At 71.6% G+C, this 114012-nt stretch carries 102 protein-coding genes, 4 tRNA genes and 1 pseudogene (2 of these 107 cut by a window edge); 82 read left to right on the forward strand and 25 right to left on the reverse strand.

Annotation, left to right across the window (positions count from 1 at the left end; translation table 11 throughout):
• On the reverse strand, positions 1-3155 hold the 5' portion of the coding sequence (locus ACZ60J_RS35850; protein ID WP_469688368.1) for a S8 family serine peptidase. It extends 163 nt beyond the left edge of the window; only the first 3155 of its 3318 coding nucleotides appear in the window; its start codon is at positions 3153-3155; the stop codon falls past the left edge of the window.
• Between the two features lie 273 nt (positions 3156-3428).
• Positions 3429-4001 (reverse strand): CGNR zinc finger domain-containing protein, encoded by a 573-nt coding sequence (locus ACZ60J_RS35855; protein WP_469688369.1) that lies wholly within the window; start codon positions 3999-4001, stop codon positions 3429-3431.
• Positions 4002-4117: 116 nt separating this feature from the next.
• On the opposite strand from ACZ60J_RS35855, the gene ACZ60J_RS35860 reads away from it, so the two are divergent.
• On the forward strand, positions 4118-4576 hold the full coding sequence (locus ACZ60J_RS35860; RefSeq protein ID WP_469688370.1) for a VOC family protein: 459 nt from the start codon (positions 4118-4120) through the stop codon (positions 4574-4576).
• The gene (locus ACZ60J_RS35865) at positions 4576-5478 is read left to right on the forward strand and encodes a pyridoxamine 5'-phosphate oxidase family protein (RefSeq protein WP_469688371.1); all 903 of its coding nucleotides are present in this window, start codon (positions 4576-4578) and stop codon (positions 5476-5478) included. Before ACZ60J_RS35860 ends, ACZ60J_RS35865 begins: the two co-directional genes overlap by 1 nt.
• A 5-nt stretch (positions 5479-5483) precedes the next feature.
• On the opposite strand, the gene ACZ60J_RS35870 is transcribed toward ACZ60J_RS35865, so the two are convergent.
• On the reverse strand, positions 5484-6443 hold the full coding sequence (locus tag ACZ60J_RS35870) for a hypothetical protein (protein WP_469688372.1): 960 nt from the start codon (positions 6441-6443) through the stop codon (positions 5484-5486).
• Positions 6444-6670: 227 nt separating this feature from the next.
• Entirely contained in the window at positions 6671-9226 is a 2556-nt protein-coding gene (gene pepN, locus ACZ60J_RS35875; protein WP_469688373.1) for an aminopeptidase N, read from the reverse strand.
• 110 nt (positions 9227-9336) lie between these two features.
• On the opposite strand from pepN, the gene ACZ60J_RS35880 reads away from it, so the two are divergent.
• Together ACZ60J_RS35880 and ACZ60J_RS35885 are read left to right on the forward strand one after the other, a co-directional pair.
• Positions 9337-9984: a mycothiol-dependent nitroreductase Rv2466c family protein gene (locus tag ACZ60J_RS35880; RefSeq protein ID WP_469688374.1), complete on the forward strand. Its 648-nt coding sequence runs from the start codon at positions 9337-9339 to the stop codon at positions 9982-9984.
• Between the two features lie 46 nt (positions 9985-10030).
• Positions 10031-10747: a hypothetical protein gene (locus ACZ60J_RS35885; RefSeq protein ID WP_469688375.1), complete on the forward strand. Its 717-nt coding sequence runs from the start codon at positions 10031-10033 to the stop codon at positions 10745-10747.
• A 37-nt stretch (positions 10748-10784) separates the two neighbouring features.
• Here ACZ60J_RS35885 and ACZ60J_RS35890 read toward each other — a convergent pair whose 3' ends face one another.
• Together ACZ60J_RS35890 and ACZ60J_RS35895 are read right to left on the reverse strand one after the other, a co-directional pair.
• Positions 10785-11441: a superoxide dismutase gene (locus ACZ60J_RS35890; protein WP_281210776.1), complete on the reverse strand. Its 657-nt coding sequence runs from the start codon at positions 11439-11441 to the stop codon at positions 10785-10787.
• A gap of 184 nt (positions 11442-11625) precedes the next feature.
• On the reverse strand, positions 11626-13041 hold the full coding sequence (locus ACZ60J_RS35895) for an amino acid permease (RefSeq protein ID WP_469688376.1): 1416 nt from the start codon (positions 13039-13041) through the stop codon (positions 11626-11628).
• 165 nt (positions 13042-13206) lie between these two features.
• On the opposite strand from ACZ60J_RS35895, the gene ACZ60J_RS35900 reads away from it, so the two are divergent.
• On the forward strand, positions 13207-13989 hold the full coding sequence (locus ACZ60J_RS35900) for an SDR family NAD(P)-dependent oxidoreductase (RefSeq protein ID WP_469688377.1): 783 nt from the start codon (positions 13207-13209) through the stop codon (positions 13987-13989).
• A 66-nt stretch (positions 13990-14055) separates the two neighbouring features.
• Here ACZ60J_RS35900 and ACZ60J_RS35905 read toward each other — a convergent pair whose 3' ends face one another.
• The gene (locus ACZ60J_RS35905) at positions 14056-15453 is read right to left on the reverse strand and encodes an amino acid permease (RefSeq protein ID WP_469688378.1); all 1398 of its coding nucleotides are present in this window, start codon (positions 15451-15453) and stop codon (positions 14056-14058) included.
• 285 nt (positions 15454-15738) lie between these two features.
• Between ACZ60J_RS35905 and ACZ60J_RS35910 the strand changes: the two genes are divergently transcribed.
• Positions 15739-16320 carry a biotin transporter BioY gene (locus ACZ60J_RS35910; protein ID WP_469688379.1) on the forward strand — a complete coding sequence of 194 codons (582 nt, stop codon included), beginning with the start codon at positions 15739-15741 and terminating at the stop codon, positions 16318-16320.
• Positions 16321-16410: 90 nt separating this feature from the next.
• Here the strand turns inward: ACZ60J_RS35910 and ACZ60J_RS35915 are convergent, their stop codons facing one another.
• Positions 16411-17850: an amino acid permease gene (locus ACZ60J_RS35915; RefSeq protein WP_469688380.1), complete on the reverse strand. Its 1440-nt coding sequence runs from the start codon at positions 17848-17850 to the stop codon at positions 16411-16413.
• A gap of 220 nt (positions 17851-18070) precedes the next feature.
• Between ACZ60J_RS35915 and ACZ60J_RS35920 the strand changes: the two genes are divergently transcribed.
• Positions 18071-18556 (forward strand): ribose-5-phosphate isomerase, encoded by a 486-nt coding sequence (locus ACZ60J_RS35920; protein WP_254383081.1) that lies wholly within the window; start codon positions 18071-18073, stop codon positions 18554-18556.
• Between the two features lie 66 nt (positions 18557-18622).
• Positions 18623-19429, forward strand: a complete 807-nt coding sequence (locus tag ACZ60J_RS35925; RefSeq protein WP_469688381.1) for an Fpg/Nei family DNA glycosylase — start codon at positions 18623-18625, stop codon at positions 19427-19429.
• Between the two features lie 73 nt (positions 19430-19502).
• On the opposite strand, the gene ACZ60J_RS35930 is transcribed toward ACZ60J_RS35925, so the two are convergent.
• A complete protein-coding gene (locus ACZ60J_RS35930; RefSeq protein WP_469688382.1) occupies positions 19503-20738 on the reverse strand; it encodes a GNAT family N-acetyltransferase in 1236 nt (411 codons plus the stop codon).
• A gap of 117 nt (positions 20739-20855) precedes the next feature.
• Between ACZ60J_RS35930 and ACZ60J_RS35935 the strand changes: the two genes are divergently transcribed.
• The 6 genes from ACZ60J_RS35935 (at position 20856) to ACZ60J_RS35960 (ending at position 28825) form a co-directional block, all read left to right on the forward strand.
• The gene (locus ACZ60J_RS35935) at positions 20856-22004 is read left to right on the forward strand and encodes a SpoIIE family protein phosphatase (protein WP_469688383.1); all 1149 of its coding nucleotides are present in this window, start codon (positions 20856-20858) and stop codon (positions 22002-22004) included.
• Between the two features lie 959 nt (positions 22005-22963).
• Positions 22964-23857, forward strand: coding sequence for an ABC transporter ATP-binding protein (locus ACZ60J_RS35940; RefSeq protein WP_469688384.1), 894 nt, complete (start codon positions 22964-22966; stop codon positions 23855-23857).
• Positions 23857-26277 carry an ABC transporter permease gene (locus tag ACZ60J_RS35945; protein ID WP_469688385.1) on the forward strand — a complete coding sequence of 807 codons (2421 nt, stop codon included), beginning with the start codon at positions 23857-23859 and terminating at the stop codon, positions 26275-26277. Before ACZ60J_RS35940 ends, ACZ60J_RS35945 begins: the two co-directional genes overlap by 1 nt.
• A gap of 355 nt (positions 26278-26632) precedes the next feature.
• A complete protein-coding gene (locus ACZ60J_RS35950; protein ID WP_469688386.1) occupies positions 26633-28048 on the forward strand; it encodes a pyridoxal phosphate-dependent decarboxylase family protein in 1416 nt (471 codons plus the stop codon).
• On the forward strand, positions 28045-28500 hold the full coding sequence (locus ACZ60J_RS35955; RefSeq protein ID WP_469688387.1) for an HD domain-containing protein: 456 nt from the start codon (positions 28045-28047) through the stop codon (positions 28498-28500). The genes ACZ60J_RS35950 and ACZ60J_RS35955 overlap by 4 nt, the downstream gene beginning before the upstream one ends.
• 130 nt (positions 28501-28630) lie before the next feature.
• On the forward strand, positions 28631-28825 hold the full coding sequence (locus ACZ60J_RS35960) for a hypothetical protein (protein ID WP_250739483.1): 195 nt from the start codon (positions 28631-28633) through the stop codon (positions 28823-28825).
• Between the two features lie 331 nt (positions 28826-29156).
• Here ACZ60J_RS35960 and ACZ60J_RS35965 read toward each other — a convergent pair.
• Positions 29157-29227, reverse strand: a tRNA-Gly gene (locus tag ACZ60J_RS35965).
• A 177-nt stretch (positions 29228-29404) separates the two neighbouring features.
• On the opposite strand from ACZ60J_RS35965, the gene ACZ60J_RS35970 reads away from it, so the two are divergent.
• The 5 genes from ACZ60J_RS35970 (at position 29405) to clpX (ending at position 34222) form a co-directional block, all read left to right on the forward strand.
• Positions 29405-29481 (forward strand) — tRNA-Pro (locus ACZ60J_RS35970).
• Between the two features lie 191 nt (positions 29482-29672).
• Positions 29673-31067 carry a trigger factor gene (tig, locus tag ACZ60J_RS35975; protein ID WP_469688388.1) on the forward strand — a complete coding sequence of 465 codons (1395 nt, stop codon included), beginning with the start codon at positions 29673-29675 and terminating at the stop codon, positions 31065-31067.
• Between the two features lie 331 nt (positions 31068-31398).
• The gene (locus ACZ60J_RS35980) at positions 31399-32016 is read left to right on the forward strand and encodes an ATP-dependent Clp protease proteolytic subunit (protein ID WP_469688389.1); all 618 of its coding nucleotides are present in this window, start codon (positions 31399-31401) and stop codon (positions 32014-32016) included.
• A gap of 115 nt (positions 32017-32131) precedes the next feature.
• Entirely contained in the window at positions 32132-32782 is a 651-nt protein-coding gene (locus tag ACZ60J_RS35985; protein ID WP_469688390.1) for an ATP-dependent Clp protease proteolytic subunit, read from the forward strand.
• 153 nt (positions 32783-32935) lie between these two features.
• Positions 32936-34222: an ATP-dependent Clp protease ATP-binding subunit ClpX gene (gene clpX, locus ACZ60J_RS35990; protein WP_469688391.1), complete on the forward strand. Its 1287-nt coding sequence runs from the start codon at positions 32936-32938 to the stop codon at positions 34220-34222.
• 78 nt (positions 34223-34300) lie between these two features.
• On the opposite strand, the gene ACZ60J_RS35995 is transcribed toward clpX, so the two are convergent.
• Complete coding sequence (locus ACZ60J_RS35995) at positions 34301-35251, reverse strand: hypothetical protein (RefSeq protein ID WP_469688392.1); 951 nt, start codon at positions 35249-35251, stop codon at positions 34301-34303.
• A 128-nt stretch (positions 35252-35379) separates the two neighbouring features.
• Between ACZ60J_RS35995 and ACZ60J_RS36000 the strand changes: the two genes are divergently transcribed.
• Positions 35380-38001: a valine--tRNA ligase gene (locus tag ACZ60J_RS36000; protein ID WP_469688393.1), complete on the forward strand. Its 2622-nt coding sequence runs from the start codon at positions 35380-35382 to the stop codon at positions 37999-38001.
• An 85-nt stretch (positions 38002-38086) separates the two neighbouring features.
• On the opposite strand, the gene ACZ60J_RS36005 is transcribed toward ACZ60J_RS36000, so the two are convergent.
• A complete protein-coding gene (locus ACZ60J_RS36005) occupies positions 38087-38668 on the reverse strand; it encodes a vitamin K epoxide reductase family protein (RefSeq protein WP_469688394.1) in 582 nt (193 codons plus the stop codon).
• A gap of 152 nt (positions 38669-38820) precedes the next feature.
• Here ACZ60J_RS36005 and ACZ60J_RS36010 point away from each other — a divergent pair, with 152 nt between their 5' ends.
• On the forward strand, positions 38821-39972 hold the full coding sequence (locus tag ACZ60J_RS36010) for a sensor histidine kinase (RefSeq protein ID WP_469688395.1): 1152 nt from the start codon (positions 38821-38823) through the stop codon (positions 39970-39972).
• A gap of 35 nt (positions 39973-40007) precedes the next feature.
• Here the strand turns inward: ACZ60J_RS36010 and ACZ60J_RS36015 are convergent, their stop codons facing one another.
• Positions 40008-41057, reverse strand: a complete 1050-nt coding sequence (locus ACZ60J_RS36015; protein WP_469688396.1) for a rod shape-determining protein — start codon at positions 41055-41057, stop codon at positions 40008-40010.
• A 118-nt stretch (positions 41058-41175) separates the two neighbouring features.
• Between ACZ60J_RS36015 and folC the strand changes: the two genes are divergently transcribed.
• From folC to galE, 18 genes are all read left to right on the forward strand, one after another.
• Positions 41176-42690: a bifunctional tetrahydrofolate synthase/dihydrofolate synthase gene (gene folC, locus ACZ60J_RS36020; RefSeq protein ID WP_469688397.1), complete on the forward strand. Its 1515-nt coding sequence runs from the start codon at positions 41176-41178 to the stop codon at positions 42688-42690.
• A gap of 3 nt (positions 42691-42693) precedes the next feature.
• A complete protein-coding gene (locus tag ACZ60J_RS36025) occupies positions 42694-43053 on the forward strand; it encodes a DUF4233 domain-containing protein (RefSeq protein ID WP_469688398.1) in 360 nt (119 codons plus the stop codon).
• A 124-nt stretch (positions 43054-43177) separates the two neighbouring features.
• Positions 43178-43588 (forward strand): nucleoside-diphosphate kinase, encoded by a 411-nt coding sequence (gene ndk, locus ACZ60J_RS36030; RefSeq protein ID WP_469688399.1) that lies wholly within the window; start codon positions 43178-43180, stop codon positions 43586-43588.
• 296 nt (positions 43589-43884) lie between these two features.
• Entirely contained in the window at positions 43885-44904 is a 1020-nt protein-coding gene (locus ACZ60J_RS36035) for a rod shape-determining protein (protein WP_069923827.1), read from the forward strand.
• Between the two features lie 163 nt (positions 44905-45067).
• Positions 45068-46015 carry a rod shape-determining protein MreC gene (gene mreC / locus ACZ60J_RS36040; protein ID WP_469688400.1) on the forward strand — a complete coding sequence of 316 codons (948 nt, stop codon included), beginning with the start codon at positions 45068-45070 and terminating at the stop codon, positions 46013-46015.
• Positions 46016-46027: 12 nt separating this feature from the next.
• Positions 46028-46732 carry a rod shape-determining protein MreD gene (mreD, locus tag ACZ60J_RS36045; RefSeq protein WP_403712970.1) on the forward strand — a complete coding sequence of 235 codons (705 nt, stop codon included), beginning with the start codon at positions 46028-46030 and terminating at the stop codon, positions 46730-46732.
• Positions 46733-46745: 13 nt separating this feature from the next.
• Complete coding sequence (gene mrdA, locus ACZ60J_RS36050) at positions 46746-48926, forward strand: penicillin-binding protein 2 (protein WP_469688401.1); 2181 nt, start codon at positions 46746-46748, stop codon at positions 48924-48926.
• Positions 48927-48941: 15 nt separating this feature from the next.
• Entirely contained in the window at positions 48942-50144 is a 1203-nt protein-coding gene (gene rodA, locus ACZ60J_RS36055) for a rod shape-determining protein RodA (RefSeq protein WP_469688402.1), read from the forward strand.
• A gap of 208 nt (positions 50145-50352) precedes the next feature.
• Positions 50353-51870: a CYTH and CHAD domain-containing protein gene (locus tag ACZ60J_RS36060; RefSeq protein ID WP_469688403.1), complete on the forward strand. Its 1518-nt coding sequence runs from the start codon at positions 50353-50355 to the stop codon at positions 51868-51870.
• A 73-nt stretch (positions 51871-51943) separates the two neighbouring features.
• Positions 51944-53869, forward strand: a complete 1926-nt coding sequence (locus tag ACZ60J_RS36065) for a TIGR03960 family B12-binding radical SAM protein (RefSeq protein ID WP_450912349.1) — start codon at positions 51944-51946, stop codon at positions 53867-53869.
• 118 nt (positions 53870-53987) lie between these two features.
• Complete coding sequence (locus ACZ60J_RS36070) at positions 53988-55154, forward strand: hypothetical protein (RefSeq protein ID WP_469688404.1); 1167 nt, start codon at positions 53988-53990, stop codon at positions 55152-55154.
• A gap of 46 nt (positions 55155-55200) precedes the next feature.
• On the forward strand, positions 55201-55992 hold the full coding sequence (locus ACZ60J_RS36075) for a TIGR03936 family radical SAM-associated protein (protein WP_469688405.1): 792 nt from the start codon (positions 55201-55203) through the stop codon (positions 55990-55992).
• A gap of 246 nt (positions 55993-56238) precedes the next feature.
• A complete protein-coding gene (locus ACZ60J_RS36080; protein ID WP_469688406.1) occupies positions 56239-60408 on the forward strand; it encodes an Rne/Rng family ribonuclease in 4170 nt (1389 codons plus the stop codon).
• A gap of 443 nt (positions 60409-60851) precedes the next feature.
• On the forward strand, positions 60852-61172 hold the full coding sequence (gene rplU, locus ACZ60J_RS36085) for a 50S ribosomal protein L21 (protein WP_254383036.1): 321 nt from the start codon (positions 60852-60854) through the stop codon (positions 61170-61172).
• Between the two features lie 13 nt (positions 61173-61185).
• Positions 61186-61440, forward strand: a complete 255-nt coding sequence (gene rpmA, locus ACZ60J_RS36090) for a 50S ribosomal protein L27 (protein WP_030013081.1) — start codon at positions 61186-61188, stop codon at positions 61438-61440.
• A 180-nt stretch (positions 61441-61620) separates the two neighbouring features.
• The gene (gene obgE, locus ACZ60J_RS36095; RefSeq protein ID WP_469688407.1) at positions 61621-63063 is read left to right on the forward strand and encodes a GTPase ObgE; all 1443 of its coding nucleotides are present in this window, start codon (positions 61621-61623) and stop codon (positions 63061-63063) included.
• Between the two features lie 130 nt (positions 63064-63193).
• Positions 63194-64816, forward strand: a complete 1623-nt coding sequence (locus tag ACZ60J_RS36100; RefSeq protein WP_469688408.1) for a glycosyltransferase family 2 protein — start codon at positions 63194-63196, stop codon at positions 64814-64816.
• 55 nt (positions 64817-64871) lie between these two features.
• On the forward strand, positions 64872-65861 hold the full coding sequence (galE, locus tag ACZ60J_RS36105) for a UDP-glucose 4-epimerase GalE (protein WP_469688409.1): 990 nt from the start codon (positions 64872-64874) through the stop codon (positions 65859-65861).
• Positions 65862-65943: 82 nt separating this feature from the next.
• Here the strand turns inward: galE and ACZ60J_RS36110 are convergent, their stop codons facing one another.
• On the reverse strand, positions 65944-67116 hold the full coding sequence (locus tag ACZ60J_RS36110) for a glycosyltransferase (protein ID WP_469688410.1): 1173 nt from the start codon (positions 67114-67116) through the stop codon (positions 65944-65946).
• Positions 67113-69989, reverse strand: a complete 2877-nt coding sequence (locus tag ACZ60J_RS36115) for a bifunctional glycosyltransferase/CDP-glycerol:glycerophosphate glycerophosphotransferase (protein WP_469688411.1) — start codon at positions 69987-69989, stop codon at positions 67113-67115. Before ACZ60J_RS36115 ends, ACZ60J_RS36110 begins: the two co-directional genes overlap by 4 nt.
• Before the next feature lie 156 nt (positions 69990-70145).
• On the opposite strand from ACZ60J_RS36115, the gene ACZ60J_RS36120 reads away from it, so the two are divergent.
• The 7 genes from ACZ60J_RS36120 (at position 70146) to ACZ60J_RS36150 (ending at position 76948) form a co-directional block, all read left to right on the forward strand.
• On the forward strand, positions 70146-71141 hold the full coding sequence (locus ACZ60J_RS36120) for a glycosyltransferase family 2 protein (RefSeq protein WP_469688412.1): 996 nt from the start codon (positions 70146-70148) through the stop codon (positions 71139-71141).
• Positions 71142-71149: 8 nt separating this feature from the next.
• Positions 71150-71599 (forward strand): GtrA family protein, encoded by a 450-nt coding sequence (locus ACZ60J_RS36125; RefSeq protein ID WP_469688413.1) that lies wholly within the window; start codon positions 71150-71152, stop codon positions 71597-71599.
• A 79-nt stretch (positions 71600-71678) separates the two neighbouring features.
• Complete coding sequence (gene proB / locus ACZ60J_RS36130) at positions 71679-72806, forward strand: glutamate 5-kinase (protein ID WP_469688414.1); 1128 nt, start codon at positions 71679-71681, stop codon at positions 72804-72806.
• A gap of 86 nt (positions 72807-72892) precedes the next feature.
• On the forward strand, positions 72893-73303 hold the full coding sequence (locus tag ACZ60J_RS36135) for a hypothetical protein (protein WP_469688415.1): 411 nt from the start codon (positions 72893-72895) through the stop codon (positions 73301-73303).
• Between the two features lie 446 nt (positions 73304-73749).
• A complete protein-coding gene (locus tag ACZ60J_RS36140; RefSeq protein ID WP_250739451.1) occupies positions 73750-75027 on the forward strand; it encodes a glutamate-5-semialdehyde dehydrogenase in 1278 nt (425 codons plus the stop codon).
• A 77-nt stretch (positions 75028-75104) separates the two neighbouring features.
• The gene (locus ACZ60J_RS36145) at positions 75105-75680 is read left to right on the forward strand and encodes an SCO2584 family spore wall biosynthesis protein (protein WP_469688416.1); all 576 of its coding nucleotides are present in this window, start codon (positions 75105-75107) and stop codon (positions 75678-75680) included.
• 68 nt (positions 75681-75748) lie between these two features.
• Positions 75749-76948, forward strand: a complete 1200-nt coding sequence (locus ACZ60J_RS36150; protein ID WP_469688417.1) for an SCO2583 family membrane protein — start codon at positions 75749-75751, stop codon at positions 76946-76948.
• Here ACZ60J_RS36150 and ACZ60J_RS36155 read toward each other — a convergent pair.
• Complete coding sequence (locus tag ACZ60J_RS36155; RefSeq protein WP_469688418.1) at positions 76932-78026, reverse strand: M48 family metallopeptidase; 1095 nt, start codon at positions 78024-78026, stop codon at positions 76932-76934. The genes ACZ60J_RS36150 and ACZ60J_RS36155 overlap by 17 nt on opposite strands.
• Positions 78027-78167: 141 nt before the next feature.
• On the opposite strand from ACZ60J_RS36155, the gene ACZ60J_RS36160 reads away from it, so the two are divergent.
• From ACZ60J_RS36160 to ACZ60J_RS36220, 13 genes are all read left to right on the forward strand, one after another.
• On the forward strand, positions 78168-78335 hold the full coding sequence (locus tag ACZ60J_RS36160; protein WP_469688419.1) for a hypothetical protein: 168 nt from the start codon (positions 78168-78170) through the stop codon (positions 78333-78335).
• A 71-nt stretch (positions 78336-78406) separates the two neighbouring features.
• The gene (gene nadD, locus ACZ60J_RS36165; RefSeq protein ID WP_243334788.1) at positions 78407-79024 is read left to right on the forward strand and encodes a nicotinate-nucleotide adenylyltransferase; all 618 of its coding nucleotides are present in this window, start codon (positions 78407-78409) and stop codon (positions 79022-79024) included.
• 24 nt (positions 79025-79048) lie between these two features.
• A complete protein-coding gene (locus ACZ60J_RS36170) occupies positions 79049-80815 on the forward strand; it encodes an LCP family protein (protein ID WP_469688420.1) in 1767 nt (588 codons plus the stop codon).
• A 139-nt stretch (positions 80816-80954) separates the two neighbouring features.
• A complete protein-coding gene (rsfS, locus tag ACZ60J_RS36175) occupies positions 80955-81401 on the forward strand; it encodes a ribosome silencing factor (RefSeq protein ID WP_382971088.1) in 447 nt (148 codons plus the stop codon).
• Positions 81398-82087 (forward strand): histidine phosphatase family protein, encoded by a 690-nt coding sequence (locus tag ACZ60J_RS36180; RefSeq protein ID WP_469688490.1) that lies wholly within the window; start codon positions 81398-81400, stop codon positions 82085-82087. The genes rsfS and ACZ60J_RS36180 overlap by 4 nt, the downstream gene beginning before the upstream one ends.
• A gap of 112 nt (positions 82088-82199) precedes the next feature.
• Positions 82200-82272, forward strand: a tRNA-Ala gene (locus ACZ60J_RS36185).
• Between the two features lie 135 nt (positions 82273-82407).
• Complete coding sequence (locus tag ACZ60J_RS36190) at positions 82408-82641, forward strand: hypothetical protein (RefSeq protein WP_007264019.1); 234 nt, start codon at positions 82408-82410, stop codon at positions 82639-82641.
• Between the two features lie 163 nt (positions 82642-82804).
• Positions 82805-82877: transfer RNA gene (locus tag ACZ60J_RS36195), tRNA-Ala, on the forward strand.
• Positions 82878-83202: 325 nt separating this feature from the next.
• Positions 83203-86076, forward strand: coding sequence for a leucine--tRNA ligase (leuS, locus tag ACZ60J_RS36200; RefSeq protein WP_469688421.1), 2874 nt, complete (start codon positions 83203-83205; stop codon positions 86074-86076).
• A gap of 110 nt (positions 86077-86186) precedes the next feature.
• Complete coding sequence (locus tag ACZ60J_RS36205) at positions 86187-86876, forward strand: hypothetical protein (protein ID WP_469688422.1); 690 nt, start codon at positions 86187-86189, stop codon at positions 86874-86876.
• A gap of 464 nt (positions 86877-87340) precedes the next feature.
• Entirely contained in the window at positions 87341-88186 is an 846-nt protein-coding gene (locus ACZ60J_RS36210) for a DegV family protein (protein WP_469688423.1), read from the forward strand.
• 98 nt (positions 88187-88284) lie between these two features.
• Positions 88285-89271, forward strand: coding sequence for a ComEA family DNA-binding protein (locus tag ACZ60J_RS36215; RefSeq protein WP_469688424.1), 987 nt, complete (start codon positions 88285-88287; stop codon positions 89269-89271).
• Between the two features lie 9 nt (positions 89272-89280).
• Positions 89281-90804 carry a recombinase family protein gene (locus ACZ60J_RS36220; protein ID WP_469688425.1) on the forward strand — a complete coding sequence of 508 codons (1524 nt, stop codon included), beginning with the start codon at positions 89281-89283 and terminating at the stop codon, positions 90802-90804.
• A 42-nt stretch (positions 90805-90846) separates the two neighbouring features.
• Here ACZ60J_RS36220 and ACZ60J_RS36225 read toward each other — a convergent pair whose 3' ends face one another.
• Entirely contained in the window at positions 90847-91590 is a 744-nt protein-coding gene (locus ACZ60J_RS36225; RefSeq protein WP_469688426.1) for a hypothetical protein, read from the reverse strand.
• Between the two features lie 108 nt (positions 91591-91698).
• On the opposite strand from ACZ60J_RS36225, the gene ACZ60J_RS36230 reads away from it, so the two are divergent.
• The 17 genes from ACZ60J_RS36230 (at position 91699) to ACZ60J_RS36310 (ending at position 101090) form a co-directional block, all read left to right on the forward strand.
• Positions 91699-91938 carry a helix-turn-helix transcriptional regulator gene (locus ACZ60J_RS36230; protein WP_469688427.1) on the forward strand — a complete coding sequence of 80 codons (240 nt, stop codon included), beginning with the start codon at positions 91699-91701 and terminating at the stop codon, positions 91936-91938.
• 223 nt (positions 91939-92161) lie between these two features.
• The gene (locus tag ACZ60J_RS36235; protein WP_469688428.1) at positions 92162-92542 is read left to right on the forward strand and encodes a hypothetical protein; all 381 of its coding nucleotides are present in this window, start codon (positions 92162-92164) and stop codon (positions 92540-92542) included.
• 140 nt (positions 92543-92682) lie between these two features.
• Entirely contained in the window at positions 92683-92817 is a 135-nt protein-coding gene (locus tag ACZ60J_RS36240; RefSeq protein ID WP_469688429.1) for a hypothetical protein, read from the forward strand.
• Entirely contained in the window at positions 92814-95081 is a 2268-nt protein-coding gene (locus ACZ60J_RS36245) for a bifunctional DNA primase/polymerase (RefSeq protein ID WP_469688430.1), read from the forward strand. Before ACZ60J_RS36240 ends, ACZ60J_RS36245 begins: the two co-directional genes overlap by 4 nt.
• A gap of 11 nt (positions 95082-95092) precedes the next feature.
• On the forward strand, positions 95093-95302 hold the full coding sequence (locus tag ACZ60J_RS36250) for a hypothetical protein (RefSeq protein WP_469688431.1): 210 nt from the start codon (positions 95093-95095) through the stop codon (positions 95300-95302).
• Complete coding sequence (locus ACZ60J_RS36255) at positions 95299-95502, forward strand: hypothetical protein (protein WP_469688432.1); 204 nt, start codon at positions 95299-95301, stop codon at positions 95500-95502. The genes ACZ60J_RS36250 and ACZ60J_RS36255 overlap by 4 nt, the downstream gene beginning before the upstream one ends.
• Before the next feature lie 80 nt (positions 95503-95582).
• Positions 95583-95939 (forward strand): hypothetical protein, encoded by a 357-nt coding sequence (locus ACZ60J_RS36260; RefSeq protein ID WP_469688433.1) that lies wholly within the window; start codon positions 95583-95585, stop codon positions 95937-95939.
• Positions 95936-96220 carry a hypothetical protein gene (locus ACZ60J_RS36265; protein WP_469688434.1) on the forward strand — a complete coding sequence of 95 codons (285 nt, stop codon included), beginning with the start codon at positions 95936-95938 and terminating at the stop codon, positions 96218-96220. The genes ACZ60J_RS36260 and ACZ60J_RS36265 overlap by 4 nt, the downstream gene beginning before the upstream one ends.
• Positions 96217-96477: a hypothetical protein gene (locus ACZ60J_RS36270; protein WP_469688435.1), complete on the forward strand. Its 261-nt coding sequence runs from the start codon at positions 96217-96219 to the stop codon at positions 96475-96477. Before ACZ60J_RS36265 ends, ACZ60J_RS36270 begins: the two co-directional genes overlap by 4 nt.
• Before the next feature lie 404 nt (positions 96478-96881).
• Entirely contained in the window at positions 96882-97118 is a 237-nt protein-coding gene (locus ACZ60J_RS36275; RefSeq protein ID WP_469688436.1) for a hypothetical protein, read from the forward strand.
• Entirely contained in the window at positions 97118-97804 is a 687-nt protein-coding gene (locus tag ACZ60J_RS36280) for a hypothetical protein (protein WP_469688437.1), read from the forward strand. The genes ACZ60J_RS36275 and ACZ60J_RS36280 overlap by 1 nt, the downstream gene beginning before the upstream one ends.
• A 167-nt stretch (positions 97805-97971) precedes the next feature.
• Positions 97972-98712, forward strand: a complete 741-nt coding sequence (locus tag ACZ60J_RS36285; protein WP_469688438.1) for a DUF6879 family protein — start codon at positions 97972-97974, stop codon at positions 98710-98712.
• The gene (locus ACZ60J_RS36290; RefSeq protein ID WP_469688439.1) at positions 98709-99551 is read left to right on the forward strand and encodes a helix-turn-helix domain-containing protein; all 843 of its coding nucleotides are present in this window, start codon (positions 98709-98711) and stop codon (positions 99549-99551) included. Before ACZ60J_RS36285 ends, ACZ60J_RS36290 begins: the two co-directional genes overlap by 4 nt.
• 87 nt (positions 99552-99638) lie before the next feature.
• A complete protein-coding gene (locus ACZ60J_RS36295; RefSeq protein ID WP_469688440.1) occupies positions 99639-99854 on the forward strand; it encodes a hypothetical protein in 216 nt (71 codons plus the stop codon).
• A complete protein-coding gene (locus ACZ60J_RS36300) occupies positions 99851-100051 on the forward strand; it encodes a hypothetical protein (protein WP_469688441.1) in 201 nt (66 codons plus the stop codon). Before ACZ60J_RS36295 ends, ACZ60J_RS36300 begins: the two co-directional genes overlap by 4 nt.
• Before the next feature lie 257 nt (positions 100052-100308).
• Entirely contained in the window at positions 100309-100773 is a 465-nt protein-coding gene (locus ACZ60J_RS36305) for a glycine-rich domain-containing protein (protein WP_469688442.1), read from the forward strand.
• Positions 100770-101090: a hypothetical protein gene (locus ACZ60J_RS36310; RefSeq protein WP_469688443.1), complete on the forward strand. Its 321-nt coding sequence runs from the start codon at positions 100770-100772 to the stop codon at positions 101088-101090. Before ACZ60J_RS36305 ends, ACZ60J_RS36310 begins: the two co-directional genes overlap by 4 nt.
• Before the next feature lie 163 nt (positions 101091-101253).
• Here ACZ60J_RS36310 and ACZ60J_RS36315 read toward each other — a convergent pair whose 3' ends face one another.
• Genes ACZ60J_RS36315 through ACZ60J_RS36340 form a run of 6 tightly spaced genes read right to left on the reverse strand, consistent with a single transcriptional unit; the run spans position 101254 to position 103238 of the window.
• Positions 101254-101640 carry a hypothetical protein gene (locus tag ACZ60J_RS36315; RefSeq protein WP_469688444.1) on the reverse strand — a complete coding sequence of 129 codons (387 nt, stop codon included), beginning with the start codon at positions 101638-101640 and terminating at the stop codon, positions 101254-101256.
• On the reverse strand, positions 101637-102152 hold the full coding sequence (locus tag ACZ60J_RS36320; protein ID WP_469688445.1) for a hypothetical protein: 516 nt from the start codon (positions 102150-102152) through the stop codon (positions 101637-101639). The genes ACZ60J_RS36315 and ACZ60J_RS36320 overlap by 4 nt, the downstream gene beginning before the upstream one ends.
• Positions 102153-102164: 12 nt before the next feature.
• Positions 102165-102326 (reverse strand): hypothetical protein, encoded by a 162-nt coding sequence (locus tag ACZ60J_RS36325; protein ID WP_469688446.1) that lies wholly within the window; start codon positions 102324-102326, stop codon positions 102165-102167.
• Between the two features lie 2 nt (positions 102327-102328).
• Positions 102329-102604, reverse strand: coding sequence for a hypothetical protein (locus ACZ60J_RS36330; protein WP_469688447.1), 276 nt, complete (start codon positions 102602-102604; stop codon positions 102329-102331).
• Entirely contained in the window at positions 102601-102966 is a 366-nt protein-coding gene (locus tag ACZ60J_RS36335) for a DUF6907 domain-containing protein (RefSeq protein WP_469688448.1), read from the reverse strand. Before ACZ60J_RS36335 ends, ACZ60J_RS36330 begins: the two co-directional genes overlap by 4 nt.
• Positions 102963-103238: a hypothetical protein gene (locus ACZ60J_RS36340; protein WP_469688449.1), complete on the reverse strand. Its 276-nt coding sequence runs from the start codon at positions 103236-103238 to the stop codon at positions 102963-102965. Before ACZ60J_RS36340 ends, ACZ60J_RS36335 begins: the two co-directional genes overlap by 4 nt.
• A gap of 336 nt (positions 103239-103574) precedes the next feature.
• Here ACZ60J_RS36340 and ACZ60J_RS36345 point away from each other — a divergent pair.
• Positions 103575-105788 (forward strand): annotated as a pseudogene (locus ACZ60J_RS36345) (ComEC/Rec2 family competence protein); the annotation flags it as partial.
• A gap of 136 nt (positions 105789-105924) precedes the next feature.
• Positions 105925-106806 carry a YceI family protein gene (locus ACZ60J_RS36350; protein WP_469688450.1) on the forward strand — a complete coding sequence of 294 codons (882 nt, stop codon included), beginning with the start codon at positions 105925-105927 and terminating at the stop codon, positions 106804-106806.
• Positions 106807-106824: 18 nt separating this feature from the next.
• Here ACZ60J_RS36350 and ACZ60J_RS36355 read toward each other — a convergent pair whose 3' ends face one another.
• The gene (locus ACZ60J_RS36355; protein ID WP_274551975.1) at positions 106825-107067 is read right to left on the reverse strand and encodes a hypothetical protein; all 243 of its coding nucleotides are present in this window, start codon (positions 107065-107067) and stop codon (positions 106825-106827) included.
• Positions 107068-107205: 138 nt separating this feature from the next.
• Here ACZ60J_RS36355 and holA point away from each other — a divergent pair, with 138 nt between their 5' ends.
• On the forward strand, positions 107206-108198 hold the full coding sequence (gene holA, locus ACZ60J_RS36360; RefSeq protein WP_469688451.1) for a DNA polymerase III subunit delta: 993 nt from the start codon (positions 107206-107208) through the stop codon (positions 108196-108198).
• A 365-nt stretch (positions 108199-108563) separates the two neighbouring features.
• Here the strand turns inward: holA and rpsT are convergent, their stop codons facing one another.
• Positions 108564-108830: a 30S ribosomal protein S20 gene (gene rpsT, locus ACZ60J_RS36365; RefSeq protein ID WP_469688452.1), complete on the reverse strand. Its 267-nt coding sequence runs from the start codon at positions 108828-108830 to the stop codon at positions 108564-108566.
• Between the two features lie 244 nt (positions 108831-109074).
• Between rpsT and lepA the strand changes: the two genes are divergently transcribed.
• From lepA to hemW, 3 genes are all read left to right on the forward strand, one after another.
• Positions 109075-110940, forward strand: coding sequence for a translation elongation factor 4 (gene lepA / locus ACZ60J_RS36370; RefSeq protein WP_469688453.1), 1866 nt, complete (start codon positions 109075-109077; stop codon positions 110938-110940).
• Between the two features lie 254 nt (positions 110941-111194).
• Positions 111195-113087 carry an AMP-dependent synthetase/ligase gene (locus ACZ60J_RS36375; RefSeq protein ID WP_469688454.1) on the forward strand — a complete coding sequence of 631 codons (1893 nt, stop codon included), beginning with the start codon at positions 111195-111197 and terminating at the stop codon, positions 113085-113087.
• A gap of 108 nt (positions 113088-113195) precedes the next feature.
• A protein-coding gene (gene hemW / locus ACZ60J_RS36380; protein ID WP_469688491.1) for a radical SAM family heme chaperone HemW crosses the window boundary here: on the forward strand, positions 113196-114012 show its 5' portion. 386 nt of this gene lie beyond the right edge of the window; the window shows 817 of its 1203 coding nt (coding positions 1-817); it begins with the start codon at positions 113196-113198; its stop codon lies off the right edge, out of view.

A 114012-nucleotide genomic window follows, 5' to 3' on the forward strand; every position in this document is an offset into this window, starting at 1 on the left:
GCGGCGGCCTCGTCGACCTGGACGGTGCCCAGGGCGGCCGAGTAGTAGACGTCGCGGTAGTCGTACGAGGTGGAGCCGGACGGGATCGCGTAGCCGAACACCTCGATGGTGTAGGTGCCCGCGGCCGGGTTGACGAGGCTCACGGCCTCCTCGGAGTCGCCGTCGGCGGAGGAGCCGACCTTGACGCCGTCCTTGTACACGTCGAGGTCGAGGTCGGCGGCGGTGTCGGACACCTTGCCGATCGCGATGTCGAGGCGGGAGACGCCCTCGCCGATCGTGACCTCGGTGGTGTGGGTCTCACCGGTGGCGATGGTCGGCTTGGCGACCTTCGCGGAGCCGAGCGGACCGCCCTGGAGCTTTCCGCCGGAGATGGCGGCCCCCTCGTTCTTCACGGTCCACTGGACCGGCGCCGGGGTGCCCTGCTTGACCTCGGGCAGGACCTTGACCGCGGGGTCGAAGGCCGCGCCGAGCACGGAGACGTCCAGCTTGTACGGGTTGTCGAGCAGCGGCGACGTACGGCGCGACTCGACCTCGATCTCCCAGACGCCCGGCTGCGGGTTCGGGTACGAACGCAGGTCGGGGCGGCACTGGTTGGCCGGGTTGTCGTAGTTCGGGTAGCACTGGGTCGTCGCGCTGTCCTCGACGCCCACGCCGTACGGGTGGATCGAGATGAAGCGCGTCTGGCTGCCCGCCGAGAGTCCGCCGAGGGCGACCTCGAGGGTCTTCGCGCCCGCCGGGACGGTCACGAAGTAGGACTTGTGGCTGTTGCGCTGCACGGAGGAGGTGTCCGAGTAGCTGTACGAGGGCTTCGCCAGCGGGGTCGAGACGACGACCGTGGAGAGGATCTGCTTGTCGACGCCCTCGGTGAAGGGGTCGTCGAGCTGCAGGATGCCGCTGTGGACGCCGGCCGTCTTGGCCTTGGCCTCGACCTTGATGGTGACGGGCTTGTTCAGCGGCAGCGTGACGTAGTCGTAGCCGCCGACGACCTTGAACGTGCCGTCGTTGTTCCGCCAGCTGAGCTGGTGGAAGGTGCCGTACTTGACGCCCGTGGTGCGGGTGACGACGACGTCGTAGACCTTCTTCTGGCCGACCTTCAGGCCGCCCTCGCGGTCGTAGATGCCGGTGCCGAAGCCGGGGGTCTTCAGGAACTGGTCGATCGCGGTGTCGACCGGGGCCTTGACGGTGAACTCGTTGGCCTTCGCGCCGCGCTGGATGGACTCCCACGCGCCGGGGATGTTGATCAGGCCCGCGCCCTGGGCGTGCGCCGGAACGTCATCGATCTTCTTCGCGCTGCTGGTGAGCGCGATGCGCAGGTTCGCCGGGGTGAGGGCGATCTTCTGCTGCTTGGCGGCCGAGATCAGCAGGGCGCTGGCGCCCGCCGCCTGCGGCGAGGACATCGAGGTGCCCTGGAGCATGCCGTAACCGGCCGGCAGGTTGTAGCCGGCCTCCTTCACCGGTGCGCCGGGCAGCCAGGTCTGGATGGTGTTGATCGCCGCGCCGGGGGCGGTGATCGTCGGCGTGAAGCCGCCGTCCTCGCGCGGGCCGCGGGAGGAGAAGGGGAACATGTTGTACTTCTTGGTCACGCCGGAGCCGTAGTTGGCCGCCCAGGTCTCCTTGGAGACCGCAGCACCCACGGAGATGACCTTGTCCGCGAGACCGGGGTCGCCGATGGTGTTGATGCCGGGGCCCTCGTTGCCCGCCGAGATGACGAGCTGGACACCGTAGGTGTCGATGAGGTTCTTGTAGAGCTCGGAGCGCGCGTTGTTGCCGTCGTTCAGGGCCGGCAGGCCACCGATCGACATGTTGACGATGTCCACGCCGCGGTTGACGACGAGGTCGATCATGCCCTCGGTCAGCGCGATGTTGGTGCAGCCGCCGGACCAGGAACAGGCGCGCGAGGAGACGAGCTTGGCGCCGGGCGCCTCGCCGTTCATCGCCCCGCCGAACAGGCCGTTGGCGGCGGTGATGCCCGCGACGTGCGTGCCGTGCTCGGACTCGATGATGCCGACGTTGACGAAGTCGGCCTTCTTGCCGACCCAGTCCCCGCCCAGCGGGTCCATCGGGACGTCCTTGCGGATCTCGATCACGAACGGGATGCGCTCGGCGACCTCGGTCGCCGGGTTGTCCGTGCCGAAGTAGCCGATCTGGTAGCCGTCCTTGTACGGCTTCATCGGCTCGTTGTTCGTGAAGTCGTTGTCCTGGTCGGTGTCGACGCGGACGGTCCCGGCGACCGGGTCGTAGAGCAGACCGAACCGGTCGGTGGTGTCCCCGTCCCGGTTGACGTCGCCCTTCATGTCACCGTTGGCGGTGATCGACTCCGTGAAGCGGCTCCACTGGAACGAACCCTCGGGAGCCTTCCAGCTGCCGCCGCCCGCGGTGAAGGTGCCGCCGGTGACCGGGGTGATCTGCGCGCGCCAGGTGGCGTCGTTGTCGGTGATCGGGTCGGTCGCGGTGACCCAGTCGACGATCTTGCGCTCGCCGGTGGTGGTCTTCTGGAGCGCGGGGTGGCCGAGGTCGACGCCCGAGTCCATGATGCCGATGGTCACGCCGCGGCCGTCGGCCTTCGGGTTCTTCTTCAGGAAGTCCAGCGCACCCGTCTCGAAGGACGGGTTGTACGGGTTCTTCGCCGGGGTGTTCTTGCCCGGCCCGGGGTAGGTCTCGGCGGCGGTGCGCTTCACCGTCCCCGTCTCGCGGTCCGCGTCCGGACGGGGGTCCGGCAGCTGGATCTCGTGCCGCAGGTCGATGCCGTGCACGGAGGACAGCTTGGCGGCCGCCTTCAGTGCGGCCTCCGCCTTGTCGGTCGGCAGGGTGGCGCGCACGTAGCCGAGCTTGTCGTACGTCTGGCCCACCGAGGCGCCCTGGACGTCGTCGAGCTGCTTGGCCACCTGCTGGGTCGCGCCGGGGGCCGTCGCGACCATGACCGTGACGGTCTTCTCGCCCTTGGTCTTGGCTTCCTGGAGCAGTTCGGCGTCGGCCGAGCCGAGCTTCTCGTCGGCGGACTTCACCGCAGGGTTGGGCGCGGGGGCATTCGTGCCTGTCGCGGCGAAGGCGGGCATGGCGCCGGTGGCCGCGAGGGCGGCCACCAGGCCGGCCGCGGCCGCGACGCGCGCGGCGCGTCGGGCCCCGGATATGGAGCTGGGGGAGTCGAGGGTCATCAGCATCCCTGGCTAAGTGAAAGGTACGGTCCGGATTTCGGTGCCGGATGACCGGTCAGCCTCGCGTAAGTGACAGCTCTTTGGGGAGAGTTGTCACGGACCGATACCTGCCGTGGCGGACTCCCGCCAGCTCGGGGCATACGCCAGAAGGCCCGTACCGGACGGAACCGGTGCGAACCTTCGGGGTGGAACATGGATTTGTAGACTTCCCGATCGCGCGTCAGGGCTCGGGCGGTCCCCGGTCTCAGATCGGGTGTGACAACTTCGGCGCGTTCAGCGCTCGCGCGTGCGCGCGTAGTGGCGTGAAGCTTTCGCCCGGTTTCCGCAGGCCGACATCGAGCACCAGCGCCGGGTGCCGTTGCGCGAGATGTCGTGGAAGTGCAGCACGCAGGTCTCGGAGGCGCACCTGCGGATCCGGCCGGGGTCGGAGCCCAGCAGTTCCAGGTAGTCGCGGGCGGCCGTCCAGGCCGGACCCCAGGTCGGGTCGTCGAACTCGGTCCGCTCGCCCGGCCCTTCCGCGGTCAGGGTCGCCCGGATCCGGCCGTGCTCCAGGACGGCGTCGACCAGGCTGCGGGCGCTCTCGTCGGCCGGGTCCGCCACCGCGCGGGCCAGTGCCTCGCGGGCGGTGAGCAGGTGGACCAGGGTCGCGGCGTCGGCGCGGAAGCGGCCGGCCAGGCCGGCGCTCTCCAGCCAGATCGCGAGCCCTTCGACGCGGGTGAGTCCGAAGGCGCCGGCGAAGAGGTCCAGGCGCTCGCCCTCCTGGACCCACCGGGTGTTCAGCAGGTCCAGGGCCACCGGTTCCCCGGTCAGGGGCCGTGGGTCCACGGCCTTCTCCGCCGCCGTCATGTCGCCTCCTCGTGGCACTAACCCCTCAAGAGTACGTGAGCGGTTGACTCCCGATCTTCTAACCCTTAATCTCAATTTAGAAGGTTAGAACTGAGCAGTCTTGGGAAGGAACCGTTGTGACGACCGTCATCAGCAAGCTGCGCACCGGCCACGTGGGCCTGAACGTCACGGATCTCGACCGCTCGCTCGTCTTCTACCGGGACGGCCTCGGCTTCGAGCTGCTCGGCGAGGGCAAGGAGGAGGACCGGCGCTTCGCCTTCCTCGGCCAGGGCGGCGAGCTCGTGCTCACCCTGTGGCAGCAGGCGGAGGGGGCCTACGCGCCCGGCGCGGCCGGACTGCACCACCTCGCGCTCTCCGCGGACGCCATCGAGGAGGTCCGGGCGTACGAGGAGCGGCTGCGCGGTCTGGGCGTCGATTTCGCCTACGAGGGGGTCGTCGCCCACGCCGAAGGGGCGGCCTCAGGCGGGATCTTCTTCCACGACCCCGACGGGACCCGGCTGGAGATCTCCGTGCCGAGCGGCGCCGAAGGCGCCGAGGCTCCCACCACTGGGGCCCCGACCTGCGGGTTCTTCTAATGTCCGGGTACCACTGGGGCTCGCTGGCCGTCCAGGAGCGGGTCGGTGTCCGCGAGCACGCGGTGCACGTCGGCCGGTCCATCACCCCGCACATCAAGGACGTGGCGGCGGCCTTCCTGGGGCTGCAGCCGCACCTGGTCGTCGGCGCGGCCGATCCCGGGGGCCTGCTCTGGGCCTCACTGCTGACCGGCGCCCCCGGGTTCGTACGGGCCACCGGGCCGGACCGGATCGCGGTCAGGGGAGGGATCCCCGAGGGCGATCCGCTCGCCGAGGCGCTGGCCACCGCCGGCACCCGGGTCGGGACCATCTCCCTCGACCCGCGCACCCGGCGCCGGATGCGGCTGGGCGGAACCCTGGAAGTGACCGCGGGCGGGTTCGCGCTGTCGGCGGAGCGGGTCTTCGCCAACTGCCCCAAGTACCTCCAGAAGCGGCAGCCTGTCCAGCTCGTCGCCGAAGGAGCCGGTGTCGTGCGGCGCGGGGACGCGCTCACCCCCGACCAGGAACGGGCCGTCCGCGCCGCCGACACCTTCTTCGTCGCCACCTCCGCGGGGGCGGACGGGGCCGACGCGAGCCACCGGGGCGGGATGCCGGGCTTCGTCGACGTGCTGTCCCCGACCGAACTGGCCTGGCCGGACTACGCCGGCAACGCGATGTTCCTGACGCTGGGGAACCTGCTGGCGGACCCGCGGGCCGGACTGCTGTTCCCGGACTGGGAGAGCGGGGCGCTGCTCCAGCTCAGCGGCCGGGCGGAGCCAGAGTTCGGGGCGGGCGGGGACCGGCGGGTCCGGTTCCGGATCGAGTCGGTGGTGGAGAGCGTGCACCCTGGGCGGCTGCTGTGGAGCACCCCGGAGTACTCGCCGGCGAATCCGCCGGCCGATCCGCCGGCCAATGCGCCGCAGTAGGGCCGTCACCTGGGCAGGACGACGAGGTAGGCGGCGGGCTCGCGGTCGGCGGACGCCGTCAGGGCGGTCCGTACGACCGCGGCCTGCTGCTCGGGCCAGTCGCGGAGCTTGCGCGGGGTGATGTGCAGGACGGTCACCCCGCACCGCTCCAGGGTCTCCCGCTTGCGGACGGACTCCGTCCACGCCTCGTCCTCGCCCTGGCGCGGGGCCCGGGTGTCGATCTCCACGGCCACGGCCTGCTCCGGCCAGTACGCGTCGACCCCGCCCAGGTGCGGGCCGCCGGGCAGCCGCAGGTCCACGTTCCAGACGGGCTCGGGGAGTTCGAAGCCCCGTACGAGCTGGTACAGCCGGTCCTCGGCGATGGCCCGGCCCTCGGCGAGCAGCGATTCGACGGCGTCCACCACGTGCGGGCGGTTCAGCAGCCGGGCCACCGTCAGCTCCCGCACCACGGCGGCCGGTTCGCAGTGCCCGCCGCGGACGGCTTCGCTGAGCATGCGGCGGACCGTACCGGCGTCGGAGAGCTGCGCGACGGCGTCGGCGACGGCGCGGGCCACGGGGGCGACGGGCAGCCCGGTGACCTCCATGGGCCGGGGCGGGGTGTGCGTGCGGACGATCCGGACCTGTCCGGCGGAGCGCAGCCGCCGGGTGTTCGGGACGAGCACGTCGATGTGGGGGAGGCCGAGGAGGGCGGGGGCGGAGGAGAACCGGTACAGGGCGAGGGCGGCCAGCCCGGTGATCATGACCTCGTCCCCGCGGCGCCCCGCGTACAGCAGCGCCGCGTGCAGCCGCTCCTCGCTCGTGGCGGTCCCGGAGTGGAGCAGGAACACCCCCGGCAGGATCTGCTGCCAGTCCCGCTCGGCGGCGTCGGAGGCGGTGACCCCGTGCTCGCGGAGCTGGGTCAGCGACAGCACGCGGGGGCGGTTGTCGGTGAGGTGGGCGAGGGGGAGGGGTGCGTTGTGGTTCATGACGCTGAGATTCCCTCAGGCCATGGCCTCGCTAACCCTTGTTACACATCCGTCGGCAAATCGGGACAAGACGGGGCTAAAGTACGGACGTTCGACTGCCGATGGGCTGCGCTGCGAACCTGCCCCCACCTGCGGCTCCGCACACGGACGCCGGCGGGGCCGGAAAATCCGGCCCCGCCGGCGTTTGAACCGCGGGTGTGCCTTTCAGTCGGGACGGCCCCGCAGGGTCAGCCCGCCGCCACGTCGCAGGCCTGTGCGCGCAGCGCCCGCGCCAGGTCGTCACGGGCCTCCAGGACCAGGCGCCGCAGCGCCGGAGCCGCATCCGCGTGCGCCGACAGCCACGCGTCCGTCGCGTCCAGGGTCCCCTGCGAGTCCTGCAGGGACGGGTACAGCCCGCGCACCACGTCCATGCCGATCTGGATCGACCGGTCGGCCCAGATCCGCTCGATCACGGCGAAGTAGGGCTCCGTGTACGGCGCCAGCAGCCCCCGCTGCGAGGACTGCTGCATCCCCGCGATCGTCGCCTCGGCCAGCGCGTTCGACAGCGCGTCCGACTCCACCACCGCGGCCCACGCCTGGTCCTTGACCGCTGCCGACGGCCGCGCCGCCAGGCACCGGACCTGGTGCCGCTTGCCCGACGCCGTGTCGTCCCGCGTCAGTTCGGCCGCGAGGACCTCCTCCCCGATCGCCCCGTGCGCGGCCAGCGGCAGCAGGAAGTCCCAGCGCAGTTCCTGGTCCACTTCCAGCCCGTCGATCCGCGCCGAGCCCTCCAGCAGCCCCAGCAGCAGCTGGAAGTCGCCCTCGGTCGCCGCGCCCGCCGCGAAGAAGCGGGCCCAGGTGAGCTGGTGCTCCGACCCCGGCTCCGCGAACCGCAGTTCCTGCAGCGCGCACGCCGCCAGCACCTTGCCGCCCTGCTCCCGCCAGTCGGGCGCCGCGTAGCGGGTGACCGCGGTGAGCGCCTGCGCGTGCAGCATCTGGAGGACGCCGACGTCCGTCTCCCGGCCAGCGTGGGCCACCACGAGCGAGACGAAGTCCCGCGCCGGCATCAGCCCGTCGCGGGTCAGGTTCCACAGCGCCGACCAGCACAGCGCGCGGCTCAGCGGGTCCGTCACCGAGCCCAGGTGCGAGCGGAGCGTGGCCAGCGAGGCCTCGTCGAAGCGGATCTTGCAGTACGTCAGGTCCTCGTCGTTGACGAGCACCAGCGCGGGCCTGTCCTGCCCGGCCAGCTCGCCGATGACCGTCCGGACCCCCGCGACGTCCGCCTCGGCCCGCGCGTAGCGGACCAGCGCCCCGTCCGGGTCCAGCCGGTACAGGCCCACCGCGACCCGGTGGGGCCGCAGCTCGTCGCCGTCCTGGACCACCGCCAGCTCGGTCACCCGGCCGCCCGCGTCGCAGGTCACCACCGGGGTCAGCGCGTTCACGCCGGCCGTCTGCAGCCAGGCCCGCGACCACTCGGCCATGTCCCGCCCGGACACCTCGGCGAGCACCGACAGCAGGTCGTCCAGGGTGGTGTTCCCGTAGGCGTTCGCCTTGAAGTAGCGGCGGGCACCCTCCAGGAAGGCGTCCCGGCCCACGTACGCCACGAGCTGCTTGAGGACCGCCGCGCCCTTGGCGTAGGTGATCCCGTCGAAGTTCAGCTTCGCGTCCTCCAGGTCACGGATGTCGGCCGTGATCGGGTGCGTGGACGGCAGCTGGTCGGCCCGGTAGGCCCACGCCTTGCGGCTGTTGGCGAAGGTGACCCAGGCCTGGTCGAAGCGGGTGGCCTCGACCAGCCCGAAGGAGCCCATGAAGTCCGCGAAGGACTCCTTCAGCCACAGGTCGTCCCACCACTTCATGGTGACGAGGTCGCCGAACCACATGTGCGCCATCTCGTGCAGGATCGTGTTCGCGCGCCGCTCGTAGGAGGCCTGCGTGACCTTCCCGCGGAAGATGTACTCCTCGCGGAAGGTCACCATCCCCGGGTTCTCCATGGCGCCCAGGTTGTACTCCGGCACGAAGGCCTGGTCGTACTTCCCGAAGGGGTACGGGTAGTCGAAGATCTCCTGGAAGAGGTCGAAGCCCTGCTTCGTGACGGTGAACACCTCGTCCGCGTCGAAGTGCTTCGCCAGCCCCTTGCGGCAGATCGCGCCGAGCGGGATCGTCAGGTCCCCGCGCGTGTAGGAGTCCGTGACGTAGTGGTACGGCCCCGCCACCACGCACGTGATGTACGTGGAGATCGGCGCGGTCTCGGCGAAGCGCCGGGTCTGCCCCTCGCGGGACTCCTCGGCGCCGTTGCTCCAGACCTGCCAGCCCTCGGGCGCGGTCACCTCGAAGCGGTACGGGGCCTTGAGGTCGGGCTGCTCGAAGTTGGCGTACACCCGCCGGGCGTCGGCCGGCTCGTACTGGGTGTAGAGGTAGACCTCGCCGTCCTCCGGGTCCACGAAGCGGTGCATGCCCTCGCCGGTCCGGCTGTACGCGCAGTCGGCGTCGACCACGAGCACGTTCTCGGCGGCGAGTCCGTCCAGGGCGATCCGCGCGCCGTCGAAGACGGCGGCCGGGTCCAGCTCGCGCCCGTTGAGGGTCACGCGGTTGACCGAGGGGGCGATGAGGTCCGCGAAGCTCGACGCTCCCGGAACGGCGGCCCGGAAACGGACGGTGGTCACCGAGCGGAACGTCCGAGGCCCCTCGGCCGGTTCGGCCTCGTCCACCGCGGACCTCAGGTCGAGGACCACCTCGTACCCGTCGACGGACAGCAGCTCGGCCCGCTCGCGGGCCTCGTCACGGGACAGATTCTCTCCGGGCACGTGCACTCCTTCGTGCGTGATCGCGATACCTGACGGAATCCTCCCACGGGGGAATGCGTGTGCGGTCGGAGCGGTTGGGCACGGAGGAACGTTCCGATCTGAGGAGAGACATGGCTGACACCCAGGTGCGCGAGAAGACCGCTGTCGACTTCTGGTTCGACCCGCTCTGCCCCTGGGCCTGGATGACGTCCCGCTGGATGCTGGAGGTCGAGAAGGTCCGTGATGTGGAGGTCCGCTGGCACGTGATGAGCCTGGCGGTCCTGAACGAGAACAAGCTCGACGAACTGCCCGAGGTCTACCGCGACCTGCTCGGCCCCAAGGGCTGGGCTCCCGTCCGCGTGGTCGTCGCCGCCCAGCAGAAGTTCGGCGACGAGGTCACCGGCAAGCTCTACACCGCACTCGGCACCCGCTTCCACAACCAGGGCACGGGCCCGACCCGCGAGGCCATCGCCGAGGCCCTGGCCGAGGTGGGCCTGCCCGCCGAGCTGCTGCACTACGCGGACTCCGACGAGTACGACGAGGTCCTGCGCGACTCCCACAACGACGGCATCAACCGCGTCGGCCAGGAGGTCGGCACCCCGGTCATCTCCGTGCCCGGCGCCGACGGCGAAGAGGTGGCCTTCTTCGGCCCGGTCGTCACCCCCGCCCCGCGCGGCGAGGCCGCGGCCCGCCTCTGGGACGGCACCCTGCTCGTCGCCTCCACCCCCGGCTTCTACGAGATCAAGCGCACCCGTACGCAGGGCCCCATCTTCGAGTAGACCCTCCCGGGAGGCGGGTATCCCTTTCCTCCCTTAACGTCCCCGTATGGGGAGCAGCCCGACGCACGAGGGTACGCGCGAGGAACCGCTCGGCCGCAGCGGCGGCCGGGCGGAGCCCGCGATACCGAACGACAACGCCGCGCACGCCAGCCTGCCCGCACGCCCCCGAGACCGGGTGCTGCGGGCAGCTTGCGTCGCGGTGCCCCCGCTGTGGACGGCCCTCGGGGTCCGGAACGCGGCCGGCACCCTGCGCCACTACCTCCGGGGCACGGGCCGCCCGTACCGGGTCGACGCGCGGGCGCTGCTCGCCGTGCCCGCCGTACGGGCGGACGTGGACCGGCGGCTGGCCGAGTGGCGCCAGGCCGCGCGCTCGCTCGGCGAGCCCGGCGCGTACGCGGCGGACAGCGGCTGGCGCGGGGTGCTGATCACCCGGCGCACCCGCGAGGGAGGCAGCGCCGACTGGTGGCTGGCGCTGCGCGGGGCCCAGTACCGGATCAGCGGCACGGTACGGGTCCACGAGGACGGCTCCGTGGTGAGCGACTACCGCTTCCAGGTGCACAAGAGCTGGAACTTCGACCGGGGGGAGTCGGAGTTCGGCGTCCCCTTCACCCCGTTCGCGCGGCTCCACGAGACCGGGCTGGCGCGGGAGTTCACGGCGGTCGGCGAGGTGGACGGACTCGTCGACTGCGCGGACGCAGCAGGCCCCCGCGAGTCACGTCCTCGCGAGGGCCTGCTGGTGGACACGCCCGCACGCGAAGGTTGAGAAGACGATCACGAGGCGGACGGGCTGGTGGTGCCGATCAGCCCTTGGCGGGGATCAGCAGCGGGGTGTTCGCCTTGGCGTCGGCGTAGCGCTTGGCCACGTCCTGCCAGTTGACGACGTTCCACATCGCCTCGATGAAGTCCACCTTCTGGTTCTTGTACTGCAGGTAGAAGGCGTGCTCCCAGGCGTCGAAGACCAGGACCGGGGTGCTCGCGATGCCCACGTTGCCCTGGTGGTCGTAGACCTGCTCGACGACGAGGCGGCCGCTGACCGGCTCGTACGCCAGCACGCCCCAGCCGGAACCCTGGGTCGCGGAGGCCGCGAAGGTCAGCTGCTTCTTGAACTTCGCGAAGGAGCCGAAGGACTCGGTGATCGCGTCGGTCAGGTCGCCCAGGCCGTCGGCCGCGGTGGGCTCGCCGCCGCCCTCGCCGGTCTTCGGGCTGGCCATGTTGTGCCAGTAGATGCTGTGCAGGATGTGCCCGGAGAGGTGGAAGGCCAGGTTCTTCTCCAGGCCGTTCAGCGCGCCCCAGTTCTCCTTGTCGCGCGCCTCCTCCAGCTGCTCCAGCGTGTTGTTGGCGCCCGTGACGTAGGCCGCGTGGTGCTTGTCGTGGTGCAGCTCGATGATCTGCGGGTTGATCACCGGCTCGAGAGCCGCGTAGTCGTAAGGAAGCTCAGGAAGCGTGTAGATGGCCATGCGTGTTATCCGGTCCCCTCAGCGTGCCAACTGCTTATTGCAATTAATGCGCAACTGCAGGCTAGCAGTATCTATTCCATGATCCTCATAAGGGTCACCTCACTTGGGAGACCCCGGAAACGCCGGAAGCCGGGCCCATGCGATCGCATGGACCCGGCTTCCGGAGCCGCCGTCGGGCGGGGGGTTACGCGGCTTCGCGGGCCGCCGCCCGGCGCTGGATGACGTAGCCCGTGGCGGCGAGGGCCACGGTCAGGCCGCCGGTGAAGACGAGCTGGACGCGGGTGTCGTCGCCCATGGCCATCAGGACCAGGACCCCGGCCAGACCGGCCAGCGCGACCCAGGTCAGATAGGGGAAGCCCCACATCTTCACGACCAGCTTCTCGGGGGCCTCGCGCTCCAGGCGCCGCCGCAGCACGAACTGCGAGACGGCGATGAAGCCCCAGACGACGAGGATGACGCCGCCGACCATGTTCAGCAGCCAGGCGAAGAGGGTGTCCGGGTACCAGTACGACAGCAGCACGGTGACGAAGCCGAAGCCGGAGGAGGCCAGCACCGCCCGGCGCGGCACCCGGCCGGTGACCTTGCCCAGCGCCTTGGGGCCCTGGCCGCGGGAGACCAGGGAGTAGGCCATGCGGGAGGAGCCGTAGATGTTCGCGTTCATCGCGGACAGCAGGGCGATCAGGATGACCACGTTCATGACCTGGCCGGCGTGCGGGATGCCCAGGTGGTCCAGGGTGGCCGCGTACGGGCCCTCGGTGGTGACCGCCGGGTCGTTCCACGGCAGCAGCGTGACGATGACCAGCATCGAGCCGACGTAGACGATCGCGATCCGCCACATGGTGGTCTTCACGGCCTTGGCGACGCCCCGGACCGGGTTGTCGGACTCGGCGGCCGCGATGGTCACCGTCTCCAGCCCGCCGTACGCGACCACGGAGGCGAGCAGGCCGACCAGCAGCCCGTCCACGCCGTTGGGCAGGAAGCCGCCGTCGTGCAGCAGGTTGGCGGTGCCGGGGGAGCCGGTGCCGGGCAGCACGCCCAGGACGGCCAGCACGCCCAGGCCCAGGAAGAGGGCGATCGCGCCGATCTTCAGGGCGGCGAACCAGAACTCGAACTCGCCGAAGTTCGAGACGGCGGCCAGGTTGGAGCCGCAGAACATCGCCATGAAGACCAGCACCCACATCCACGAGGGGGTGCCCGGGAACCAGCCCGTCATGATGTGCGCCGCGCCGATGGCCTCGATGGCGACGCCCACGCACAGCAGGGTCCAGAACATCCAGCCCGCGGTGAAACCGGCCCACGGGCCGATGGCCCGCTCCGCGTGCACCGAGAAGGAGCCGGAGGCCGGGTTCGCGGCGGACATCTCGCCGAGCATCCGCATCACGAACATGACGAGCAGCCCGGAAGCGGCGTACGCGAGCACGATCGAGGGGCCTGCGGCCGCGATGCCCGCGCCGGACCCGACGAAGAGACCGGCACCGATGACCCCGCCGAGGGCGATCATCGAGAGGTGGCGCTGCTTGAGCCCGTTGCCGAGGGGCGATCCGGCTTCGGGCCGGTGCGCGGCCTGCTGCTCGGGCGGGGTCAGGGTGCTCTGGCTCATGGGGAGGGGCCTGTCCGGTGTGCGGTGGGACGGGAGGGAGTGCCCCAGTCTCACCCGTGTCCGATCCTCGGACCTTATGTGTCCGTTATCCGGACAGGCGGATGACCGGGTGTGATCGTCCCCGTACGCTGGCGCACCGGACCGGAGCGCACGACGGAGGGCCGAATGGACCACGGCACAACGGAATTGGCCGCGACGGGCCGGGGCGTGCTCGTCACCGGAGCCTCGCGGGGCATCGGACGGGCGATCGCCACGGCGTTCGCCGAGCAGGGCGACCGGGTCGCGGTGCACTGCACGGTCCGCGGGCCCGACGCCGAGCGGACCCTCGCGGAGCTGCCGGGCGACGGGCACGTCCTCGTCGCCGGCGACCTCGCCGACCCGGCGCGCGTGGAAGCCCTCGCCGCCGAGGCCGAGGAGGCGCTCGGCGGGATCGACGTACTCGTCAACAACGCCGCCGTGATGGTCGCGCATCCCCTGCCCACCACCTCGTACGCCGACTGGCAGGCCGCCTGGCAGCACACGGCCGCGGTCAACCTGTTCGGCGCCGCCAACCTGGCCTACTGCGCGGCCCGCCGCATGATCGACGGCCGTCGCGAGGGGCGCATCGTCAACATCGGCTCGCGCGGCGCCTTCCGGGGCGAGCCCGACCACCCCGCCTACGGCGCGACCAAGGCCGCACTGCACGCGCTGGGCCAGTCCCTCGCCGTCTCCCTCGCCCCGCACGGCATCGCGGTGGCCTCCGTCGCACCCGGTTTCGTCGCCACCGAGCGGGTCGCCGGCCGGCTGGAGGGGGAGGAGGGCGAGCGGATCCGGGCGCAGAGCCCCTTCGGCCGGGTCGGAACCCCGCAGGAGGTCGCCGCCGCCGTGCTCCACCTGGCCTCGCCCGCGGCGCGCTGGAGCTCGGGCGCCGTCCTCGACGTCAACGGGGCCTCGTACCTGCGCACCTGACGCTCGAAGGCCCCCGCGCGGTGTGCGCGGGGGCCTTCGAGGGGGCTGCGGGGGACCGGCCGGCGGTCAGGCCTTCGGGGCGCGGAGCTCCCGGATCCACGCCACCAGCAGCACCACGGCCGCGGCCCCCGCGGACCACAGCAGCTGCGGCCGCGCCGCGTCGTCGAACAGCATCAGAACCAGCACCGCGGCCATCCCGATCAGCGCCGCCCACGTCGCGTACGGGAACAGCCACATCGGCAGGGTCAGCCGCTCCGGCATGTCCCGCTCGATCTTCCTGCGCAGCTTGAGCTGCGAGACCGCGATCAGCGCCCACACGAAGAGCAGCACCGCGCCGACCGCGTTCAGCATGTAGAGGAAGATCGTGTCCGGCCACAGCAGGTTCAGCACCACCGAGACGAACCCGAAGGCCACCGACGCGAAGACCGCCCGGCGCGGCACCCCGCTCCGGGACACCTTCAGCAGCGACTGCGGGGCCTCGCCCCGCTCGGCCAGCGAGAACACGATCCGCGAGGAGCCGTAGAGGTTGGCGTTGAGGGCCGAGAGCAGGGCCACGAAGACCACGATGTTCATGATCTGCCCGGCCGCGGGGATGCCGATGGAGTCGAGCACCGCCACATAGGGGCTCTGGCCCGGCTCCAGGGAGTCCCACGGCAGCAGCGTCACGATGACCAGCATCGAGCCGACGTAGAAGAAGAGGATGCGCCACACGGCGCTGCGCACGGCGCGGGCCACCGACCGTGCCGGGTCGTCGGACTCGGCGGCCGCGATCGTGACGACCTCCAGGCCGCCGAAGGCGAAGACGACGGCGAGCATGCCGGCGATCACGCCGCCGATGCCGGCCGGGAAGAACCCGCCGTCACCGGTGAGGTGGCTCAGTCCCACCGGGTCGGTGTCGGGCAGCAGCCCGAAGATCGCCAAGGTGCCGAGGATCAGGAAGAGCACGATCGCGCCGACCTTGAGGGCCGCGAACCAGAACTCGAACTCGCCGAAGTTCCGGACGGCGGCCAGATTGCTCACGGTGAAGACCACCATGAACAGCAGGACCCAGACCCACTGGTCCACGGCCGGAAGCCAGCCGTTCGCGATCTTCGCCGCGCCGGTGGCCTCCACGGCCAGCACCACGACCAGCAGGAACCAGTACAGCCAGCCGGCCGAGAAGCCGGCCCAGCGGCCGAGCGCCTTCTCCGCGTAGACGGAGAAGGAACCGGAGGCGGGCATCGCCGCCGACATCTCGCCGAGCGCACGCATCACCAGCATCGCCAGGATGCCCGCGAGCAGGTACGAGCAGATGATCGCGGGACCGGCGATGGTGATGCCGGCGCCGGAGCCGACGAACAGCCCGGCGCCGATCACGCCGCCGAGGCCCAGCATGGTCAGGTGGCGCTGCTTGAGGCTGTGGCTCAGGGGCTCCGCTGGGAGCTCGTCCGTGGTGCCGGGAGGGGCGGACGGGAGGTCGCGCATGAGGGGTGCTCGTACTCTCTGATGGCCTGGCGGCGGTGGGGGCTCCGCGACAGTTGGAGGGACCCTACAGTCTCTCCGGAGAGCGCCCATCCGCGCAAAACGGACGTGTCAGCCGTCATGCCCCGTGATGCGGATCACGTCAACTGGGGCACTGGACGGGGTCTTTGTGTACTCCCCACCAAAGGGGTGAGTACGGCTTTGTCCCGGGCCACCCTGATGGGAGCCCGCGCCCGGGACTAACGTCGGTGATCGTTCCTGCCGCCCCCACCCCCTGCGGAGTCCCCGATGAGCACTGCTTCCGTCTCCTTCCGGCCCGGCGCCGTCCTCGCCGACCTGCTGCCCGCGAGCCGCGTCCGCGACATCGCGCTCGTGGCGGGAGGCGCCGCGCTCACCGGTCTGGCCGCGCAGATCGCCGTGCCCGTCCCCGGCTCCCCGGTCCCCGTCACCGGCCAGACCTTCGCGGCCCTCCTGGTCGGGACCGCCTTCGGGGCCCGCCGCGGCTTCCTGTCGCTGGCGCTCTACGCCCTCGTCGGCATGGCCGGCGTGTCGTGGTTCGCGGGCGGCAGCTCCGGCGCCGGCGGCGCCTCCTTCGGCTACGTGCTCGGCATGCTGCTCGCCGCCACCGTCGTGGGCGCCCTCGCGCGGCGCGGCGCCGACCGCTCGGTGCTGCGTACGGCGGGCACGATGGTGCTGGGCTCCGCGCTGATCTACGCCGTCGGCGTGCCCTACCTCGCGCTGTCCACCGGGATGTCCTTCGGCGCGGCCGTCGCGGCCGGGCTGACGCCCTTCCTGATCGGCGACGCGCTCAAGGCCGCGCTGGCGATGGGCCTGCTGCCGGCCGCCTGGAAGCTGCTCGGCCGCGCGTGAGCGCTCGTACTCCCTCCGCTCCATACGCAGGCCCCGGACCGCAGAGCGCGGTCCGGGGCCTGCGTCGTTCCTGCGTCGTTCCGGAGAGGACTACGCGGAGGCCTTCACGGCGGCCTTGCGGCGGAGCTGGCGCGCCACGCCGATCACGATCACCACGGCCGCGACCAGCAGGGACAGCAGGACGGTCTCGCGGTTGTCCTTGTCGTAGACCATGTAGCCGAGGACGAAGGTGATCATCGCGGCGGTGGCCCAGGTCAGGTACGGGAAGAACCACATCTTCACCGTCACCTTCTCCGGGGCCTCGCGCATGAGGATCCCGCGCATCCGCAGCTGGGTCAGGCAGATCACCAGCCACACGAACAGCGCGATCGCACCCGAGGCGTTCAGCAGGAAGCTGAAGACGGTGTCCTTGAAGGCGTAGTTGAAGTACACGGCGGCGAAGCCGAACACGACCGAGCCGAGGATCGCGGCCATCGGCACGCCCCGCTTGTTCACCTTGGCGAAGGACTTCGGGGCGTCACCGCGCTCGCCCAGCGAGAAGGCCATGCGGGAGGCGGTGTACAGGCCCGAGTTCAGGCAGGACAGCACGGCCGTCAGGACGATCACGTTCATGATCTGGCCGGCGTGCGCGATGCCGATCGAGTCCAGGGCGGCGACGTACGAGCCCTTCTCGGTGATCGACTTGTCGTTCCACGGCAGCAGGGTCAGCACGATGAAGATCGAGCCCAGGTAGAAGACGCCGATGCGCCAGATCACCGAGTTGGTGGCCTTGGTGACCGCGCGCCGCGGGTCCTCGGACTCGCCGGCGGCCAGCGTGACGATCTCGCTGCCCATGAAGGAGAAGACGACCATCAGCACACCGGTGAGGACCGAGCCCCAGCCGTTCGGGATGAAGCCGCCCGTGTCGGTGAGGTGGGCGAAGCCAGCGCCCGGGTTGTCCGAGCCCGGCAGCACGCCGAAGACGGCCAGCAGGCCGACGATCACGAAGCCGCCGATGGCGACCACCTTGATGCCCGCGAACCAGAACTCGAACTCGCCGTACGAGGCGACCGAGCCGAGGTTGGTGACCGTCAGCACGGCCATCACGATCAGCGCCCAGGCCCACTGCGGGACGGCCGGGACCCAGCCTTCGAGGATGACGGCGCCGGCGGTGGCCTCGACGGCCAGCACGACGACCCAGAAGAACCAGTACAGCCAGCCGATGGAGAAACCGGCCCAGCGGCCCAGCGCCCGGTCGGCGTAGGCGGAGAAGGAGCCGGAGTTCGGGCTGGCGGCGGCCATCTCGCCCAGCATCCGCATCACGAAGACGACCATCGCGCCGACCAGCGCGTAGGAGATCAGGATGGCGGGACCGGCCTTGGCGATACCGCCGCCGGAGCCGACGAAGAGTCCTGCGCCGATGACACCGCCGATGGCGATCATGGACAGGTGACGGTTCTTGAGACCGGCTTTCAGACCGTCGGAGGGCTGACCGTCACCGGGGTTGCCGGTGGGGGCGCCTTCCTTCTGAAGGGTCGTCGTGGAGCTCATGGACGGATCCTTAGGTTCTCGGGTGGCGAGCCCCGGCATTCAAACCCGAGATGAACGCAGGGCGGAAGACCCCCATCCGGATCGTTGCGTCAGGACGAACGTCCAGGACCTTGGTCCCGCGGTGTCCCATCTGCGTTCTTTGGGTTTACTTGAGCTTTAGAAGTGACTTACGCGACACCCCGCGGCGGGCCCCCGGCCCGGCTCGTGCCACACTCGGACCATGCGCGTGTACCTCGGATCCGACCATGCCGGCTTTGAGCTCAAGAACCACCTGGTGGACTGGCTCAAGAACAACGGCCACGAGCCCGTCGACTGCGGGCCCCACATCTACGACGCGGTGGACGACTACCCGCCGTTCTGCCTGCGCGCCGCGGAGAAGACCGCCGCGGACGCCGGCTCCCTCGGCATCGTGATCGGCGGCTCCGGCAACGGCGAGCAGATCGCCGCGAACAAGGTCAAGGGCATCCGCGCCATCCTCGCGTGGAGCGTCCAGACCGCCGAGCTCGGCCGTGAGCACAACAACGCCAACGTCATCTCCGTCGGCGGCCGGATGCACACCCAGGACGAGGTCGTCAGCTTCATCGACGCCTTCCTGAAGACCCCGTACTCCGACGAGGAGCGCCACACCCGCCGCATCGACATGCTCTCCGCCTACGAGGCCACCGGCGAGCTCCCCCCGATCCCGGCGCACCACCCGCAGGGCTGATCCCGCTTCCGGCCGCGGCGCCCTAGGGGCGGCGCGGCCGGTTTTTCTTTTTCGAGGAGTACCGCCGTGCCCGAGGGGCATACGATCCACCGCCTCGCCGAGGACCACACCGCGCGCTTCGCCGCCCGGCCGGTCCGGGTGAGCAGCCCGCAGGGCCGGTTCGCCGAGAGCGCGGCCCTGCTCGACGGCCGCGAGCTGGAATCCGCCGAGGCGCACGGAAAGCACCTGTTCCTCGAACTCGGCGATGCCTGGATCCACATCCACCTCGGCCTCTTCGGCAAGCTCGGCTTCGGCCCCGCCCCGGCCCCGCCCGCCGCCGAAACGGTCCGGCTCCGGCTGCTGAACGAGGACCACTACGCCGACCTGCGCGGCCCCACCGCGTGCGCGCTCATCGGCGAGGGCGAGAAGAAGGCGATACACGACCGGCTCGGCCCGGACCCGCTGCGCCCCGCCGACGACCCCGACCGCGCCTGGTCCCGGATCTCCCGCTCCCGCACCACCGTGGCCGCCCTGCTGATGGACCAGAAGGTCGTCTCGGGCGTCGGCAACGTCTACCGCGCCGAGGTCCTCTTCCGCCACGGCATCGACCCGTACCGGCTCGGCAAGGACCTGACCCGCGCCGAATGGGACGCGATCTGGGCCGACCTGGTCCTCCTCATGCGCGAGGGCGTGCGCAACAACCGCATCGACACCGTCCGCGACGAACACCTGCCCGAGGCCATGGGCCGCCCGCCGAGGGTGGACGACCACGGCGGCGAGGTGTACGTCTACAGGAGGGCGAACATGCCCTGCCACATCTGCGGGGGCGAGATCCGCACCGCCGGTCTCGCCGCCCGCAACCTCTTCTGGTGCCCGGGTTGCCAGGCCCGCTAGCCGGGCCCGGCCGGCCGGGTATCGCGCGTGCTCCGGCTGGCCAGGACCGCTGGGCCGTCCCTCCGGACCGGGCCTAGAAGCCGTGCGGCAGCCAGGGGGCCACGTCACCCGCGAAGGCGCGGGAGGCACGGGCCAGCGCACCCGGCCGCACCTCGCGCACCAGGCCCGCCGCGGCCAGCGAGTTCAGGCTCACCCCGCCCAGATAGGCCGCGCCCAGCTCCCGTACGGACAGCTCCAGGTCGGCCGGAGCCTCCGTCCGCGTACAGGCCGCCGCCCCGTCCGCACCGGCGGCCAGCCGCCACCGCCCCGCGTTCCACGGGCAGAACGCGTCCTCCACGTCCAGCACCACGTCCAGCGGAGCCCCGTAGGACCGCGCTGCCAGCGCCGCCGGCAGGTCCACGAGCCGTACGTGCATCGCGTCGCGCAGCCGCGCCTGACTCCGCCGGACATCGGTGACCAGGTGCAGCAGCGCATCGTCCGCCGGCCGCTTGACGGCCCGTACGGTCCAGGTCAGGTCGATGGAGAACACGTAGCGCCACAGCGCCGCGTACGCCACCGGGTCGAGCGCGTCGAGGTCCGCCACGTCCACCCGGCCGTCCGAGCCCGTCAGGTCCCACTCGGGCTTGACCCGGTAGCGGGCGTACCCGACCACCTCGCCGTCCGCCCGCTCCGCGACCACGCACTTCAGCGGCGACGCACCCTCCCGGTCCGCCTCCGGATCGAGCAGCGCCTGCAACTCCCAGCCCGGCTGCCGGGCCGGCATCCCGGGGCGGCCCGCGAGCAGCGCCGCGTAGACCCGCTCGCAGTCGGCCAGCGCCTTGCGCGGATCGACCAGCCGCAGCCGTACGTCGTCGGTCCCCGGCGGCACGGAGAGCCGTACGCGTGTCTTGTCGATCTCCACGGACATCGAGTACACGGCGGTGCCGTAGCCGAAGCGCCCGTAGATCGCCGGATCCGAGGCCGTCAGCACGGCGACCGGTTCACCACCCGCACGGACGTCGTCCAATTGGCGCCGCATCAGCGAGGTCAGCACGCCCCGCCTGCGGTGGGTGGGGGAGACGCCCACCATCGTGACCCCGGCCGCCGGGACGAGCGCCCCGCCCGGTACGGACAGCCGGAAGGAGAAGGCCCCCGCCGAGCCGACGCAGGTCCCGCCGTCCCACACGCCGAGGGAGCGCTCCGGCTCCGTCAGGGAGCGGTAGAGCTCCCGTTCCTCGGGGGATTCGGGCACTCCGCCGAACGCCAGCTCAAGCTGGTCGTACCAGACATCCCACTCATCCGACTGCAATACGCGCGTCTCAAGAGCCATACGGCCATCCCTATCAGGGCAATCCGTCCCCGGTCGATCTCTTTTCGGTTGCCGATGGGCCCATCTCAGGGGGTACCCCTGCGCGCACACAGCCAGGATGGATAGGGTCCCGAAGCAATGGCCGGAGCACACGTGGAGTCCCTCCTGGCCCGGTCCCGCATGATGTGGCACCGGGTGCGCACCGCGCTGCGCAAATCCGCCGTCGACTACTTCCGCGGCGACGCCTCCGACTGGCTCGCCTTCGGCGGCCTGCTCCTCACCATCCCGGCCATCGCCTGCGGCACGCTGATGCTGCCCGTGTGGTTCTCGCCCGCCGCACTCGTCCTGCCCATCGTCGCGGGCGGCCTGCTGCTGCGCCCCGCCAGCCTGCTCGCCCTGTACGCCGCCTCCGCGGGCGCGCTCATCGTCGAAGCCCTCGTCCTCGGCCCCTACACCCAGGGCCCGGCACGGGTCACCCCCGGCACCGTCCTAGTCGTCGCCGCCTGCGGGTTCTTCGGCCTCGTCATCGCCCAGTTCCGCAGCCGCGTCGGCGTGCCCTGGCGGCGCGGCGGCACCATGCTCTTCGACCTGCGCGAACGCATCCGGGTCCAGAGCAAACTGCCCGCCCTGCCGCGCGGCTGGCACCGGGAGATGGCCCTGCGCCCGGCCGGCGGCCAGTCCTTCTCCGGCGACTTCGTCGTCGCCGCCCGCACCAACGGCGGCCGCACCCTGGAGATCGTCCTCACCGACGTCTCCGGCAAGGGCATGGAAGCGGGCTCCCGCGCCCTCCTCCTCTCCGGCGCCTTCGGCGGCCTCCTGGGCGCGCTCCCCCCGCACGGCTTCCTACCGGCAGCCAACGGCTACCTCCTCCGCCAGGACTGGGACGAGGGCTTCGCCACCTCCATCCACCTCGTCCTGGACCTGGAGACCGGCGACTACGAACTCCTCTCCGCCGGCCACCTCCCCGCCCTCCAGCTCTCCGCCGGCACCGGCCGCTGGCAGGAGAAGACCGGCGAGGGACCCCTCCTCGGCGTCTACGACGGAGCCGAGTTCACCCCGGCCCGCGGCAACCTCCGCCCCGGCGACGTCCTGATGCTCTTCACCGACGGCCTCGTCGAAACGGCCGACCGCGACATCAGCGAGGGCATCGACCGCCTCACCGGCGAGGCCGACCGCTACGTCGGCACGGGCTGGGAGGGCGCGACGTGGCACCTGATCGAAAAGGTCGCCAAGGACGTCAACGACGACCGAGCCCTCCTCCTCATCCGCCGCGCCCCCTTTTCTTGACGCGCAGCACCCCTTCTTGACGCTCCGCTCGCACCGCTCGGCCCTGGCGGGCCTCCCGGGCTTCGCGTCGCTGCGCCGGACTCCGTCCGGCGGTGGTCGGTCGGGGTTGCTGCCCCTGCCGTCCGGCGCGGGTGCGGGTGGGCGGGTGCGGCTGGCTGGGCCCTGCGGGTCGAGGTCCCCTACCCACCCTTCGCCCGTTCCCCGGGGCTCCGCCCCGGACCCGTCGCCGTGCAGGGCGGCGCTCCCGGGCGTGCGGCGCCGTTGCCGGGGGCCGGCCCCCGGACCCCCGCTCCTCAAACGCCGGAGAGGCTGAGTTTCGCTCGGCAGGGCTGGGTTGCCCGTAGGGCAATTCCAGCCCCGCCGGCGTTTGAGGCGCGGGGTCTGGGGCGGAGCCCCAGGGGGCCCGGGCGCAGCCCGGGACCCCCACCCAGCCCCGCCGACGCTTGAGGCGCGGGTCCGGGCGGCACCCGGGGTTCCACCTAGCCCGGCCGGTGTTTGGGGCGCGGGTCCGGGCAGCGTCCGGGGATTCACCCAGCCCGGCCGGTGTTTGGGGCGAGGGTCCGGGCTGGTCCGGGGTCACCACTCAGCGCCGCCGGTGTTTGGAGCGCGGGTCCGGGCGGAGCCGGGGACCCCCTCCCAGCCCCGCCGGCGTTTGAGGCGCGGGTCCGGGCGGAGCCCGGGGAACGGGGGAAGGGCGGGTAGGGGACAGCTCCGCAGGGCACCACCCGAAGCCGGGGCCGGCTCTGTCATGCCTGCGTCGGCACCGGCCCGCGCCCGCGACCACGCCCGCGACCACGCCCACGCATGGGGCGGCCCCGCCCCGACGGCCGGGCCGATGGTCGGGTTACCCCCACCCCCGGTCCGCCAGCTCCCGTCATGGTCCCGGCCACCCCACGCTCCGTAGCGTCGGAGACACGATCACCACCGGGTGTTCGACTGGCACGGAAGGCGGCACGACCATGGGGTTCCGGCGCAGCAAGCGACAGGCCGAGCAGCAAACGCAGCAGGCCGTGCAGCCGGAGCACGCAGGCCACCCGGGTCACCCGGACGCGCCCCGCGCCGCCGCCCCCGCCGTCGAGCTGCGCTCGGTCCGCCGGCAGTACGGCCGCGGCACCTCCGCCGTCCACGCCCTCCGCGGCATCGACCTCACCCTCCCCCGCGGCAGCTTCACCGCGGTGATGGGCCCCTCCGGCTCCGGAAAGTCCACCTTCCTCCAGTGCGCCGCCGGGCTCGACCTCCCCACGGAGGGCTCCGTCCGCCTCGGCGGCACCGAGATCACCGGCATGAACGAGAACCAGCTCACCGAACTGCGCCGCAGCCGCCTCGGCTTCGTCTTCCAGGCGTTCAACCTCCTCCCCTCCCTCACCGTCGAGCAGAACGTCCTGCTCCCCATGCGGCTCGCCGGCAACGGCAACGGCAACGGCAACGGCACCCGCAGCCGCACCACCGCCCAGGCCCGCGCCGCCGACCTGCTCGCCCGGGTCGGCCTGGAAGGCAAGGGCGGCCGCCGCCCGGCCGAACTCTCCGGCGGCCAGCAGCAGCGCGTGGCCATCGCCCGCGCCCTGGTCACCCGCCCCGACGTGATCTTCGCCGACGAGCCCACCGGCGCCCTCGACACCACCACCGCCACCGAGGTCCTCGGCCTGCTCCGCGACGCCGTGGACACCCTCGGCGCGACCGTCGTCATGGTCACCCACGACCCGGCCGCCGCCGCCCACGCCGACCAGGTGCTCTTCCTCGCCGACGGCCTCATCGCCGACCGGCTCCCGCGCAGCCCGGCCGCCGCGATCGCCGCCCGCATGACCGCCCACGCGGAGCCCACCGCTCCCCGCTACGCCGGGGCGGCCGCCTGATGTCGCTCCGCCCCCGTTCCAACGGCCTGGCCCGCGCCGTGATCCGGTTCCGGCCCGCCGCCTTCGCCGGCACCTTCGTCGCGCTGTTCCTGGCCGTCGCCATCGTCTCCGCCTGCGGGATCCTGCTGGAGACCGGAGCCCGCGCGAGCACCCCGCCGACGCGGTACGCCGAAGCCCCCGTCGTCGTCGCCGCCGATCAGCAGGCCCGCCTGCGGATGGGCCGCGGCGACGGCGCCTACGAGGTCTCCGCGCCGCTCCCCGACCGGGCGCGGGTGGACGCCGCCCTGCTGGAGCGACTGGCTCCGCTGGGGCGTGCGGTGCCCGACGTGGTGTTCCCCGTACGGGACGCAGCGGGCCGCACGCTCGACGCCTCCGGCTGGGGCTCCACCGCCTTCAGTCCTACGGAGCTCCGCACGGGCCGCGCCCCGGCCGGCCCGGGCGAAGTCGTCCTCGGCGGCGCCGACGGCCCGGACCGGCTCACGCTCGACACCCCCGCCGGACCGCGGGAGTTCCGCGTCGTGGGCCGGGCGGACCGGCCCGGAGCCTGGTTCGCCGACACCGCGGCGCGCAGCCTGTCCGGACACCCCGACGCGCTCGACGCCATCGTGCTGTTCGGGGCAGACCCGGCGCGTGCCCGGGCCGCCGTCGACGGCCGCGCCCAGGTGCTGACCGGGGACGCCCGCGCCCTCGACGCGCGGCTCGCGGGAGCCCGGGAGGTGCTGACCGGCCTCGGCGGCTCCTTCGGCGGGATCGCCACGCTCGTCGCCGTCTTCACCGCCGCGGGCACCGTCGCCCTCTCCGTCGGGCAGCGCTCCCGCGAGTTCGCGCTGCTGCGCGCCGTCGGAGCCACCCCGCGCCAGATCCGCCGTACGGTCGCCACCGAAGCCCTGCTCGTCGCGCCGGTCGCGGGCGCGCTGGGCTGCGTACCCGGCATCGCCCTCGCGGCCTGGTGGTTCGGGCAGCTCAAGGCGAAGGGCGCCGTCCCGGCGGACGTCGCCCTCGCCGTCTCCTGGATCCCCCTGGTCAGCGCCACCGGCCTCGGCGTGATCGCCGCCCTGGTCGCCGGCTGGTCCGCATCCCGCCGCCCTGCCCGGATCCGCCCCGGCCTGGCCCTCGCCTCGGCCGCCGTGGAGCGGCTGCGACCCGGGTGGATCCGTACCCCGCTCGGCCTCGCCGCCCTGGCCGGCGGGACCGTCTGCGCGACCCTCGCCGCCACCAGCAGCGGCCCGGACGCCGCCAACGCCGCCCTCGGCGTCGTCATGCTCTTCATGCTCGCCGTCGCCCTGCTCGGCCCGCTGGTCGCCCGCGTCTGCGCCGCCCTCTTCGGCCTCCCGCTGCGTGCGGGCGGCGCGCCGGCCGGGCTGGCCGCCGCCAACTCCCGTACGAACGCCCGCCGGCTGGCCTCCGCCATCACCCCGATCGTGCTCGCCATGGCCTTCTCCTCCACCCTGGTCTTCCTCCACAGCAGCGAGGACCGGGCCGTACGGCAGCAGCAGGAGGCCGGACTGCTGGCCGACCACGTCGTACCCCTGGACGGCCCCGCCCCGCACGGCGGCACGGGCGGGACGGCCGTCGACGGGACGGCAGTCGACCGGGCGGTCGCGGCCGGGGCCGTCGCCCTCACCCGTACCTCCGTCCTCACCGTCGTCGGCTCCGGCGGCGACCGCTCCTTCCACACCGCCTCCGCACAGGGCGTCACCGGAGACCTCGCCAAGGTCCAGGACCTGGGCGTCCGTTCGGGGGACCTGTCCCGGCTGGCCCCCGGCACGGTCGCCGTCGACCGCACCCTGGCCGAGGCCACCCACACCGGGACCGGCGACCGGATCCCCTTGCGCCTGCCCGACGGGACCCCCGTCACCCCCGAGATCGTGGCCGTCTACAGCCGCGGCCTCGGCCTCGGCGAGGTCACCCTTCCGGCCGCCGACCTGGCCGGTCACACCACCACCGGCCGCCCCACGGAACTCCTGTTCCGCGGCCCGGTCCCGGACGGCATCGGCCCGGTACTGTCGGCCGCCGCCTGGACCTCCGAGCAGAGCGTGGACCGGCAGCTCAACGCCTGGGCCAACACCACGATGGCGGCGGTCCTCGGCGGCTTCGCGGCCGTCGCCGCCGCCAACACCCTGGTCATGACCGTCCTGGACCGCCGCCGCGAACTCCACATGCTCCGCCTGATCGGCTCCACCCGCCGCCAGGTCCTGCGGATGCTCTCCTGGGAGGCCCTCCTGGTCAGCGGCACGGGCATCACCCTGGGCTCGGCGATAGCCCTGGCCACGCTGACCCCCCTGACAAAGGCGACGACGGGCAGCCCCCCGCACATCCCGCCCCTGATCTACGCCTCCTTCGCAGCGGCCGCCACCCTCCTCACCCTGGCCGCCACCACCCTCCCAGCCCACCACACCCTCCGCCGCCCCCAACCCTGATACGCCCCCGACGCCGGCCAAACTCAGCCCCTCCGGCGTTTGACGAGCGGGGTCTGGGGCGGAGCCCCAGGAAACGGCGGAAGGGCGGGTAGGGGACAGCCCCGCAGGGCTGCCCCCGCCCGTGCCGCCTGCAGGGCTGGCCCTGCTCTCACCGTCTGCAGGGCTGGCCCTGCACCCGCCGTCTGCAGGGCTGGCCCTGCACCCGCCGCCTGCAGGGCCGCCCCCGCCCCCGGCAGGGGCCGGCAGGCCCCCGCAAGGCCACCCCCCACCCGCGCAGCGACCCCGCGCCGGCCGACCAGCCACCCCCTCCCGATTGGCCGGTCCGCCGGACCCCGGATCCCCCTACCGTGCCCCCATGGACCGAACCCTCGCCGCCGACCTGGCCCGCCTCCCCGAGCTTCTCGAAGCCACCCGCGCCACCGCCGCCGCAACCCTCGCAGCACTGGACGCGCGCCCCGTCGTACCCGAAGCGGCAGCGCCACCGGCACCGGCGGCGCCACCGTCAGCACCCCCACCGCTCCCTGAGCAGGGCTCCGGCACGGAGTCCGCCCTGGCGGCCTTCGCGGAGCGCTGGGCCCCGCGGCTGTCGGCCTCCGCCGGCCCCCGCTACCTCGGCTTCGTCACCGGCGGCGCCACCCCCGCCGCCCTCGCGGGCGACTGGCTCACGGCGGCCCACGACCAGAACTCCAACTCCGCCCTGGACGGCGGCGGCCAAGCCCTGGAACGCGAGACAGTCACCTGGCTCCGTGACCTCTTCCACCTCTCCGCCGCCCACACCGGCACCTTCGTCAGCGGCGCGACGATGTCCAACACCACCGGCCTGGCCATCGCCCGCGAATGGCTCGGCGAACGCCTCGGCGTCTCCCCGGCCGAGGACGGCGCGGCCGCGCTCGGCCCGGTCCGCGTGCTGTCCGGCGCCCCGCACTCCTCCATCGCCAAGGCCCTTTCCGTCCTCGGGCTCGGCCGCTCCGCCCTGGTCCCCGTACCGACCCTGCCCGGCCGGGAGGCCGTCGACCCGGCCGCCCTGGACCGGGCCCTCGCCGACACGCCCGACCACCGCCCCGTCGTGGTCGTCGCCAACGCCGGCACCGTCAACACCGTGGACTTCGACGACCTCCGGGCCATCGCCGCCCTCCGCGAACGCCACGACTTCTGGCTGCACACGGACGCCGCCTTCGGCGCGTTCGCCGCCCTCTCCCCGGCCCACGCCCACCTCACCGCCGGCCTCGACGCCTCCGACTCCATCTGCGTCGACCTGCACAAATGGCTCAACGTCCCCTACGACAGCGCCGTCCAGTTCACCCGCCGCCGCGACCTGCAGGCCCGCGTCTTCCAGAACGCCGCCGCCTACCTCGGCCCCCTCGGCGAGGACCCCGACCTCGTCCACCTCACCCCGGAGAACTCCCACCGGCTGCGGGCCCTCGCCGCCTGGTTCACCCTCCACGCCTACGGCCGCGAGGGTCACCGCGAGATCGTGGAACGGGACATCGCCTGCGCCCGCTCCCTCGGCGAATTCCTCACCCAGGACCCGTACTTCACGGTCCTGGCCCCCGTCCGCCTGAACGTCGTCTGCTTCACCCTCGCCGACACCCCCACCCCGACCCGCCTGACGGCCCTGCGCGAAGCGGCCGGACCCGAGGTGTTCGTCACCCCCACGACGTACGGGGGAACCCCCGCCCTGCGCGCGGCGTTCTCCAACTGGCGCACCACACAGGCAGACGTACGCCGGGCCGCGCAGGCCCTCCACACGGCGGCGAAGGAGCTCGGATGACGAACGGCCCGCTCACCCTCATCGAGGTGGAATCCCTCGCCCGTGCCGCGCACGAGGGCCAGACCGACAAGTCCGGCCGCCCGTACGCCGAACACCTCGCCGCCGTGGCCGAGGGCGTCCGCGCCCGCGGCGGCACCGCCGAACAGCAGGCGGCGGCCTGGCTCCACGACGCGATCGAGGACGAGGCCCTCACCCCGGCCTGGCTGGAATCGGCCGAACTCCCGCAGTCCGTGAAGGACATGGTCCTGGCCGTCACCAAACGCCCCGGCGAACCGCTCGAGGCGTACACGGCCCGCATCCTCGCCACCCCAGGAGCCCTCCTGATCAAGGAAGCCGACCTGGCCCACAACACGGACCCCGCCCGCCTCGCGGACCTGGACGCCCCCACGCGCGACAGACTGTCCGAGAAATACGCCTATGTCCGCTCCCTCCTGGGCCTCACCGCCCCCTGACGCAAAACCACCACCGTCTCTTCGTCACGAGGCGGATAGCCGGGGCGCGTTGGTGGGAGGATGGACCATGTGGGGGTGCGCACGGCCGCACCCCGGGCCGACCAGGGGACGACCGAAGGTGTGATCAGAAGTGGCCATTTCGCTATCAGTGGTAGTCCTGTTGGCGATCATCCTCGTGGTGCTCGTCCGCGGAGGCCACCTCAAGGCCGGCCCCGCCATCGTGGCGGTCCTCTTCGGCTTCTTCCTCGCGTCGAGCTCCATCGCCCCGGACGTCAACCGCTTCCTGAACTCCCTCGCGGACACCATCGCAGGCATCAAACTCTGACCACCAACCGCCGGCCCACAGCCACTCACTGACGGCCACAGGCACCCCGCCGCACTGGCCGCATTCGCGACCTCGCAGCGCCGGAACCCCAACCCGACGACCTCCGGGCCGCCAAGCGCTCCCACGGGAGGCACCGGGTTCGGACGCCGCCGCCGCAGCTACGGCAACCGCTGCGTCGGCGCTGCTCGCGTCTGGCTCCTGCCTTCCTGCCACTTCACCGTCTCGCGGCCGTAGCGCGCAGCGCAGGGGGCACGCGGGCTGATCGCGAGTCCGGGAACGACGAAGGGCCAGGTCGAGGAGACATCCTCTGACCTGGCCCTTTGCGTCTCTGAGCGGGTGACGGGAATCGAACCCGCGTAGCTAGTTTGGAAGACTAGTGCTCTACCATTGAGCTACACCCGCAGCACGTGCAACGCAGGTCCGGGGACCGCGGCACGGACAGCATCCTAGCGGGTTCCGGGAGGGGATCGCACACCGCATTTCGCGCCCGCGTGTGGCCGCGGTCGCGTCCGGCGGGTCCATCGTCGAAACTCCGCACGGCGGAGGGTCTTCGGGCATGTACCCTACGTGTCGCACCGACGGGGTGTGGCGCAGCTTGGTAGCGCGTCCGCTTTGGGAGCGGAAGGTCGTCGGTTCGAATCCGGCCACCCCGACCAGCAGGAGTAGCAGCGGTCCTCGGTCCTTGCGAGGCCGCGTCGATGATCGCGTTGTGGGCTGATTGCCGCTTGCGGCTACTATGCAAGCTGCGTGCCCGTGTGTCTGATGTACCGGGCCCGATCCGCTGAGAACCGCGCGACCGCGGCGATGAGCAGAGACCCCCAGCAGTCAGCCACAAGGAGACCGAACCGTGAAGAGCGCCGTGGAGACCCTGAACCCGACTCGGGTTCGGCTCACTGTTGAGGTGCCCTTCGAGGAGCTCAAGGACAGCCTCGACGCGGCCTACAAGAAGATCAACCAGCAGGTCACGGTGAAGGGCTTCCGCAAGGGCAAGATCCCGGCCCGCGTCATCGACCAGCGCTTCGGCCGCGGTGCGGTGCTGGAGGAGGCCGTCAACGACGCCCTCCCGAAGTTCTACACCGAGGCCGTCAACGAGGCCGACCTGAACCCGCTGGGCCAGCCCGAGGTCGACATCACGGAGCTGAAGGACGGCGAGCTGCTGTCCTTCACCGCCGAGGTCGACATCCGTCCCGCGATCGAGATCCCGGACTACTCCGGCATCGAGGTCACCGTGGACGCCGTCGAGGTCTCGGACGAGGACGTCGAGAAGTCGGTCGAGCAGCTGCGCGGCCGCTTCGCGTCCACCAAGGACGTCGAGCGCGCGGCTGAGGACGGCGACGTCGTCACCATCGACCTCGAGGCCAAGGTCGACGGCGAGGTGCTGGAGGACGGTGTCGCCCAGGACGTCTCCTACACCATCGGCTCGGGCGAGCTCCTCGAAGGCATCGACGAGGCCGTCAAGGGCCTGGAGGCCGGTGGCGAGGCCACCTTCACCTCCCAGCTGAAGGGCGGCTCCGCCGAGGGCAAGGACGCCGAGGTCACCGTCAAGGTCACCAAGGTCCAGGCCCGTGAGCTGCCGGAGCTGGACGACGAGTTCGCCGGCATGGCGAGCGAGTTCGACACCCTCGACGAGCTGAAGGCCGACAGCCGCAAGCGCCTCGAGAACATGAAGCAGTACGACCAGGCCACGCAGGCCCAGGAGCGCGTCCTGGAGAAGCTGCTGGAGCTCGTCGAGGTCCCGATCCCCGAGAAGCTCCTCGCGGACGAGGTCCAGACCCGCAAGCACAACCTCGAGCACCACCAGCTCGGCCAGATGGGCCTCACCATCGAGAAGTACCTGGAGATCCAGGGCAAGACGGTCGAGGAGTTCGACGCCGAGACCGCCGAGCAGGCGATCAAGGGCATCAAGACCCAGTTCGTCCTCGACGAGCTGGTCAACAAGGAGAAGCTGAACGTGAACCAGGAGGAGCTCACCGAGCACCTCATGCGTCGCGCCGCCTCCTCCGGCATGTCCCCCGACCAGTTCGCCCAGGCCGTCGTCGAGGGTGGCCAGGTTCCGATGCTCGTCGGCGAGGTCGCCCGCGGCAAGGCCCTCGCGGCCGTCGTCGAGGCCGCCAAGGTCACCGACACCAACGGTGAGGTCGTCGACCTCTCCGACGACGAGGACGAGCTCGAGCAGGCCGCCGAGACCGTCGAGAACGTGGTCGAGGCCGACGGCGACATCGCCGCCGACGAGGCCAAGTAACACCCGGGGTCACCCCCGCTGAGCAGTACCCGAGCACGGCCCGGAGGGCCCGTACGCCATCGCGTCCGGGCCCTTCGGCCTTCCCGGGGGCGTGCCTCCGGACCCCCGCCCGACCCCCTTCCCGGGACCCTCCGTGAGGGGGCTCTGACCTTGCGCTCCGAGCGAACAGTTCGGGAAGCGGGATGGCGTTGTCCCAGCTGCGCGTTAGGGTCCATGAATACGAGGGCACGGGAGTACCCGACGCCGGCGGACATCGTCCGCACGGCAGGTCCGCGCCCCAGAACGAGACGCTGAGACGGCACATGGCCGTCGGAGACGAGCAGGTGGATACGTGACGAATCTGAAGCCTTACGCCGCGGGTGAGCCGTCCATCGGTGGCGGCCTCGGCGACCATGTCTACAACCGGCTGCTCGGCGAGCGCATCATCTTCCTCGGCCAGCAGGTCGACGACGACATCGCCAACAAGATCACCGCGCAGCTCCTGCTCCTGGCCGCCGAGCCGGAGAAGGACATCTACCTGTACATCAACAGCCCCGGTGGTTCGGTGACGGCGGGCATGGCGGTCTACGACACCATGCAGTACATCCCGAACGACGTGATCACCATCGGTATGGGCATGGCGGCCTCCATGGGCCAGTTCCTGCTCACCGGCGGTACCCCGGGCAAGCGCTTCGCGCTCCCGAACACCGACATCCTGATGCACCAGGGCTCCGCCGGCATCGGCGGCACCGCCTCGGACATCAAGATCCAGGCCCAGTACCTGCTGCGCACGAAGCAGCGCATGGCTGAGATCACCGCGCACCACTCCGGCCAGACCGTGGAGACGATCATCCGCGACGGCGACCGCGACCGCTGGTACACGGCGGAAGAGGCCAAGGAATACGGCCTCATCGACGAGATCATCTCCGCCGCGTCGCTGGTCCCGGGCGGCGGCGGCACCGGGGCCTGATCCCGGCCCCGGCCCGGCGTACGGGGATCCCCCACGGGGACCCGTACGCCCGCCCCGCACCAGGCAAAGCCTCAGCCCGCAGAACGCCACCAGGACGGTGAACACTCAGATGCACATGAACAACCTTTCTCCCGCGAGCGGCCTCTACACCGGCGCGCCGGTGGACAACCGCTACGTCGTGCCGCGCTTCGTGGAGCGCACCTCGCAGGGCGTCCGCGAGTACGACCCGTACGCGAAGCTCTTCGAGGAGCGCATCATCTTCCTCGGCGTGCAGATCGACGACGCCTCCGCCAACGACGTCATGGCGCAGCTCCTGTGCCTGGAGTCGATGGACCCGGACCGCGACATCTACCTGTACATCAACAGCCCCGGCGGCTCCTTCACCGCGCTGACGGCGATCTACGACACGATGCAGTTCGTGAAGCCGGACATCTCGACGGTCTGCATGGGCCAGGCGGCCTCCGCCGCCGCGGTCCTGCTCGCCGCCGGTGCGCCCGGCAAGCGCATGGCGCTGCCGAACGCCCGCGTCCTGATCCACCAGCCCTCGGGCGGTACCGGCCGCGAGCAGCTCTCCGACCTGGAGATCGCGGCCAACGAGATCCTGCGCATGCGCGACCAGCTGGAGACCATGCTGGCCAAGCACTCGTCGACGCCGCTGGAGAAGATCCGCGACGACATCGAGCGCGACAAGATCCTGACGGCCGAGGACGCGCTGGCGTACGGCCTGATCGACCAGGTCGTGGCGACCCGTAAGACTTCGAACTGATCCTTGCCGCCAGTTGGCGCGGGCACATCGCCGGATTCGGCGATGTGAACCACGTCAAGGGGGCCCCGCACGGGGCCCCCGGCAAGGTACCGTCGGATATGAGGCACCAGGAGCGCTGAACCAGGCGTCTCCCAGGCGAAGGGGAAGCACCTCGTGGCACGCATCGGTGACGGCGGCGACCTGCTCAAGTGCTCGTTCTGCGGAAAGAGCCAGAAGCAGGTGAAGAAGCTCATCGCGGGACCCGGTGTGTACATCTGCGACGAGTGCATCGACCTCTGCAACGAGATCATCGAAGAGGAGCTCGCGGAGACGAGCGAGGTGCGGTGGGAGGAACTCCCCAAGCCCCGCGAGATCTACGAGTTCCTGGAGAGCTACGTCGTCGGCCAGGAGCCGGCGAAGAAGGCGCTCTCCGTAGCGGTGTACAACCACTACAAGCGCGTCCAGGCCGGCGAGAACGGCGGCGCGACGGGCCGGGACGACGCGATCGAGCTCGCGAAGTCCAACATCCTCCTGCTCGGCCCCACGGGCTCGGGCAAGACGCTGCTGGCCCAGACGCTCGCCCGGATGCTCAACGTCCCGTTCGCCATCGCGGACGCGACGGCGCTCACGGAGGCCGGGTACGTCGGCGAGGACGTCGAGAACATCCTGCTCAAGCTGATCCAGGCGGCCGACTACGACGTCAAGAAGGCCGAAACCGGAATCATCTACATCGACGAGATCGACAAGGTCGCCCGCAAGAGCGAGAACCCGTCGATCACGCGCGACGTGAGCGGCGAGGGCGTGCAGCAGGCCCTCCTGAAGATCCTGGAAGGCACCACCGCTTCCGTGCCGCCGCAGGGCGGCCGCAAGCACCCGCACCAGGAGTTCATCCAGATCGACACGACGAACGTGCTGTTCATCGTGGGCGGTGCCTTCTCCGGCCTGGAGCGGATCATCGAGTCCCGCGCCGGCGCCAAGGGCATCGGCTTCGGGGCGACGATCCGCTCGAAGCGCGAGATCGAGGCGAGCAACCAGTTCCAGGAGGTCATGCCGGAGGACCTGGTGAAGTTCGGGATGATCCCCGAGTTCATCGGCCGTCTGCCCGTCATCACCTCGGTGCACAACCTGGACCGCGAGGCCCTGCTCCAGATCCTCATCGAGCCGCGGAACGCCCTGGTCAAGCAGTACCAGCGGCTGTTCGAACTCGACGGCGTCGAGCTGGACTTCGAGCGCGAAGCCCTCGAGGCCATCGCCGACCAGGCGATCCTCCGCCAGACCGGCGCGCGCGGCCTGCGCGCCATCATGGAAGAGGTCCTGATGTCGGTGATGTACGAGGTCCCGTCCCGCAAGGACGTGGCCCGTGTGGTCATCACCGCGGACGTGGTCCGCTCCAACGTCAACCCGACGCTGGTCCCGCGGATCGTCCCGAAGGACCAGGGCCCGCACGAGAAGTCGGCGTAGCCGCAGACCAGTTGCGCGTACGCAGAAGGGGCGCCCCCGATCGGGGGCGCCCCTTCTGCGTGGACCGCTCGTCGTCCGCTACTTCTTGACGCGCGCGGTGTTGTAGAGCTTCGCTGCGAGCTCCGCGGTCTGGTCCAGGGTGTAGCCCGGCTTCCCGGCCAGGATCGACGCCACGTCGGTGGCACCGACCATGCTCAGGGTGCTGTAGTCACCCCACACGCAGATCGGAATGGTGAAATCCTTCGGGCCCTTCTCCGTGGTGCTCGTGGAGATGAGCTTCATCTCCTGGCACTTCATCACCGCGCCCTTGAAGCCCGCCGGGGTCTTGGCCTCGGGGCTTCCGATCAACTCCACCTTCGTGGAACCGTCCTTGGCCGCGTTGAGCTTGGCCATGGCGAAGTACGCGTCCACGGACTTCTCCGGGTCGGCGACGTCGCCGTACAGCCCGGAGAAGTTGAGGCCCTTGGCGGTCAGCGGGTTCTTCGGGTCACCGGCCTGGTAGTTCATGCCCACCTGGGTGGGGTTCTTGATGCCGACCCCTTCGGCTTCCTTCTTGTCCTTGTCGCTGAAGGCGGGGTCCTTGTACTTCGGGTCCTTCTTGAAGTCGTCCACCGCCGCCGGAGCCACCAGCTTGTAGCCCTTGGTGTCGGCGGAGATCGAGGCCGAGGCGCCGCCGCCCTGCGTGAAGTACCAGCCGGCGCCGCCGATCACGGCCACCGCCAGGACCACCGCGATGATCACGCCGGCCTTCGACTTCTTCGGGGCCTCCGGCTGGTAGCCGCCGCCGTACGGGGGCTGCTGCTGCGGGTAGCCGCCGCCGTACGGGGCCTGCTGCTGGGGGAAGCCGGGCTGCTGCTGCGGGTAGCCCTGCTGCGGGACGCCCTGGGGGGCCTGCTGCGGGTACCCGTATCCGGGCTGCTGTCCGTAGGGCCCGGGCTGCTGGCCGCCGTACGGTCCCGGCTGCTGTCCGTAGGGCCCCGGCTGCTGCGGCTGCTGGCCTCCGTACGGCCCCGGCTGGTTGTAGCTCATCCCGCGTCCCCCCATGAGGTTGCTTTATACGTCCCACACATCCTGTCGGAAGCCGGGGCGGCGAAAAGCCCCGGGCGCCCGGAAACCCGGTTTCATGACCGGACCGTTACGGCCCTAAACTGTGGCTCGTGACCGAGAACACGCAGACACCCAGCAGCCCCTACTCCGAACTGCCGACTTCGTACGCGCCGGCCGATGTAGAGGGGAAGCTCTACGAGCGCTGGGTAGAGCGTGGGTACTTCGAGGCGGACGAGAAGAGCGACAAGCCCCCCTTCGCCATCGTCATCCCGCCGCCGAACGTCACCGGAAGCCTCCACCTGGGGCACGCCTTCGAGCACACGCTGATCGACGCCATCACCCGCCGCAAGCGCATGCAGGGCTACGAGACCCTGTGGCAGCCCGGCATGGACCACGCCGGTATCGCCACCCAGAACGTCGTCGAGCGCGAGCTCGCCAAGGAGGGCAAGTCCCGCCACGACCTGGGCCGCGAGGCCTTCGTCGAGCGCGTCTGGCAGTGGAAGGGCGAGTCCGGCGGCCAGATCTCCGGCCAGATGCGCCGCCTCGGCGACGGCGTCGACTGGTCGCGCGAGCGCTTCACCATGGACGAGGGCCTCTCCGAGGCCGTCCAGACCATCTTCAAGAAGCTCTACGACGACGAGCTGATCTACCGCGCCGAGCGCATCATCAACTGGTGCCCCCGCTGCCTCACCGCGATCTCCGACATCGAGGTCGAGTACCAGGACGACGAGGGCGAGCTCGTCTCGATCCGCTACGGGGAGGGTGACGCCTCCATCGTCGTCGCCACCACCCGCGCGGAGACGATGCTCGGCGACACCGCCGTCGCCGTCCACCCCGACGACGAGCGCTACAAGCACCTGGTCGGCACCGAGATCGAGCTGCCGCTCACCGGCCGCCGCATCCCGGTCGTCGCCGACGGCCACGTCGACCCCGAGTTCGGCACCGGCGCCGTCAAGGTGACGCCGGCGCACGACCCGAACGACTTCGAGATCGGTCAGCGCCACGGCCTGCCCAACCTCGCCGTCATGGACGAGCACGCCGTCATCACCGTCCACGGCCCCTTCCAGGGCCTGGACCGGCTGGAGGCCCGTTCCGCCATCGTCGCCGCGCTGCGCGCCGAGGGCCGGATCGTCGCCGAGAAGCGTCCGTACACGCACTCCGTCGGCCACTGCTCGCGCTGCAAGACCACCATCGAGCCGCGCCTGTCGCTCCAGTGGTGGGTCAAGGTCGGCCCGCTCGCCAAGGCCGCCGGTGACGCGGTCCGCGACGGCCAGGTCAAGATCCACCCGCAGGAGATGGAGAAGCGCTACTTCGACTGGGTCGACAACCTCCACGACTGGTGCATCTCGCGCCAGCTGTGGTGGGGCCACCGCATCCCCGTCTGGTACGGCCCGAACGGCGAGATCGTCTGCGTCGGCCCCGACGAGCAGCCGCCGAGCGGCGAGGGCTGGACCCAGGACACGGACGTCCTGGACACCTGGTTCTCCTCCGGCCTGTGGCCGTTCTCCACGCTCGGCTGGCCGCAGCAGACCGACAGCCTGGCGAAGTTCTACCCGAACTCCGTCCTGGTCACCGGCTACGACATCCTCTTCTTCTGGGTCGCCCGGATGATGATGTTCGGCCTGTACGCGATGGACGGCACCCCGCCGTTCCACACCATCGCCCTGCACGGCATGGTCCGCGACGAGCGCGGCAAGAAGATGTCGAAGTCCTTCGGCAACGCGGTCAACCCGCTCGACTGGATGGACAAGTACGGCTCCGACGCGGTCCGCTTCACCCTGGCGCGCGGCGCCAACCCGGGTGTCGACGTCCCGATCGGCGAGGACTGGGTCCAGGCCTCCAGCAAGTTCGCCAACAAGATCTGGAACGCCACCCGCTTCGCGATGATGAACGGCGCCACGATCGAGGGCGACCTGCCGTCGGTCGAGGAGATGTCGGCGACCGACCGCTGGATCCTGTCCCGGCTGAACGAGACGGTCGCGCAGGCCGACGCCTTCTACGAGGACTACCAGTTCTCGAAGCTCAGCGAGGCGCTCTACCACTTCGCGTGGGACGAGGTCTTCGACTGGTACGTCGAGCTGTCGAAGACGACCTTCTTCGCGGGCGGCGAGCCGGCCAAGGCCTCCGCCCGGGTCCTCGGCGAGGTCCTCGACGTCATGCTGCGCCTGCTGCACCCGGTGGTCCCCTTCGTCACCGAGACCCTGTGGACCACCCTGACCGGCGGTGAGTCCCTCGTGATCGCCGAATGGCCCAAGGACAGCGGCTTCCGCGACGCGGCCGCCGAGGCCGAGATCGAGGGCATCCAGACCCTGGTCCGCGAGGTCCGCCGGTTCCGCAAGGAGCAGGGCCTCGACGACAAGCAGAAGGTCCCGGCCCGCCTGGACCTGTCCGCCACCGCGCTGGCCGCCCACGAGGCGGCCATCCGCCAGGTGCTGCGCCTCCAGCCGGAGGGCGACGCCTTCAGCGCCACCGCGACCCTGCCGGTCGGCGGCGCCACCGTCGCGCTCGACCTGTCGGGCACCATCGACGTGGAGGCCGAGCGCAAGCGGCTGAGCAAGGACCTGGCCGCCGCCGAGAAGGAGAAGCAGCAGGCCGAGGCGAAGCTCGGGAACGAGGCGTTCATCGCCAAGGCCCCCGACAACGTCGTGGACAAGATCAAGGGCCGGCTGGCCAAGGCCGAGGCGGACATCGCCCGCCTCACCGACCAGCTGGCCGGGCTGCCCCAGGGCTAGGCCCGCAGGACGCAAGCGAAGGCCCCCACGCCGTCGGTCGACGTGGGGGCCTTCGGGCTATTCCTTCCCCGCGAGGGGCCCGGCATCACAGCAGCTGTGCGCCGAACCTCGTCAGGATGAGCGCGGCGACCACTCCGTACGCGGCCACCGGCACCAGCCAGTGGGGGAGCGCCCGCAGCCGGGAGCCGGCCGGGGCCAGGTGCAGGGTGACGTACCAGAACAGCGGGATCATCACCGCCCAGACGACCATGCACCACGGGCACAGCGCCCCGATCACGTACAGGCACTGGCTGATCAGCCACACCGTGAAGGCGAACCCGGCGGCGATCCCGGCCCACAGGCAGCGCCACAGCCACCGGGGGAGCAGCGCCCCGGCGACCAGGGCCGTGCCCAGTCCGGCGAGGGCCGCGAAGCCGGCGATGCCGAGCAGCATGTTGGGGAAGCCCAGCAGGTTGCCCTGCCAGGTGGTCATCACGTCGCCGCAGCTCAGCACCGCGTTGATGTTGCAGCCCGGGGTGAAGAGCGGGTTCTCCAGGGTGCGGATGCGGTCGTAGGTGAGGACGCCGGAGGCCAGGGTGCCGACGAGGCCGCCGATCAGCAGGAGCAGGGCGGTGCCCCGCGGGGCGGCCGTTCCCTGGTGGGGGGTCGTTCCGCGTTGGGTGGTCATTCTCCCGACGCTACGAGCGCGGTGGCGGCCCCGGGTAGAGAGCAAGGCCTCCGGGCGGAGGGACCTCCGGCCTGTCCGAAGTGCCCTAAATCACGCGTTCTCGGGTCCGGGCGGCCCGGCTCCGGGGGTGCCGAACACGGATGATGGAGGGCATGCACGACACGCCCGCCCCCTCGGCGCCCCACCGGCTCCTGGCCCTCGGCCGCCGGCTCGCGCAGGGCTGGGCCGGGTCGCCGCGCGCGATGGACGTGCTCGCGGCTCTCAGCTGCCTGGGCCTGATGGCGCTCGACCTGCCGGGCCTCGCGGCCGCCGACAACTCCCTGAACGGGCCCGCCGCGGCGATCGTCCTGACCCTCGGCTGCTCCACGCTGCTGGTGCGGCGCCGGATGCCCTGGGTCTCGTACCTCGCCGCGCTGCTCTTCATCGGCTGGCTGCACGAGCTGACCCTGATCCAGTTCGCGCTGTACTCGGTGGGCCGCTTCCGCGGGCGCCGGGCCGGTGTCCTCGCCACCTCGGGCTACGTCGCCTTCACACTGGCCCTGTTCTGCTGCGTGCCGGGCTGGCCGCTGGCCCGGGCCGAGACCTTCAGCTCCTTCCTCAGCCTCGTCGTGCCCATCGGGGTCCTCGCCTCGGCCGTGGGCATCGCCGCCTACCGCCACGACCTCGTGCGCGAGCTCGACACCCGGCGCGCGGAGTCCGCCGTCCTGCAGGCCGTCCAGCAGGAGCGGACCTCCGTCGCCCGCGACGTCCACGACTTCGTCGGGCGGGAGCTGACCCTGCTGACGGTCCGCTCCGAGGTGCTGTCGATGCGCTCGCGCGAGACGGCGTACGCGAAGGACTTTGAGGAGCTCGCCGACACCGCCCGCCGGGCCCACCTGGTGCTCAACGAGATCATCGTGCAGCGCGGGGAGCGGGCGGCCACCCCGGGCGTGGACGGGCTGGCGGCCCTCGCGGAGGAGAGCGGGCGCGCGGGTTCCCCCGTACGGCTGGCCCTGGATCCGGCCGTGCACGGGCTGTCGCCGCTGCGCCAGGCGGCGGTCTACCGCGTGGTGCAGGAATGCCTGACCAACGCCGCCAAGCACGCGAGCGGCGAAACCGTCGAGGTGTCCATCGCGGCGGACGGCCCGCAGCTTCGGATCGCCGTCCGCAACGGGCTGGCGCAGCTCAACCCGGCCCGGGCCCCCGTCTCGGCGGGCTCGGGCACGGCGAGCATGTGCGAGCGCGTGCGCAGCCTGGGCGGAACCCTGACGGCGACGCGCACGCAGGACGCGTACGAGGTCCTCGCGACCCTCCCCAAGGGCTGAAGCCCGCCCGGGAGCCGGGACGCCGGACCCCGGGCCTATGCCTTCGCCGGTGCCAGCAGGCTGCTGAGCGCGTCCATGTCCTCCACGCAGCGCCCCGAGCCCAGGGCCACGCAGTCCAGCGGTTCGTCCGCGACGAAGACGGGGATCCCCGTCGAGGAGGCCATCCGCAGGTCCAGGCCGGGGAGCAGCGCGCCGCCGCCGGTCAGGACGATGCCGTGCTCCATGACGTCCCCGGACAGTTCGGGCGGGCACTCCTCCAGGGTGGTGCGGACCGCCGCGATGATCGCCTCGACCGGCTCGTCGAGCGCGGCCCGTACGTCGCGCGCGTCGAGCTGCAGCGTCTTGGGCATGCCGCCCACCTTCTCGCGGCCCCGCACCGTGAAGGTGGCGGTCTCCAGCTCCGGCCGGTCCGGCACCGGCCACGCCGAGCCGATGGCGATCTTGACGTCCTCGGCGGTCCGGTCGCCGATGAGCAGGGCGTGCTCCTTGCGGACCCAGTCGGTGATCGCGGCGTCCAGCCGGTCGCCGCCGACCCGCAGCGACTGGGAGGTGACGATGCCGCCCAGCGAGATGACCGCGACCTCGGAGGTGCCGCCGCCGATGTCGACGACCATCGAGCCGCGCGGTTCGGAGACCGGGAGCCCGGCGCCGATCGCCGCGGCCATGGGTTCCTCGATCAGGTGCACGGTTCTGGCGCCGGCCCGGGTGGAGGCGTGGATGATGGCCCGCCGTTCCACCGGGGTGACCCCGGACGGTACGCAGATCACCATGCGGGTGCGGACCCGGCGGCCGGGGACGGCCTTGCGGACGAAGTGCCGGATCATCTCCTCGGCGGCCTCGTAGTCGCAGATCACGCCGTCCTTGAGGGGGCGGATCGCGGTGATGGAGCCCGGCGTGCGGCCGATGGTCTCCTTGGCCTCGGTACCCACGGCCAGTGCGGTGGTGGTGCCCGCCTTGACGGCCACCACGGACGGCTCATTGAGGACGATGCCGTGTCCCCGTGCGTAGACGAGGGTGTTGGCGGTTCCCAGGTCTATCCCTATGTCGCGGCTGGAAGCTGTCTTGTTGGTGCTGGCCTGCGGCATTTGTTCCCCAATCTCCTGCCCGCAAGGCTTGCATAACGATCCGGTCGCCCTGCCGGCCGAAGGTCCCGATACGACCGGGCCGAAAGTCCTCCCGGCCCTCGTCCGTAGACTGGGTCCCGTGAGTGAGCAGCAGCCCGAGAGCCACGATGACAGCTTCGACGCGTTCGACCAGATCGTGGCGGAAGAGTCCGACCGCGACCCCGACCTGGCGGTGATCGAGGCGGGCAGCCGCACCCTGCGGACGCAGGCCGGTCCGCCCCAGGGCGACCCGGTGCCCGAAGAGCCCACCGACCCCGAGGTGGCCCAGGCGCTGCGGGAGGTGGAGCAGGAGCTGGCCGGCCGCTGGGGCGAGACCAAGCTGGAGCCGTCCGTCACGCGGATCGCCGCGCTGATGGACGTCCTGGGCGAGCCGCAGCGCGCGTACCCCTCCATCCACGTCACCGGCACCAACGGCAAGACGAGCACCGCGCGCATGATCGAGTCGCTGCTGAACGCCTTCGAGCTGCGCACCGGCCGCTACACCAGCCCGCACGTGCAGTCGGTCACCGAGCGGATCAGCCTGGACGGGGCGCCGATCAGCGCCGAGCGGTTCGTCGAGGCGTACCACGACATCAAGCCGTACGTGGACATGGTGGACGCTGCCGAGGAGTTCCGGCTGTCCTTCTTCGAGGTCGTCACCGGGATGGCCTACGCGGCCTTCGCGGACGCTCCCGTGGACGCGGCCGTGGTCGAGGTGGGCATGGGCGGCACCTGGGACGCCACCAACGTGATCGACGGCGCGGTCGCCGTGGTCACCCCGATCAGCCTGGACCACACGGACCGGCTCGGCTCCACCACCGGCGAGATCGCGCAGGAGAAGGGCGGCGTCATCAAGAAGGGCGCCACCGTGATCCTGGCGCAGCAGCCGGTGGACGCGGCGCAGGTGCTGCTGAAGAAGGCCGTGGAGGTCGACGCGACCGTGGCCCGCGAGGGCATGGAGTTCGGCGTCGTCGCCCGCGAGGTCGCCGTGGGCGGGCAGCAGCTGACGCTGCGCGGGCTGGGCGGCGAGTACGACGGCATCTTCCTGCCGCTGTACGGCGCCCACATGGCGCACAACGCGGCGGTGGCGCTGGCGGCGGTCGAGGCCTTCTTCGGGATCGGCGCCGACCACGCGCGGGCGCTGGACGTGGAGACCGTACGGACGGCCTTCGCCTCGGTGACCTCGCCCGGCCGCATGGAGGTCGTGCGGCGCAGTCCGACGGTGGTCCTGGACGCGGCGCACAACCCGGCCGGGGCGCGGGTCACGGCGGAGGCGGTGACCGAGGCCTTCGGCTTCAGCCGGCTGATCGGGGTCGTGGGCGCGAGCGAGGGCAAGGACGCGCGCGGGATGCTCGAGGCCTTCGAGCCGATCTTCGCCGAGGTCGTCATCACGGAGAACAGCAGCCACCGGGCGAGCTCCGCCGACGAACTGGCGGCCGTCGCGGTCGAGGTCTTCGGCGCCGACCGGGTGCAGGTGGAGCCGCGGCTGGACGACGCCCTGGAGGCGGCGATCACGCTGGCGGAGGAAGAGGCGGAGTACGGAGGGGCCGGGGTCCTGGTGACCGGTTCCGTCATCACGGTGGGCGAGGCCCGCCTGCTGCTGAAGAGGGGCTGAGGGATGCGCACGCTGTGTGCTTCGACGCTGATCGCGGAGTTCTTCGTGATCGGCTTCGCCGGGCTGGTCGCGATGAAGGGCGACCTGAGCCAGGTCACGGTCTGGACGGTCTGCGGGATCGCGATGCTGGTGTCGGTCCTGCTGTGCGGGATGCTCTCGCGCCCCGGGGCCGTCCAGATCGGCTGGGCCCTGCAGATCGGGCTCGTGCTGAGCGGGTTCGTCGTCCCGATGATGTTCATCCTGGGCGTGGTGTTCGCGGGTCTGTGGTGGTGCTCGATCCGCTACGGCCGCCGCATCGACGTGATCAAGGCCCGCTGGGCCGCCCAGGCGGAGGCCCAGACCGCCGCCCCGACCGAGGCGTAGCCCGCCGGGGAGCCGGAGCGGGGCCCGGGAGGGCTCCGTACGGCGGGGAAGGCCCCGTACGGCGGGTGCCCGGTCCCCTGTAGCCTCGTCGGACCGCACCCGTATGCCGCAAGGAGTTACCCATATGACCCAGCGCACGCTCGTCCTCCTCAAGCCCGACGCCGTCCGTCGCGGCCTGATCGGCGAGATCGTCGGCCGCATCGAGCGGAAGGCCGGCTGGACCATTCCCGCGCTGGAGCTGCGCACGCTGGACCAGGAGACCCTGGAAGCGCACTACGGCGAGCACAAGGGCAAGGTCTTCTACGAGCCCCTCATGGGCTTCATGGCGAGCGGCCCGGTCGTGGCCCTGGTCGTCGAAGGGGAGCGCGTGATCGAGGGTGTCCGCCAGTTGGCCGGACCCACTGACCCGATTGCCGCCGCGCCCGGCTCCATCCGGGGTGACTTCGGTACCGTCACCCGGGAGAACCTGATCCACGCCTCGGACTCCGAGGAGTCCGCGGAGCGGGAGCTGAAGCTGTTCTTCCCGGGACTGTGATCACTCTTTTCTGACGCAACATCAGCCGAATAGCGCTCATGACCTGGGGCGACCGAAGTAATTTCGGTCGCCCTCCGGTATTACCGGGCACTTTCGGGAACGCATCGACAGGACGCGACGTCACCACTATGGGGGCGGGTAATCGTTCCGGCGGGCTTGCCGGAGTCCCGTCGCGCGGTGGCCGTACTTACGGCACTACGATGGGGCCTCCACCCACACACCCACCTCGCCGACCTGACAGCAGCCGCTATCAACTGGAAGGCCAGACGCTCCTCATGGGGAACAAGGGGAACAACATGTCGTTCATCGGCCGTGACATGGCGATCGACCTCGGGACCGCCAACACGCTGGTGTACGTGAGGGGCCGGGGAATCGTCCTGAACGAGCCGTCCGTGGTCGCCATCAACACGAACACCGGTGGCATCCTGGCGGTCGGCTCCGAAGCCAAGAAGATGATCGGGCGCACGCCCGGCAACATCGTCGCCGTGCGGCCCCTCAAGGACGGCGTCATCGCCGACTTCGAGATCACCGAGCGGATGCTCCGGTACTTCATCCTCAAGATCCACAAGCGCCGTTACCTGGCCCGCCCGCGCGTCGTGGTCTGCGTGCCCTCCGGCATCACGGGAGTGGAGCGCCGCGCCGTCATCGAGGCGTCCACGCAGGCCGGTGCCCGCCAGGTGCACATCATCGAAGAGCCGATGGCCGCCGCCATCGGAGCGGGCCTGCCCGTCCACGAGGCCACCGGCAACATGGTCGTGGACATCGGTGGCGGCACCACCGAGGTGGCCGTCATCTCCCTCGGCGGAATCGTCACGGCACAGTCCATCCGGGTGGCCGGCGACGAGCTCGACAACGCGATCATCCAGCACATCAAGAAGGAGTACTCGCTCCTCCTCGGTGAGCGCACCGCCGAGCAGATCAAGATCACCATCGGGTCGGCCTACGACCTCGACAAGGACGAGCACACCGAGATCCGCGGCCGCGACCTGGTCTCGGGCCTGCCCAAGACCGTGGTGATCTCGGCCGCCGAGGTGCGCAAGGCGATCGAGGAGCCGGTCAACGCCATCGTCGATGCCGTCAAGACCACCCTCGACAAGTGCCCGCCGGAGCTCTCCGGCGACATCATGGACCGCGGCATCGTCCTGACCGGAGGCGGCGCCCTGCTCCGCGGCCTCGACGAGCGGCTGCGCCGCGAGACGGGCATGCCGATCCACATCGCCGAGGACCCGCTCGACTCCGTCGCGCTCGGATCCGGCAAGTGCGTAGAGGAGTTCGAGGCGCTCCAGCAGGTCCTGGACGCCCAGCCCCGGCGCTGATCCGGCCCGCCGCGTACGGCGGAACACACATGATCCGCCGTACGGGTGCTACCGGGCCCGTACGGCGGATCGTTGATATACAGGCAAGGTCCGGTGCGAGCCCCGGCTCCACCGGAGCGGCTTCGCCGCACTGAGTTCTAAGAGGAAGGCACGGCCGCCGCACGTGAGGGACACACGAGAAAGCCGGCTGCTCCTGGTGCTTCTGATCGCCATCGCGTTCGCTTTGATCACGGTGGACATCAGGACGGGTGAGGAGTCTCCGGTCGACGGTGCCCGACAGGCCGCCGCAGCGGTCTTCGGGCCGGTCGAGAAGGGCGTGGCGAAGGGCGTCGACCCCGTCGCCAACGCCATAGGGGCGGTACGGGACTCCGGCGAGCGGCACAACCGCATCGCGACGCTGGAGCGCGAGAACGCGGCGCTCAAGGCCAAGCTGGGCAGCGACGACCAGACCCGCAGCCGGATCCGCGAGCTCGACGAGATGCTCAAGCGGGCGGGCGCGGGCCAGTACGGCATCAAGGGCGCCGAGGTCATCGCCATAGGAGCGGCCCAGGGCTTCTCCTGGACCGTCACCATCGACGCGGGCAGCAAGGACGGCATCGAGCGCGACATGACCGTCCTCAACGGGGACGGACTCGTCGGCCGCGTCGCCACCGTCGGCCCCGACACCGCCACCGTGGTCCTCGCCAACGACCCCGACTTCACCGTCGGAACCCGTCTGGAGAAGACCGGCGAACTCGGCTTCGCCACCGGTCAGGGCGACCGGGAGCTCTCCGTGCAGATGCTCAACGGCAAGGCCAAGATCAACACCGGCGACCGGCTCGTCACCTTCGGCTCGCGCGGCAACAAGCCCTTCGTGCCCGGCGTCCCGATCGGCGAGGTGATCAAGGTCGACCCCTCGCGCGGCGACCTCACCCGCACCATCTGGGTCCGCCCCTTCGTCGGCTTCTCCCGCCTGGACATCGTCGGCGTCGTGGTCATGCCCCCGCGCGAAGACCCGCGCGACGCGGTCCTGCCGCCCAAGCCCGAGGCACCCAAGCCCACCCCGACGGTCACCGTCACGGTCACCCCGTCACCCGCCGCGTCCGCGTCCGGCAAGCCGGCCGAGGACTAGGAGCCGATCACCATGCGCTTCAACCGGATCCTGCTCTCGGGCACGCTCGTCGTGGTCGCCCTCGTCGTCCAGGTCTCCATCCTGGGCCGTCTCCAACTCCCCGGAGCCGTCCCCGACCTGGTCCTCCTCACGGTCGTCGCCCTCGCACTCGTGTACGGGTGCGTCAGCGGCGCCCTCATCGGCTTCGCCGCCGGCCTCCTCACCGACCTGGCCCCGCCCGCCGACCACGCCGCCGGCCGCTACGCGCTCGTGCTGTGCGTCATCGGCTACGTCGCCGGCCTGGTCCGCCCCGACACCGGGCGGTTCCGCTCCGCCTGGGGCCCGATGCTCACCGTCGTCGGCGCCGCCTTCGTCTCCACCCTGCTCTACGCGGGCGTGGGCGCCCTGGTCGGCGACACCGCCGCCCGGCACGTGGGCCTGACCGGACTGCTGTTCACCGCGGTCCTCTACGACCTGCTGCTCGCCCCCTTCACCGTGCCGTTCATCATGGCCCTGGCCCGCCGCGCGGAGAACGACCCGATGGCCGTCGAGGCCAACGGCGGCCCGCCCGCGGGCAAGGACGTCGCCTCCGGCTGGCTGGCCGGCGGCACCGGCCTGCGGATCGGCAGCCAGCGCGGCGGCCTGCGCATGAAGACCGCCCGCAGCCGTGCCAACCGGGCCGGCCGGATAAAGGGCGTCAAGGGAATCAAGGGTGTGAAGAGCGTCAAGAAGCTGTGAGGGAGGAGTCCACGTGACCAACATTCCGGAGACCGGCCGTACCTCCCGGGTGCAGATCCGGCTCGTGATCATCCAGGTCCTCGTCTGCTCGATGTTCCTCACCCTCGGCGGCCGGCTCTGGTACCTCCAGATCCGCAACGGCGCCGAGTACTACCACGAGGCGAAGAGCAACCACGTCCAGCGGGTCGTCCAGCCGGCCGTGCGCGGCACGATCCTCGACGCCCGGGGCGTCGCCCTCGCCGACAACGAGACCCGGCTGGTCGTCTCCACCAGCCGCACGGCGCTGATGAAGATGAAGGACCGCGGCAAGGGCGTCATGACCCGGCTCGCCGGAGTCCTGGACATGACCCCCAAGGAGGTCATGGAGAAGGTCCGCCTCTGCGACTCCCAGACCCCCGCGCCCTGCTGGAACGGCTCCCCCTACCAGCCGATCCCGATCACCCTCAACGCCACCACGCAGCAGGCGCTGCAGCTGCGCGAACGCCCCGAGGAGTTCCCCGGCATCACCGCCGAACCCGTCGCGATCCGCCGCTACCCGGCGCCCGGCGGGGCCCGCACCTCGCAGGTCCTCGGCTACCTCTCGCCGGTCACCGACGACGAGATCCACAAGGCCAAGGACACCGACTCGCCGCACCTGCGCTCCGACCAGGTCGGCCGCTCCGGGATCGAGCGCACGTACGACAAGTACCTGCGCGGCAAGGCGCTGGTCACCTCCTACGAGGTCGACAACCTCGGCCGGGTCATGCACCAGACCGAATCCGATGCCGGCATCCCCGGATCCACCCTCGTCACCAGCATCGACGCCCGGGTCCAGGCCGTCGCCGAGTACGAGCTCCAGGACGCGATGAAGGTGGTCCGCAACGAGACCGACAACATCACCGGCCGCAAGTACGAAGCCGACTCCGGCGCCGTCGTCGTGATGGAGGCCAAGACCGGCCGGGTCGTCGCGATGGCCTCCCAGCCCGACTACGACCCCAACAAGTGGGTCGGCGGCATCGCCGCCAAGGACTACGCCTCCCTCACCAGCGAGAAGTCCAACTACCCGCTCCTCAACCGGGCCATCCAGGGCCAGGCCCCCGCGGGCTCCATCTTCAAGGTGGTGTCGGCGAGCGCGGCCGTCCGGGCCGGATACGCCTTCGACGACAAGTACAACTGCAGCGCCTCGTACAGCATGGGCAACCGGAGCTTCGCGAACTTCGAGTCCAAGGGGCACGGCCCCATCACCCTCGGCGAGGCCCTCAAGTTCTCCTGCAACACCGTCTTCTACGCCCTCGGGCACAAGGAGTGGCAGCGCGACGGCGGCCTCAAGCCCAAGAAGGACGCCCACGACTGGTTCTACCGCACCGCCCGCGAGTTCGGCCTCGGCTCCGAGACCGGGATCGACCTGCCCAACGAGGTCTCCGGCCGCATCCCCGACCGCCACTGGAAGCAGTCCTTCTGGGCAGCCAACAAGAACTCCTGGTGCAAGCAGGGCAAGAAGGGCGGCACCTACGTCGAGCAGATCGCCTTCGAGAGCTGCCTCGAAGGCAACCAGCTCAAGGCGTACGACAGCATCAACTTCGCCATCGGCCAGGGCGACGTCCTCGTCACCCCCATCCAGATGGCCACCGCCTACGCCGCCATCAGCAACGGCGGCACCCTCTTCGACCCCACCGTCGGCAAGGCCGTGATCAGCGCCGACGGCAAGAACGTCCAGTGGATCAAGCCCAAGGCGCACGGCAGGCTCCCCATCGACGCCAAGACCATCAAGGACCTCGACAAGGGCCTGCGCATGGTCGTCGAGCCCGGCGGCACCGCCGCCTGGCGCTTCGGCGGCTGGCCGATGGACAAGATCCCGATGCACGCCAAGACGGGAACCGCCCAGGTCTACGGCAAGCAGACCACCTCGTGGCTGGCGACCTACACCAAGGACTTCGTCATCGTCATGACCATCTCCCAGGGCGGCACCGGCTCCGGAGCCGCAGGACCCGCCGTCCGCAACCTGTACAACGCCATCTACGGTCTCGACATGGCGGGCAACCAGGACGTGAAGAAGGCGCTCCTGCTGGGCCCGGAGAAGAACCTGCCCAAGATCCGCCCCGACGGCGGCATCGATTCCCCCGAGATCAAGCCGTACGTACCGCCGTCCCCGGAAGAACTGGCGCCGCCCGCGCTCGCCGGCCCGCCCGCCCAGCGCCCCGCGCAGCACGACTGAGTACCGAGGACCGACATGCAGACCGCCAACAAATTCTCCGTGGCCCGGTACGCGCCGGAGCAGCGGGGGGCGATGGCCAAACTCACCGCCCGCGACTCCGTGGTGCGCCGGCTCGACTGGCCGATACTCCTCTCCGCGCTCGCCCTGTCCCTCATCGGCGCCCTGCTGGTGTGGTCGGCGACCCGCAACCGGACCACGCTGAACAACGGGGACCCGTACTACTTCCTCTTCCGGCACGCCATGAACACCGGCATCGGCCTCGTGCTGATGATCGGCACCATCTGGCTCGGCCACCGCACCCTGCGCGGCGCCGTGCCGATCCTCTACGGGCTCTCCGTGGTCCTGATCCTCGCCGTGCTCACCCCGCTCGGCGCCACCATCAACGGCGCCCACGCCTGGATCGTGGTCGGCGGCGGCTTCTCGCTCCAGCCCTCCGAGTTCGTGAAGATCACGATCATCCTGGTGATGGCGATGCTGCTGGCCACCCGGGTGGACGCGGGCGACCTCGCCCACCCCGACCACCGCACGGTGGTCAAGGCGCTCTGCCTGGCCGCCTTCCCGATGGGCATCATCATGCTGATGCCCGACCTCGGCTCCGTCATGGTCATGGTCGTCATCGTGCTCGGCGTCCTGCTGGCCTCCGGCGCCTCCAACCGCTGGGTACTGGGCCTGCTCGGCTCGGGCGTCGGCGGGGCCGTCCTGATCTGGCAGCTCGGCGTCCTCGACGAGTACCAGATCAACCGCTTCGCGGCCTTCGCCAATCCCGAGCTCGACCCGGCCGGCGTCGGCTACAACACCAACCAGGCCCGCATCGCCATCGGCTCCGGCGGCCTGACCGGCTCCGGACTCTTCAAGGGCTCGCAGACCACCGGGCAGTTCGTGCCGGAGCAGCAGACCGACTTCGTCTTCACGGTGGCGGGGGAGGAGCTGGGCTTCGTCGGAGCCGGGCTGATCCTGGTGCTGCTCGGGGTCATCCTGTGGCGCGCCTGCGTGATCGCCCGCGAGACGACCGAGCTCTACGGCACGATCGTGTGCGCCGGGATCATCGCCTGGTTCGCCTTCCAGTCCTTCGAGAACATCGGCATGACCCTCGGGATCATGCCCGTGGCCGGCCTCCCGCTGCCCTTCGTGTCCTACGGGGGATCATCGATGTTCGCCGTGTGGGTGGCCATCGGGCTGCTCCAGTCGATCAGGGTGCAGCGGCCGATGTCGGCGTGACGCGGCGCGGGCCGGCGTGACCGGGCGCGGGCCGGCGTGAGGGGGCGCGGGCCGGCCGTCGGCGTGACCGGCCGGCTGCCGGCCCGATCCGCCGGGAGTCGGCCCGATCCGTCGGCCGGCGGCCGGATCCCTCGGTTCCGGAACCCCTTTTCCGCCGCACCGCCCGTTTCCCTTCCCGCCGTCTTCCGTACAGGACTACGTTCGATGCATGGCGGACACGAAGCGCGAGATCGAGCGTAAATTCGAGTTCAGGAACACGAAGGCCGGTCGGCGCGGGGTGCCGGACCTGACGGGCACGGCCGCCATCGCGGCCGTCACCGACCAGGGCACCGTCGACCTCGACGCCGTCTACTACGACACCCCCGACCAGCGGCTCGCCGCCGACGGGCTCACCCTGCGCCGCCGCACCGGCGGCAAGGACGCCGGCTGGCACCTCAAACTGCCCGTCGCCCCCGGCGTCCGCGACGAGATCACCACCCCCCTCGGCGACACCGTCCCCGAAGCGCTGACCGCCCTGCTGCGCTCCCGCGTCCGCGACACCCCGCTGGAACCACAGGTCAGGCTCCTGTCCTCGCGCAAGGTCAGCCACCTCCTCGACGCCGACGGGGCGCTCCTCGCGGAGCTGTCCACGGACGCGGTGCGGGCCGAGCGGGGCGACACCACCGCCACCTGGACCGAGGTGGAGGTGGAACTCGCCGACGGGGTCGGCCCGGAGCTGCTCGAAGCCGTGGAGAAGGCCTTCCACAAGGCGGGCCTGCGGGTGTCCGACGCCCCCTCGAAGCTCGCCCGGGCCCTCGCCGAGACCTCCGCCGAACCCCCGGCCCCCGTCCTGGCCGGCGGCCCCGAGGGCACGGCGGGCGCGCACGTGCTCGCGTACCTCCGCGAACAGCGCGACACCCTGATCGCCCAGGACCCCGCCGTACGCCGCGACCTGCCCGACTCGGTCCACCAGATGCGGGTCGCCACCCGGCGCCTGCGCAGCGCCTTCAAGACCTACCGCCGGATCCTGGACCCCGCCCGAACCGGCCCGATCGGCGAGGAACTGCGCTGGCTGGCCGCCGAACTCGGCGTCGACCGCGACCAGGAGGTGTTGCTGGAGCGGATCCGGACCAGGCTCGACGAACTCCCGCGCACCCTGCTCCTCGGACCGGTCCGAGGCCGCCTCAAGATCTGGAACACCGCCCGCCGCACCGGTTCGCGCCGGGCCGCACTGGCCGCGCTCGACAGCGGGCGCTACGTGGCCCTGCTCGACGCCCTCGACGCCCTGCTCGCCGACCCGCCGCTGCGCAAGGCCGCCGCCCGGCCCGCCGAGACGGCCCTGCCCCGGGCGGTGCTCGACGACTACGAACGGCTCGCGGGCCGGGTCGAAGCCGCCCTGGCCATGGACGCGGGCCACGACCGCGACCTGGCCCTGCACGAAGCCCGCAAGGCCGCGAAGCGGGCCCGGTACGCGGCCGAGGCTGCGACCCCGGCCCTCGGCAAGCCCGCACGCCGCCTGGCCAAGGCGGTGAAGGGAGTCCAGACCCTGCTCGGCGACCACCAGGACAGCGTCGTCGCCCGGGACGCCCTGCGCGGCCTCGCCGTCCAGGCGGCGGGCGCGGGGGAGACCTCCTTCACCTGGGGGCTGCTCTACGGCCAGGAGGAGGCCCTGGCCGAGCGCCGCGAGCGGGAGCTGCCCCGGGTGTGGGCCGCGACCGCGGGAGCGGCGGCCGCGCTGCGCGGTTGATCGTGCGGGCAGGGGCGCTCCGGGGCCCGGGGTACGCTTGAGAGTCGCCCCCTGCCCGCTTCACGAAAGTCGCGTGATGACCGAGTCGGTCTTCCCTCAGCTTGAGGCCCTGCTTCCGCACGTCCAGAAGCCGATCCAGTACGTCGGCGGTGAGCTCAACTCCACGGTCAAGCCGTGGGAGAGCGCCGACGTCCGCTGGGCGCTGATGTACCCGGACGCGTACGAGGTCGGACTCCCCAACCAGGGCGTCATGATCCTGTACGAGGTGCTCAACGAGCGCGAGGGCGTGCTCGCGGAGCGCACCTACAGCGTGTGGCCGGACCTCGAAGAACTGATGCGCGAGCACAAGGTGCCGCAGTTCACCGTGGACAGCCACCGCCCCGTCTCGGCCTTCGACGTCTTCGGGCTCTCCTTCTCCACCGAGCTCGGCTACACGAACATGCTGACGGCGCTGGACCTCGCGGGCATCCCGCTGGAGGCGAAGAACCGTACGGTCGACCACCCCATCGTGCTCGCGGGCGGCCACGCGGCCTTCAACCCCGAGCCGATCGCGGAGTTCATCGACTGCGCGGTCATCGGCGACGGCGAGCAGGCCGTCCTCGACATGACCGAGATCATCCGCGCGTGGAAGGCCGAAGGCCGTCCGGGCGGGCGCGAGGAAGTCCTGCTGCGCCTGGCCAAGACCGGCGGGGTCTACGTCCCCGGCTTCTACGACGTCGAGTACCTGCCGGACGGCCGCATCGGCCGCGTCGTCCCGAACCGCTCCGGCGTGCCGTGGCGCGTGTCCAAGCACACCGTCATGGACCTCGACGAGTGGCCGTACCCCAAGCAGCCCCTGGTCCCGCTCGCCGAGACCGTCCACGAGCGGATGTCCGTGGAGATCTTCCGCGGCTGCACCCGCGGCTGCCGTTTCTGCCAGGCCGGCATGATCACGCGCCCCGTGCGGGAGCGAAGCATCACCGGCATCGGCGAGATGGTGGAGCGCGGGCTGAAGGCCACGGGCTTCGAGGAGGTCGGCCTCCTGTCCCTCTCCTCGGCGGACCACACCGAGATCGCGGACATCGCCAAGGGCCTGGCCGACCGCTACACGGACGACAAGGTGGGCCTGTCCCTGCCGTCGACCCGCGTGGACGCCTTCAACGTGGACCTGGCCAACGAGCTGACCCGCAACGGCCGCCGCTCCGGTCTGACCTTCGCCCCCGAGGGCGGCTCCGAGCGCATGCGCAAGGTCATCAACAAGATGGTCTCGGAAGAGGACCTGATCCGTACGGTCGCGACGGCCTACGGCAACGGCTGGCGCCAGGTCAAGCTGTACTTCATGGTCGGCCTGCCGACCGAGACCGACGAGGACGTCCTCCAGATCGGCGACATGGCGGTCAACGTCATCGCCAAGGGCCGCGAGGTCTCCGGCCAGAACGACATCCGCTGCACCGTCTCCATCGGCGGCTTCGTCCCCAAGCCGCACACCCCCTTCCAGTGGGCCCCGCAGCTGTCGGCCGAGGAGACGGACGCCCGCCTCGGCAAGCTCCGCGACAAGCTCCGCGGCGACAAGAAGTACGGCCGCTCCATCGGCTTCCGCTACCACGACGGCAAGCCCGGCATCGTCGAGGGCCTGCTGTCCCGCGGCGACCGCCGCATCGGCGACGTCATCCGCGCCGTGTACGAGTCGGGCGGCCGCTTCGACGGCTGGCGCGAGCACTTCTCGTACGACCGCTGGATGCAGGCGGCGGAGAAGACCCTCCCCGCCTACGGCGTCGACGTGGCCTGGTACACCACCCGCGAGCGCACCTACGAGGAGGTCCTCCCCTGGGACCACCTCGACTCCGGCCTGGACAAGGACTGGCTCTGGGAGGACTGGCAGGACGCCCTCGACGAGACCGAGGTCGAAGACTGCCGCTGGACCCCGTGCTTCGACTGCGGCGTCTGCCCGCAGATGGACACGAGCATCCAGATCGGCCCGACGGGCAAGAAGCTCCTGCCCCTGTCGGTCGTGAAGTAGCCCCCGCGCCCCGCCCGCATACCGAAGGCCCGTCCCGATCACGGGGCGGGCCTTCGGCGTGTCCGGATCCGTGGGGTTTCCCCGCAACGGCAGGGGGGTTTACCGAGTCCTTGTGTGTATGGAACAGGAAGAGGCGCGCGCACCCGGGGGAGAGGGCTGCCTGGTCGGGGTCGTGCGGATCCCCGTGAAGGTCGTGGCGGTGCTGGTCGTGCTGCCGCTGCGGGTGGTGTGGGATCTGCTCGTCGCCTTCGTGCGGAGGGTGAACCGGAGCGTGCTCGGGCCGCTCGGGCAAGGGGCGCGGCGCGTGTACGAGCTCGTCCTGCTGCCCTTGCTGCGGGGGGCCGGGTGGCTGATCGGGGGCCTCGCGAAGCTGGTCTTCTACTGGCCCTGGGCGGGGCTCTGGCGGTACGTCGTGCTTCCGGTCGGGCAGGCCGCGTACGGGCATGTGCTGAGGCCCGTCGGTGTGGGGCTCTGGCGGTATCTGCTGGTGCCGGTCTGGGAGTACGGGGTGGTCCCCGCCGGACGGGGGATCGCCTGGCTGGTCGTGGGGGCGGTTCGGTATCTGCTCGTGCTGCCGGGTGGGGCCCTGTACCGGTACGTCCTCGCCCCCGTCGGGCACGGACTGCGCTGGGTGGGCCGGGGGTTTGCGGCCGGTGTGGTGTGGCTGGCCAAGGCACTGTTCGTCTGGCCGTGGGTCGCGCTGTGGCGGTACGTCGTACGGCCCGTGGGTGTGGGGCTCTGGCGGTATCTGCTCGCTCCGGCCGGGCGCGCGGTGTGGGCCTACCTGCTCGTGCCGCTCGGGCTGCTGCTCGTCTCCGCCTGGCATCTCGCGGGGCGGGTGAGCCGGGCGCTGGGGCGCGGGCTGGTGTGGCTGTGGCGGTGGGCCGTCGTGCGGCCCGCCGGATGGCTGCGCCGGCACGTGCTCACCCCCGTCGGGAACGCGCTGCGCGCGGGGTGGGCCGCAGGCCGCCGCGGTGTCCGCGCGGTGCACCGGCAGGCGATCGCTCCCGTCGGCCGCGCCGTCGGCGAGGTGTGGCGGACCGTCCGCCTCTCGGCGCGCGAGGCGCGGGCCGACGTACGGCGGGCGCTGTTCGGGGGGCCGCCCCGGGAACCGGCGAGGTCACAGGCGCGTACTCTGGGTAGTAACAGAGCCGCAGGCCATGCGCCCGCCCCCGAGATCTCCCTGCAGAAACAGCCAGGGGTGAGCCGGAGGGCAGGCGTGGCCGGCAGGCCCCACAGACCTCAGGGCGACGCGCGAGCCGCGGAGCCCCGCACAAGGAGATGAACCACTGGGCAAGCGACAGCCCGAAGGCCCGCCTCCCGCACCGGTGGTGCAGCGCATCCGTCTGCGCTACACCAAGCGCGGCCGCCTCCGGTTCACCAGCCACCGGGACTTCCAGCGTGCCTTCGAGCGGGCCCTGCGCCGCTCCGAGGTGCCGATGGCGTACTCGGCGGGCTTCACCCCGCACCCCCGCGTCTCGTACGCGAACGCAGCCCCGACCGGTACCGGCAGCGAGGCCGAGTACCTGGAGATCGCCCTCGCCGAGCCCCGCGACCCCGCGGTCCTGCGCGAGCTGCTCGACGAGTCGATGCCCGTCGGCCTCGACATCGTCGACGCCGTGGAGGCGCACACCTCCGGTCTCGCCGACCGGCTGACGGCCTCCGTGTGGGAGCTGCGCCTGGACGGCGTGGAGCCCGGGGACGTCCGGAAGGCGGTCGACGCCTTCCTCGCGGCCGAGGCCGTGGAGGTCCAGCGCCGCACCAAGAACGGCATGCGGACCTTCGACACGCGGGGCGCCGTGGTCAGTCTGGAAGTGGTTCCCGTTTCGGGGACCGCGGAGGCTGATAGGCCCGTGGACAATGCTTGTGCGATACTGCGGCTGGTTGTTCGGCATCTGACACCTGCCGTGCGACCCGACGACGTCCTGTCCGGTCTCCGAGCTGTGGCCGACCTAACGCCGCCGGTCCCCGCTGCGGTGACCAGGCTGGCGCAGGGGCTCTTCGACGAGGAGTCCGGCACGGTGACCGACCCGCTCGCGCCCGACCGCGAGGCTGTCACGACCGCCCCACCCACGGCGGCCGTAACCGCCGACGCGAAGGCGCCGGAAGGTCCCGCCGCGTAGGGATCGTCGTCGTCGCGCAGCCCTTGGACTCGGGAGCCACCTGGGTCGGGCCGCGCACGGACAGACCTGAAGACTTGAAGACTTCCGCCAGGCCGTACGGACTTTCACGTACGGAACCGGCGGCCCTTGAACTGAGCTCCCGTGTGGCGAACGCGCCCCGGAGGCCGGTTCCGCGCTCATTACGCGGAACCGTGCCGGACCGGAAGTCAGCCGCGGCGCCCGGGAGCGTGACGGGAGAAACCCCGCATGCTCAACAACGAAAACGACAGCAACAGCAACGCCGCCGACAGTGGCAGCCCGAGCGACAACCTGCCGCCGCGCAGGCGCCGGCGCGCCGCGTCCCGGCCGGCCGGCCCGCCCGGCGGCGCCGTAGCCGCCGCCGAGACCGCTCCCGCGCCCGTGGTGGCCGCAGCTCCCGCCGAGGAGGCCGCTCCGGCCGCTGCCCCGGCCCGTACCCGCCGCCGTGCGACCCGCGCCGTGGCCGCCCCCGAGGCGTCCGCCGCCGAGGTCGTGGTGGAGGCCCCCGCCGCAGCAGCTCCGGCCGCCCCGGCCGTCGAGGAGCCCGCTGCCCCCGCGCCGCGTGCCCGTCGCCGTGCGACCCGCGCCGTGGCCGCCCCGGAGGCTTCCGCCGCCGAGGCCCCCGCCGCAGCCGCTCCGGTCGCCGAGGCCGTCGAGGAGCCCGCTGCTCCGGCGCCGCGTGCCCGTCGCCGCGCCACCCGCGCCGTCACCGCCCCCGAGGCGGCCGTGGCCGAGGCCCCGGTCGCGGAGGCCCCCGTGGCAGTCGAGGCTCCCGCCGAGGAAGCCGCTCCGGCCGCCGCCCCCGCCCGTACCCGCCGCCGTGCCACCCGCGCCGTGACCGCCCCCGAGGCGGCCGTGGCCGAGGCCCCGGTCGTGGAGGCCCCCGTGGCCGCCCCGGTCGCCGAGGCCGTCGAGGAGCCCGCTGCTCCGGCCCCGCGTGCCCGTCGCCGTGCCACCCGCGCCGTGACCGCCCCCGAGGCGCCCGCCGCCGAAGCCGTGGCCGAGGCGCCGGTCGTCGAGGCCCCGGTCGCCCCCGCCAAGGCCACCGTCACCGTGGCCGACGCCGTGGACTCCCCGAAGCGCGGCGGCCGCCGCCGCGCCACCCGCTCCACCACCGCCCCGGCCGCCGCCACCGCGGCCCCCGCCGCGCAGCCCGTGGCTCCCGCCGCAGCGCAGCCGGCGGCTCCGGCCCCCGCCGCCGAAGCGCCGGCCCGTGGCCGCCGCGCCGGGCGCCCCGCCGTCGCCGTGTTCCAGGCCCCGGTGTTCGCCGAGCCGATGTTCCAGACCCCGGAGACCGCGGCCATGATGGCCGCGGCCGCCGCTGCCGCCGCCCCGGCCGAGGAGCTCGAGGAGGAGGAGCTCGACCTCGTCGAGACCGAGATCGAGGCCGAGGTCGAGGCCGCTCCGGCCCCCGCCCCGCAGCCGGCCGGCCGTCGCCGCCGCCGTGGCCGCGGAGCCGCCGCCGAGACCGCCGCGCCCGTGGCCCCGGCTCCGGCCGCCGCCGCGCCGTCCGGCCCGGTCACGCTGGCCGACGTAGAGCTGGCCGAGGAGGAGGCCGAGGCCGAGCTCGAAGGCTCCGCCGAGGAGGAATTCGACGAGTCGGGCGACCGCCCGTCGCGCCGTCGCCGCCGCGGTGGCCGTCGCCGCCGTCGCGGTGAGGCCGCCGACCTCGACGAGTCCGCCGAGGACGAGGCCGAGTCCGGCGAAGAGGCGGAGTCCGCCGAAGAGACGGACGCCGAAGAGGCCGAGGACGACGAGGACAACGGGGCCCTCGGCTCCAGCTCCAGCCGTCGCCGCCGGCGTCGTCGCCGTCGCAGCGGCGACGGTGGCACGGACGCCGACGCGGCCGAGGACGACGGTGTGCGCACGGTCGTCAAGGTCCGCGAGCCGCGCCCGGCGCGCGAGCGCGCGGAGGCCCTCACCGGCTCCACCTCCTCCGACGAGGTCCAGTCCATCAAGGGCTCGACCCGCCTGGAGGCCAAGAAGCAGCGCCGTCGCGAGGGCCGCGAGCAGGGCCGCCGCCGCGTCCCGATCATCACCGAGGCCGAGTTCCTGGCCCGCCGCGAGGCCGTCGAGCGCGTCATGGTCGTCCGCCAGTCCGGCGAGCGCACCCAGATCGGCGTCCTCGAGGACAACGTGCTCGTCGAGCACTACGTCAACAAGGAAGAAGCCACCTCGTACGTCGGCAACGTCTACCTGGGCAAGGTCCAGAACGTGCTGCCGTCCATGGAGGCCGCCTTCATCGACATCGGCAAGGGCCGCAACGCGGTCCTGTACGCCGGTGAGGTCAACTTCGAGGCGCTCGGCATGGCCAACGGGCCGCGCCGCATCGAGTCCGCCCTCAAGTCCGGCCAGTCGGTCCTGGTGCAGGTCACCAAGGACCCGATCGGCCACAAGGGCGCCCGCCTGACCTCGCAGGTCTCGCTGCCCGGCCGCTACCTGGTCTACGTGCCCGAGGGCTCGATGACCGGCATCAGCCGCAAGCTGCCCGACACCGAGCGCGCGCGCCTGAAGACCATCCTCAAGAAGATCGTCCCCGAGGACGCGGGCGTCATCGTGCGCACCGCCGCCGAGGGTGCGAGCGAGGACGAGCTGCGCCGCGACGTCGAGCGTCTGCAGGCCCAGTGGGAGGACATCCAGAAGAAGTCGAAGCAGATCACGACCTCTTCGCCGAGCCTCCTGTACGGCGAGCCGGACATGACCGTCCGCGTCGTGCGCGACATCTTCAACGAGGACTTCACCAAGGTCATCGTCAGCGGTGACAGCGCCTGGGAGACCATCCACGGCTACGTGAACCACGTGGCCCCGGACCTGGCCGACCGGCTGTCGCGCTGGACCTCCGAGGTGGACGTCTTCGCGACGTACCGGATCGACGAGCAGCTCGCCAAGGCGCTCGACCGCAAGGTGTGGCTGCCCTCGGGCGGTTCGCTTGTGATCGACAAGACCGAAGCGATGATCGTCATCGACGTCAACACCGGCAAGTTCACCGGTCAGGGCGGCAACCTCGAGGAGACCGTCACCAGGAACAACCTGGAGGCGGCCGAGGAGATCGTGCGCCAGCTGCGGCTGCGCGACCTCGGCGGCATCGTGGTCATCGACTTCATCGACATGGTCCTGGAGTCCAACCGCGACCTGGTCCTGCGGCGCATGCTGGAGTGCCTTGGCCGTGACCGCACCAAGCACCAGGTCGCCGAGGTGACCTCGCTGGGTCTGGTCCAGATGACCCGCAAGCGCGTGGGCCAGGGCCTGCTGGAGTCCTTCTCCGAGACCTGCGTCCACTGCAACGGCCGCGGTGTCATCGTGCACATGGAGACCCCGACCGCGGTCGGCGGCGGTGGCAACGGCAAGCGCTCCAAGCGCCGCGGTGGCCAGGGCGGACACGAGCACGACCACGAGATCGAGGCCGTGGACACCGCCGAGGGCGATGCCTACGAGGTCGAGACCGAGGCGGAGCTGGCCGCGGAGGTCGCCGCCCCCGTGGCGCTGCCCGAGCCCTCCTTCGTCGCCGACGAGGAGCTCTACAGCAGCCCGGCCGAGGCCGAGGCCGCTGCCGGAGTGAGCGGGCGCCGCAACCGCCGTCGCGCCACCCGCAAGGCGACCGCTCCGGCGGGCGCCCCGCGCGGTGCGGCGACGGACCGTGCGCCGGCGGCCGCGGCCCCCGTGGCTCCGGCGGCCCCCGTGGCCGAGCCCGAGCCGGTGGTCGAGGTCGAAGCGGAGGTCGTCGAGGTCGTCGAGGCTGCGGAGCCCGAGGCCGTCGTCGAGGCCGTCGAGATCGCCGAGCCGGTCGTCGCGGAGCCGGTCGCGGAGGAGGCCCCCAAGGGCCGCACCCGCCGCCGCGCCACCCGTAAGGCCACCGCTCCGGCGGGCGCCCCGGCCGAGGCGGTCCAGGCCCCGGAGCCGGTGGCCGAGGCCCCCGTGGCCGAGCCGGAGCCGGAGCCCGAGGTCGTCGTCGAGGCCGCGCCGGCCGTCGTCGAGACCCCGGCCGAGGCCGAGCCCGTGGCTGACGCCGCGCCGGCCCGTCCGCGTCGCCGTGCCACCCGTAAGGCCACCGCTCCGGCCGGTTCCCCGGCGGGCGCGGAGGCGGCCGTCCTGGTCGTCGAGGCGCCGGTGGAGGCCCCCGAGAAGGCGGCCGAGGCAGCCGAGGCCGTCGTCGAGGAGGACGCCCCGGCGGCTCCCGCCAAGAAGGCGGTCCGCAAGACGGCCGCCAAGAAGGCGACCACGACCGCGGCGAAGAAGGCCCCGGCCAAGAAGGCGGCGGCCGCGAAGAAGACCGCCGCCAAGAAGACGACGACGGCGAAGACGGCCGCGAAGAAGACGGCCACGAAGCGGGCGACGAAGAAGACCGCGGCGGCGGAGCAGCAGACGCTGCCTTCCGTCTCGGCTCCGACCGAAGCCTGATCCGCCGAGGTCCGCTCCGCGGACCGCGTTCCACCGGCCCCCGCCCGGCACCCCTTGGTGCCGGGCGGGGGCTTTTGGACTTCAGCGCTGCGCGGAGGCGTGTCCGCGGCCCTGCGGGGCGAGAGCCGCGCACGGCGTCCAGGGTGGCCAGGAAGGTCCCGTAGGGGGTCTCAGCGGCACGGTGCGGGCCGGTACGACCGGGCCGGCAGGCCCGTTTCCGGTGGCCGAGCCGGTCTCCAAGATCCAGGCCGGACCCCGGTTTGACCCATCAAACCGGGCCCCGTAACCTAGGTCGCTGGCGTGTCTATGCGCACGCCAATCCACTGAGCACCTCACCTCCCGTACCGCCGCTTCGCGCGGCTGGAGCGGGGGAGGCCGGCCTGCGGTTCCGCGGGGCCGGCTGGCTTCAGGGGTTTCCGATTTCGAGTGAGAGTGAGATCCGCGTGTACGCCATCGTGCGCAGCGGTGGTCGCCAGCACAAGGTTGCTGTCGGCGACATCGTTGAGGTTGACAAGATTTCCACTGGCAAGGTCGGCGACACGGTCGAGCTCTCGACCCTGCTCGTGGTCGACGGCGATGCCGTGACCAGCGACCCGTGGGTCCTGGCCGGCATCAAGGTCCAGGCCGAGATCGTGGACCACCACAAGGGTGCCAAGATCGACATCCTTCGGTACAAGAACAAGACCGGCTACCGCCGTCGCCAGGGTCACCGCCAGCAGTACACGGCGATCAAGGTCACCGGTATCCCCGCGGCTGCGAAGTAAGAGGGACTGAGACATGGCACACAAGAAGGGCGCATCGTCCACCCGGAACGGGCGCGATTCCAACGCTCAGCGGCTCGGCGTGAAGCGCTTCGGCGGTCAGGTCGTTTCCGCTGGTGAGATCCTCGTTCGCCAGCGCGGCACCCACTTCCACCCGGGTTCGGGTGTCGGTCGTGGTGGCGACGACACGCTGTTCGCGCTGCAGGCCGGTTCGGTCGAGTTCGGCACGCACCGTGGCCGCAAGGTCGTCAACATCGTTCCGGCCGCCTGATTCAGCTCCTGCTGATCTGAAGCGTTCGTAACACCCCGAGGGCGGATCTCAGCTCTTCCCGGCGTCAGCCGGGAAGAGAGGTCCGCCCTCGGCGCGTTGTCACACAGACACGTTTAATGGGTAGCAAGGCCTACCCCCCGGGCTTTCCGGGATATTCCCGCTGTATCTGGAGGAACAACCATGACCACCTTCGTGGACCGCGTCGAGCTGCACGTCGCCGCGGGTAACGGGGGCCACGGCTGCGCCTCCGTTCACCGGGAGAAGTTCAAGCCGCTCGGCGGCCCCGACGGCGGCAACGGCGGCCGTGGCGGCGACGTCATCCTGGTGGTGGAGCAGGCGGTCACCACCCTGCTGGACTACCACCACAGCCCGCACCGCAAGGCCACCAACGGCAAGCCCGGCGAGGGCGGCAACCGCTCCGGCAAGGACGGCCAGGACATGGTCCTGCCCGTGCCGGACGGCACCGTCGTCCTCGACAAGGAGGGCAACGTCCTCGCCGACCTCGTCGGCCAGGGCACCACCTACGTGGCGGCCGAAGGCGGCCGCGGCGGCCTCGGCAACGCCGCGCTCTCCTCCGCGCGCCGCAAGGCGCCCGGCTTCGCGCTCCTCGGTGTCCCCGGCACCGGCGGCGACGTCATCCTGGAGCTCAAGACCGTCGCCGACGTGGCGCTGGTCGGCTTCCCGAGCGCCGGCAAGTCCTCGCTGATCTCGGTGCTGTCCGCGGCCAAGCCGAAGATCGCCGACTACCCCTTCACCACCCTCGTCCCGAACCTGGGCGTCGTCACCGCGGGCTCGACGGTCTACACGATCGCCGACGTCCCCGGTCTCATCCCCGGCGCCAGCCAGGGCAAGGGCCTCGGCCTGGAGTTCCTGCGCCACGTCGAGCGCTGCTCGATCCTGGTGCACGTGCTGGACACCGCCACCCTGGAGTCCGACCGCGACCCGCTGGCCGACCTGGACGCCATCGAGGAGGAGCTGAAGCTCTACGGCGGTGGCCTGGAGAACCGCCCGCGCCTCGTGGTCCTCAACAAGGTCGACATCCCCGACGGCAAGGACCTCGCCGAGATGGTCCGCCCGGACCTGGAGGCCCGCGGCTACAAGGTCTTCGAGGTCTCCGCGGTCGACCGGACCGGCCTGAAGGAGCTGTCCTTCTTCCTCGCCGAGGTCATCGCGAAGTTCCGCGCCCGCAAGCCGAAGCAGGAGGCGACCCGCGTCGTCATCCGTCCGAAGGCCGTGGACGATTCCGGATTCACCATCGCCTACGACGAGGCCGAGGACGTGTACCGCGTGCGCGGCGAGAAGCCGGAGCGCTGGGTCCGCCAGACCGACTTCAACATCGACGAGGCCGTCGGCTACCTCGCCGACCGCCTCAACCGCCTCGGTGTCGAGGACGCGCTGCGCAAGGCCGGTGCCAAGGCGGGTGACGGCGTCGCCATCGGTTCCGACGACAACGCGGTCGTCTTCGACTGGGAGCCGACCATGATGGCCGGCGCCGAGATGCTGGGCCGCCGCGGTGAGGACCACCGTCTGGAGGCGCCGCGTCCGGCGACCACGCGCCGCAAGGAGAAGGAAGCCGAGCGCGATTCCGCACAGAAGGAGTACGACGAGTTCCGTCCCTTCTGACCGGGCCGTGACCGAGGACGACGGCCGGGTCCCCGGCCGTCGTCACAGGCTCGTCACAGGATTCCGGTTATCCGCCGTTCGGGTGGCCCGCCTTAAGGTGACGTTTACTCCAGTGGCCTAGGATCCACGGGTGACGAGCACCCAAACCCCCACAGTTGCCGTCGTCGTGATCGCGTACAACGATGCCGCGCTCGTCGGGCAGGCCGTCTCCTCGGCCCTCGCCCAAGGCCCGGTCGTTGCCGAGGTCATCGCGGTCAACGATGCGTCCAGCGACGGCACCGCAGAGGTGCTGGACGAGCTGGCGGCCCGCCACACCCGCCTGAAGGTCGTGCACCGCACGGAGAACAGCGGGGGTTGCGGCACTCCGCGCAACGACGGGATCGCGGCTGCCACCGCCCCGTACGTCATGTTCCTGGACAGTGACGACGTCCTGCCCCGCGGGGCGGTCGAGGCCCTGGTGTCCGCGGCCGGGGAGCACCGGTCGCCGGTCACCGTCGGCCGTTGCGTCCGCCGCGAGCTGCCCGAGAGCCGTGACGTGCCCTGGGTGCCCGGCCTGTACACGCCGGGCGAGGTCATCGAGCGCCCGGCGGACCGTCCGGAGCTGGTCCGCGACACCCTCTGCGTCAACAAGCTGTACGAGCGCGCCTTCCTGGACATGTACGGGATCCGCTTCCCGGACGGCCGGTTCGTCTACGAGGACTTCGTCTTCACCGCCCGCGTCCTGGCCGCCCGTCCCCGCATCGCGGTGATCGACGACCTCGTCTACGTGTGGCACGTGCGCCGCAACGCAGCCCAGGTCTCCATCTCCCTGGACCGCAAGGACGTCGGCAACTGGAGCGCGCGCGTGGAGGCCCACCGCGTGGCCTCCCGGCTGATGAAGGCGTCCTCCGCCGAGCTGGGCCGGGCCTGCCAGGTGAAGTTCCTGGAGTACGACCTGCGCATGTACCTGCGCGAGCTCGGCGAGGACCCCGCGTACCAGGCCGCCTGGTGGACGCTGACCCGTGACTACGTCGCCGGGTTCTCCGAGGCCGACGTCGAGGCCGCCGGGGCGCACGCCCGCTGGATCGTACGCGTGCTGCGCGCCACCGAGGCGCCGCCCGCCCCCGCCGACCTGCTGCGGCTGACGCGCTTCGCCGCCGACCCGCCCCGCCTGCTGCCCCCGTACGCGACCAACGCCTCCGGGACGCCGGTCTGGAGCGACACCCTGCCGGTCGAGCTGGACGGGCTCGACGAGCTGGAGACGGCGGACCTGCCCGTCACCATCGACGCCGAGCCGAGCGGCTGCGCCGGGCTCCGGATCCAGGTGCACGACCTGTACGGGCGGCTCGCCGCGGCCGGCCCGCGCACCGTCCAGCTGAGTTTCCAGCCCCGGGGCGACCTGGGGGAGCTGCTGGTGGCCCAGCCGGTGGAGCTCACCCCCGCCGCGGACGGCCGGCGGTGGACCGCGGAGCTGCCCTTCCGGCTCACCACGCTGGCGCGCCTCGGCCGGGGCGAGGGCCGTCGGGGTCTCCAGGCGTGGGACGTGAAACTGAACGTGGAGTGCGCCGACGGCAGCTCCGTGGTCACCTCCCCCCGCCCCCTCAGCCGCCTCCTGCACCGACGGGTGCTGCCCAGCAGCCGGTACGGTGTGCTTTTGGCGCAGCCGTACCGAACGACCGGGGGGTCGCTGGCGCTGAGGCTCGCGCCCGGTTACTCGGGCGTCCTGAGCCTCGCCCGCCACCGGTTCCACCGGGCCCGCATAGTGCGCGGCTAGAGCGGAACTTGGCCGGCGCCGGACGAGACGCACGAAAGAGAACTAGGAGACACGCATGACCTTCCTGATCACTGGTGGCGCCGGTTACATCGGGTCGCACGTCGTCCGCGCGATGCTGCTCGCGGGTGAGGAGGTGGTGGTGCTGGACGACCTCTCGACCGGCAAGGCCGCCCGCGTCCCGGAGGGCGTTCCGCTGGTGATCGGTTCCGTGCTGGACCGGAAGTTCCTCGACGAGACCTTCGCCGAGCACCGGATCACCGGCGTGGTCCACCTGGCGGGCAAGAAGCAGGTCGGCGAGTCCGTCGACAAGCCGCTGCACTACTACGAGGAGAACGTGGGCGGCCTCACCGTCCTGCTCCAGGCCGTGGCCGCCGCGGGCGTGCGCAACTTCCTCTTCTCCTCCTCCGCCTCCGTGTACGGGATGCCGGACGTGGACCTGGTCACCGAGAGCACCCCGTGCCTGCCGCTCAGCCCGTACGGCGAGACGAAGCTTGCGGGCGAGTGGATCGTCCGCGCCGCGGGCAAGGCGCACGGCATCTCCACCGCCTGCCTGCGCTACTTCAACGTGGCGGGCGCCGCGACCCCCGAGCTCGCCGACACCGGGGTCTTCAACCTGGTCCCGATGATCTTCGAGCGGTTCGACAAGGGCGAGGGCGCCCGCATCTTCGGTGACGACTACGCGACCGCGGACGGCACCTGCATCCGCGACTACATCCACGTCGCCGACCTCGCGGAGGCCCACGTGGTGGCCGCCCGCAAGCTCGTCGAATGGGGCACGCAGGGCGAGTACAAGGACCTCACCGTCAACATCGGCCGCGGCGAGGGCGTTTCCGTCCGCGAGATGGTCGAGCTGGTGAACGAGGTCACCGGGCACACCGACCCCGCCTACGCGCCCCAGGTCTCCCCGCGCCGCGCCGGTGACCCGGCGAAGGTCGTCGCCTCCGCCGACCGGATCTCCGCGGAGCTGGGCTGGAAGGCCCGCCACGACGTCCGCGACATGATCACCTCGGCCTGGGAGGGCTGGGAGGCCCACCGCAAGGCCTGAGGCCCGTAGAGCGTACGAAGAAGCCGCCCGCCCCGGGTCGAATCCGGGGCGGGCGGCTTCGTCTGTGCGCGGGGCGTCCGGCTCAGCGCTCCAGGAAGGAGAACAGCTGCTCCCACCGGTCGGTGATCTCGGCGCTGGAGTACCGCTGCACGTTGCGGAAGGCGGCGTCGCCGAGCCGGTCGCGCAGTTCACGGCCGGCCATCAGCCGGTCCAGATGTCCGGCCAGCTCCATCGTGTTGCCGAGCCGGGCCAGCAGCCCGTCCTCGCCGTGCGTCACGATCTCCCGCACACCCGGCGCGCAGTCGAAGGCGGCCACCGGCACGCCCGCGGCCATCGCCTCCAGCAGCGTGATCGGGAAGCCCTCGGCGCGCGAGGCCTGGGCGAAGACGGAGGCTCCGTTCAGCGCGCCCAGCACGTCGCCGGTGCTGCCCATCCACTCCACGGAGTCCTCCAGGCCGAGCCCGGCGGCGTGCGCCCGGAGGGTCGGCTCCTCCAGGCCCGCCCCGTAGATCCGCAGGACCCAGTCGGGGTGGTGCGGGGAGGCGTCGGCCCATGCGTCGAGCAGCAGGTCCACGCCCTTCTCGAAGGCGAGGCGGCCGACGCTCGCCACGACCTTCCCGGTGCGCGGGGCGGGGGAGGCGGGCATGAACGGCAGCGGGTTCGGCATGCTGGAGACGTTCTCCATGCCCGAGCGGATCCAGAGGTCGGCGTCCTCGGGGGTCAGCACGAGCATGCGGTCGACGTCCCGGTAGTACCGCCGGACCCGCTGGCCCCGGGTCGACTTGTTGCTGGCCTCGAAGGACTCGTGGCTCATGCCGATGACGGTGCAGCCCTTGGTGTCGGCGAGGGCCACCCACTCCATCGCCCAGACCTGGGTGACGATCACCACGGCGCCGGGGCGGGCCGCGCGCAGCAGCTCGCCCAGCTGGTCCGCCTTGGCCCGCATCTTCGCCCGGCGGGCCGCCTGGCGGCGCCGTTCGGGTGCGTTGAGCCGGCCCTTGATGCCGTGCAGCCGGCGGGCGGCCGGCGGGTGTGTCTCGTACAGCGTGGTCACCGCGTACGGCAGGTCCGCCGGGAGCTGCTGGCGGATCTCCTCGGCGACGGGGGCGATGCCGATGACGTGGACCTGGTGCCCGCGTTCGCTGAACAGCCGGGCCATCTGGTGCGACCAGGTGGTCACGCCGCCCAGCTCGTCCACGCTGTTGGAGACGAGGAAGATGTCACGGCCGCCCGGGGTGGCGGTCTGCTGGCTCACTTGCCGCTCCTGGTGAAGAACTTCTCGACGATCCGGCGGGCCGCGTCCCCGCGGTCGTACTCGCCGAACTCGGCGAGGAAACGCTGGCGCGCCTCGGCGTACTTGGCGTCCGCCTCGTCGAAGGCGGCGAGGGCCTGGAGCAGTTCGTCCGCGGTGGCGACCACCGGGCCCGGTGCCTTCGCCTTGAGGTCGAAGTACGTGCCGCGGATGTCGGTCGCGTACTTCTCGTAGTCGTACGCGAAGAACAGCATCGGCCGGTCCAGGACCGCGTAGTCGAACATCACGGACGAGTAGTCGGTGATCAGCCCGTCGGCGAGCGCCAGCAGCGGGGTGACGTCGTGGTGCCTGGACACGTCGATGACCCGGCCCGCGACCGACGGCGGCAGCGTGACGCTGTTGAGGTAGTGGGTGCGCACCAGCAGCACGAAGCGGTCGCCGAGCCGGTCGGCGAACTCCTCCACGTCGAAGGGGAATTCGAAGCCCTCCACCGTGCCGTCCGCGTTCGCCCGGAAGGTGGGCGCGTACAGCAGCACCTTCTTCTCCGGGTCGATCCCGAACTCGCCGGCCAGGGAGCCGCGGACCCGCTCGCCGCTGTTCGCCTCGGAGCGGTGGGCCGCGACCAGGGCGTCGTTGCGCGGGTAGCCGGTGCGCAGCAGCACCTCGTCACGCAGCCGGAAGCCCTTGGCGAGGGTGCGGGCGTCGTGCTCGGAACGGATCAGGAAGTGGTCGAAGCGGTCGACGGCGGCCTGGAAGCGGGCCTGGCCCGGACGGTCCTGCGCCTTGGTGCGGGGCTCGTGGAAGCCCATCCGCTTCAGCGCCGAGCCGTGCCAGGTCTGGATGTACGTGGTCCCCGGGCGCTTGGCCAGCGCCAGCGGGAAGCCCTGGTTGTCGATCCAGAACTCGGCCTGCGCCAGCGCCCGCAGGTAGGCCCAGCTCCAGCGCCGCACCAGGGTGGCTTCCTTGGGGAAGCCGGCGGGCTTGCCGGCGTACGACCAGATCGCCTCGAACTGCACGCCGGAGCGCACCAGTTCCTCGTAGATCGCCTTCGGGCTGTCGCTGTACTGCTTGCCCATGTGGCTCTCGAAGACGACCGTGCCCTTCTTGACGGGCAGCTTCGAGAAGACCTCGTGGTAGACCTTCACCTTCTGCTCGCCCGAGCCGATGTTGCGGCGGGCCCGCAGGGCCTTGCGCAGGCCCCGCTTGACGACGCCCGCGGCCTTGCCGTGCATCGCGCTGTTGATCAGCGTCTGGGTGCGCACGGCGGCGGCGCCCTCGGCGGTCAGGACGTAGGACAGGTTGCCCTTCTTGGTCATCTCCGGCTCGAAGCGGTCGGAGACCAGCCGGGTCAGCCTCGGGCGCACGCGCAGCCGGGCGGCCTGCTCCAGGTCGACCCCGCCGACCGAGACGCGGGTGGTGACCCGGTCGCCGCCGGCCGTCAACTTCAGGCGCACGTCCCAGACCGCGTCGATGATGCCGAGCGGGCGGACGGTGCTGCCGATGTCGGCCGTGGCCTTCCACTCGATCGTGTCACCGGCGTGGCGCACGGTTGCCACCGGGAAGCTGAAGGAGCGGACGCCGATCTGCCGGCGGGCCCGGAACTCCAGCGAGGCCTTCAGCTCCGCCTCGGGGCGGATCCGGCCCAGCGGGTTCACGACGGCACCCGACAGGGTGACCGTGCCGCGGCCGTCGTCCTCGTACGCGGTGAGGCGGTTGCCCAGGGTGAGGGAGGCGAGCGGCGCACCGGCGTAGTTCTGGTCGGTGACGTCCAGTATCCGGCGGGCCTCCGCGGCGTCGGGGCCGTCGATGTGCCGGCCGCACCAGTAGACGCGTCCGTCGCGCTCGGCGAGCGGGGAGGTGAGCCGGCCCTGGTTGGTCATGGCGTCGGCGGCGGGCAGCAGGTTGTCCCAGTCCTCCTTGCCGAGCAGGTAGGCGCAGATGGCCTGGAGGTTGCTGACGTTGTCGTACGCGGCCGGGTCGATGCCGGCCAGGTAGCCGTTGGCGAGCCGGGCGAACTCCTGGCGGTAGGCGTCACCGAGCAGGGGCAGGTCCCGCAGGTGGAGCACCAGGTCGTGCTTGAGGAACTTGGCGTCCTTCGCGGACTTGATCTCCGCGTGGCCCTTGGCCGCCAGCAGTTCGTCGACGCGGCGGTGGATCTCCATCCGGTGGACGAAGTTCTCGATCTCGTGGCGCCGGTTGCTGATCGACTTGGCCGAGGCCTTCTCGATCACGTTCCAGTAGTAGACGTGGTTCGGGATGAGCGTGATGCGGCGGGCGGCGACGTAGGCCTGCGCGGAGAAGAGCAGGTCCTCGTAGTGGATGCCCACCGGGAACTCCAGGCCCTGCTCCAGCAGGAACGCGCGCCGGTAGCACTTGTTCGTGGAGAGGGTGTCGTAGACCAGCAGGTCCGGGTACTCGGTGATCGACTCCAGCGTGCGGGTGCGCGCGTAGATCCACGGGTACCACTCGGTGGTCTTGCCCCAACGGTTGTCGAGGTGGACCCGGACGCACATGCCCGAGACCAGGTCGGAACCGGTCCGCTCGGCGGCGTCCAGCATGTTGCGGCAGGCATTGCGTTCCAGCACGTCATCGCTGTCCAGGAACATGACGTACGTTCCTGTGGCCTGCTGGATGCCGTGATTGCGGGGGGCACCGCAGCCCCCGCTGTTCTCCGGCAGCCGGAAGGCGCGCACCCTCCCCGGATGCGCGGTTTCGAGCTCCTGGGCGACCGCGTAGGACCCGTCCTTGCTGCAGTCGTCGACGATCACGACCTCGACCCCGTGCAGGGTCTGGTCCAAAACCGACTGGACGGCTGCCGGGAGACGCTCTGCGTCGTTGTAGACGATGACGACCACGGAGACGTCAGGCACGTGCACCTCGATCCCTCTGTTTCATTCCGCTTATCCCGTCAAAGCTACCGTGTGCCGCACTCACCCCAGGCAGGGCAACCGCCGCCGTGCATACTTCTAAGGAAGAGGTGAGTGGCAGGTCCGGTCGCCGTAAATCACCCGTTCGGACCGCAGGAAGTGTTCATGAAGCTGTCTGTAGTAGTCCCTTGCTACAACGAGGAAGCCGTCGTCGACAGCTTCGACACGGAGATCCGCAAGGTCCTGGACGCGCTTCCCGTCGAGTACGAGGTTTGCTACGTCGACGACGGCAGCCGCGACGGAACCCTCGCCAAACTCCGCAAGATCGCGGCCGAGCACGCCGACCGGACCCGCTACGTCTCCTTCAGCCGGAACTTCGGCAAGGAGGCCGGCATGCTCGCCGGCCTGCGCGAGGCGACCGGCGACGCCGTGGTCATCATGGACGCCGACCTCCAGCACCCGCCCGAGCTCATCGCCACGATGCTCGACTACTACCGGCAGGGCCACGACCAGATCATCGCCCGCCGCACCCGCGAGGGGGACAAGAAGCTCCGCACGGCGCTGAGCCGCCTCTACTACCGGGGCATCAACCGCTGGGTCGACGTGGAGCTCACCGACGGTGTCGGAGACTTCCGGCTGCTGTCCCGCCCGGCCGTGGACGCGCTGCTGTCGCTGCCCGAGTACAACCGCTTCTCCAAGGGCCTCTTCTCCTGGATCGGCTTCGACACGGTCCACTTCGACTACCGCAACGCGCAGCGCGAGGCAGGCGAGACGAAGTGGAAGTTCGGCGCCCTGCTGAACTACGGCATGGACGGGCTCATCTCGTTCAACAACCGGCCGCTGCGCATCGGCATCTGGTCGGGCGTGTCGCTGGTGGCCCTGACGGTCCTCTACGCCGTGTGGATCGCCGTCATGGCCATGACCAACGGGGTGGAGTCCCCGGGATACGTCACGCTCGTCGCGCTCATCGCGGGCCTGGGCGGCGTGCAGATGATCATGCTGGGCCTGATCGGCGAGTACATCGGCCGGATCTACTACGAGAGCAAGCGCCGGCCGCACTTCCTGGTGAAGGAAGCGCACGGCGCCGGCCGGCAGGCCACGTCCACCGACGTCCGGGACCTGCCCGGGGCCCAGGCCGTGATCGCGGAGCGAAGCAACTGATGCCACCCATGACGAACGAACGCCCGGCCCCGGACCGCAGGGCCCAGCTCGGCCAGATCATCCGCTTCGGACTGGTGGGCGGCGTCAACACGGGCACCTTCTACGTCCTCTACCTGCTGTGCCACCCGCACATGCCGTACTTCGCGGCCTTCACCCTGGCCTTCGTCCTGTCGATGATCGGGTCGTTCTTCATGAACACCTACTTCACCTACAGGTCCCGGCCGACGTGGAAGAAGTTCCTGCTCTTCCCGCTGACCAACATCACGAACTTCGTGGTCACCTCCGTGGGCGTCTACGCCCTGGTGAACTGGGCGGGCATGAACACCAAGATCGCGCCGCTGGTCGCGGCCGTCGTCGCGATCCCGTTCACCTTCGTGATCTCCCGCAAGATCCTCGTCCCCGGGACCGGCGCCGCGGCCGGTGACCCGGACCGCGACCGCAGCGCGTCCACGGTCTGAAACCGAAGGGCGGCCCCGCCCGGCAACCCCGTAGATTGGGCGGGCAGGTACACGTTCGGCAAGGGGCAAGGGGACAGCAGTGTCAGCGGCTAGGCAGGGTGTGCAGAGCGCGCGCAGGATCGTGGTCAAGGTCGGCTCCTCCTCCCTGACCACGGCGGCCGGAGGACTCGACGCCGACCGGGTGGACGCACTGGTCGACGTACTGGCCAAGGCGCGCAGCGGCGGCGAGAAGGAGATCGTCCTGGTCTCCAGCGGAGCCATCGCCGCCGGACTCTCCCCGCTCGGCCTGCGCCGCCGCCCCACCGACCTGGCCCGCCAGCAGGCCGCCGCGAGCGTCGGCCAGGGCCTGCTCGTCGCCCGCTACACGGCCTCCTTCGCCCGGTACGGCGTACGCGTCGGCCAGGTGCTCCTGACCACCGACGACACCAGCCGGCGTGCGCACTACCGCAACGCCTACCGGACCCTGGACCAGCTCCTCGCCATGGGGGCGCTGCCCGTCGTCAACGAGAACGACACCGTCGCCACCGACGAGATCCGCTTCGGCGACAACGACCGCCTCGCCGCCCTCGTGGCGCACCTGGTCCGCGCCGACCTCCTCGTCCTGCTCTCGGACGTCGACGGCCTCTACGACGGGGACCCGTCCCAGCCCGGCACCAGCCGCATCGACGAGGTGCGCGGCCCCGAGGACATCGCCCACGTCACCATCGGCAGCGTCGGCAAGGCGGGCGTCGGCACCGGCGGCATGGCCACCAAGGTCGAGGCGGCGCGCATCGCGGCGGCAGCCGGCATCCCCGTCGTCCTGACCTCGTCCAGCCAGGCCGCGGACGCCATCGCCGGACGGGCCACCGGCACCCTCTTCCACTCCACCGGACGCCGCTCGACGGACCGGCTGCTCTGGCTCCAGCACGCGTCGGCCCCGCAGGGCCACCTCGTCCTGGACGACGGGGCCGTCCGCGCGGTGACCGAACGCGGCAGCTCGCTGCTGCCCGCCGGCATCGCCGCGGTCGAAGGCGACTTCGTCGCCGGAGACCCCGTGGAACTGCGCGCGGCCGACGGCCGGGCGGTGGCGCGCGGACTCGTCAACTTCGACGCCAAGGAGCTCCCGCAGCTCCTCGGCCGCTCCACGCGCGAGCTCGCGCGCGAACTCGGACCCGAGTACGAGCGGGAGGTCGTCCACCGGGACGATCTGGTCCTGCTGCAGGGCTGAGGTTAGGTAAAACCGCCGCGCGGTGAGCCGAGGACTGGTCAACTGTGAGGGGCGGACACGCGTAGCGCAGGACGAGGAGGCGGCTGGTGAGACGAGCGCTGACCAGCGTCGGCACCGGGGACGGTGACGTCGGCGGGAGCGGGGAGGAACAGGACGCCTCCCGCCTCTGGCACATCACCCTGAGCGTCTCCGGGAAGCCCGCGCCGCTGTGCGACGTACGCCGTGGGCTGGAGCAGCTCGCCCACGACCACCCCTTCCTGCTGACCAGCCGCTACGCCGACGACCACGCGGAGATCCGCTACTGGGAGGAAGCCCGCGACCTGCACGACGCGGCGGCCGTGGCGCTGCGGCTCTGGGGCGAACACCGCTCCACGGCGAAGCTCCCGCCCTGGGAGATCGTCGGCCTCGAAGTCATCGACCGCGCCACCTACCACCAGCGCGTCGCCGAAGGCTACGGGCCGCCCCCGGCCCACCCCATGGGCGTGCACCCCTACTAGACGCTGCGCTCGCACCGCTGCGCGGGCTTCGCTCCGCTGCGCCGGACTCCGTCCGGCGGCGGCGGGTCGGCGTGCCCGCCACGGCCGCCGGCGGCTCGGGCCGGTGGGCGGGTGCGGGTGGTCTGCCCTGAGGGGCTGAGGTCCCCTACCCGCCCTTCGCCCGTTCCCCGGGGCTGCGCCCCGGACCCCCTCCCCTGCGAGGCGCCGGGCCGGGGGCTGTGAGGGTCCGGGCGGAGCCCGGGGAACGGTGGAAGGGCGGGTAGGGGACCTCGCCCCGCAGGGGACCACCCGCACCCGCCACCCGGGCCGCGACACCGCCTGGCGGCCGCCGGACGGAGTCCGGCCCAGCGGCGCGAGAGGCGTGAGCGGCGCGTCAGGAAGGCGGGGGCGTCTCGGGGGGTGGAACCCCGGCGGGGCCGGGGCCGGTGGGGATTACCCTGGGCCGCATGACCTCGCTCGATGCCACGACCTCGCCCGTCATCGCCACCGCGCAAGCCGCCCGCACCGCCGCCGCGGCCATCGCCCCGCTCCCGCGGTCCGCCAAGGACAAGGCCCTGCTGGCCATCGCGGACGCGCTGGAGGCCCGTACGGCCGAGATCGTCGAGGCCAACGCCGTCGACACGGCGAAGGCGGCCGCCGCCGGGACCAGCGAGACCGTCATCGACCGTCTCACCCTCACCCCCGACCGCATCGCGGCCATCGCCTCCGACGTCCGCGACGTCGCGGCCCTGCCCGACCCCGTCGGCGAGGTCGTCCGCGGCTCCACCCTCCCCAACGGGATCGACCTCCGCCAGATCCGTGTCCCGCTCGGCGTCGTCGGCATCATCTACGAGGCCCGCCCCAACGTCACCGTCGACGCCGCCGCGCTGTGCCTGAAGTCCGGCAACGCCGTCCTGCTGCGCGGCTCCTCCTCGGCCTACGCCTCCAACACCGCCCTCGTCGGCATCCTGCGCGACGCCGTCGTCTCGGCGGGGCTCCCCGCCGACGCCATCCAGCTCGTGCCGGGCGAGTCCCGCGACTCCGTCCGCGAGCTGATGCGCGCCCGCGGCCTCGTCGACGTCCTCATCCCGCGCGGCGGCGCCTCGCTCATCAAGACCGTCGTCGAGGAATCCATCGTCCCGGTCATCGAGACCGGTACCGGCAACTGCCACGTCTACGTGGACGCCCAGGCCGATCTGGCCATGGCCGTGGACATCCTCGTCAACTCCAAGGCCCAGCGCCCCTCCGTCTGCAACTCCGCGGAGACCCTGCTCGTCCACCGGGACATCGCCGACGCCTTCCTGCCCCTCGCCCTGGACGCCCTCGCCGACGCCGGCGTGACCGTCCACGGAGACGAGCGGGTGCTCGCGTACGCGGAGGACTCCAAGGTCACCGCTCTCCCGGCCACCGACGAGGACTGGGCCGCCGAGTACCTCTCGTACGACATCGCCGCCGGTGTCGTGGACTCCCTCGACGAGGCCGTCGCCCACATCCGCCGCTGGACCTCCGGCCACACCGAGGCGATCGTCACCACCTCGCAGGCCGCCGCCCGCCTCTTCACCCAGCTGGTCGACTCGACCACGGTTGCCGTGAATGCCTCCACGCGGTTCACGGACGGTGGTCAGTTCGGCTTCGGCGCGGAGATCGGCATCTCCACGCAGAAGCTGCACGCCCGGGGCCCGATGGGGCTTCCCGAGCTCACCTCGACCAAGTACATCGTCACCGGCGACGGTCACGTACGGTAGTCGACCTCTGGACACGGTGTGGCCGGATTTCGGCCTACGCCCTGCCCAAAGGTGCCCCTCAGGTCTACGCTGGTTCCGTGCCGGACGACGTGGGGGGCAAACCGTTCCCGGACGACGGGGAGCCCGACGAGCATGCGGAAGACCGCGGAGGCGCGGACGAGGACTTCGCCTCCGTGGTGTTCGACGAGGACTTCGTCCGGAACGCCGAGATCCGTGAACCGAGCGCCGCAGAGCGCCAGCGGGCCGGCGACCGGGCACGCGCCGAGGCGGCCGAGGCCGCCCGCGCCGCCTTCGCCGGCGGCTGGACGGGCGACGAGGAGTACGACGCGTACGCCTACGGCGGCGCCGACGGCCACCACTCCGAGGACCCCGGCTGGGACCACGACCACAGCCACGGAGCAGGCCCCGGGGACGGCCCGTACGGGGCGTACGGCGGCAGCCTGCGCCCCTACCGCGGCCGCTCGCCGTGGCTGCGCCCGGTCGCCTGGGTGCTCGCCTTCGTGATGGGCCTCGGCATGATCGCGCTCGCCTTCAGCGCGGTGTACCGCAGCGCGGCGAGCGACGCGGAACCCGCTCCGGCCCCCGCCAGCACCCCGATGGGTGAAGTCGCCGGCGCCGGAGCGTTTATGGACCGCGCCATCCGCCAACCCTGAAGGTACGACCCCGCTCCCCATCGCCGGAGCCGGGGGCTTCTCTGGAGCGGGGACAGCGGGGAGAAGCGATGGCCATGCACGGAGATCCGCCGAACGGCACCCCCGAGGGCGCCGGCGGGGCCGATGACGAGTTCCGGGCCGACGAGTACCGGTCGGTGGTGTTCGACGAGGACTTCGTCCGGGCTGCCCGGCTCCAGGAGTACTCGGCGCAGGAGCGCATGGGCGAGCACGCCCGCGCGGTACGGAGCCGCTCGATCTGGTCGGCCGGCGGAGGCCATCCGGGACCCCGCACGGGCTCCGGCGGCGGTGCGGCCCGGCAGGGCCGGATCATCGTGCTGTGCATCGCCCTGGCGCTCGCCGGCGCCGTCTACATGGGCCTGCGCAATCCCTACGTGCCGCCCGCCGGGAACCCGGCCGGGGCGATGAGCAGCACCGTCGTCCCGCTCGCGCCCTCCGCGCCCGTGCCCGGCGGCCGGCCCGCCGACCTGTACGCGCAGAGTCCGGCGGCCCAGTACCGGATCGGGGCGGCCGGGATCACCTTCCCCGCCGTGCGCCGCACCCGCCACTTCACCGAGCAGCAGGTCCAGACGGCGCTCACCATCGCCAAGGACTACCTGGTGCAGTCCTCGCTGGACCCCGACGTGCTGTCCGGCGAGGCCTCCCGGCCGGTGCGCGTCCTGCTCGACCCCGACCAGCTGACGCAGTTCGACCAGAGCATGCTCGTCCCGGCCGGCAACGGGCGGCACTCCGTCACGGGCTGGCTCGTGCGCTTCGACCCGGCGACCGCCGTGGTGGCCGACACCCGGGTCCGGGTCAGCGGGGTCCTCGCGGCAGCGGAGACCGCCCCGAACGCCCTGGAGGTGACCTCCGACCACACCTTCGTCTACGCCGTGCGCCCGGCCACCGGCCAGCCGGCCGCGGCGGACGGGGCCTCGCTCTTCACCGTCCGCCGGGAGCTGCGGATGCGCTTCGACCGGGACGACCTCACGGCCCGGCGGGCGGAGCTCGTCTCGGCCTACGTCATGGCGGGCCCGCAGGCCTGCTCCGCCGACCCGGCAGGAGGCTTCCGCCCGCTGACGGCCGGCGCCGGGCCCACCACCACCGGCCCGGCCGCGAGCGACCCGTACGCCAGCGGCAGCCCGCGCCGCACGGCCGGGCTGTGCGGCGTGCTCGCGCCGACGACGGCGCCGGAGCCGTCGGGGCCGCCGGAGTCACAGGCCCCGGCGTCCCCGGCCGCCTCGGGGCAGGGCGTCAGCCCTGCTCCGTAGCCCCGTCCTTGCCGGTGCCGGTGCCGGTGCTCTTGCCGTCGCCCGCGGCACCCGTGCCCGTGCCCGTGAACCTGTCCCTCAGCTTGCCGCCCAGGTCCGCCGTACCGCCGGCGATGTCGCCGACCAGCTTCATCAGCGGGTCCTTGCTCGTGCGCACCGTGTCGGCGTAGTGCGCGGCGGACTGCCGGAAGGAGTCGGTCACCGAGGTGTCCTTGTCGTCCTCGCGCCGGGGGTAGTGGCCGTCCATGATCCGCTGGTGGTCCCTGTTCTGCGACCACTTCTTCAGCTCGGCCGCCCGCACCGTCGTGAAGGGGTGCGTCCGGGGCAGCATGTTGAGGATCTTCAGCACGGAGTCGCGCAGATCGCCGCCGCGCTCGTACTCCTCGGCCTGGGCGAGGAACGCGTCGACGTTCATCTCGTGGAGGTGGTTGCCGCCCGCGAGCTTCATCAGCCCGCGCATCGAGGCGTGCACGTCCTGTCCCACCAGCAGCCCCGCCCGGTCCGCCGACAGCTCCGACTTGCGGAACCACTCGCGCAGCGCCGTCACGATCCCCATGATCGCCACGTTGCCCAGCGGGATCCAGGAGACCTTGAGCGCCAGGTTCGTCAGGAACAGCAGGATCGTGCGGTAGACGGCGTGCCCCGACAGGGCGTGGCCCACCTCGTGGCCCACCACCGCCCGCATCTCCTCCTCGTCGAGCAGCTCGACGAGGCCCGTGGTGACCACGATGATCGGCTCGTCCAGCCCGATGCACATGGCATTGGGCTTCGGGTCCTGCTGGACGTACATCTGCGGGACCTTCTCCAGGTCCAGGATGTAGCAGGCGTCCAGGAGCATGGTGTGCAGGTGCGGGAACTGCGTCTCGCCCACCCGGACGGAGTCCGACAGGAAGAGCAGTCGCAGACTGCGCTCCGGCAGCAGCCCGCTGAGCGCCTTGAAGACCGTGTCGAAGCCGGTCAGCTTGCGCAGGGCCACGAGCGCGGACCGGTCCGCCGGATGCTCGTACGCCCGTGAGGAAATACCGGGGAACCTCTTGCGGTCCCGCGCCGGTGCCTTCTCGAATCCCGTCCCCGTCATAGCGCCCTCCCCGTTGGTGTGTGCGGCTGACCGCCCGTCTATCCTCTCCAACGCCTGAGTCGACGTGAGCGTGCCCCAGGCCCCCGCATACGATGTGAGCGAAATCTCCGCCCGCTCCCCGACTCGATAGGTACCTGCCTGATGAGCCTCGCCTCCACCGCCCACAACCTGGTCGTCCTCGCTTCCGAGGGAGCCGAGCAGCACGGCGGCAACCACGACAGCCTGAACCCGTACCTGACCGGTGGTGCGGCCCTCGTCATCCTTTTCCTGATGCTGTGGGTCACCACGCGCATGAACCGGGACCGCTGAACCGCCATACGCCGAGTACGCGCCCGTAGGCGGGTCCCTGCCGCGTCACCGGGCCAGTAGGCTCTGCGCTCATGGGAGAGCAGGAAATGCCGACCGGCCCGGTCAAGCGCAGGCTCGGGGTGATGGGCGGGACATTCGACCCGATCCACCACGGACACCTGGTGGCCGCCAGTGAGGTGGCCGCGCTGTTCCACCTCGACGAGGTGATGTTCGTACCGACCGGCGAGCCGTGGCAGAAGTCGCAGCGGGCCGTGTCGTCCGCCGAGGACCGGTATCTGATGACGGTCATCGCGACCGCGTCGAACCCGCAGTTCTCGGTGAGCCGCATCGACATCGACCGCGGCGGCCCGACGTACACGATCGACACCCTGAGGGACCTGAGCGCCCTCAACGACGACGCCGACCTCTTCTTCATCACCGGCGCCGACGCCCTCGCGCAGATCCTGACCTGGCGCAACGCCGAGGAGCTCTTCGCCCTCGCGCACTTCATCGGCGTCACCCGGCCGGGCCACGTGCTCACCGACGACGGCCTGCCCGAGGGGGGCGTCTCCCTCGTCGAGGTTCCGGCGCTGGCCATTTCGTCCACGGACTGCCGTGCCCGCGTGGCCAAGGGGGATCCTGTCTGGTACCTCGTGCCCGACGGCGTGGTCCGCTACATCGACAAGCGTGAGCTGTACCGGGGAGCCTGAGCTTCCGGAGAGAGGGGCCCCGCGGTGAACGACCGACACGAGCCGTACGACCCGTATGCCGGCCAGGAGCAGCAGCTCGTCGGCTACGACGCGTACGGGCGGCCGGTGTACGGCCAGGTGCCCGCGCAGCCCGCCGCCGACGCGGAGCCCCCCTACGAGCAGCAGCAGTACGAGCAGGGCTACGGCTACGACTACCAGGGCTACGGCCAGCAGCAGGCCCCGCAGGCCCCGCAGCACCAGCAGCAGGCGCCGCAGTACTACCCGCAGCAGCCCCAGCAGCAGTACCCCCAGGCCTCCCAGACCTCCCAGGTCCCGCAGTACGGGTACGACACCCAGGCGGGACAGCAGTACGACACCCAGGCCACCCAGCAGTGGATCCCGCAGCAGGTGGCCCCCGAGGCCCCGGCGCAGGCCCCCCTGCGGGCCCCCGCGCCCGAGCCGGAGTACCGTCCGGCCGCCCCGCAGGTCCCGGAGCCCCGCCGGGCTGACGGGCCGGGCGCACAGGACCAGGGCGGCCAGGAGCACGGGCCCTCGTACCGCACCGAGCAGTTCGCCTTCATCGACCAGCCGGACGAGGACTCCGAGGACGTCATCGACTGGCTCGCCTTCACCGAGAGCCGCACCGAGCGCCGCGAGGAGGCCCGCCGGCGCGGCCGCAACCGGGTGGTGGCGCTGATCGTCGTCCTGGCCCTCTTCGTCGTCGCGGGCATGGGCTACCTCTGGTACGCGGGCAAGCTGCCCTTCCTGGAGGGCCCCGGCAAGGCCTCGAACGGCGCGTCCGCCACGGGCCCGCAGAAGCGCGACATGATCGTCGTGCACCTGCACAACACCAAGAAGGGCGGCACCTCCACGGCGCTCCTCGTCGACAACGTGACCACCAAGCAGGGCGCCACCGTCCTCGTGCCGAACACCCTGAACGTCACCCGGGACGACGGCACCGCCGCACAGCTGGGCAAGGCCGTCGAGGACGGCGGTCTGGGCGTACGGGAATCCCTCGACTCGGTCTTCGGCACCCGCATCGGCGGCACCTGGCGGCTGGACACCCCCTTCCTGGAGAACTTCGTCGAGCTGGTCGGCGGCATCGAGGTCGACACCGACGTGGCCGTTCCGGCGGACGACGCGGCGAAGGCGCCCGCCGTCGGCCAGGGCCCGAAGCAGAGCCTCAGCGGTGCGATGGCCGTGGCCTACGCCACGTACCGGGCACAGGGCGAGCCGGAGGCCAAGCAGCTGGAGCGGCTCGGCAAGGTCCTGCTGGGCCTGCTGCGCAAGGTGCCCGGCGATCCGAAGTCGGCGGCGATGACCGTGGAGACCACCGGCCAGATCCTGGACCCGGCGCTGAACGCGCAGACGCTGGGCGCGCTGCTGTCCAAGCTCGGCGAGCACGCCAAGGTGGGCGCGTACCGCACCGACGTGCTCGGGGTGAAGCCGGACGGCGGGCTCACGGACGATGCCAACAAGAAGGTGGTCAAGGAGGTCCTCGGCGGCTCCGTCACGGAGGCCCAGCCCGGCGCCCTGCCGCGGGTCGGCCTGAAGGACGCGACCGGCGACGAGAAGACGAACACGGCGGCGAAGGCGGCCCTGCTCAACGCCGGCTACACCTTCGTCGACGGCGGCAAGGCCGACAAGACCGCGCCCGCGTCGCAGATCACGTACCAGGACGACGCCCAGCGGGACAAGGCGATCGAGGTCGCCAAGACGCTGGGACTGCCCGAGACGGCCGTGAAGAAGGCCGAGAACGCGGTGAACGCCGACGTCGTGGTCACCCTGGGCAAGGACTACAAGCCGTCCTGAGCCCTCCGGGGCCCGCCGGGGCCCCTCGCGGCGCGCCCTTCGGGTGCGGCTCCGCCCGCGCGGCACGCTGCGCGCGGGCGGTGTCGGCGGTACATGAGACCCTTGTAAGGATCTGCCCGCCAACCCGAAAGCATGGCCAGTGACCGCCACGGACCGCTCCATCGAGCTCATCACCGCCGCCGCCCAGGCCGCGGCCGACCGGCTCGCGCACGACATCATCGCGTACGACGTCAGCGACGTGCTGTCGATCACCGACGCCTTCCTGCTCGCTTCGGCCCCCAACGACCGCCAGGTCAAGTCGATCGTCGACGAGATCGAGGAGAAGCTCCTGAAGGAGCTGGGCGCCAAGCCGGTCCGCCGCGAGGGCGACCGCGACGCGCGCTGGATCCTGCTCGACTACATCGACATCGTCGTCCACGTGCAGCACAGCGAGGAGCGCGTCTTCTACGCGCTGGAGCGCCTGTGGAAGGACTGCCCCGAGATCGAGCTCCCCGAGGACGCCAAGCTCACCAAGGGCAAGGCCGAGGAGCACGCCGCGCTGCGCGCCACGCAGGGCGACGACGAACTGGACGGTGATCTGTTCTGAGCACGACGAACGACGGTACGACCGCGACCGGCGCGACGGGGACCCACGGCAAGACCGGCCGCAAGATCGTCCTGTGGCGGCACGGCCAGACCTCCTGGAACCTGGAGCGGCGCTTCCAGGGCTCCACGGACATCGAGCTGACCGAGGCCGGTGTGGCGCAGGCGCGCCGTGCCGCCCGGCTGCTCGCCTCGCTGAAGCCCGACGCCATCGTCGCCTCGGACCTGATGCGCGCCTCCGCCACGGCTGCCGAGCTGGCGGCCGTCACGGGTCTGGCGGTGACGCACGACGAGGCGCTGCGCGAGACGTACGCCGGCGAATGGCAGGGCCTCACGCACGACGAGATCCTGGCCAAGTACGGCGAGCAGTACGCGGCGTGGAAGCGCGGCGAGGCGGTCCGCCGCGGTGGCGGCGAGCTGGAGACCGAGGTCGCCGACCGGGCCGCGCCGGTGGTGCTGGAACACGCCGACCGGCTACCCCCCGGCGGCACGCTCGTGGTGGTCAGCCACGGCGGCACCATCCGTACGACGATCGGCCGCCTGCTGGGCCTGGAGGCGTACTACTGGGAGGGCCTGGGCGGGCTCTCCAACTGCTGCTGGTCCGTGCTGGGCGAGGGCGCGCGCGGCTGGCGGCTGATGGAACACAACGCCGGCACGCTGCCCGAACCGGTGCTCGGCGACGACGACTGAGCCCACTCCGGAGCGGCTCCCACCCGGATTTCACTTTCCGGCTGGTCACAGGCTAGAGTTCTTCTTGTTCGCAGCGCAGAACACCGGAAACGGGGGGAGCGTCGCGGAGAGCGGGGCTATAGCTCAGTTGGTAGAGCGCCTGCATGGCATGCAGGAGGTCTGGAGTTCAATTCTCCATAGCTCCACAATCAAGATCCCGTCCCCAACAGGGGGCGGGATCTTTGCTTTTGTCCACAGCTGCCCGAGCGGGCACCGGCGTGGCAGAATCGGACGGCCGGAGGGGGACACGACGGCCCGACGCGGGAGGGAGTCGCTGACGGATGGGTGCACACCGGCGGCGGTGCGACTGGTGCAACAACGGCACGCCGATCGTGCGGGACATGGAGCCGGTCAATCCCGACTACCAGTACTGGTGCGAGGAATGCGCGCGGGCGCTGATCATAAAAGGCGACCCGATCGAGACGTACCGGGAGCTGGAGGGCGAGCCGATCTACGGGCGGCTGCTCGACGAGCACTGCACGCTGAAGCGGTTCTACCAGTTCGCGCGTGCGTGACGCGGGGTCGGACAACGCGCAGGGCCATGTGGTGAATCTCCGCGAAACGGACATGGCCCGAGGCTCGCGGAAACCGATTTTTGGACCAGGGCCAACACCGTGTACTGTTTGGGATGTCGCCAAGGGGAACCGGAAACGGGCCAGGAAGCGGCAGGTAGGACAAGGGGCTATAGCTCAGTTGGTAGAGCGCCTGCATGGCATGCAGGAGGTCTGGAGTTCAATTCTCCATAGCTCCACAGTAAAGAAGCGGGCCACCGGAAACGGTGGCCCGCTTCTCGTTGTGTGCCGTCGTGCGGCGTTGTGCGTCGCCGGGCGTCGTCGTGGTCGCGCGTGGGCCCGTGCCCGGGCCGTGCGTCCACCGGCCGGAAGGCCCGAGCACCGCTGGGGGCCGCTGCGGTACCCTGACGCCATGCGTGCCGTACGCCTTCTGCTTACCGAGCCGCGCTGAACAGTTCCGACCCCACGAAGCGGTCGGCCCGGCGCGGCGCCCCCTCCTGTGCGAGGGGTTTTTTCGTTTGGGCAGCAGAACCGGCAGAGACGATCGATGGAGCTTCAGGAATCATGAGCGAGACGAACACCCCGGCCCCCGAGGCGGCCGAGGCGCACCGTTACACGGCTGCCGTGGCCGCCGACATCGAGGCACGCTGGCAGGACGTATGGGACGCGCAGGGCACGTACGAGGCCCCGAACCCGACCGGTGACCTGGCCGGCGACGCGGCCATGGTGGCGCGCCCGAAGAAGTTCATCATGGACATGTTCCCGTACCCCTCGGGTGCGGGCCTGCACGTCGGCCACCCGCTCGGGTACATCGCCACCGACGTCTTCGCCCGCCACCAGCGGATGACCGGCCACAACGTCCTGCACACCCTGGGCTTCGACGCCTTCGGCCTGCCGGCCGAGCAGTACGCCGTGCAGACCGGCACGCACCCGCGCGTGTCGACCGAGGCGAACATCGAGAACATGAAGGTCCAGCTGCGCCGGCTGGGTCTGGGCCACGACCGGCGCCGGTCGTTCGCGACGATCGACCCGGACTACTACAAGTGGACCCAGTGGATCTTCCTGCAGATCTACAACTCCTGGTACGACGCGGACGCCGCGAAGGCCCGCCCCATCGCCGAGCTGGTCGCCTCCTTCGAGGACGGCTCCCGCGAGCTGCCCGGCGGCGCCTCCTGGGCGGCGCTGAGCGCGGCCGAGCGGGCCGACGTGCTGAACGGGTACCGGCTGGCCTACGCCTCGGACGCGCCCGTCAACTGGTGCCCCGGGCTGGGCACCGTACTGGCCAACGAGGAAGTCACCGCCGACGGCCGGTCCGAGCGCGGCAACTTCCCCGTCTTCAAGTCCCGGCTGAGCCAGTGGAACATGCGGATCACGGCCTACGCCGACCGCCTGATCGACGACCTGGACGCACTGGACTGGCCCGAGGCCATCAAGCTGCAGCAGCGCAACTGGATCGGCCGCAGCGAGGGCGCGCGCGTGGACTTCGCGGTCGGCGACGGCGAAGCCATCACGGTCTTCACCACCCGCCCCGACACGCTGTTCGGCGCCACCTACATGGTGCTGGCCCCCGAGCACGAGCTGGTCTCGAAGATCGTCCCGGCGGAGTGGCCCGAGGGCACCCACCAGCTGTGGACCGGCGGCAACGCGACCCCGGCCGAGGCCGTGGACTCGTACCGCAAGCAGGCCGCCGCGAAGTCGGACGTCGAGCGGCAGGCCGAGGCCAAGGACAAGACCGGTGTCTTCACCGGCGCGTACGCGACCAACCCGGTCAGCGGCGACCTGGTCCCCGTCTTCATCGCGGACTACGTGCTGATGGGCTACGGCACCGGCGCGATCATGGCCGTCCCGGCCCACGACGGCCGCGACTTCGAGTTCGCGCGCGCCTTCGAGCTGCCGATGCGCTGCGTCGTCCAGCCCACGGACGACCGCGACGCCGACCCGCTGGAGTGGGAGACCGCCTTCACCTCGTACGACGGCACGATCGTCAACTCGACGGGCGAGGGCATCTCGCTGGACGGCCTGGGCGTGGTCGAGGCCAAGGCCGCGATCACCGACTGGCTGGCCGAGCGCGGCATCGGCGAGGGGACCGTCAACTTCCGGCTGCGCGACTGGCTGTTCAGCCGCCAGCGCTACTGGGGCGAGCCCTTCCCGATCGTCTACGACGAGGACGGCGTCGCCTACCCGCTGCCCGAGTCGATGCTGCCGCTGGAGCTGCCGGAGGTCGACGACTACACGCCGCGGACCTTCGAGCCCGACGACGCGGCCTCCCAGCCCGAGACCCCGCTGTCGCGCAACCAGGAATGGGTCAACGTCGAGCTGGATCTGGGCGACGGTCGCGGGGTGCGGTCCTTCCGCCGCGAGACCAACACCATGCCGAACTGGGCCGGCTCCTGCTGGTACGAGCTGCGCTACCTGGACCCGCACAACGGCTCGGCCCTGGTCGACCCGGAGATCGAGCAGTACTGGATGGGCCCGCGCGAGGGCCAGCCGCACGGCGGCGTCGACCTGTACGTGGGCGGCGCCGAGCACGCGGTGCTGCACCTGCTGTACGCGCGGTTCTGGTCCAAGGTGCTGTTCGACCTGGGGCACGTCTCCTCGGTGGAGCCGTTCCACAAGCTGTTCAACCAGGGCATGATCCAGGCGTACGCGTACACCGACGCGCGCGGTGTCTACGTGCCGGCGGCCGAGGTCGAGGAGCGGGACGGCGGCTACTTCTACCAGGGCCAGCCGGTCAAGCGTGAGCACGGCAAGATGGGCAAGTCCCTGAAGAACGCCGTCACGCCGGACGAGATCTGCGCGGAGTACGGCGCGGACACCCTGCGCCTGTACGAGATGGCGATGGGCCCGCTGGACGTCTCGCGTCCCTGGGACACCCGTGCCGTCGTCGGCCAGTACCGGCTGCTGCAGCGCCTGTGGCGCAACGTGGTGGACGAGGAGACCGGCGCCGTGACGGTCGTCGACGGGGAGCCCGACGAGGCCACCCTGCGCGCCCTGCACAAGGCGATCGACGGGGTCGGCGGCGACATGGCCGGCCTGCGGTTCAACACCGCCATCGCGAAGATCACCGAGCTGAACAACACCCTGACGAAGGCGGGCCGCCCGCTGGAGCGCTCGGTCGCGGAGCGGCTGGTGCTGCTGGTTGCCCCGCTGGCGCCGCACATCGCCGAGGAGCTGTGGCAGCGCCTGGGCCACGCCGAGTCGGTCGTCCACCAGGACTTCCCGGTCGCCGACCCGGCGTACGTCGTGGACGAGAGCGTCACGTGCGTCGTCCAGATCAAGGGCAAGGTCAAGGCCCGCCTGGAGGTGCCTCCGGCCATCTCCGACGCCGAGCTGGAGCAGCTGGCGCTGGGCGACGAGGCCGTCGTGGCGGCGCTGGGCGGGGCGGAGATCCGCAAGGTGATCGTGCGCGCGCCGAAGCTGGTGAACATCGTCGTCTGACGGGTCTAGGGGTATTCCCGTACGGGCAGGTTGGGGGTTCGATTGGAACCCGCGGCCTGCCCGTGGCGTTTACGGTGGAAGGGACGTAAACGGCTGGGGAAGGGACCCTCATGGAGGCGGCTTTTATCATCGTGGCCCTGGTGCTGCTGTTCGCCTTCCTGGGGCTCGGTGTCTACGTGACGACGAAGGTGGTCAAGGCCGCCGCGCGCGGCGTGGACCGCACCATCACCCAGGCCCGCCGCACGGTGGAGGACACCACCCTGAAGGCCCGCAGCTTCGGCCAGGTCGGTGTCCCCGGCGCGCTGGCCACGCTGCGGCTGGACCTGCGGAACTCGATGCGGGCGACGCAGCAGGCGCTGTACCAGGGGGTCCAGACGGACGCCTCGCTGAAGGAGTCGATCGGGCTGTTCGAGCGGCTGAGCGCGCACGGACACGAACTCGACGACGAACTGAAGCGCATGGAGGCGGAGCCCGACCGGCAGCGGATCGCGGCGGTCCTGCCGGAGCTGCGGGAGCGCACGGCGCAGATCACCCAGGCCTCGGACTCGCTGCGCTGGGCGGCGCGCGACCGTGCGCGGCGCTTCGCGGAAGACGACCTGTCGCACCTGTCGGCCCAGATCGACGTCGAGTCGGGCGCCCTGCGGGACTGGTCCCGCGCCCCGGCGGACGACCTCCCCCACGCCACGCCGACGCCCGCGCCCCCCGCATGGGACACCCCCCAGCCCGCAGCCCTCTCGGAACCCACCCCCACCCCCCAGTACCCCTGGCAGAAGACCCGCCGCCCGGAAGCAACGACCTGAGCCGCAGGCCCCGGGGGCTTTCCAGCCCGGCCGGCGCCCGGGTCACCCCCAGCCTCGCCGGCGTTTGAGGCGCAGGGCCTGGGGCGGCGCCCCAGGGGGGTCCGGGCGCAGCCCGGGGCTCCCACTCAGCCTCGCCGGCGTTTGAGGCGCAGGTCCGGGCAGTGCCCCGGGACACCCCCTCGCCGGCGTTTGAGGCGCAGGTCCGGGCAGTGCCCCGGGACACCCCCAGCCTCGCCGGCGTTTGAGGCGCGGGTCCGGGCAGCGCCCGGGGAACGGTGGAAGGGCGGGTAGGGGACCCAGCCCCGCAGGGCCGACCACCCACAGCCGTCGCAGCGGCGGACCCGGTGGAACCGCGGGCGGGAGCCCGGCGAACCTGGGCGGGAGCCCGGCAGCCCGGGGCACCCGGAGGGCCACCGGCAGACCCGGGCTGCCGGAACACCCCCACTGCCGGTAACCTCCGCCTCATGTCCCGCCATGTCGCGATCGTCACGGATTCCACGGCCTACCTGCCCCAACCGGCCATGGCGCGGCACGGAATCACCTCCGTCCCGCTGACCGTGGTCCTCGGCGACGAGGCCCTGGAAGAGGGCACCGAGATCTCGGCCAGGAGCCTGGCCCTGGCCCTGCAGAAGCGCCGCTCGGTCACCACCTCCCGCCCCAGTCCCGAGGACTTCGTCCGGGCCTACCGGGCCGCCGTGGAGGCCGGTGCGACCGGCATCGTCAGCCTGCACCTGTCGGCGGAGTTCTCCGGCACCTACGACGCCGCCGTGCTCGCCGCGAAGACCGCCACGGTGCCCGTCCGCGTCGTCGACACCGGCATGGTCGCCATGGCCCTGGGCTTCTGCGCCCTGGCCGCGGCGGAGGTGGCCGAAGCCGGGGGGTCCCTCGACGAGGCCGTTGCCGCCGCGGAGAAGCGGGCCGCCGGCATGTCCGCGTACTTCTACGTCGACACCCTCGACTACCTCCGCCGCGGCGGCCGCATCGGTGCCGCGCAGGCCCTGCTCGGCTCGGCGCTCGCGGTCAAGCCGCTGCTGACGCTGGACGGCGGGCGGATCGAGATGCTGGAGAAGGTGCGTACGGCCTCCAAGGCCATTGCCCGCCTGGAGGAGCTGGCCGTCGAGCGTGCCGCCTCCGGCCCCGTCGACGTGGCCGTGCACCACCTCGCGGCCCCGGAGCGTGCGGAGAAGCTCGCGCAGCGGCTTCGCGAGCGCATCCCCGGGCTGGTCGAGCTGCACGTCAGCGAGGTCGGCGCGGTGATCGGGGCCCACACCGGACCGGGGTTGCTGGCTGCGGTCGTCTCCCCGCGCTGATCACTGGATCGAGTGACGGGGATATCCACAACGGCCGGGCCATCCACCGGAATTGAGGCTTCCGAACGCGGGTCGCGGCGCGGCCCTACCGTCGTGGCATGACTCTTCGTACGCGCACGTCAGGTCCCGCCGGCGCCACCAGTGGCCCCGGCCGTCCCCGCCTCTCCGACGGCCGTCTGCGGCATCGCCGCGGACCGCGGCCCGGCCGCCCCGACCCCGAGGTCATGCGGCGCCGGGCCGAGGCCCTGCTCGGACCGGTCCGCCCTCCGGGGGCTCCGCCGCCGCCGACCGGGGAGGCGCCACCGGACGCCGGCGCCGCCGGTGCCGGGCCCGAGGCCGTTGCCCGGCCGGATCCGCCGGCCGGTCCCGATCGGGCGGGCCGGGGCGCCGGTGAGCCGGGCCGGGGCGAGGCGGCTGCTCCGTCCGAGGGTGGGGAGCCGGCGCCCGGCGGGGCTTTGCGGTGGCTCGCGGTGCGGGAACGGCTGCCCGTGTGGCTGCAGACCCGCTGCGGGGTGGAGCCGCGCACGGTGGCAGCCGTCGCGGTGGTGCTCGTCGTCGCCGTCGGGTTCGCCGTGCAGCAGTACGGGGCGGCCCGGCCCCGGCCGGTGACCGCACCCGCCGTGGTGGCGCCCGCGGCGGCCGCCCTGCCGTCCCCGACCGTGGCGCGGGCGGGCCCCGGCTCCGGTGCCGGTCCCATCCTGGTGGACGTCAGCGGCAAGGTCCGTGACCCGGGGGTGCGCAAGCTGCCTCCCGGCTCGCGGGTGGAGGACGCCCTGGCCGCCGCCGGGGGAGTGCGGCCCGGGACGGACACCACCGGCCTGAACCGGGCCCGAGTCCTGATGGACGGCGAGCAGGTGCTGGTGGGTGCTCCGGCCCCACCGCCGCCGACGACGGGCCGTGGAGGTCCGGGGGCGGGGCCGCTGAGCCTCGGCACGGCCACGGCGGAGCAACTGGACGGCCTGCCGGGGGTCGGCCCGGTCCTCGCGCAGCACATCGTGGACTTCCGCACGGCCCGCGGGGGCTTCCGCTCCGTGGAGGAGCTCCGACAGGTCAACGGGATCGGTGATCCTACATGTACCCGCTAACCTATGGCTATGAAGCCGACGAGAGCAGTCCTGCTTGTTCGAATCAGCTACCGCAAGCCCGAGGACGACGTCGAGGAGGCCGGCGCCGAGGGTGAGGGGAAGCGGCGCCGCGCTGAGTTTTCCAAGGGCATCGGCCGCCAGGAGGACGACGGACGCGCGCTCGCCGAGCGGCTCGGCTGGCAGATCGCCGAGGTGATCCCCGAGGACGACACCTCGGCCTTCAAGCGGCGCAAGATCAAGCTCCCCGACGGGACCAGCGCCCTGCGCACCGTACGGCCAGGGTTTCGCCGCGCCCTGGAGCTCCTCGCCTCGGGAGAGGCGGACGGTCTGATGGCTGACGACCTCGACCGCGTCGCCCGCGACCCGCGCGACCTCGAAGACCTCATCGACGTCGTCGAGTCCCGCCGGCCCCGGATCCCCGTGGAGTCCGTGACGGGCTCCCTGCGGCTCGACAACGACGCCAACATCACGATGGCGAGGGTCATGGTCGCCGTGGCCAACAAGAGCAGCCGAGACACCGCACGGCGCGTCACCCGCAAGCACGAGGAGCTCGCCGCCGAGGGCAAGCCCGGTGGGGGAGGGTTCCGCGGCTACGGGTACACCGCCGATGGGCACGAGCCGGTTGAGGCCGAGGCCGCCATCCTGCGCGAGATCGGCGCCCGGGTCCTCGGTGAGTGGGACGGCTGGACCGACGAGGAGCGCGCCAAGATCGTGCCCGAGGTCGGCGAGAGCCTGAACTCCATCGCCGCCGACCTGAAGCGCCGCAAGGTACCCACGGTGACCGGGAAGCCCTGGGGCGACCGGTCCGTCCGGTCGGTCGTCACGAAGCCGTCCGTGGCGGGCCTGCGCGCCTACAAAGGCGAGATCGTCGGTAAGGCCGTGTGGGAGGCCATCATCCCCGTCGAGACGTGGGAGCGGATCTGTGCCCGCCTGGCCGGCCGCGCACGGAGCGTCGATCTCACACTCCAGCGGTGGCTGACCGGCGTACTCCGCTGTTCGCTCTGCGGCCGCATGCTCATGGGGTGGCAGGGCACTGGCGGAGTCCGGTACTGGTGCGCCACCCCGCAGGGGGGCTGCGGGAAGATCGCGGTGAAGGCCGCGTTCGTCGAGGACGAGGTGGAGCGGCAGGTTCTGGAGCTGCTGAGCAAGCCCGCCGTCCTGGAGCAGCTGCGGCACGTCGCCGACACCGAGACGAGCGCGGACGCTCGCGCCGAGCTCGCCGAGGACGAAGCGCAGCTCAAGCAGATGGCCGCCATGTGGGCCCGGCGCGAGATCACGTTCCCGGAGTACACCGAGGCTCGCCGGATCGTGGAGGCTCGCGTGAAGGAGTCGCGGGCGCTCATCCACTCCCGGGCGCCGAGGGTGCTCCGCGCGCTCCTGGAGGGCGATGTGACGACCGGTTGGGGGCGCCTGACCCCGGCGGAACGGCGCGACGTCATCCTTGCCCTGGTGCCCGGCTACGACGTGCTCCCCCACGACCGCAGCTACGGGAACAAGTTCAACCCCGGCCGGCTCGTGCCGCTGGACGCGTGACGAAGGCCCGGCGAAATGCCGGGCCTTCGTCGTTCCCCGGGTCTACTCCTCGGTGGGCAGGGCTTCGTGCCGCTCCTGGATTTGCTGCTTGTACTCGGCGGTCTTCTCGTCTGACCAGCGGACCCAGTCTTCCGACTCCGACATCTTGCGGTAGTTCTCTGTGCCAGCGGGGGCGAGAACCCGCTCCGAGCCGTCCACGCGCTCAAACATGGCGTGCTCGAAGAACCGCGGGCCAGGCTCGGCACCCGAGCGGCCTTTCACCGAGGGCCCCAGCCATCCAGCCTTGCGAGCCCGGCCGACCCACGTGCGGATCGTCTCTTCTGGGCGCTCGAACTCCTCGGCGATGCGCCGGACCGCCCCGCTTGGCCGGCCTGGTGCGGTCTCTCGGAGGTATGCGGAGGCGACCGACCGCAGGAGAGCGTCACTCATGACTGTGCGCCCGCCGCTGGGTACGGAAGGGGCATCGATCTGCGTGACCCGCGGGATGTCGTGCAGGGCGATGGCGCCGCGTACGTGGTCTAGCAGGGTCCCTAGGGGAATCTGGCGCATCAGGCCGCCCGTGATGCCGCTGGGGTGCTCGTCGGGGCAGGTGACCTCTAGGCGAGTGATCTTCAGGCCCTGGTGGCCGCGCACGACGTCTCCGGATGCGCGCCAGGCTGAGGGGTCGGCCGGTGCTGAGCGGAACGTGAAGCGGTTGGCGTCGCCGGTTCTGTCGATGTCGACGTTCAGGCGCAGGTCGCCGCCCGTAGCGGTGGATTTGGGGCCCGGGGTCTCGGGAGTAGTCACCGGATCACCATCTCAAGTGGCGCCACGTTGAGTCAACGAGCCACGTCAGCTCACCAGGTCAGTCAAGGGTGGTTGCATGCAGTGCCCATGTCTGTCAGAGTTGGCCACATGACCGCAACAGTCGCTGAGCGGGTTCGATCCCGCCTGCATGTTCGCCGGGGGTTGCCCGAGCCGAGCGAGCGCCGAGCGCTTCGCGCAACGGCTGGGCTGACTCAGCAGGAACTCGCGGACGCGATCGGGGTAAGCCGCCAGGCGGTGAGCTTCTGGGAGGCCGGACTCCGGACGCCCCGAGGCAAGTTCCTGGAGGCCTACACCGAGGCGATCGCCGCCCTGCGGGACGCGGCATGAGCGCACGCACCCTGTCCGACATCTACGCCGAACGGCCGCTCACAGAGCAGCAGGCCCGACGGATCGTCGCCCTACTCGGCCTCGCCAGCCGACAGGCACCCGGAAACGACAGCGGCGCCGAGGGGCCAACCCCAGCGCCGTCTGTCGAGAGCCCCTACCAGCACGCCAGCTGAAGAGCGAGTGACCGGGGTGCAACCCGGCCGCCGCAGATCGGAGACTCACCATGCAGCGTAACGCCAACCTCCCTGTCCTCGCGAGCACGGATCTCGACATCTACAACGCGGACCGGCGCACCACCAGCGCGGCCGTTGCCGGCATCGCCGCGACCACCCCCGCTGGACAGCCGCTCGCGGACCCCACCGCCGACCGGGCCGCCTCAATCAAGGCCTGCCGCCGGGAAGACCTGCCCCCGCTCACCCCGCGGGCGATCGCCGTCCTCGTCGAGATCGCCGAGATGAAGGAAAGCGAGCACGGCCAGGACCCGAACTTCGTGAAGTTCCTCGACTACGTGGGGAACCTCATCTGGCGGGCCGGTGACTCGAAGGCCGTGCTCGCCGAGGTCGCCGAGCTGATCAGCGGCGTACAGGCCGAGGCCGGTCGGTGACGACGACCCGCACGACCGATCGCCCTGCCGCACCCGCGGCAGGGCCTTCGGGCGTGCCCGGCGGGCACTGGCCGCTCTGCCCTCACACCGACCCGCTCCTGAGGCGCGCACGCGCCGAGCACGCCCGTCGGGTCATGACCATGGGCTCCATCCGAGCCGACCTCGAAGACCAGCCGTCCGCACACGCCGTACGCACGGCCGCCCGCGGCTGGGTTGCTGACCTCCTGGCTCTCGCCGAGGAGATCGCGACGGAGAAGACGGAGTCAGCACGTTGACCACGCACGTCGACAACCCGGGTCCCGCCGCCCCGGTGAACGCCGTTCCGCCGATGATCGAGTTCGCCCGGTGGTACGGCAAACGCGGCTGGAGAGTTCTTCCCCTGCACCACGTCGTCGACGGCAAGTGCACCTGCGGGAACCTCAAACAGGACCCCAAGCACGACTACCGGCAGGGCGGCAAGCACCCGGTACACGGCGCCTGGCAAGCCAACGCCAGCGCCGACGACCAGCAGATCACCGCGTGGTGGAGCCAGCGCCCCAATGCCAACATCGGCATCGCGACCGGCGAGGCCTCCGGCATCTTCGTCCTCGACGTCGACCCGGACAGCGGCGGTTTCGACAGCCTCGCCGCATTGCAGGCGCAGTACGGCGACCTGCCGGAGACCCGCTGGCACGGTACCGGGTCGGGGGGTCTGCACTTCCTCTGGAACTGGCCCGGTTTCAACCCGCGGAACAGCGCGGGCAAGCTCGGCGCCGGCCTCGACATCCGCGCAGAGGGCGGGCAGGTCGTCGCCCCGCCCTCCGTGTCGGCGAAGGGCCCGTACGCGCCCGGAGGCGGGCCCGATCCGGTCGACGCACCGGAGTGGCTCCTCGCTCTCCTTCGGCCCGCACCGCCCCGTCCTGCGCCGCCTCCGGGTGCATTCGTGGCGCCGGTCGGCAGCCAGGACGCGTACACGCAGAAGGCTGTGCAGGCCGAGTGCGACGCGATCGTCCACGCGGCCGACGGTGAGCAGAACGACACGATCAACCGCGCCGCGTTCAACGTCGGGACGCTGGTCGGCGCGGACGCCCTGCCGGAGGGCGAGGCTCGGGAGACGCTCCTCGGCGCAGCACGCGCCGGTAATCACCCGGAGGGCCGCGCGGTCGCCACCATCGAATCGGGACTCCGTGCTGGCATGGCGCAGCCCCGCCACCCCTGGCCGCCCCCAGCCCGATCGGACACCCGGAACGACTACTTGGGCCTGCGCATCCCCGAACAGACAGCCAACACCCCCACGAGCGCCCCCGCCCCGACGCCCGACGCCACCGAAGGTGAGGAGCTGACCTCCGAAGAGCACTTCGAGAAGTGCGTGGCCGCCATGGCCGGCGAACTCCTCGACACCGACGGCCTCGACAAGCTCAGGCCGCTGGAGCCCCTCCTCGGGGACCTGCTCCACCGCAACACCCTCGCCCGAGCAATCGGCCCGTCGGGGACGTTCAAGTCGTTCGTGCTCCTCGACGTGTGCGCGCACATCGGCACCGGCATGAAGTGGCACGGTCAGTACGTCCGCCAGGGCACCGTCGTCTACCTCGTTGCCGAGGGCGCCGAAGGCATCCGCAAGCGCGTCCGCGCATGGGAGCAGCACCACGGCCTGCGCATGGACAACGTCCGCTTCCTGCCGCGGCCCGTGCAGGCCATGGCCCCGGAATGGGAAGTCCTCACCGAGGTGATGCGCCGTATGGAGCCGTCCCTCATCGTCGTCGACACGCAGGCGCGCATCACGGTCGGCATCGAGGAGAACTCCAACACCGAGATGGGCCGCGTCGTTGCCCGCCTCGACCGCCTCCGCGAGGTCACCGGCGCCTGCGTCACCCTCGTCCACCACACCGGACACCAGGGCGAGCACGGCCGCGGTGCATCGGCGGTCAAGGGCGCCTTGCACTCCGAGCTGATGATCAGCCGCAAGGGCGACCGGCTCTCCAACTTCGTACTGACCGTGAAGAGCGGCAAGCAGAAGGACGAGGAAGAGGGCGACGGGCAGCAGTTCGGCCTGCGGAAGATCTCCCTCAACGGAGAGTTCAAGCCCGACGGCCGACCCGTCACGTCCCTCGTGCTGGTCTCCCTCGACGCCGTCGCCAACCGGGAGCCCCTCGAAGGGTCGGTGGAGTGGCTGGCCGCCCGCCTCGACGCCGCGAATGTGCCCAGCGACTACGGGCGCCGACGACTCCGTACCGAGCTCCAGAAGCTGGGCATCCCCGCCCGCGACGAAAAGCTTCAGGAGGTTGCGAACTTCCGCAAGGACCGGTGCCAGGAGCGGTTCCCTGACCAAACCGCTCTGGCGGTTCCCGACACCGGAACCAACACCGGGAAAAGAGCAGGTCAAACCGGTTCCGCACCGGTTGGGAACACACAGACACCACCCCCGTGCGCGCCGGTGGTTCCCTCTCTCCTTCTAGAGAGGGAACCGGCGGCGGCGGAACCGCCGGCCTGCTCTGTCTGCGGCGGCGAACTCGACACCGAATGGGCCTCACAAGGCCACGACCGCCACGTCATGTGCTGAAGGAGAACCCCATGTCCAACCTCATCGCCGGACCCGCAGACCTCATCGCCCTCGTCATCGCGAACTACCGCTGCGGCCACTGCACGAGCGAAACCGAAGCCCGCACCGACAAGCACGGAAACCCCCACCTGGTCATCCACCACGACGACGGATGCCCCGTCCTCGAAGGCACCCTCAGCAGCCTCCCCGACACCCTCCGAGCCGCCAGGAGCACCCCGTGACCGACCTCCTCCGCCAACGCCTCTTCCGACTCGGCCACGAAGCCCGAGACCTCCTACAGGCCGGCGCCACACGACACGACGTCCTCATGCACGTCGCCATCGCCCTCAACGGCTGGACCCGCACCGACGACGACCACCTCCAACTCCTCGCCGCCCTCGACCAGACCCGCCAGCAGATCGGCGACAACACCCCCATCTGAACGTCCGGTCGCGGCGGCTCCCGTCTCGCGCGCGCACGCGAGGCCCCGACCGCCGCCCCTGATCTCCCGGAAAGGACCCCATGACCGCCACCGCCAAGCCCGCCGCCGTCCTCGCCCTGGCCCAGGGCCGGAGTAACGCCCAGGCCGCCACCGACGCCGGCGTCTCGACCCGCACGGTCCTCCGCTGGCGTGAGGACGAGCAGTTCACCCAGGACGTCGCCGAGGCCCGCACGCAACTCCTCCGTCTCGCCGTGGGCCGCCTCGCTGCCGGGGCCGTCAAGGCCGTGGACACCCTCGTGGACGCCCTCGACACCGAACGCGGCCAGGCCCGCGTACAGGCCGCGAAAGTCCTCCTTGACGCCACCCTCGCCCTCCGCGAGTCCCTCGACCTGGAGGAGCGGCTCACCGCCCTCGAAGCCGACAGGCGCGACCGGTGAACCGCCGCCAGCAACTCGGCCGCCTGCAAGCCCTGGAAGCGTCCCGGAACGTCCACCGCATGCAGTTCCGTACGCCCGCTGGCCGCAGCTTCAGCATGGACATCGGCGACGTCATGGCCGTGATGCTGGACGGCCTCGGATGGCTCCACGATCCGACCGCAGACCCGCCCCGCGGCCCACTCCTCGAAGCCCTCGCCACGGCCGTGCCGGACAAGGAGCTGGGGATCCTCGCGCAGAGCGCCGTCCTCGCCGCCCAGCAGGTCATGGAGGCGGCCCGATGAGCGAGGACATCCTCACGCCCAGCGAGCTCCACGACCGCGCGTGGGCCGTCCTCGCGGCCGCGGCCGAGGACCGGGCACACGACGTCGACGAGCTCCTCGTCACCCTGCCGTGGGACGACCTCGTCACCGTCGTGCACGCCACCGCGCGGGCCTGCGCCACGATCCTGGCCGGGCCGGACGGGCATGCCAGGCTGGCCGACGCTGTGCGCGTCTTGCTGCTGGAGCGGCGGGCCGAACGGGAGCACGGCGATGGGTGAGCCCGTGGCACCGGCGCCTGATGGGCCACGGGTACTGGCAGACGGGTCGGTCGTCGTACCGGCCCGCCTCGCGTCCACCGTGTTCGCCGCCACCACGCTCTACCTCTCGGCCCGTACGCGCACGGCCGGGGGCGCACTCACCCCGGAGGCGCGGGAGCTCCTGCGTGCCCTACACGCGAGCGCACAAGGGCCCGCCCCTCTACCTGCAACTTCCTCCGAGGGAAGCGTGATCGGCGACTCAGCCACGCTCGGAGCGAGTGAGGTTGCACGGGTGCTCGGCTGCTCCAGACGCTGGGCTACCTATCTCCTGGGGTCCGGCCGGCTCAGCGCCTGGCGGGTCGGCCGGACGTGGGTGACAACACAGCGCGACCTCGACCGATACCGCTACGGCGAGGAGACGCACGATGACCGAGCAGACGAACCAAGAGCAGCGCCCGCGGCCTGATCTCCTGGCCGCGATCCACGCGGACTACGCCGCAAGGCAGGAGGCCGCCAACGAGGCCGCCGCCCCCGAGCGCGAGCGCCGGAACGCCGAGATGGCCCGGGACGCCGCCCTGTTCGGTACCCCCGGCTGGAGCCGACTGAGCGACGCCCGCCGGATGCGGGCCGCCCGCTACTCGGCCGAGCAGGGGGCGGCGTGATGACCCCCGACGAAGCCCGCACCGGGCTGGACACCGCCCGTACCGAGGCTGAGCAGGCCCGCACGCTCGTCGCCGACCTGGCCGAGCGCGTACGCGAGGGCGACGAGCGGGTCACCGGGGAGCAGATCCTCGCCCAACGCCAGCTCGCCGAGCTCGCCGGCCTCCGGGTCGAAGCTGCGGAACGCAAGCTGGCCTCCGCCGAGGCTGCCGACCGCGACGCCCGCGCGAAGGCCATCGGTACCGCCGCCCGCAAGCTGATCTCGACGGACGACACACAGCCCATCACCGACGCCGTACGGGACGCCGTGGCCGCGCTGGAGCACCTGCTCGAAGTCACCGCCACCCGCACCGCACGGATCCACGAGGTAGCCGAGCAGGCCGTCAAGGTCAACGAGGATCTGAAGAGCGCAGACCCGGCCGCCGGACCCTGGCCGTCGACCGCCTACGGGTTCCGCGGCCAGACCTACCCCGCGCACGTCGCCGTCATGGGCGAGGGCACCGCCGGCGCCGTCCGGCCCGGCCGCATGGCCGCCGCCGTCCTGGCCATGGCCCTCAACGGCGACCGGTCCCTGGCAGCCGAGGCCCGCGAGGTGTTCAACGCCCCCTTCGAGCACGTCATCGAGCGGCTTCAGACAGATGTGCCCGGCCTGGCCGACGCCATCGGCGCGACCGTCGAAGCGCGCTGACCCGCTGATTCGCATCCCGCCCGGCCCGTCACCTGATAGGCCGGGCGCCGCTGTGTTGCGAGCAACCCCGCCCCTGGCCAGCTTCCGCGCAATCTTGTGCAACCGGACCCCACGGCCGAGCACGCCGAAGCATGCTGAGTCCCCAACCAGTCCGAACGGAGACCGCTGTGAGACTGCGATTCATCGGCACCACCAGCGACGATGGCGACTGCCCCACGTTGTACGAGGTCGAGGGCACCGCCGACATCCTCGTCCAGGGCGACCGCGTCACCGACCCCGAGCAGCTCGCCCAGCTCCGCCACGTCAAGCCCTCCGAGACGTTCGTGACCGTCCCCCGCGACCTCCTCACCCGCTTCGCACCGCGCGCCGAGTCACGCGAGATGATCCCGTTCTCCGAGATCAGGCACATGTTCCGCGAGTTCAAGCACACCGCCTGGCGGTTGGAGACCCGCCGCAGCTACGCGACAGACCGCGGCACCCCGAAGTGGGAGCGGTGGAAGGCCGGCGCCGACATCGCCTCCGAACCGCTCGACGCGTGGAGGGAGAACGTGACCGCGGCGACCGCCGAGGGCCGCCGCTTCGAGCGGGTCCGGATCGTGGACGAGCCCCCGACCGAAGGCCAGTCGTACCTCCTCGCCTCCGGCCTCGGTAACGTCGCCGCGGGCGAGGACATCCGCAACCTTCCCCGCTCCCAGGCGGAGCGCCTTGGGCTCCCGGATTGGGACTTCTGGCTCTTCGACTCCCGACTCCTGGCCCGCTTCGTGTTCGGCGAGGACGACACCACGTTGGGCGTAATCCTCAGCGAGGACCCCGCAGACATCGCCGCAGCCTGCCAAGCCCGGGACGCAGCCTGGCACTACGCAATCCCCACCACCGAGTTCGCGACGCGGGTACGTTCTGAGATGTGACGACCGACTTTCAGCGTGGCCGTGAGGCCCTCGGCGCCCGGCTCCAGGAGCTGCGCGCCGAGGCTGGCGTAGACGGCAAGGGACTGGCAGCGCGTCTCGGCTGGCACCAGAGCAAGGTGAGCCGCATGCAGACCGGCAAGCAGACCCCCACCCTCGCGGACCTGGAGGCTTGGGCCGCTGCCACAGGGCGGCCCGACGTCGCGGGCGAGTTGAAAGGGCGCCTCGCCGGCATCGAACTGCACTACCGGTCGTGGCGGCGCCAGCTGGCGTCCGGCCACCGCCCTCGGCAAGAGCAGGCCATTGCCGAGACCGCGTCGACGCAGATGATCCGTGGCGTAGAGATGGTGCGGATCCCCGGTCTGTTCCAGACGCCCGACTACGCGCGGCACACCTTCACCGCGAACTCGGAGTTCCGCCAGACACCGCGTGACGTCGAGGACGCCGTACGGGCCCGCATACGGCGTCAGGAGGCCCTGTACGACCCGGGCAAGAGCTTCAACTTCCTCTTGTGGGAAGGGGCGCTGTACGCCCGCACGACCCCGCCCGCAGTGCACGCCGCGCAGATGGACCGGCTGATGGGACTGGTCGGCATGGACACCGTGGAACTCGGCGTGGTCCCGTTCAACGCGGATCTACGCCGAGCGCCGTCCCATGGCTTCTGGATCTACGACCGTCGGTTGGTCATCGTGGAGACGATCGGCACGGAGATGTGGCTCGACGACGAGGAGTCGATTCAGCTCTACGAGCGGGCCTGGTCCTGGTTCGCCGAGTCGGCCGTCTACGGGCCTGCTGCACAGCGCCTCCTCAGCCGCGTACGGGGTGCTCTCGACGCTGCGTGAGCAATCCGGCTGCACAGCCGGGCCCCCGCGCGCAATCCAACGCAATCGGCCGCACAACTAGCCCGCCGGGTTCCTACGGTGCTGGTCATGGCGACATACGCGGACGCCACGGGCGCCGAGACCAGCCCCGTGAAGTGGTGCCACTGGCACGTTGGATCATCCGAGACCGCGCGGCCGGTCCAGTTCGCCGGCCGTACCTGCGGGCCCCCGGTGGTCCTGTACGCCTGCGCCCCCTGCCGCGAGCAGCGTGGCCTTCTGCCGCGCTGGCAGTTGGCGAACCTCCGGCCGCAGGCCGCCTCATGACGGCCCTGCCGTGCGCGAGTGCGCCCCTGCCCGAGGTCTACGGCCTTCCCCTGGAGCAGTCGTCCGGCCGGGCCTGCGTGGCCTGCGGCAAGCGCCTCACGGTCGGCGCCGTCTCCCGCGGCCGCCTGCGCGGCCAGCATGGGGCGCACGTGCTGGACGTCGAGGTGTGGTGCTGCCCCGACCCGGAGGTGCCCTGATGCGGATCTGCTGCCGGTGTGACCGGACGATCCGGAGCACGGACTACGAGACCATCCCGGTCGAGTCCGCGTCCGCCGCGCGCCCGGACCAACACGCCCACCGGCGCAACGACCCGCAGTGCCGGCCGATCCGGGCGCGTGCCCTGTGACCGAGCGGTGGCGCCAGATCCTCTACGTGCTGACTGTGTTCGGCGTCCTCGCCGCGATCGTCGTCGGCACCACCTGACCCGCACCTTCCTCACGACCAAGGGAGAAGCATGTCCACACCAGCCCCGCCCCCGCCGTGCAGCGCAGGCAAGGGAGGCGGACTCCCGTCGCCCGACGTCACGGGCAGCGTCATCACCGCCGCGCCCGGCGAACGCAACGCACGCGGCCTGCTCGACCCCGAGGAGTTCATGACCGTCACCGCAACGCTCGCCCGCAACGAGCCGACCTTCGGCTGGGTGTACGCCGAGCAGGTCATCGTCGAGACCCTCAAGTTCGTCGCAGCAGCCGCCCAGAGCGACGAGCGCCTCGTACCCTCCACGATCGTCGACAAGGGGCTCCACGCGCTCCTGGAGAACACGGAGGTCCACTACGCCGTGGGGGCCCGGCTCGGCGTGTTCGTGCACCACTACCCGACCCTCCCGGGCTCCGCGCCCATCGCTCCGGGCTGGCTCCAGCGGACGGTCACCGCGATCCGCCGGACCGGCTTCACCGAAGACCCGGAGATGTGGACGTGATCACCGTGGAGTTCGACACGTCCACGACGGACGTCACCACGTGCGAGGCCTGTTGGCAGGGTCCGGTCCAAGCGGCCCGTACCGCCGAACACGCCCACGGCCGAGACCTGCTGTGCCTCCCCTGCGCGGAGGCCGGCTACCCGGCCCGCGTCGACCTGTTCCCCCCGCTCGGTATCTACAAGCTCACCGGAAGGATCCTGAAGATGACCCTGGAGATGGGTAAGCACGGCAGCGGAAGCCCCCAGACCCCGCCGGACCCCGGCCCGCCCCTGCCGTCGCCGAAGCCCACCACGACGCCCGGTCGCCCGCCGGTGTAGGCCTGGCTCGCCCATGAACGGGGCCCCCGACGCGATCCGCACGCGTCGGGGGCCCTTTGTGCACTCAGTTGCAGAACGGCGGGTCAGTGCCCGCAGTAGGGCTTGGACCACCAGCCGCACGGCTCGCAGTACTCCGCGGCGAGGCGCGTCAACAGGGCTCGGATCATGATGGGTTCACCCCCTCGCGCTCTACGTGGACGATGCACACAACCCCTTCCGGGCCCCACTCGACGCGGTCAACGCGCACGATCTCACCTGCGTAAACGTCACCGAGAGGGGCTTCGGGAAGCGGTGGGGGAGGAGCGGACGAATCGGACAGCCACCACACGGCAGCAAGCCACGCCACGGGCACGGCGTAGATGAACTGCGGGGCCCGGCCGAGCACCAGCCCGTAGAACACCGACCCGCTGAACGGCACGGCGATGCGGACCACCAGCGCGCCGAGGGTGGGTACGTCGAACCAGCGGGAGGGCGACTCCAGCAGCCGGCCGTTGCCGACCGCGAGACGGTGCGCGAGCACCGCCAGGCGGGACGGGCGGGGCCTGGTCACAGCAGGCCCGCCACGGCGTCCCCGGCGGCCGAGACGACCGGCGAGAGGACGTACCCGGCCACCCCGGCAACACCGGAGGCCAGGCCGAGGCTGATCCCGGAGATGATCGCGCGCACGATCATCCAGTTGAAGCCCCGCCGCTTGGTCCACACCGCGATCAGGACCACGGTGGCGATGATGACGACGGCGTGCCCGCCGGGGCTGAGCACGAGGTGCGAGGAGCGGGTGACGTCCGGGGTGTCGCCGCCGACGCCGTACTCCAGGACCGCGTCACCGATCGCGGAGGAGCCCCACAGGGACCAGTCGGCGCCCGCGCCGAGCAGGCCGCCCGCGGACAGGATCAGGAGCATGCCGTACAGCCACACGGTGAGGAACGGGAGGAGCTTCAAGAGGTGCTTAGGCTTGCCGGCCTGCTTGGCGCCGGGCCACCATCGGGCGATCTCCCAGCCGAGGAGGGAGAGGCCGACGGTGACGCCGCCGAGCGAGACGATGCCGTACGTGGGGAAGTCCATGGTGAGCAGTCCTCAGTGGAGGAGGGCCGCGCCGAGCGCGGCGAGCAGCAGAATGAGGGCGCACGTCCCGAGGGCGGGCAGCGCGTAGAGGCCGCGGGCACGGGCCGGGCCCGCGAGGCAGAGCCCCGCGAACCCGGCCGCCGTCGCCGCGGCGAAGAACACGGCGAGGGCCACGGCTACGGCGCTCCGGGGCCGTCCGTCATACGCTCGGGCGGGGGCGTCGGGGGCCCGTCATACGCGGGCACGCGGACCGCCATACGTGCAGGTGCGACCCCATCGGGGTACAGGCCGGCCTCCCACACCCAGCTGTAGCCGTGCGCAACGAACGCGACCGCGTACCGGACCGCGTCCGACGCCGTCATACCGGCCCGCATCACGGTCGCGAGGTCGTCGGACAGGGCCTGGTCCACGCGGACGGACATGCGCTTGCCGGCCTTCGGTGGAGTGCTCACCAGGCACCCCCCGCACGGAGCGCGGCCAGGCGGACCGCCAGCCGACGGAGCTCCGCCGCCTGCTGGGCCAGGATCACGGCGAGACCTTCGAGGGCGGCCGGGTCCAGCGTGGCGGCCGGGATGACGATCTCGACGTAGACGCTCGGCGGGACCGGGTGCAGGCCGAACGGGAACTCGACGAGCTCCGCGGTCAGAAGGGCCTGCGCGCTGTAGTCGACGACGTGTTCGGGACCGGTGTGGTGGACGTCGTCCCGGTACTCCGCCGGCACGTCGTCCGGGTGCCCGGTGCACCACTCCGGCTCGGGCACGGTGACCGGCCCGTGGTCGAGGGTCCGCACGGTGACCGTGCGCCCCGCGGTCACTGGTCGCCGCCCGCGGCCTGGCGGAGCTCGGCGGCGTACTGCTTGCGGGTGGTGCCCGCCTCGACGGCCGGCGCGAAGGCGAGGAGGAGCTCCTCCGCGCGGACGGCGCGAGCGGTGCCGTAGCCGTGGCGTCGGGTCGCGAAGGTGAGGACGAGGGCCTGGCGGAGGCTTTCCCGCATGGGGTGCTGGGGCCGCTCCGCGGTGAGGCGGGCGGCAATCTGCTGGAGCAGCGCGCGGGTGTCCGCATCGGGCAGGCGTGTACGTTCTGACATGGGCCTGTCTCCCCTTTATGTGGAAGGGCGTTTCGGGCCAAGGCCCCTGCCGGTGCTCCAACACCGTCGGGGGCCGCCCTTTGCTCTTTTGCTAGATAGGCATGTACGTCTCGGCGAGCGCCGCTTCGCCGACCTGCGCGAGCTGGTGCGACCGTGAGCGAGCAGCCCGGACCGGTGGGGGGCGCTGCCGGCGAGCGTGGGACGGGGGAGCCGCTGGATCTGCGGCTGGTCGGGCCGGCGCTCGCCGTGTGGGGGGCGGCCGCCGTGGGCCTCGGAGCCCCGGTCGGCCGCAGTGCGGTGGCGGCGGGGCTGGGAGTGGGCGCGGCCGGGCTGCTGATGCTGGCGGGCCGGAGGCGCTCCGCACCGCTGAGGACGGTCCTGGCGGCCGTGCTGCTGTGCGCGGCCGCGGGTGCCGGGCTGGCGGGGCTCCAGCGGGCCGAGGCGCGGGCCGGGCCCGTCCCTGAGCTGGCCCGGGACCATGCGCGGGTGCTCGCGGATCTCACCGTGGCTTCCGACCCGCGGACCACCCGGACCGGGAGCGGGCCTCCGGTGGTGGTGCTCGACGCGGTGGTGACCGGGGTGACCGGGCCCGACGGTGCCCGGACCCGGGTGTCGACTCCGGTCCGGGTGCTGGCGGGGCATCCGGGGTGGGCCCGGCTGCAGCCCTCGACACGGGTTTCGGCGGTCGCCCGGCTGGCCCCGGCCCGGGGCGGGGAGCGGGCCGTCGCCCTGCTCCGGCCGGCCGGGGACGCCCCGCCGCGGGTGACCGGCGGTCCGGACACCGTGCAGCGGATCGCCGGGCGGCTGCGGGCCGGGCTGCGCGAGGTCACCGACGGGCTGGCCCCGGACGCCAGGGCCCTGCTGCCCGGACTGGTGGTCGGGGACACCTCCCGGGTGGAGCCCGATCTGCACGACGCGTTCCGCGCCACCGATCTGCTGCACCTGCTGGCCGTCTCCGGGTCCAACCTGACCGTGGTGCTCTTCCTCCTCATCGGCGCCCCGGCCCGCGCGCAGCAGGCCGAGCGGGGCGGGCTGGCACCCCGCCTGGGACTCTCGCTGCGGGCGACGGCCCTGTGCGGGGTGGCGCTGACCCTGGCCTTCGTCGTGGTGTGCCGGCCGGAGCCCAGCGTGCTGCGGGCGGCGGCCTGCGGCTCGGTCACCCTGCTGGCCCTCGCCACCGGGCGGCGCAGATCCCTGATCCCGGCACTGGCCGCCGCCGTCCTGCTGCTGGTGCTCTACGACCCCTGGCTGGCCCGGAGTTACGGCTTCCTGCTCTCCGTGCTGGCCACCGGGGCCCTGCTGACGCTGGCTCCCCGGTGGAGCGGGGCCCTGCAGCGGCGCGGGATGCGGCCCCGCTGGGCCGAGGCGCTGGCGGCCGCGGCGGCGGCCCAGGCGGTGTGTGCACCGGTCGTGGCGGTGCTGTCGGCCCGGGTCAGCCTGGTGGCGGTGCCCTGCAACCTGCTGGCCGAGCTGGCGGCGGGACCCGCCACGGTCCTGGGGTTCGCCGCGCTGGCCGCGGCCCCGGTCTGCCGGCCGGTCGCCGAGGTGCTCGCCTGGTGCGCGGGCGTGCCCGCCGGGTGGATCGCCGCCGTGGCCCGGGGCGGCGCGGGACTGCCCGGGGCGGAGCTGGGCTGGCCCGGCGGGGTGGGCGGAGGGTTGCTGCTCGCCACGGCCACCCTCGCGGCGGTGCTGCTCGGCAGGCGGTTCGGCCGGGGGCGATGGCTCGCCTCCGCACTGGCCGTGGTGCTGCTCCTCGCCGTACTGAGGCCGCCGCTGGTCACTCGTACGGTCAAAGGCTGGCCGCCGCCCGACTGGATCTACACCCAGTGCGCGGTGGGCCAGGGGGACGCCGCCGTGCTCGCGGTCGGCCCGGGGACGGGCGTGGTGGTGGACGCGGGCCCCGAGCCGGGGCCGGTGGACGCCTGCCTGAGGGAGCTGGGCGTGAGCCGGGTGCCGCTGCTCCTGCTGACCCACTTCCACGCCGACCACGTGGGCGGGCTGCCGGGGGTGCTCAGGGGCCGCTCGGTGGGTGTGGTGGAAGTCACCGGACTGGAAGAACCGCCCGGGCAGGCCGCGTTCGTGCGGCGGACCGCGGCAGCGGCGGGAGTTCCCCTCGTCCGCGCCGTGGAGGGGGAGCGGCGCCGGGCCGGGCCGCTGGAGTGGCAGGTGCTGTGGCCGCCGGCCGGGGACGCTCCGCCCGAGGGCCCCAACGACGCGAGCGTGGCCCTGCTGGTGCGTGGCGCGGGACTGACCCTGCTCCTGCTGGGGGACCTCGAACCGGCCTCTCAGCAGGCCCTGCTGAGGAACCATCCGGAACTGGGGCCGGTCGACGTCCTCAAGGTCGCCCACCACGGCAGCGCCCACCAGGACCCCGGGCTGTACGAGCGGATCCGGCCGCGCCTCGCGATCGTCCCGGTGGGCGCCGGGAACAGGTACGGGCACCCCGCGGCGGGTACGCTCGCGCGGCTGCGGGAGTCGGGCGCGGCCGTGCTGCGCACGGATGAGGACGGTTCGGTCGCCGTCACCGGCAGCGGCACTCGACTGCGGGCGTTCCCGGCCATTCGGCGACGGACCCGGCACGGGCATACCAGGAGTGACCACTCCGTTTGCCCACAACCCGACAGCATGATCGAATGCGTTTTCGCCAGAGCGGTCCAAGCCCACACAGCACGGGGGTGCATAAACCATGTTCAGTCGCAGACGGGGGATGGAGACGGCGGGAAGCGCCAGTCCCCAGACATCCGCGACACTGACGCTTCCTCATACCGCGCGGCTGCTCAGCTGCCGGGTGCTCGACACGGTCCACCAGCCGGTCCGGCAGGCCAAGTTCGAGGTGACCGACCCGATCGGCCGACGGATCGTCAGCGGGGAGACCGACCCGTACGGCGGGTTCACGGCGGCGGTGCCGGCGGGCGAGTACCGGCTGGCCGTCACGGCCGAGGGGTACGCGCCCTTCCACGGGGCGACGCTGGTGGGGGACCCGGCGCAGCCCGGTACCGGGGAGATCGTGCTGGACGCGGTGGATCCGCCGCTTCTGCCGCAGCCCGGCCACTGGGAGCTCGACCCGGGGCATTCGTCGATCGGGTTCTCGGCCCGGCACATCGGCTTCGCCCGGATCAACGGCCGGTTCAACACCTTCGCCGGCGCGGTCCGGATAGCCGACCGCATGGAGGACTCCTCCATGCGCGTGATCATCGACGCGGCGAGCATCGACACGGGGCTGCGGATGCGGGACGACCACCTGCGCTCCGCGGACTTCCTGGACGCGGCCCGCTACCCGACGGTGGAGTTCTACAGCGAGCGGTTCATCCACCGCAGCGGCAGCCACTGGACCGTGGCGGGCGCTCTCACCCTCCACGGCGTCAGCCGGTCCGTCACCCTGGACACCCGGTACCTGGGTCTGGGCACGGGCCTGGAGGGCGAGCCGAGGGCGGCCTGCCGGGCGACGGCCGAACTGAACCGCGAGGACTTCACGCTGAACTGGCAGTCGATGCTGGCGCAGGGGATCGCGGCGATCGGCTCGCACGTGGAAGTGACCCTGGACATGCAGGTCGTGCACAAGGCCTGACGGGGCGGGGTCCGGTCGCTACGGGGCTTCGAGCCAGCCGTCGTACTCGGCGGCGAGCTCGTCCAGGGCCGTGGCGTCCAGCCGTTCGCGCGGGTCCTCGACGACCACCAGCCACTGGGCGTCCTCGGCGTCGTCCTCACCGGCGAGGGCGTCGCGGACCAGCTGCGGTTCCTCCGGGAGGCCGAAGCGGTCGACCACCTCCCGCGCCACCTCCTCGGCGGCGTCGCGGTCGGGCAGGACCAGTACATGTCGCACGTTCACCCGGACATTCTCGGGTACGGGGGAGCGGGCTGCGGAAGCGGGCCGGGGATCGGGGCCTCGGAAGGGGGCTTCGGGAGGGGGCTTCGGAAAGGGCCGGGCCGCGAGGGGCTGTCGGTGCGGCGTGGGATGCTGGAGGCGATGGCCACCAGGAAGAATTCCACCGACGATCCGCTCGCCCCGATCACCCTCGCGGTGGGGCAGGAGGACCTGCTGCTCGACCGCGCCCTGCGGGAGGTCGTGACGGCGGCGCGCGCCGCCGATGCCGACACGGACGTGCGTGACCTCGCCCCCGAACAGCTGCAGCCCGGCACCCTGGCCGAGTTGACCAGTCCCTCGCTCTTCTCGGAGCGCAAGGTGCTCGTCGTGCGCAATGCGCAGGACCTCTCGGCCGACACGGTCAAGGAGGTCAAGGCGTACCTCGCCGCGCCGTTCGAGGAGATCACCCTCGTCCTCCTGCACGCGGGCGGTGTCAAGGGCAAGGGCCTGCTGGACGCCGCGCGGAAGGCGGGTGCCCGCGAGGTCGCCTGCCCGAAGATGACGAAGCCGGCCGACCGGATGGCGTTCGTACGGGGAGAGTTCCGGACGCTGGGCCGTTCGGCCACGCCCGAGGCCTGCCAGACGCTGGTCGATGCGATCGGCAGCGACCTGCGGGAGCTGGCGAGTGCGGTGGCGCAGCTGTGCGCGGACGTCGAGGGCACCATCGACGAGGCCGTGGTCGGCCGCTACTACACCGGCCGGGCCGAGGCCTCGAGCTTCACGGTCGCCGACCGGGCCGTGGAGGGGCGCGCCGCGGAGGCGCTGGAGGCCCTGCGCTGGTCCCTGTCCACCGGGGTGGCTCCGGTCCTGATCACCAGCGCGCTGGCCCAGGCGGTACGGGCCATCGGGAAGCTGGCCTCGGCCCCGCGGGGGGCCCGCCCCGGGGACCTCGCGCGTGACCTCGGCATGCCGCCGTGGAAGATCGACCGGGTCCGGCAGCAGATGCGCGGGTGGTCGGCGGACGGCGTCTCGGACGCGCTGCGCGCGGTGGCCGCGGCGGACGCGGGGGTCAAGGGCGGGGGCGACGATCCGGAGTACGCCTTGGAGAAGGCGGTCGTCGCGGTCGCCCGGGCCGCACGCACCCGCCGGGGCTAGCCCCGGCCCCCAGCTGCTGCGGAGCGGGTGCGGGAGGTGGGTCCTGCGGGGCGAAGTCCCCTCCCCGCCCTTCCACCGTTCCCCGGGCTCCGCCCGGACCCGCCCCCGCCCGGCGGGCGGGCCAGCAGGGCGCAGCCTTCCACGAGCCGAGATCCTCGGGTGCGCCCGTACGGGAGCGCTGCGGGTGGGCCCGCATGCCGAAGGCCCCGGCCGCTGCCCTGGGGAAGGGTGGCGGACGGGGCCTTCGGTTACTTCTCGGTTTGCGCCGCACTCGCGTGGCGAACGCTTCGTGCGCGGCGCGGGGTGCCGGTCGGGAGCGGGAGAGAGGGCCCGCTGGGTCCTTACCCGGCGATCACATCAGGAGCTCAGCCCTGAAGGGAGGCAACCTTGGTGGCCAGCGCCGACTTCTTGTTGGCGGCGGCGTTCTTGTGGATGACACCCTTCGAGACGGCCTTGTCGAGCGCACGGGAAGCGGCGCGGGAAGCCACGGTGGCCTTCTCGACGTCACCGGCGGCGACGGCCTCGCGGGCCTTGCGGATGGCGGTCTTCAGCGAGGACTTGACGGCCTTGTTGCGAAGGCGAGCCTTCTCGTTCGTCTTGTTGCGCTTGACCTGGGACTTGATGTTCGCCACGAAAGAGCCTTTTCAGGTTCAGAGATTCGATCTTCGGATTGTGTCCCGCAGAGCTAGAGGGCACACGAGACACAGCTGCTCAGGCTACCAGGTGCCTTCCGACCGGCCCAAACCGAGCGCACTCCCCGGTTCATGGGACCATGGGAGCCTGCGTATAGATCCGACTAGACCCGACCAGATCTGATTTCGCGCAGACCGACGCCCACCCTTCGTTCCGACTGCGACCCGAGAATCAGGACACTGCGTGCCCGCGATCCCCAGCCACGTGCCCGAGCCGAGCCGTACCGACCCGGCGCTGATCCGCAACTTCTGCATCATCGCGCACATCGACCACGGCAAGTCGACCCTCGCCGACCGGATGCTCCAGCTCACCGGCGTGGTGGACTCGCGGCAGATGCGCGCGCAGTACCTCGACCGCATGGACATCGAGCGTGAGCGCGGCATCACGATCAAGTCCCAGGCGGTCCGCCTGCCGTGGGCGCCGACCGAGGGCCCGGGTCAGGGCCAGACCCACATCCTCAACATGATCGACACCCCCGGGCACGTCGACTTCACGTACGAGGTCTCGCGCTCCCTCGCCGCCTGCGAGGGCACGGTGCTCCTCGTGGACGCCGCCCAGGGCATCGAGGCGCAGACCCTCGCCAACCTGTACCTGGCGATGGAGAACGACCTCGCGATCGTCCCGGTCCTGAACAAGATCGACCTGCCGGCCGCCCAGCCGGAGAAGTTCGCCGAGGAGCTCGCGAACCTGGTCGGCTGCCAGCCCGAGGACGTCCTGCGGGTCTCCGCCAAGACCGGTCTCGGCGTCGAGGCGCTGCTCGACAAGGTCGTCGCCACGGTTCCGGCCCCGGTCGGCGTCAAGGACGCCCCGGCCCGCGCCATGATCTTCGACTCGGTCTACGACTCGTACCGCGGTGTCGTGACCTACGTCCGTGTCGTCGACGGCCAGCTCAACAAGCGCGAGCGCATCCGCATGATGTCGACCGGCGCCACGCACGAGCTGCTGGAGATCGGTGTCTCCTCCCCGGAGATGACCCCGGCCGACGGCATCGGCGTCGGCGAGGTGGGCTACATCATCACCGGCGTGAAGGACGTGCGTCAGTCCAAGGTCGGTGACACGATCACCAGCCTGAACAACGGCGCCACCGAGGCCCTGGGCGGCTACAAGGACCCGAAGCCGATGGTCTTCTCGGGCCTGTACCCGCTCGACGGCTCCGAGTACCCGGACCTGCGCGAGGCCCTGGACAAGCTCCAGCTCAACGACGCCGCGCTCGTCTACGAGCCGGAGACCTCTGCGGCGCTCGGCTTCGGCTTCCGCGTCGGCTTCCTCGGCCTGCTCCACCTGGACGTGGTCCGCGAGCGCCTGGAGCGCGAGTTCGGCCTCGACCTGATCGCCACCGCGCCGAACGTGGTCTACCGGGTCGTCCTGGAGGACGGCAGCGAGGTCACCGTCACCAACCCGAGCGAGTTCCCCGAGGGCAAGATCCGGGACGTCTTCGAGCCGGTCGTCAAGGCCACCGTGCTCGCGCCCACCGAGTTCATCGGCGCGATCATGGAGCTCTGCCAGACCCGCCGCGGCACCCTGCTCGGCATGGACTACCTCTCCGAGGACCGGGTCGAGATCCGTTACACCCTGCCGCTCGCGGAGATCGTCTTCGACTTCTTCGACCAGCTGAAGTCCAAGACGCGCGGTTACGCCTCCCTCGACTACGAACCCACGGGCGAGCAGTCCGGCAGCCTGGTCAAGGTCGACATCCTGCTGCACGGCGACAAGGTCGACGCCTTCTCCGCCGTCACGCACAAGGACGCGGCCTACGCCTACGGCGTGCGCCTGGTCGCCAAGCTGCGGGAGCTCATCCCGCGGCAGGCCTTCGAGGTGCCGATCCAGGCGGCGGTCGGTTCGCGCGTCATCGCCCGCGAGACCATCCGCGCCATCCGCAAGGACGTCCTCGCCAAGTGCTACGGCGGTGACATCTCCCGTAAGCGGAAGCTGCTGGAGAAGCAGAAGGAGGGCAAGAAGCGCATGAAGATGGTCGGCTCCGTGGAGGTCCCGCAGGACGCCTTCATCGCCGTCCTCTCCAGCGACGAGTCCGGCGGCAAGAAGAAGTAGCCGCCGCGTCGGCGTCCGATGTGCAGCAGGCCCCCGTGCTCCGGCGCGGGGGCCTGTTTCGTTATGAATCGGCTCCCCAGGGCCTCTTACGCGCCAGGCGGAGGGCCCATAGTCTGATCACTGCTCGTTGGTTACTCGCCAGTTTTATTGGTCGGATGCTGCCAAGCCCTGACTCAGCCACCCACCCTGACCCACCACCCAGTCAGTCCGCCCCTGTGATGAACAGGCCCTGCCGAGTGGTCCGGAGGATGTCCGTGAGCGCCACACAGACCTTGATCGAGAACCGCCCGCCCACCGTGGCGACCCTCTTCCTGGAGCGCGTCGCCGCCACGCCGAACGGCGAGGCCTACCGCTATCCGGTGCCCGCCGCGGACGGCCGGGGCGGCCCGGACGACTGGAAGTCGCTCAGCTGGGGCCAGGCCGCCGAGCGGGTCTTCGCCATCGCGGCCGGACTCGTCGAGCTCGGGATCCAGCCGGAGCAGCGCGTCGCGCTCGCCTCCAACACCCGGGTCGAGTGGATCCTCGCGGACCTCGGCGTGATGTGCGCCGGCGGCGCCGTCACCACCATCTACCCGAGCACGAACGCCGAGGAATCGGCGTTCATCCTCTCCGACTCCGAGAGCCGGATCCTGATCGCCGAGGACGCCGCGCAGCTGGCCAAGGCCCGTGAGCGCCGCGCTGACCTGCCCGAGCTCGCCCACGTGGTGGTCGTCGAGGCCGCCGACGCGGTCCCGGCCGACGGCGACCCCGAGGGCTGGGTGCTCTCGCTGGCCGACCTGGAGGAGCGCGGCCGGGCGTACCTGGCCAAGCACCCCGAGGTGGTCGAGGAGCGGATCGCGGCCATCACCGCGGACCAGCTCGCCACCCTCATCTACACCTCGGGCACCACCGGCCGGCCCAAGGGCGTGCGGCTGCCGCACGACAACTGGTCGTACATGGCCAAGGCCACCGTGGCCACCGGTCTGATCACCAAGGACGACGTCCAGTACCTCTGGCTGCCGCTCGCGCACGTCTTCGGCAAGGTGCTCACCTCCGGCCAGATCGAGGTCGGCCACGTCACCGCCGTAGACGGCCGCATCGACAAGATCATCGAGAACCTGCCGATCGTCCAGCCGACCTACATGGCGGCCGTTCCGCGCATCTTCGAGAAGGTCTACAACGGGGTCGCGGCCAAGGCCAGGGCCGGCGGCGGCGCCAAGTACAAGATCTTCCAGTGGTCCGTCGGCGTGGCCCGCGAGTACGCCAAGGTCACCCAGGACAACTTCCGCCGCACCGGCCGGGTGAGCGCCCCGATGGGCCTCACCGCCAAGCACAAGATCGCCGACACGCTCGTCTTCTCCAAGCTCCGCGAGGCCTTCGGCGGCAACCTGCGCGCCGCCGTCTCCGGCGCCTCCGCCCTCGCCCCCGAGATCGGCTACTTCTTCTCCGGCGCGGGCATCCACATCCTGGAGGGCTACGGGCTGACCGAGTCCAGCGCCGCCTCCTTCGTCAACCCCGGCGAGGCCTACCGCACCGGCACCGTCGGCAAGCCGCTCCCCGGCACCGAGGTCCGCATCGCCGACGACGGCGAGGTGCTCCTGCGCGGCCCCGGCATCATGCAGGGCTACCACGGGCAGCCCGAGAAGACCGCCGAGGTGCTGGAGGCCGACGGCTGGCTGCACACGGGCGACATCGGCGAGCTCTCCGCCGACGGCTACCTGCGCATCACCGACCGCAAGAAGGACCTGATCAAGACCTCGGGCGGCAAGTACGTCGCCCCGGCGGAGATCGAGGGCCAGTTCAAGGCGCTCTGCCCGTACGTCTCCAGCATCGTCGTCCACGGCGCCGACCGGAACTTCTGCTCCGCGCTCATCGCCCTCGACGAGCCCTCCATCCTGGTCTGGGCCGCCGAGAGCGGCCTGGAGGGCAAGACGTACTCCCAGGTCCTGGCCGCCCCCGAGACCAACCGCCTCATCGAGACCTACGTCCAGACCCTCAACGAGGGCCTCCAGCGCTGGCAGACGGTCAAGAAGTTCCGCCTCCTGCCGCGCGACCTCGACGTGGAGCACGGGGACCTCACCCCGAGCCTCAAGCTGAAGCGGCCGGTCGTCGAGCGCGAGTTCAAGCACCTCATCGAAGAGATGTACGAGGGCTCCCGGGAGGCGTAGCGGCGGGCGCGGCCCCGGGGCTCCCCGGGTCCGCGCGGGACCGTAAACGACCTTGGGGCAGTGCGGGACAATGGGCCCATGCCTTCCGCACTGCCCGACGGTGAACCCATGCCCGAAGACGGCTCGCTGCCGCCCCACGCCCTGGCGGGAGCCGGGGAGCGGCCGCTCGGGTTCTACCTGCACGTTCCGTACTGCGCCACGCGCTGCGGATACTGCGACTTCAACACCTACACGGCCACCGAGCTGCGGGGCACCGGAGGCGTGCTCGCCTCCCGGGAGAACTACGCCGACACCCTGATCGACGAGATCAGGCTGGCCAGGAAGGTGCTCGGGGACGACCCGCGGGCCGTGCGGACGGTGTTCGTGGGCGGCGGTACGCCCACGCTGCTGCCCGCCGGGGACCTCGTACGGATGCTCGCGGCGATCCGCGAGGAGTTCGGGCTGGCCGAGGACGCCGAGGTCACCACCGAGGCCAATCCGGAGTCCGTGAACCCGGAGTACCTGGCCGAGCTGCGCGCGGGCGGCTTCAACCGCATCTCCTTCGGCATGCAGAGCGCGAAGCAGCACGTCCTGAAGGTGCTCGACCGCACGCACACCCCCGGGCGGCCCGAGGCCTGCGTCGCGGAGGCGCGGGCGGCGGGCTTCGAGCACGTGAACCTGGACCTGATCTACGGGACGCCGGGGGAGTCGGACGAGGACTGGCGCGCATCGCTGTCGGCGGCCCTGGGGGCCGGGCCCGATCACATCAGCGCCTACGCGCTGATCGTGGAGGAGGGCACCCAGCTCGCACGGCGGATCCGGCGGGGCGAGGTCCCGATGACGGACGACGACGTCCACGCGGACCGGTACCTGATCCTCGACTCGGTGATGGCCGAGGCGGGGTACTCCTGGTACGAGGTCTCGAACTGGGCCACCTCCGAGGCCG

The organism is Streptomyces sp. NPDC104226 (genome assembly GCF_055584085.1).

Excerpts from the sequence above, each read along its gene's own strand:
- ACZ60J_RS35890 (WP_281210776.1), bottom strand. The coding sequence starts at position 11,441 with ATGGCCATCTACACGCTTCCTGAGCTTCCTTACGACTACGCGGCTCTC.
- ACZ60J_RS36120 (WP_469688412.1), top strand. The coding sequence starts at position 70,146 with ATGAAGCTGTCTGTAGTAGTCCCTTGCTACAACGAGGAAGCCGTCGTC.
- ACZ60J_RS35900 (WP_469688377.1), top strand. The coding sequence starts at position 13,207 with ATGGACCACGGCACAACGGAATTGGCCGCGACGGGCCGGGGCGTGCTC.
- ACZ60J_RS36015 (WP_469688396.1), bottom strand. The coding sequence starts at position 41,057 with ATGCCGCAGGCCAGCACCAACAAGACAGCTTCCAGCCGCGACATAGGG.
- ACZ60J_RS36260 (WP_469688433.1), top strand. The coding sequence starts at position 95,583 with ATGACCGCCACCGCCAAGCCCGCCGCCGTCCTCGCCCTGGCCCAGGGC.
- ACZ60J_RS36295 (WP_469688440.1), top strand. The coding sequence starts at position 99,639 with ATGGCGACATACGCGGACGCCACGGGCGCCGAGACCAGCCCCGTGAAG.
- ACZ60J_RS36155 (WP_469688418.1), bottom strand. The coding sequence starts at position 78,026 with ATGACGGGGACGGGATTCGAGAAGGCACCGGCGCGGGACCGCAAGAGG.
- ACZ60J_RS36215 (WP_469688424.1), top strand. The coding sequence starts at position 88,285 with ATGACTCTTCGTACGCGCACGTCAGGTCCCGCCGGCGCCACCAGTGGC.
- rpmA (WP_030013081.1), top strand. The coding sequence starts at position 61,186 with ATGGCACACAAGAAGGGCGCATCGTCCACCCGGAACGGGCGCGATTCC.
- ACZ60J_RS36070 (WP_469688404.1), top strand. The coding sequence starts at position 53,988 with ATGGAACAGGAAGAGGCGCGCGCACCCGGGGGAGAGGGCTGCCTGGTC.
- holA (WP_469688451.1), top strand. The coding sequence starts at position 107,206 with ATGGCCACCAGGAAGAATTCCACCGACGATCCGCTCGCCCCGATCACC.
- ACZ60J_RS36350 (WP_469688450.1), top strand. The coding sequence starts at position 105,925 with ATGTTCAGTCGCAGACGGGGGATGGAGACGGCGGGAAGCGCCAGTCCC.
- ACZ60J_RS36280 (WP_469688437.1), top strand. The coding sequence starts at position 97,118 with ATGACCCCCGACGAAGCCCGCACCGGGCTGGACACCGCCCGTACCGAG.
- ACZ60J_RS36010 (WP_469688395.1), top strand. The coding sequence starts at position 38,821 with ATGCACGACACGCCCGCCCCCTCGGCGCCCCACCGGCTCCTGGCCCTC.
- ACZ60J_RS36210 (WP_469688423.1), top strand. The coding sequence starts at position 87,341 with ATGTCCCGCCATGTCGCGATCGTCACGGATTCCACGGCCTACCTGCCC.
- mreD (WP_403712970.1), top strand. The coding sequence starts at position 46,028 with ATGCGCTTCAACCGGATCCTGCTCTCGGGCACGCTCGTCGTGGTCGCC.
- ACZ60J_RS36235 (WP_469688428.1), top strand. The coding sequence starts at position 92,162 with ATGCAGCGTAACGCCAACCTCCCTGTCCTCGCGAGCACGGATCTCGAC.
- ACZ60J_RS35910 (WP_469688379.1), top strand. The coding sequence starts at position 15,739 with ATGAGCACTGCTTCCGTCTCCTTCCGGCCCGGCGCCGTCCTCGCCGAC.
- ACZ60J_RS35915 (WP_469688380.1), bottom strand. The coding sequence starts at position 17,850 with ATGAGCTCCACGACGACCCTTCAGAAGGAAGGCGCCCCCACCGGCAAC.
- ACZ60J_RS35940 (WP_469688384.1), top strand. The coding sequence starts at position 22,964 with ATGGGGTTCCGGCGCAGCAAGCGACAGGCCGAGCAGCAAACGCAGCAG.
- ACZ60J_RS36140 (WP_250739451.1), top strand. The coding sequence starts at position 73,750 with ATGACCTCGCTCGATGCCACGACCTCGCCCGTCATCGCCACCGCGCAA.
- nadD (WP_243334788.1), top strand. The coding sequence starts at position 78,407 with ATGGGAGAGCAGGAAATGCCGACCGGCCCGGTCAAGCGCAGGCTCGGG.
- ACZ60J_RS35985 (WP_469688390.1), top strand. The coding sequence starts at position 32,132 with ATGAACAACCTTTCTCCCGCGAGCGGCCTCTACACCGGCGCGCCGGTG.
- ACZ60J_RS36150 (WP_469688417.1), top strand. The coding sequence starts at position 75,749 with ATGGCCATGCACGGAGATCCGCCGAACGGCACCCCCGAGGGCGCCGGC.
- ACZ60J_RS36005 (WP_469688394.1), bottom strand. The coding sequence starts at position 38,668 with ATGACCACCCAACGCGGAACGACCCCCCACCAGGGAACGGCCGCCCCG.
- ACZ60J_RS35995 (WP_469688392.1), bottom strand. The coding sequence starts at position 35,251 with ATGAGCTACAACCAGCCGGGGCCGTACGGAGGCCAGCAGCCGCAGCAG.
- ACZ60J_RS35880 (WP_469688374.1), top strand. The coding sequence starts at position 9,337 with ATGGCTGACACCCAGGTGCGCGAGAAGACCGCTGTCGACTTCTGGTTC.
- ACZ60J_RS35885 (WP_469688375.1), top strand. The coding sequence starts at position 10,031 with ATGGGGAGCAGCCCGACGCACGAGGGTACGCGCGAGGAACCGCTCGGC.
- ACZ60J_RS36080 (WP_469688406.1), top strand. The coding sequence starts at position 56,239 with ATGCTCAACAACGAAAACGACAGCAACAGCAACGCCGCCGACAGTGGC.
- ACZ60J_RS36060 (WP_469688403.1), top strand. The coding sequence starts at position 50,353 with ATGGCGGACACGAAGCGCGAGATCGAGCGTAAATTCGAGTTCAGGAAC.
- ACZ60J_RS35865 (WP_469688371.1), top strand. The coding sequence starts at position 4,576 with ATGTCCGGGTACCACTGGGGCTCGCTGGCCGTCCAGGAGCGGGTCGGT.
- ACZ60J_RS35955 (WP_469688387.1), top strand. The coding sequence starts at position 28,045 with ATGACGAACGGCCCGCTCACCCTCATCGAGGTGGAATCCCTCGCCCGT.
- ACZ60J_RS35930 (WP_469688382.1), bottom strand. The coding sequence starts at position 20,738 with ATGGCTCTTGAGACGCGCGTATTGCAGTCGGATGAGTGGGATGTCTGG.
- ACZ60J_RS35920 (WP_254383081.1), top strand. The coding sequence starts at position 18,071 with ATGCGCGTGTACCTCGGATCCGACCATGCCGGCTTTGAGCTCAAGAAC.
- ACZ60J_RS36220 (WP_469688425.1), top strand. The coding sequence starts at position 89,281 with ATGAAGCCGACGAGAGCAGTCCTGCTTGTTCGAATCAGCTACCGCAAG.
- ACZ60J_RS36230 (WP_469688427.1), top strand. The coding sequence starts at position 91,699 with ATGACCGCAACAGTCGCTGAGCGGGTTCGATCCCGCCTGCATGTTCGC.
- ACZ60J_RS35945 (WP_469688385.1), top strand. The coding sequence starts at position 23,857 with ATGTCGCTCCGCCCCCGTTCCAACGGCCTGGCCCGCGCCGTGATCCGG.
- rodA (WP_469688402.1), top strand. The coding sequence starts at position 48,942 with ATGCAGACCGCCAACAAATTCTCCGTGGCCCGGTACGCGCCGGAGCAG.
- ACZ60J_RS36320 (WP_469688445.1), bottom strand. The coding sequence starts at position 102,152 with ATGGACTTCCCCACGTACGGCATCGTCTCGCTCGGCGGCGTCACCGTC.
- ACZ60J_RS36275 (WP_469688436.1), top strand. The coding sequence starts at position 96,882 with ATGACCGAGCAGACGAACCAAGAGCAGCGCCCGCGGCCTGATCTCCTG.
- galE (WP_469688409.1), top strand. The coding sequence starts at position 64,872 with ATGACCTTCCTGATCACTGGTGGCGCCGGTTACATCGGGTCGCACGTC.
- ACZ60J_RS35905 (WP_469688378.1), bottom strand. The coding sequence starts at position 15,453 with ATGCGCGACCTCCCGTCCGCCCCTCCCGGCACCACGGACGAGCTCCCA.
- ACZ60J_RS35935 (WP_469688383.1), top strand. The coding sequence starts at position 20,856 with ATGGCCGGAGCACACGTGGAGTCCCTCCTGGCCCGGTCCCGCATGATG.
- ACZ60J_RS36190 (WP_007264019.1), top strand. The coding sequence starts at position 82,408 with ATGGGTGCACACCGGCGGCGGTGCGACTGGTGCAACAACGGCACGCCG.
- ACZ60J_RS35855 (WP_469688369.1), bottom strand. The coding sequence starts at position 4,001 with ATGACGGCGGCGGAGAAGGCCGTGGACCCACGGCCCCTGACCGGGGAA.
- ACZ60J_RS36305 (WP_469688442.1), top strand. The coding sequence starts at position 100,309 with ATGTCCACACCAGCCCCGCCCCCGCCGTGCAGCGCAGGCAAGGGAGGC.
- ACZ60J_RS35870 (WP_469688372.1), bottom strand. The coding sequence starts at position 6,443 with ATGAACCACAACGCACCCCTCCCCCTCGCCCACCTCACCGACAACCGC.
- ACZ60J_RS36270 (WP_469688435.1), top strand. The coding sequence starts at position 96,217 with ATGAGCGAGGACATCCTCACGCCCAGCGAGCTCCACGACCGCGCGTGG.
- ACZ60J_RS36250 (WP_469688431.1), top strand. The coding sequence starts at position 95,093 with ATGTCCAACCTCATCGCCGGACCCGCAGACCTCATCGCCCTCGTCATC.
- ACZ60J_RS36035 (WP_069923827.1), top strand. The coding sequence starts at position 43,885 with ATGTCGTTCATCGGCCGTGACATGGCGATCGACCTCGGGACCGCCAAC.
- ACZ60J_RS36205 (WP_469688422.1), top strand. The coding sequence starts at position 86,187 with ATGGAGGCGGCTTTTATCATCGTGGCCCTGGTGCTGCTGTTCGCCTTC.
- ACZ60J_RS36240 (WP_469688429.1), top strand. The coding sequence starts at position 92,683 with ATGGGCTCCATCCGAGCCGACCTCGAAGACCAGCCGTCCGCACACGCC.
- ACZ60J_RS36125 (WP_469688413.1), top strand. The coding sequence starts at position 71,150 with ATGACGAACGAACGCCCGGCCCCGGACCGCAGGGCCCAGCTCGGCCAG.
- ACZ60J_RS36160 (WP_469688419.1), top strand. The coding sequence starts at position 78,168 with ATGAGCCTCGCCTCCACCGCCCACAACCTGGTCGTCCTCGCTTCCGAG.
- ACZ60J_RS36025 (WP_469688398.1), top strand. The coding sequence starts at position 42,694 with ATGCGCACGCTGTGTGCTTCGACGCTGATCGCGGAGTTCTTCGTGATC.
- ACZ60J_RS36300 (WP_469688441.1), top strand. The coding sequence starts at position 99,851 with ATGACGGCCCTGCCGTGCGCGAGTGCGCCCCTGCCCGAGGTCTACGGC.
- ACZ60J_RS35950 (WP_469688386.1), top strand. The coding sequence starts at position 26,633 with ATGGACCGAACCCTCGCCGCCGACCTGGCCCGCCTCCCCGAGCTTCTC.
- leuS (WP_469688421.1), top strand. The coding sequence starts at position 83,203 with ATGAGCGAGACGAACACCCCGGCCCCCGAGGCGGCCGAGGCGCACCGT.
- ACZ60J_RS36340 (WP_469688449.1), bottom strand. The coding sequence starts at position 103,238 with ATGTCAGAACGTACACGCCTGCCCGATGCGGACACCCGCGCGCTGCTC.
- ndk (WP_469688399.1), top strand. The coding sequence starts at position 43,178 with ATGACCCAGCGCACGCTCGTCCTCCTCAAGCCCGACGCCGTCCGTCGC.
- ACZ60J_RS35895 (WP_469688376.1), bottom strand. The coding sequence starts at position 13,041 with ATGAGCCAGAGCACCCTGACCCCGCCCGAGCAGCAGGCCGCGCACCGG.
- obgE (WP_469688407.1), top strand. The coding sequence starts at position 61,621 with ATGACCACCTTCGTGGACCGCGTCGAGCTGCACGTCGCCGCGGGTAAC.